Genomic DNA, 91,959 nt, shown 5'->3' with positions numbered 1-91,959 from the left:
CAGAGCGACTGTCTTGAAAGTCAAGCGTTTTGGGCGTTTTGCCATGCTTTCTGGTCCCGGATCATTGCGTTGAGGATAGTGAGCAGCTTGCGCATGGCAGCGACGGTTGCGACGATCTTCGGCTTGCCTGAGGCCACCAGGCGATCACGGAAGGCTTTCAGCATCGGATTGTGACGGCAGGCCACCAGCGTGGCCATGAACAGGGTGGAGCGCACCACGGTCCGGCCGCCGCCGATAAAGCTCTTGCCCTTCCATCTGCCCGATTGCCGCGTCCATGGAGCAAGACCGGCAAGGGCTGCGACCTGCCGCCGGTCGAGGCTGCCGAGTTCCGGCATCTCGGCAAGCAACGTGCGGGCGGTCACCCGTCCCACACCCGGCACCGAGGTCAAAAGCGCCTCGCGCACCCGCCATAGAGGCGACTTGCGGATATGGTCGTCGAGATCGGCATCGAGACTGTCGAGCTCGCGCCTGAGCGCGGCAAGCAGCCGCTTGATGCTCTTCTGCGCCTCTTTGGCAAGCGCCATGCGCGTGCGCTGTTCCTCGGCCACGATCATTGCAACGATCTGCCGGCGACGGGCAAGAAGGGCTGCTAGCGCCTGGCTCTGTTCATTGGGCAGCGGCCGGATCTCCGGCCTGGTCGCAGCCACGAAGGCGGCGATCACTTCCGCATCGATCGGATCGGTCTTGGCCCGCTTGCCTAGAGCATTGGCATAGGCGCGCACCTGCGCCGGATTGATGACAATCACTGCAAGGCCGGCTCCCGAAAGGGCTGCCACCGCGAGCTTCTCATATCCGCCCGTCGCCTCCAGCGCGACGATGTCGGCCTTCAGGCCCGTGAGCTTCGCAGCAAGCCCGTCCAGCCCCTCATCATCATTGGCAACGACAAAGCTTTCGCCTGACGGCAGCACATGCACATCCAATTGCTCCTTCGAAACATCGATGCCAACCACAACGTCCATCCGATCCCATCCTTGTCTAAGCGGGCTTCGCCTTCGCGAGCGGCCCCGGCGACTGTTCGGGTTCGATGGAACGACGGAGCTATCCCTGGCTCTGCCTCGGGCTTTCAAACCCAAGGGGGGTGCGGGCTCGGCTCCGTCACCGCAAGCGCTAGCTAGGCTGCAGGCGGATGACGTCAAGTTACAAGGGGGGTGCCACACGGCACAGCATCAATCGGTGTGCCCTTACTCAATCACCAGCGCCAGCAGCAACCCCACCTAAGCGGATTTCACCGCACCCGCATTGAACCTGGAGCGATCGACGAGAACATCCCGCTTCCGCCCTACGAACAGGCCGACGATGAGATTCCTCGCCTTGATGCTTTCGAGCTCCAGCCGGCGCAACTGCTTGCGCACCTTGCTGAGCGGCAGGAAGACCAGATCCTTTTCCGGGCGCACGAAATCGGCGCTCTCGCCCTCACCCTCCAGAAACCGCTGCTGGATGACCGGCGCCGGCTCGATCTGGTAGGCGGCAAGCCAGGAGCGGTGCCAGAAATGCGCATCGATCAGCGAATAGGTGGTGGTTTCCGCAAGCATGCGTTTTGCCGCCTCGGGGCCGATGACATAACCGGCCAGCCCCACGCGGTTCTGATAGACGCGGGTCGCGCCAAAACGGCCGGCCTCGTCCTGCCATGCGCGCTTGCGGTTGAGGATATGGCGACGTGGCGCGAATTCGAGATCGTAGACGCTGTTCCACGCATCGTTGCGGGCTTCGATATTGGCGAGAACGGCAGCGATATCGTCTGACAGCACCGCATCGTCTTCCAGGATGAGCATCTTCGCGCCATGCGCGATCACCGCCTGCCAGGCCTTGCGGTGGGACAGGAAGCAGCCGATGTCCTGCCGCCGCGTTGGGCTCGGCCAGTTGCTGGCAGCCGTCTGGCATTCCTCGGCCGTGAGATCGGCAGCTTCGAATGCGTCGAGAAATTCGAAGGACAGGCCGAGCGCGGCCAGCTGCCGGATCTGGAAGCTCCGCCGAACCTCCTCCGCCTTGCGGCTGATGATCAATATTCTCAAGTGAACTCCCTGGCGCCCGATGCCTGCCATGTCAGCGCAAGCATATAACTGTGTTCCAATGCAAGCAAAAGCGCTGAATTCGCGAGCAGATGCCACCGGCCGAAGCGAGTTCGTGGCCGCTTCGCGCGACAATCAGAGATGCCGTTTTGGCGGTGTGCTGGTTGCGGTGCTTCGGTGGGTGTAGACTGCCGGCACTGTTGCATGTTCATACAGGGCAACGATGATGAGTACCCCCGCACTCGACCGGAAGCTGCTCGCGATCCTGGCGGCGGATATGGTAGGCTACTCGAAGGCGATGGAGGCCGATGAGGCCGGCACCATCAGGCGACTGAAGGCCATCCGCGCCGACCTGATCAATCCCGCCATTTCTGAGCGCCATGGCACCGTTATCAAGCTGATGGGCGACGGTACGCTTGTTGCCTTCGACAGCGTGGTCGACGCGGTTGCCTGCGCCGCAGAGTTTCAGAATAGCGTAGCGGCGCGCAACGCCAACCTGCCGGAGCCTGAGCGCATCATATTCCGCGTTGGCATCAATCTGGGCGATGTCGCCTTGGTGGATGGCGATCTCTACGGGGATGGGGTGAATGTTGCCGCGCGGCTGGAACATTTGGCCGAGCCGGGCGGCGTGATGGTGTCGGGTACGGCATACGATCACCTCCAGGGCAAACTCGACTGGCCGCTCGATTTCGCCGGCGAGCAGCAGGTCAAGAATATCAGCCGCCCGGTGCGGATGTATCGGCTGAGGCTCGACGGCAAACGGGCGCGTCGCCCGCTTCGCGGAATGATACCGCGCTGGGCCGGGACGGCTGTGGCGGCGATCGTGGCGCTTGCTCTGGCGGGCGGCGCGGCCTGGTGGTTCCTGCAGCCCGAACCTTTGAGCGGCAAGCCGTCGGTGGCGGTGCTGCCCTTCGACAATTTTGGCGGCGACGAGGCGAGCGGGCGTCTCGCCGATGGCCTGACGGAGGACATCATCACCGACCTCGCGCGGTTTCCCGAATTCGAGGTGGTGGCGCGCAATTCGATGGAAGTTTTTAAAGGTAAGCCGGTGGATGCCCGCCAGGTCGCAACTGCGCTCCATGTCGGCTTTGTGCTGGAAGGCTCGATCCAGCGGCAGAGTGGCCGGGTACGGATCACAGCACAGTTGATCGATGCAAAAACCGGCCACCATCTTTGGTCGGAGAATTGGGACCGGCCCGCCGAGGACGTGTTCGCCGTTCAGACCGAAATCGCAGAGCAGGTCGCCAACCGCCTCGGCGGCGGCGTGGGACTGATTCAGGAGGCCGGGCGGGCCGCAGCCAAACGGAAACGGCCGGAAAACCTGAATGCCTATGATTATTATCTGCTCGGGTCCGAGAAGATTGAAAAGCTCACCAAAGCCGATGAGGAGGAGGCCATCACGTTCCTCAGCCGCGCCATCGAGCTGGACCCAGGGCTGGCACGGGCCTGGGTAGAACTTTACCATGCGCATGAAATATTGAGTTTGTTTGGCGTCGATCCCGAGAGCAACCGCAAGGCGGCCGACGATGTGGCCGAACGCGCGGTGCGTCTTGATCCGAGCGACGCCGAAGCACATGCGGTGTTTGGCATGAGCCTTGCCAACAAAGGCGACATGGGCCGCGCTAAGTCTGAGCTGGACACGGCCCTTCGCCTGGCGCCGGGTTCGTCCGAAATCCTGACTTTCTATACCGGCTATGCAGCACGCTTCGGCGAACCCGAACGCGGCGCGCAAATGGTCGACCAGGTAAAGCGGCTCGACCCGAACTATCCGATGTGGACGTCCAACTTCTTCTCACCCGCCTATTTCATGGCGGGCCGATACGAGGACGCCGTGAAGATGCTCGAGCGCATGACGCCTGACAGCTACCAAAAGTGGACCTGGGTGGTGCGCAGCAGCTCGCTTGCGGCACTCGGTCGAACCGAGGAGGCGAATGCTTCGGCCAGAGAAGCTCTCAAGCAGCACCCGGACCTGACTGTAGAGAGCATGATCAATGAACCCGGCCTAAGCTCAATAGAACGCAGCCGGTTCATGGAGACGATGCCGTTAGCCGGCTTCCCGGCATGCGCCAAGCCCGAGGCGCTGGCGAAACTCGCCAAACCTGTGCGGCTGCCGGAATGCGAGGCGGCGAAGGCGAACCCTCTCGCGCGGCCATAGAACAGCCCTGTGCAACGCGCTTGCGAGGCGCAAGCGCTCGGCGCTCACTGCGGATAAAGGGTCGAGACGCGGCCAGCGAAATAATAGGCGACGATCCCGATCCATTCCCGTAGGCCCGTCGTCAACAGGTCGGCATTGTCAATCGGATGGCCGGCCGACAGTGTCAGGCCCTGCTCTCCCGTCGTACGGTAATCGGTGACCCAGGGCGTGACGTCCATGCCGAGATTGCGGAAGATTGCCACCGCCCGCGGCATGTGGAAACCCGATGTCACGAGCAGGCAGTGGTTAAGGTTCGACCGCTGCAGGATCGCCCTTGTATTGATAGCGTTCTCATAGGTATCGCGCGACTCCGCGTCATATTCGACACGGGCCGGGTCGATATGAAAATCGTCGAACATCCTGCGGATAATATCCGCTTCCTTGACGTAGCCGCCGAGGAGACTGCCATCGCCGCCGGACATGATGACCTTGGCATTGGGATAGACGCCGGCCAGCCGCACCGTTTCGATATAGCGATCAGCCGCGTCATCCAGATTGTAGCCGCCGCGCACGCCATCGACCTTCGTTGCGATCCCGCCGCCGAGCAGGACAATGCAGGCGACATCGGCAGGTGCGGCCGGCCGCGGAAAACGATCCTCCAGCTCCTGTACGATCAGCGCACCCGATGTGGTATAAAAGCTCACGAAGATGAGCGCCAGCGACAGGAGCCCGGCCGCGATGGCGAGCCGCCGAATACGGAAGATCATCAGGATGACGCTGAGAGCGATCAGCAGGAAGCCGATCGTGACGGGTTGAGACGTGAGCCAGAAAACCTTCGCGAAGACAAACATGGGCGTGCCGGTATCCTACTGAAACGCGGCCACGAAAGCCTAATTGGGGATTCGGGGCAAGTCTCCATTCGTCAATGAGAAACCGTAGAGCGGCAAACGACCAGGTTAAGCCCCTCCCCAACCCCTTCCCACAGGTGGGAGGGGCTCCTCGTGGCACCATCTCACTCCTTCCGAAACATCGATGACATGGAAAGCCGGCACGGCAGGTTAAGCCCCTCCCCCTTGTGGGGAGGGGTTTTCTGCCAAGGTTAAAAAATCTCCCGGCATCAACAGGACACGCTGCCGGCAGGCCTGCGCGCCGCACGAATTTACGCCGGAGTTTACGGTAACGTACTTCCCCGACATGCGCGTAATGTGTTTAGGACTTCAACCGGCTGGGGAGCGGAAACGGAGGGATTTCTGTGAGACATCGTCAGGAAGAGAATCCGCAACGGCACAGCTTTCATGCGGGAGCCATGCTTGCCGCATCCATCTTCATCGCATCCGGCTCCGCCCACAGCGTCCAGGCCGCCGATCTCGTGATCGCCGTGCCGAACTGGCCGTCCGGCCAGGCGACGGCCAATATATTGAAGGTCGCGATCGGCAAGAACTTCGGCCTCACGGCCGATCTACGCGAGATGGGCGAGCTCAATGCCTTCTCGGGGCTGGAATCCGGCGAGCTCGATATCCACCCGGAGGTCTGGCGGCCGAACCTCGATGCGGCAATCCAAAAATATGTCGATGAGAAAAAGGCGGTGGTTCTGGCCAAACGCGCCGTTGCCGCCTGGCAGGGCCTCTGCGCCACCGAGGACGCTGAAAAGGCCGGCATCAAGAGCGTCAAGGATCTCTCGGACCCTGAAAAGGGCGCCCTGCTCGATACCGATGGCGATGGCCGCGGCGAACTCTGGATCGGCGCGGCAACCTGGACCTCGGCGAGCATCGAGCGGGTGCGCGCCTTGAGCTACGGTTACGCCAGGAACCTCACGCTGGTGGAGGCGGAAGAGGATGTCGGCATGGCCGCCGTCGATGCAGCCGTCGCCACCGGCCGGCCGATGGTCTTTGCTTGCTACGCGCCGCACAATGTCTTCGAACTGCACAAGGTCACCCGGCTGGAAGAGCCGGCTTACGATCCCGCACGATGGAAGATCGCGCCCGGCAGCGATCCGCTCTGGATCGAACATTCGAAAGCGGATGTCGCCTGGCCGCCATCGGAATTCCACATCGCCTGGTCGACCTCTTTCGGCGCCAAACATGCCGATATCGCCGCCTTTCTGGAGAAGGTCGATCTGACGCCTGAGGAAGTGACTGCCATGACCTACGCGCTGCAGGTGGAGCGAACACCGCCCGCCGATTACGCGGAAAAATGGGTGGCGGAGAATGCCGCCCGCATCCAGGGATGGGCAAAACCATGAACCGGACATTGCAGAAAGCCGCGCTGGCCGCGCTGACGCTTAGCCTCGCCGCCTATGTCGCCCTTGCGGCCGGCACGCAGATCTACGATCCCAAGACGCGGCAGTGGGTCGACTACGACAAGAACACGGCACGCAAATATTTCGCCCGCAACAAGCAGGTTCCGGATGCCTTCCGCCGGCAGGTCGTGACCTTTCGCACGGCAGAGGAGCCGGGCACAATCATCATCGACGGCAATCAGCATTTTCTCTATCTCGTGCAGCCTGGCGGCCAGGCGATCCGCTACGGTATCGGGGTTGGCCGCGAAGGCTTCGGCTGGGCCGGCATCGTGCGCGTGGGGCGTACCGCCGAATGGCCGACCTGGACCCCGCCCGCCGAGATGGTGGCCCGCGACCCCAATGCCGCCAAATGGGCGGCCGGCCAGCCGGGCGGCCCCGATAATCCGCTCGGAGCCCGCGCGCTCTATCTCTATGCCGGCGATGCCGACACGATCTACCGCATCCACGGCACGCCGGAATCCTGGTCGATCGGCCTCGACGTATCCTCGGGCTGCATTCGCATGAACAATGACGACATTATCGATCTGCACTCGCGGATAAAGGTCGGCGCCAAGGTCATCGTCCTGATGCAGGGCGCGGCCCTCTATAAGGGCGTCTGAAACGGGGGAACCAACATGCGCATGTTCTTGAAGAGCCGGCCGCTCCCGGCCCTGTTCCTTTCTTCGCTATCGGCACTTGCCGCCTGCCAGTCGGCCCCGCCGCCCGACCAGATGTCGCGCACGGCGGTCGAGACCGCTCCTGCCGACCTGCAACTGCTCTGCGCCGACGCCGCCGCCAAACAGGCCGGTCTCGACAGGGCGAAAGTCCTGCCGACGAGCTCGCGCCCGGTCGAAGCCGGCGGCTTCAGCGTCGATCTCGACGCCTCGGGCCGCAAGTTCACCTGCGTCATCGACCGCACGGGCGTGGTGAAGAGTGTTCAGGCGGTGTGAGGGCGGTGGCGCGCTCCTTTCGATCAGCCGACTAGCGCCGCTATTCGGCGCAGCCAATCAATCGGCACGCATGTCCCTTCTCTTCGAAGAATATCGGGACTGTCGGCCAATCGTCAAAAAAGAACGGTATGGTAGCAATACGCATCGGGTCTGCAGCAACGCGTTCGTTCTCTCGGTACTGTCTATCTGAGGAGGAAGGTAAATGCCGTTTGTGGAATCTCAGGTCAACACGTTCACGGTCAATTCTCAGTACAGTACAGTGACCACCCAGCTGCCGGGCGGCGGATGGGTGATCACATGGGCCTCCACCCTGGAGGATGGCAGCGGTACCGGCGTCTACCAGCAGGTCTTCGACGCCACAGGCTCCCCCTCCGGTCCTGAAACCCGCGTCAACACCATCGTCGAGGGCAATCAGGAGATGCCGGCCATCGCCCCCCTTGCCGATGGCGGCTGGGTAATTACCTGGGGAAACCAGGGGATCTCCACGCCCGGGGTCTATCAGCAGGCATTCAACGCTGATGGTACGCCGCGCGGCAGCGAGACCCAGGTCAACACCTATGAGGGCGCGGGTCAGGGGTCGCGGTCGGTCATGGGGCTTTCTGACGGAGGCTGGGTCGTCAGCTGGCTGTCTGTAGGCCAGGACGGTTCCGGATATGGGATCTACCAGCAGGCCTTCGCTGCCGACGGCTCCAAGATCGCCGGAGAGACCCGGGTCAACACGCACACCGATGGAAACCAGTGGTTGGGCTCGATGGCGCCACTCGATGGCGGCGGCTGGGTCGCCACCTGGTCATCGCCCGGGCAGGACGGTTCCGAAACCGGCGTATTCCAGCAGATTTACAATGCCGACGGCACGCCGCACGGCGGGGAAACCCTCGTCAATACCTACACCAATTCCTATCAGGACAGCCCATCCGTGGTGGCACGCAATGGCGGCTGGGTCGTCATCTGGGAATCGCTCGGCCAGGATGGATCCAGCCGCGGGATCTATCAGCAGGCCTATAATGCCGACGGAACACGGTTCGGCACGGAGACACGAGTCAATACCGCGACGGACGGCAACGAGGCCTATCATGCATCCGCAGCATTGGACGACGGCGGCTGGGTGGTGATCTGGATTTCGGGCGATGCCCATCTCATGCAGCAGGCCTACAACGCCAACGGAACGCCGCAAGGCGGCGAGACCCAGGTCGATACCGACGGGACATATCCAGGGAACCAGAAGGTGACGGCTCTTTCCGACGGCGGCTGGGTGGTAACCTGGATGGTGATCGGCAGCAGCGAGACCTTTTACCACGTCTACCAGCAGGCGTTTAACGCCGACGGGACGAAAAACGGCGATGAGGCGCTCATCAACACGCTGACCCATACCTACAAGGATATACCCCAGGTGGCGGCGCTCGATGACGGCGGCTGGGTCGTCAGCTGGGCGTCCGACAGTGATTATACCGATGTCCAGGGATATGATTCCGGCATCTTTCAGGTCCGCTTCGATACCGACGCCCATGCGGTGGAGCTTCCGAGCAACCGCATCTACGGCACCTACCCAGACAAGAACCTGGTCGGCACGGCCGGAGACGACGCCATATATGCAAGCTCCGGCAACGACACGCTGACGGGCCTTGCGGGCAATGACCATCTGGACGGAGGATACGGCCACGACCGGATGACGGGCGGCCTGGGTGACGATACCTACATTGTCGATACCTCGGCCGACAGGGTCGTGGAGCTGGCAGGACAGGGTACCGATACGATCCTCGTCCAGGTGAGCTATTCGCTGGGGGCCAATGTCGAGAACCTCGCCTTTGTCGCGGAGGGTAACCTGTATGCGAGCGGAAACGCGCTCGCTAACGTCATCACGGGCAATAGCGGCAACAATACGCTCGGCGGCGCTGCCGGAAGCGATACGCTTTCCGGTCTCGATGGCAACGATTATCTCGATGGCGGCGCCGACAACGACAAGCTGTATGGCGGCTCCGGCGACGATATACTCGCGGGCGGTACCGGCGACGACACCATGGATGGCGGGGATGGAAACGATAAATACAAGGTCGACAGCGCCAACGACGTCGTCCACGATACCGGTGACGGCATCTGGGATTGGAACGATATCATCTATTCCACGGCCGAAACCTATTCGCTCGCCGGAACCGGAGCCGAAACGCTGATCCTTCAGGCGGGCGCCGTGACCGGGATCGGCGATAGCGGCAACAACCAGATATCAGGCAATTCTGCAGCCAATACGCTCGTCAGCGGCGGCGGCAGTGATGGCCTGGCCGGCGGCGGCGGCGTTGATACTTTCGTCCTCGCCGCACCCAGCGCATCGAACTTCGCTTTCATCAACGATTTTGGCGCGGACGATTTCCTGGCGTTCCAGTCCAGCGATTTCCAGGGCATGACCACGGCCACCCTGGATTTCCATGTCGGCAAAACCGCCATTGGCGCCGACGCCCAGTTCTACTTCAACACCTCCGACCGCACGCTCTATTGGGACGACGACGGCACCGGAGGAGACGGCGCCGTTAGAGTTGCCACGCTCAACGGAGCCTATGTCCTGCAGTCCGGCGACTTCCTGTTCGCCTGAGGGGCGTCGACAACGGCATTCGTGGCCCCCTTTGGCGGCGCAGAGCCACACGGCTTGCGCCGCGAAGGGGGCGATATTCTGCTATTTGTACTCGTCATAAAGCAAGAGACAGCCACACGAACACGAGGTCGACCCGCTGCATACGGCGCGGCTGTCCATGCTCGGCAGGCTTGCGACCTCGATCGCCCACGAGGTGAACCAGCCGCTCGCCGCAATCGTCACGGATTGCGAAACCACCAAGCAAACGCCCGAACAGCACAAACCTCGCTTGGGGCACCAAGCCCACCCCAATCTCCCCTCATCCCTGTGCTCGTCACAGGGATTCAGCCTGCCCAAGTCCTTGGGCAGGAGAGACTTTTTCGCTTGAAGTAAGGAGGTGTCGTTCACCGCGCAGACGCGCGGTGGCTAGATTCCTGTGACAAGCACAGGAAGGAGGGAGGATAAAACTGCGCTCCTCCCCACCGATACCCTTTACCGTCCCCCAAGCTCCTGCCCAACCAACGACAGCCAATAGCGCACCCCATGCGCAATCGCCTTGTCGTTGAAATCATAGGCCGGGTGATGCAGACCCGCGCTATCCCCATTGCCGATCAGGATCATCGCGCCGGGCCGCTTTTCCAGCATATAGGAGAAATCCTCCGCCCCCAATCGACGGCTCGTAAGCCGCATCCACCTGGCTCTCGCCGGCCACCTTTGCAGCCGCCGCAACGATGGCTGACGTCCTGCCGGCATCGTTGACCGTGACAGGATAGCCCGGCCGCCAGTCGATCTCTGCCTCGGTTTCAAACAGCTTCGCCGTGCCATGCACGATGTCGCGGAACCGCTGCTCGACGGCCTTCCTCGTGTCCACCTGCATGGTGCGGATCGTGCCGCCGAGGCGCACGGTGGCGGGAATGACGTTTAGCGCCTTGTCGTTGCCGGCCTCCGAGAAGGTGATGGAGACGACGACCGGATCGAAGGGATCGGTGAAGCGCGAGGCGATCGATTGCAGCGCGATGACCATATGGGCGCTGACGAGAACCGGATCGCGCGTCATGTTCGGCGCTGCCGCATGCCCGCCCTTCCCATTGATGGTGATGACGAAACGGTCCGCACCCGCCATGAACGGGCCCGCGCGCGTGGCAAAGGAACCGATCTCCAGGCCCGGCTCGTTATGCATGCCATAGACCTCGTCGATGCAGAAGCTTTCAAGCAACCCTTCCTCGATCATCACCCGCGCTCCGCCACCGCCCTCCTCCGCCGGCTGGAAGATCAGCACGACCTTGCCGGAGAAATCCCGGTTTTCGACAAGGCACTTGGCGGTGGCAAGCAGCATGGCGGTGTGCCCGTCATGGCCGCAGGCATGCATGCGGTTGGCATTCTTCGAGGCATAGGGAAGATTGGTCTGCTCCGACATCGGCAGCGCATCCATGTCGCAGCGCAGCGCGATCGTCTTGCCGGGGCCTTTGGTGCCCTCGATGACGGCGACGACGCCGGTCTTGGCAAGCCCGGTCGTGACATTCTCGCAGCCGAATTCCGCAAGCTTGCCGGCCACGAACGCCGCCGTCTCCGGCAGATCGAAGAGCAGCTCCGGATTCTGATGGATATGACGGCGCCAACCCTTGGCCTCTTCGGCGACGGCTTCGATAGTGCTCATGGTGGTATCCTCGTGATGTGGCTGGCCGGGCCGTGGGAGTCGCCGCCGAAGGTGGGTGGCGGCAGACTAGCCGCTGCGGGGGCGATTTGCCAACGGGGGATGGGGCGAGGATACGAGGAAGCGTTCGGGCGAAGATACAATCTGAAATAGCATCTTAGCTGGAAATTAAACTCTCAAGCATAACCATCCCATCCAATTGCAACGGCTGGTTTTTCCTTTGCGTATACCTTTTGCTTCGCTGAGCATCCTCGGCAGTCTGGCACTTTTGCTGATCGTTCAGGCGCTTCCCTATGTGGGGGCGCCATTCCTGCTGATCGGCAGTCCTTACATCTGCGGACTCCTGCTCAATCTCTTCCTGATCTGCCTGGCTTACGAAGCGCTGATCGGTCACACATCGCGAACCTTCATCGTTATCCCGCTCGTCGCCTATTCCGCCTACTACGGCGTATACATTGAACAGGGTCGCCAGATTGCCGAATATGAAGCCGGGCTGAAAGCAAGCAATCCTCACGGCGTCATGACATTCGATGCGGCGACGCAAGACCTGATCATGAGCAACGCTGCCACCTTCGTCTATAGCCACAAGGTCCCCGTCGCCTATAGCGAAGAAAAAGGTGAAAAGACCACAGGCTTTGCTTCTTTCAGGCTTATGACACGGGCCGTCTGCGATACGATCGTCGATGACCCCGGCTTCCGCCTGAACAAGATGACCATTTTTTACGAGGGTTGGGATAGCAGCCGCCCTTGCAGAATTAGCTTCTCGGAACGCCCGACCAAAGAACGCGTGATCGTCGTCTCCGAGGAGCCGGAAATCTGGAAGCAGAAAGACCTGATATCGGAAGGCTCATACCGCATTGAGTTTCGGGGAAAAACGATTGCGGAATACCGGACCGCCACTGCGCGACGCTATGCATCATTGCCGCTTCCGGTGTTTGGCTGCGGCTACACTTCGTTCTCGTCAGAGCCGATATGCTCGGCCGGTTTCCGCACAAGTTTTTATCACCTCGACACAAAGCCCGACAATCTCCCTGCCGATATATCGGATAATCCCATCTCTATTCTGCTGTCGATCCCGGCCTATAGCTTGGATGAGAAAGCTCACTTCGCAGGATTTGCCGCCAACGCACACGCAGAAAACGAGGCGCGCGGAATCGCAGGCCAGGTGCAGGAAAATGCTTATGCTGCGCTCGATCGGCTTGCTTCGGGAGCGGCCGGCTCGCTTCCGCACAATTTTCAATATGTGGTTGCTTCCGATCCGGACCGTCTGGCAGGCAACGCTGAAAAGATCGTCTCCGCAATGGACAACCTTTTGCGGAGGAATGACCGCAATTCGACCGCAGTTGCCATGAAGCTCGGCAGCGCGCTAACGGCTTTGAGCGAAGATGCATTCGCGCCGTTTGCCGGCCGGATCTTCCGGATGGTGAGGGAGAATGATCGATGGCTGGAAGCTGATCCCGGTCTGTTTATCCGGGCGGCCGATGCCGGCCTTGGCACACTGCCCTACTATGCTGATATGGCAAGGGCGGTGAAACCTGATAACTTCCTTAAATTCGCACCTGTCCTTGCCGTTTGCCGCATTGGTGCCGCGGACGACACCCTGCGTAATGTTCTCAAGCAGAACTTTGCGCCAAAACGGCCCCCACTTATTCTAGAGGATTATCGGCAGGCCGTCTTTCTTGCCCTGCTCAGCATTGGTGAAAAGGACTTTGTACGCTACCGACTGGAAGACTTCCCATCGGCCGAAGCGACTTGGTACAAGTGGGTTCTCGAAAAGCAATCTGACGCCACCAGACCGAACAATTGTATGACGCGAAAATGGCCGGCCGAGACGTTCCTCGGCACAGCCATGAAGCCCATTATTCCATGAGCGCCCCTGAGAGCACAGAGCGTAAGGTCGTACCTGCTGAAAAGCTGGCGCCCCTCACCCCTGCACACTCGCCTTGCGATACGCAGCAACCGTCATCCACACAGCCGACAGCAGGAAATAGAAGGCACCAAACCCGGCATAGGGCGCGATGTCCAGAATGCTCGGCGGCGTAGTCCCAAACGACTGGCTAATCATGAAACCGCCGGCGAGTGTCGATTGCGCGCCGCTGAGGATCATCGCCCATTGCGCGCCGTAGATGCGCCAGCGCCGCACGCCGGCCGAAAGCTGCAGGAGGCCGGAAAGGATGGCCCAGAGGCCGAAGACCGCGAGTACGGCATAGGTACTGTTCAGGACGGCGATGATAACGGCAAGCGTGGTAACCGTGCTGACGGCGACGTTGAATGTCTGGGCGGGGTTCGCCTTCAGCCCGCCGTTCGAGCGGGCGTCCACGAGGTTCGCCGCCGCGTCCCAGGCCGGATAGATGACGAGCAACACGGAGGCGAGCGCCGATTGGCTTCCCGACTGAGTGGCCGAGAGAATGGCGGCAATGATCCAGCCGATCGAGAACAGCGCACGGACGAAATAATAGGATCGCAACCAGCTCGATTGCGCGGAAGATTGGTTCTGCATGACAGGCTCCTTGTTTGTCTTCCTACTAGTAGGTAGTTAAATTTAGAGAGTCAATCGCCAAACGTCGCCGCCCTCTGCCATCAGGAACACATGCTCGTGAGCCGGCCCGCCGAGCGAGCTTGACAGCCTTGCCTACCAGCAGATAGGCAAGCTGCATGGAACAGACCACCTCGGAAAAAATCCTCGATATAGCGCAGTCCCTCGTCGTGGCGGGAGGCTATAACGGCTTCAGCTATGCCGATATTTCCGAGGCGGTCGGCATCCGCAAGGCGAGCATCCACCACCATTTCCCAACGAAGGCTGAACTCGTGCAGGTGCTGGTCGATCGCTATACGCAACGTGCCGAATCCGGCCTGAGATCGCTGCGCGAGCATGTCCCCGGCCCCGTCGATCAGCTGCAGGCCTATCTGAACTACTGGCAGAAATGCATTCTCGATGCCACGGAGCCCTTCTGCGTCTGCGCCATGCTGGCGGCCGAAATACAGATGCTGCCGGCGCCGGTGGCAACCCATGTGCGCCGGCATTTCGAGAATCTTGCCGCCTGGCTGGCATCGGTGCTGAAGACCGGCGCCGAGCAGAGGCTCTTCCGGCTCTCGGGAACGCCCGAGCAGGAAGCCCAGATCCTGATGGCGTGCGTCCACGGCGCCATGCTCTCCGCCCGCGCGCTCGGCGACCCCAGCCTGTTTGCCGCGATCGTCGGCCCGCAGGTCGCCAGACTCAAGGCGTAGAAGCACTCAAGCGGGGCGCTTGCACTGGGCGTCGCGCGCCGCTGGTTGACGAACTGCCCCCAAGATATCGGCGGCAGTTCGTGGTTCCATCAGTTCAATTGCACCGTCAGCTTGTCGATCGTCCCGGTGAAGGCGAAGGGTACCTGGTAGTCGTTGTCCTCGACGCCGGTGCGGGTATCCATGCCGACATCGAATGTCTCGTCCCATGGCATCAGCGCCGGGATCGTATGCGGGATTTTCTGGCTGGCGACCTCCTTGCCGTCCACCTTGAGAATGCCCGTTCCGCCACTGCCCATGTTGTGGCTGTCCGACGTAAAGTCGAACTCGATCGTGTGCTTTCCGGGGGCCAATGCGTCAGCCCCCTCCCAGCGGAAGCGCTCTATATCGACGAAATTGTAGAGGAACACCGGCTTGTCCTTGAGGATGTAGAGGCCGTATCCGCCGAACCGACCGCCGGTCGTGACAAGCATGCCGTCCGTGCCGTTCGTTGGAATCTCGACATCGGCGGTGATCGTATAGGACTTGTTGACGATATTGGGGGCGTTGCCGCCAGGTACACCGGAAACGACGCCTGAATAGGTGAACACCTTCCGTCCCGCGGTTGCGCTCGGCCGAGGTGTCAGGAGACGCTCCAGGATCGAGTTGTCGAGCGGAAACACATTGTATTTCGCAGCTTCCAGCAGGAACAATTCCTGCATCTCACGCAGCTTGTCGGGATTGCTCTGAGCGAGGTTGTTGGCCTGCGAGTAGTCCTCGTTGAGATTGTAGAGCTCCCATTTGTAGCCGTTGACGACTTCCGGCATCGGCGCCGTGCCCATCAGCCAGGGCGGTGCGGGCGGTGTGGTGCATGCATACCAACCGTCGTGGTAGATGCCGCGATTGCCGAACATCTCGAAATACTGGGTGTGGCGCGTCGATGGTGCATCGGCGTTGGCCTTGTCCCAGCTATAAGCCATGCTGACCCCTTCGATCGGCTTCTGCGCCACGCCGTTGACCATGGCGGGTGCCGGGATCTCTGTGGCTTCCAGGATCGTCGGCACGATGTCGATTATATGATGGAACTGGCTGCGGGTGCCGCCGGCGTCCTTGATCCGGGCGGGCCATGCCATTGCCATGCCTTGCCGCGTGCCTCCGAAGTGCGAAGCCACCTGCTTGGTCCATTTGAACGGCGTGTCGAAAGCCCATGACCAGGCCACCGACATATGCGGATAGGTCCGGTCGGAACCCCAGGCATCATAGAATTTCAGCTGATCGGCAACGGGGATCTGCAGGCCCTCGATGGTGATCACTTCGCTCGGGGTGCCGAGCGTGCTCCCTTCCGCGCTCGTGCCGTTGTCGCCCTCGATATAGATGACGAGCGTGTTGTCCAGCTTGCCGATGTCGTCCACCGCCTGAATCACCCGGCCGATCTCATGGTCGGAATAGGCAACGTAAGCTGCGAACACCTCCGCCTGACGAGCAAACAGCTTCTTGCTGTCGGCGTCGAGCGTGTCCCATTTCGGCAAGTCGTCCGGCCACGCGGTCAGCTGTGCGTTCTCAGGGATGACACCGAGGCGCTTCTGGTTCGCAAAGATCTGGTCGCGCATGGCGTTCCAGCCCATGTCGAACTTGCCCTTGAACTTTTCGATCCATTCCGGGGTCGGGTGATGTGGTGCATGTGTTGCACCCGGCGCGTAGTAGACGAAGAACGGCTTGTCAGGCGCGGCCGCGTTCAGCTGCTTGATGTAGTTGATGGCGTTGTCGGCCTCGTCGGTGATCAGATTGTAGCCGGGCTTTCCGACCCACGGGAAAATCTGTGTGTGATCCTGAAAGAGATAGGGCTCCCATTGGTTGGTGTCGCCTCCCATGAAGCCATAGAAATAGTCGAAGCCCATGCCGGACGGCCATTGGTTGAAGGGACCGGCACTGCTGTACTGGAATGACGGAGTGTTGTGGTTCTTGCCGAACCATGACGTGGAATAGCCATTCTCTTTCATAATGTTGCCGATCGTTGCGTTATCCACACCCAGAACAGAGTCATATCCCGGATAGCCGGTCGCCTGCTCCGAAATCACGCCGAAGCCGGTCGAATGATGATTGCGCCCGGTGATCAGCGCCGCACGCGTCGGCGAGCAAAGCGCGGTCGAGTGAAACTGCGTGTAGCGCAGGCCCGCCTGCGCGACACGATCGAGAGCGGGCGTCGGTATGACGCCCCCGAACGTGCCCGCGACACCATAGCCTGCGTCATCGGTGATGATCAGCAGCACGTTCGGCGCGCCCTTCGGGGGCACCACCTGAGGCGGCCAATACGGTTTAGAATCTCTTGCGCTCAGCCCGATCTCGCCGCCAAACGGCGCCGGCGGATTGGGAAGGTAGCGCCCGTCGAGGGTCGTCGTGGCATCCGGCGCACCCGGTGTGCCGGTGATTTGTTGTGCGTTCGCACAGGAGACCGCAAGTGTCAGAAGGCTCGATGTGACCGCAAGCAATAGCTTCATTTTGGTTCCCCCTAGTTTTGGCCGCCCTGGTGGAATCGCAGACGATCGCGATATCACCTACGACGCCGAGGCCGACCGAAGGATGATTGCGTTCCATGATCCGCGCAGCCCGCGTCGGCAAGCTGAGCAATGTCGAGGTGAAACAGGAAATCAGACCGAAGAAGCCGCCCTCCACGGGAGATCGGCCGAGCCAATGCGGGCGCTGAGCCGATAGCGATAAGACCCGTACATGCAGGCAGACTGCGAACGATCGTCATCTCGGCAGCTCCCCCTCACACACCGAATAGTCGTCGCATTAGACGATACTAAATTAACATCGGAACGAATGTCCGTCGAGCATTGAATGTTCGCGGGCGGCGGCTCAGGGCATGGAAGCGGCGGCTGCGCGCGCCGGATGTCCGCCTGGCCGGATCATCATCTCAGCGAGATTGATTTCTTCCGGCCTGCGGCCTTCCGTGGCGTCAACGGCAGGCCGGCATCGCAATTGCGCGCAACGAGGGTTTCCGTGACGGACTCGTCCGCATAGGTTTCCTGCATCCGGATGTAGACCGCAGACAGAGCCGGATCGAGGGAAAGCGCCTGCCGAACCAGGAATTCCGCCTTTCCGGTGTCGCCGCAGGCCATGCTCGCGGCAACCTGGTAGAGCGACTTGCGCCTGGTCTGGAAGGGCAGCGTCAGGGCGACGCGCATCATCTCGTCGAAACGGCCGAGCGCGTAAAGCGCCGCCACCCGCTCTTCGGTGATCCAGACCGGCAGGAAGGGATCGAGCGTCTCGGCGCGATCAAGCATGTCGAGGGCGCGCTCAGCCTCCCCGGCATAGACGTAGAAGGCGGCGCTGCGGCCAAGAATATAGGCGTCGTTCGGTGCGAGTTCGTGGGCACGAATGTGGTGATAACGTGCCGAAACGAAGTCGCCTGATTTCATCTTGATCGCGCCCATGATGCGATGGGCTTCCGGGTCGGAGGGGTCGAGGGCGAGCGCGTGTGCGACCTGCTGTTCGGCCTTGTCCATGTCGAAGCTCGGCAGGTTGCTCCACGAGCAGACATGCATTGCGAAGGGACGGCCGAAACCGGGGTCGGCCGTCATTGCCCGCTCGAACCAGGCCATGGCTTCATGTATGTGAGTATCCGCCACGCCAACCAGCCGGTGATGATCCAGCCCGCGCAGGTAATACTCGTAGGCCGTCATATTCTCCGGGCGCTTCAACCGCGCTGCCGCAAGTTCCGACTGCTCGATACGTCCGGACACGGTTGCCGCGACACGGGCGATGATCTCGTCCAGCACATCGAGCAATTCGCGAAACGGACGCTTGATGCGATCCGACCAGATGACCAGACCCTCTGCCGTCTCGGTCAGGGCGATATTGACCCGCAGGTCCTCGCCCACCTGGCGGATCGAGCCGCTGATGACGTAGCCGACGCCGAGAAGCCGGCCGATCTCGACCGGGTCTTTCGTCGTCAGCGCGGCGGCCGCCGAGCGGGAACTGACGAACAACCCCTTGAGGCGGCTGAGTTCCAGCGTCAGGTCGTCGGTAATGCCCTCCGCCAGGAAACATTGATCTGCAACAGCGCCGGGCGCTACATCGAACCGCGCCACCGCGATCGAGTTGGTCCGCGGAGATTGGGCGGCACTGGGGGCGGATCGCGTCGGAGCGAACTGATAGACATGTCGGTCCACCAGTTCGGTGACCCGGTAGATCCGGATCGGCTCGACAATCCCCTTTAGACGCCGTTCGCCGATATCCTCGAATCCGCAAGGCGAAACCCGCCGGACCTGGTCGTAAAGCAGCCCTGAAACCTCGATTGCGCCAGGTGGCGCGGATGCCTCGATGCGCGCGGCGATATTCACCCCGTCGCCGCGCAGGTCCGAGCCTACGACGACGACATCAGCGAGATGGAGGCCGAACCGCATATCGCCGCCGCTCGCTCCAGGAAGGGCGGCAATCTCGGCGCGCGCCTCGATGGCGGACCTCAGCGCATTGACAGGGCTGGCGAACTCGGCAAGCAGCGCGTCACCCGCCGTGCCGAAGACACGGCCGTCATGGCGCTGGACGACCATGCGAACGGTCTCGAGCACAGTATCGATCCGGGCAATCGCGCCTTCCTCATCTGATTCCATTGCCGTGGTGGAGCCGACGAAATCCCCGACCATGATCGTAGCCAGCTTGCGCTGCATTCTCGATCCCTCCCGCAACAGAAGCACGCGATGACGCAATGTAGCACATTCGCGGGCCTGGATGTTTTGCGATTGGCAACGCTGGCGACGCGGTGGCAAGCCCGTGGGCCGTTGGCCGCTTCCGGCACATGGTCGCGGACGATCCGCGCTTTGACGGTCGACTACAACGTGCGCGTCCGCCCGAACGACCGCAGAAGAAGATTGAGAGAGACCGCGACCTTATCGATGTCGCGAATGTCCTGCGAATATCGACCGGTGTAGAGTTTCATAATCATATTGTCGCGAGCAGATCCACTGAGTTCGAAATACAGATGCAGGTAGTAAGATTGCTTGTCACCGCTGCGACTTATGCTCCTGCGTCGTTGGGTGACCTGTCTGAGCTCTGATTTGAACGGAGCAAAGCCGGGCAGTTTAAGCACGACGGATTTGGATTGAAATCGGGCCATGGTGGGGACTGCAACGACCGCCTTGTCCAGTGCCAAACTTACGATTTGGCCAGGGACATCGTCTACTACAGCGGGTTCATCCAGCTTGAACGCATGAAACAGCCGCCGGGGTTTCTCAAAGCAGATGAGTGACGCGATGAGCAGGACGACGATATTGATACCTGACCACAAGGCCGCAACCGGTGAAAACTGGCCTTGTACGTGCGACGTTTCCGGTACGATGTTGACCAGCAGACCAAGGACGGTGACCGTAATCATGCTTGCGATCCAGGCGAAGCTGTAGCGGTCGAACTGGTTCAACTCGTTGCCACTGCCCTTTGGCGTCACCCTGAACGGCTTGCCAAATGGTCGCACCAGGCTGGAGACCACGGTTGGCAACATGCGAAATGTCGCAAAGGTCCCGACGGCACTGGAAATCACAGGCAGATAGCGCGTCGGGGTGATCCACAGCATAAGCAGAAAATACGCCGCCAGCAGCGGCACCTGATGAGCCACATAATCGGCTATGTCAGTGAAATAAAGCGGGATCAGGCCGAGCCAGAGATAGACGATAGGAACGAGCAATATCGTGAAGCGGACCAGATATTGCACGAGCCATGACGCTGGCAGGAACATGATCCGTTGAAAGAGCGTCAATCCCGGGCCGCGCAGCGGGCCATTATAAAGGTAAAGGGTTTGAATTCCTCCCTGACACCACCGTTCGCGCTGCACAAAATAACCGGTCAGGTTTTCGGCAGCCAGTCCCATCGACAGCCGCTCGTTCAGGTAGCGGGTCTTGTAGCCCTTGTTGAGCATTGAAAGAGTTGTCAGCAGGTCTTCCGTGATCGACTCCGTCGGAAACCCTCCTATCGCGTCAACGGCCTTGCGGCGGGCAATCGAGCATGAGCCGCAGCAGAAACTGACGTCCCAGGCGTCTCTGCTGGGCGCGATCTCGTCGAAGAACAAACGCTGCTCGTCCGGCCAGATATTCTCCAAACCCAGGTTCGATTGCACCGGATCGACATTGAAGAAATGTTGAGGTGTCTGGACGATGCCGATGCTTTCATCGCTGAAGAAGGGCAGAGTCCGGCGAAGGAAATGTCGATAGGGAACAAAATCGGCGTCGAAGACTGCAATAAACTCGCCCGAGCTGACCTTCAGCCCATTGTTCATATTGCCTGCTTTGGCATGGCTGTTGTCGCCGCGAGTGACGTGGATGGCGTTCTTCTCGTCGCAATAGGCCTTCAGCCAGTCTCGGCGTTGATCGTCAAGCACATACACATTCAATTTGTCGGAAGGATAATCCAGCGACAGAGCGCCGATGATGGTTCGCTCGAGCACGTCGTGCGGCTCATTGTAGGTGGGAATGAAAACATCGACAGTCGGAAGTTCACTCTGCTCTCGCGCAAAGAAAACGCGAGCCAGCCTGTCCGCTTCTGCGCTCCGGTCGACGTAGCGGCTCATCAATACCAGAAAAAGGATGACCTCGACGCACGCCAGAATCTCCACGACGAAGAGTATCCAAACCCAGTAGAAATTCGCACCGTCGTTGGGATAGGGAAGCACTGTCTCCGTTAAGCGCCAGACCATGTATCGCAATTCGACTGCTGCGACAAACGCGCAGGTCACCGCCCGTGTCCAGGTGTGATGACGCGACCAATTGAACGGCCCCAGGAAAAAGAAGGCTAAAACAAAAAAGGTCGGAAGCAGCGCTACAAGATACTGAACCACAGGCTTTTGACCCAGTTGGACACGTCGATGCCATGCTTGGAAAACCGTACCTGCACTGTGCGCCCCACTTGGCAGGAATTCGCAAAATCGTCGTTCATGAAGGATGGATCAAGGCGAACCCGAATACGGGCATTACGCTGTGTCGACGGCGGCAAACTGGCGGCAAAGGAATCGGTCTCGACCGAAGCCGAACTGCCTCTGACGGAAATGACCGTGCCCTTGAAGACATCGCTGCGGCCGAACAAGCGCACCTGTGCGACAAGTCCAGGATAGATCTCGTCATAATTGACCTCGGGAACAAGGATATCCACAAACAGCTCTCGACAGTCGAGGAGGCGCATCAGCTCGTCGTTCAGCACGACGTTCGAACCATCGACGATACTCCTGCTCCAGACAACGCCGTCGAACGGCGCCATCGCGGTTGCGGATTCAAGGTTGCCGACACGGTTTGCCTCTTCGACCAACTGCTTTTGAACTTCAGTGGCTTTTGTCTCATTCTCCGCTATGCGTGAGTTCAAGTCATTGATGCGAACGACAACCTCGTCCTCGCGCTGTCGCGAATAAGGCACGTCATTCTGTCCGTCACCGAAGACGAAGATACCCTGGCGGACCGCATTGAGCCTTTGTTGCAATTGATCGACAGTTAGATTGCTGATTTCGACTTCGCCGCCGGTCGCAGCTCCCGCGGCGCGCGCGGCCTCAACCAGCTTCTGCGTAAGTATGCCTTTTGACTCGAGCTGCATCCGGCGGCTCAGGTCGACCTGCGCGACCAGATCCTGCGCTTGCGACACCTCGACTTTCTTCCGCAGGATTTCGACTTCGCGTTCGAGATTGGCAATGGTCGTCTGCTTGTAGACTTCCAGTCTGGCAGATAATTCTTCGCGAAGCGCGGAAAGCTCCTCCCGTTCCTTTTTAAGTGCCGCGACGCGGTCGAGCGCCGTGTTGCGATCTGCCTCGAGCGAAGCGAGGATTGCGCGATTGACGCGCGTATTTCTGATTTCTGCGAGGGATTGTCCCGCTCTGACCGGGCTGCCGACCTTGAGGGGTTCTTCCGCAATCGTGCCGTCGATAGGAGCATTGACAACAGCGAACCGCGCATTGACGGTGCCATCAAGGCTCGTAAACCCGGTGATCGCCGGCAATGAGACGACAGCGATGATTGCCAGCAACACCAGGCCAACAGTGATGCGTGTGATGCGATGATTCCAGATCATGGTGTCATCCGAAGGTATCGCTTCAGCATCCATTGACCCATCCATCCGGCGCAACGAATGCAACTAAATCTTGCATAATTTAACGCAGCAAAAGCTAATAGACAAGTGATGGTCGTATACGACACATCGTTTAGGTCGGCTCTTTATGGCGCATGCTCCATGGCAAGCGCAGATACAGCACTTCGGCCTTGGTCGCCGACCCCTCCGGCGCTTGAGAGAGATCAAGGAAAAATCCTGCTATTGTGCCAGATTCCTGGCGCATAACGGGTATCGGGCGACGAGTTCTGAGCATCGATGCTGCGCACCCGAAAGGAAGATGGGAGGCATGCGACCATGAGCGTTCTGGACGAGCCGAAGGCTTACCCCCGAATTCGCATTTTCGCGGAATTGCCGGCATGGATGCCCAGCGTTGGCTTAAGGTCGACGATCATGGCGTTGGCATCTCTCATCGGTCTGGTGGCGGCCTTCGTCCTGTTCCTGCTGGGCTACGGTTCTGCAAGCCTGTTCGTGCTGGCGGCAAGCACCTGCATTGCTCTCGCATTCCTGTTGATCGACATCTTTGCCAAGCTCAGAAACGGTGATCTCGGTCTCGACCTGATCGCTGCGCTCGCAATGGGCGCGACCCTCTGGTTCGGCGAATATCTTGCCGGAGCGATCGTCGCCCTCATGTATGCCGGCGGCCAGTTTCTGGAAGCCTATGCGCATCGGCGTGCCGACGAAGGCATGACGGCCCTGCTGGCGCAGGTGCCGCGAACGGCACTTCGCCTGCGCCAGAATGGTATCGAGGAAGTCCCCATTCCGGAACTTGCGGTGGGTGATATGCTGATGATCCGCAGAGGCGACGTCATCCCCGCCGACGGCACGCTGATGACAGGCCATGCATCGATCGATCAGTCCGTCCTGACCGGCGAAGCCTTTCCGGTCATCGTCTCCAGCGGCGAGAGGATTTCGAGCGGCGCCACCAATGCCGGGGACGCGATCGAGATCAGGGTGGAAAGCCGCGCCGAGGACAGTACCTATTCCGGCATCGTCAAGCTGGTCGAGGCATCGAAGCGTTCCAAGGCGCGGATAGCGCGGCTGGCCGATCGATATGCGATCGCCTTTCTTCTCCTGACGCTGGCAATAGCGCTCGGCGCCGCCATCCTGTCCGGTGACATGGCGCGGATCGTCGCGGTTCTCGTCGTTGCAACCCCCTGCCCGCTGATCCTCGCCGTTCCCGTCGCCCTTGCGGCCGGAACCTCGAAGGCGGCAAAGGCGGGCGTGCTGGTGAAGGGCGCAGGTCCGCTGGAGATCCTGGCCGACGCCTCCGTCGCGGTCTTCGACAAGACCGGCACGCTAACGGCGGGCGATCCCGAGGTCGTCTCCATCGACGGGCCGGAAGGACCGGACAGGATCTTGCGGCTTGCCGCCTCGCTGGACCAGGCATCCTCGCATGTCGTCGGGCGCGCGATCGTCAGGGAGGCGCAGAGACGCCAATTGGTCCTGTCACGCCCGGTGGAGGTGACGGAACTTCCGGGCGCCGGCATCTCCGGGCTTGTCGACGGTATCGGAGTGAGCGTTGGCGGCGATACCTATTTCACGCCCGAGGGCAGGCCGCCGCGCGCCCCCGAGAAAAAAGGCACAATGCAGGCAAGCGTCTTCATTGATGGCCGGCTTGCGGGCGAGATCGGCTTCGAGGATCGCCTGCGCGGCGATGCCGTCGAACTTGTGGCCAAGCTCCGCAAGCTGGGTTTCGGCAGGATCGTGCTTGCGAGCGGCGATGAGCGCAGCGTCGCTGCCGCCATTGCCGGCTCGCTGTCGCTGGATGCCGTCGAGGCGCGATTGTCTCCCGTCGAGAAGGTCGAGGTCATCGCCAGGGAGCGCGCAGCGAGTAAACGCCGGGGCGGAAAGGTTCTCATGGTCGGCGACGGCGTCAACGATGCTCCGGCACTCGCAGCCGCCGATGTCGGCATCGCCGTTGGCGCCACCAATCTTGCGGCTGCAGCGGAAGCCGCCGACATCGTCCTGATTCGCAACGATCTGGGCAGGATCGCCTCGGCCATCGAAATAGCGAGACGCTCCCGCGCCATCGCGGTCCAGAGCATTTTCGCGGGCATCGGCCTCTCGCTCGTCGCCATGATCTTTGCCGGCGCCGGCTTCCTGCCGCCGGTCACGGGGGCCATGCTCCAGGAAGTAATCGATGTGGCCGTGATCCTGAACGCGCTCAGGGCACTGCGCTAGGCAATCAATGCGTCCCGGACCGAGACTCTAGCCCTTGCCCAGATGCTTCGGCCAGAATGCCTTATGGACTTCGGCGGCTTCCTCTTCGATGTTCGGGCCATCGACGGTGACGATGCGCGCACCGGTTTGCAGCACCGCCCGGCTCGGTACGTTCAACCCGATCCCGGCGATTTCGCCAAGCCGCACCTCCGAGCAAGCAAACACCATACGCCCGATGCCCGACCAATAAATCGCCCCGGAGCACATCGCGCACGGCTCCGTGCTGGTGTAGAGCGTGCAGTCGGCAAGATATGCAGTGTCGTAATGCCGTGCCGCCAGTTTGATCAGGTTCATCTCGGCGTGGTTCGTCATATCATGACCGGTGAAGACGCTGTTTTCGGCGCGCAGGATGACTTTGCCGTCCTTCACCAGCACGGAGCCGAACGGTTCGTCTCCCTGTTCCACCGCGGATTTCGAGAGCGCAATCGCCTCGCGTAAAAACGGCTCGTGGTTTTCCATCAGCGTCTCCCCTCTAAAGCTAGAGCGGGGTGATCTTCCCTTGGATCCGAGAGATTTCCAAGGGCTACAAATGGGCTACAAGGCGCCGATCCGTATCGTCGCGCCGTCATCGTCCGGCTCCAGTCAATGAGTCTGAGCCTGCCGGGGAACAGGCAGAAACAGACGATGTCGCCGTCAACTGCACCCATCGGGATCTCAGATGACGGCGACGAACTTTATCGGTTCTCTGGTCTCCCGCGCGGGAGGCTCAGTGGGCGAGGAACAAGGGCAGCTGGCAATCCTCGATCATCCTGCGGGTCACGCCGCCGAACAGGCTCTGCTGCCATCTCGGATGATTGTAGGCGCCCATGACGATCAGGTCGGCGCCCATATCCACCGCGTGCCTGGTGATGATCGCGTCCGCATTCCTGCCTTCGCTCGAAAGGCGATCGACCTGGACCTTGACGCCATGGCGGGTAAGGAAGGCTGCTATGTCGGCGCCCGGCTCTTCACCGTTGGTGCGCATGCGCGCGACCGGGTCGACCATCGTCACATGAACGATCTCGGCTCTTTCCAGAAGATCGAGCGACTGGCGGGCGGCCCGCGCTGCCTCGTTGCTGGAATCCCATGCCAGCACCACAGCCCTCGGCGACGTGGTGATGGCCTGTTGCCCACGGTTGATCAGGATCGGCGTCGGCGCCTGGAAAAGCGCACCATCGAAGATCCGCTTTCTGAGGTCGGCATCCTCGGCCGCGTCAGATCCCAGGAGCACGACATCGGCATAGAGCGCGCGCTGGGCGATATCCTCGTCGGCCCATGCAAATTCCGTGTAGAGATCTTGGACCTCGAACGAGAGGTCGCTGTCTGCAAGCACCTCCTTGATCTTCGCAGCCGTCGTCGCAAGTTCGTCGATCTCCCGCTGCCTCTCATCCAGCCAGATGGTGGAGATGGCATCGTATTGGCTGAGTGACGGGGCCGCGCCGATGGAAACAGCGAGCGCGGTCAGATGTGCTCCATAGGTGGCGCAGAAGCTCGCAGCACTTTTCAGATCCTGCTCGTATCTGTTGCTTTTGAGGATGCTCAGAACTGTCGTAATGGCCATGATGGCTACCCTCCGTGAATGGATGTCACGACGGTAGCGATCTGATCCGCTGCAGTCTTTGACATCAGTCAACAACGATCCGCCTCCCCCTTTTTGCCATTGTCGACGGTCTGCGACCCGTGACAAAACCGCAAGATCGGTCGAGCGTGCCATGTCTGGCTGCGCTTAGTTGGCGCGGCCACGGAGAACGGAACGATGAAGGCGGCGCTTCAGAACTATCATGCCCGGATGCAGCGGGTGCTGGATCACATAGACCGGCATCTGGACGGCGATCTGGACCTGGACGCGCTGAGCAGTGTCGCAGCCTTCTCGAAGTTTCACTTTCACCGGCAGTTCTCGGCAACCTTCGGCTTGTCGGTGCATCGCTATGTCCAGCTCGCCCGTTTGAAGCGCGCTTCACACCGGCTGGCCGCAAAGGACGACCAGAGCGTCACCGACATAGCGATGGACGCCGGTTACGGTGCGCCTGATGCCTTCGCCCGCGCCTTTCGGCAACGGTTCGGGCAATCGCCTTCGTCGTTCAGGAAGTCTCCCGACTGGGCTCCGTGGTTTGCCGCCTTCAGGCCCCTCGAAAATGCAAGGAGCAAACTCATGCAGATAACCTATGAAGAAGACGATGTGACGATCCGCGATGTGCCGGTGACACCGGTGGCGATCCTGGAGCACCGGGGCGACCGGGCGACCCTCGGCGCCAGCATTGAGCGGTTCATCGCCTGGCGCAAAGCCGCCGGCCTGTCACCAGAGACAAGCGCTACCTTCAACATCTTCCGATCGCCGAGAACCCCCGCGATTCCCGCCGATTACAGCATGGACCTGTGTGTCGGGACCGACCGACCGATCGATGCGGATGATGAGGTGATGAAAGCCGGCGTGATCCCGGGCGGACGCTGCGCGGTCATCCGCGTCATCAACGATACCCACAATCTGGAGCCCGCCGCACTCTACCTTTATCGCGACTGGCTTCCGGCCAGCGGCGAGGAGGCGCGCGACTTCCCGATCTATTGCCAGCGGCATTTTTCCTTCCCTCCGAATGTGCCGGTCCATGAGGTCGTCGTCGAATTGTTTCTGCCGCTGAAATAGCGCCCTGCGACAGCGGCCTGTCCCTTCCGATCGCAGGGAAACGGACAGGCCGCGATCCAGCCAGCCGTGAAGGATGCGCTCAGCCGAGTTCCTGGGCGAGCCCGATGAGGACGCCTTCAGGCCCACGGATGTAGCAGAGCCGATACGCGTCCCTATACTGGACGACTTCGCCGACGAGCTGCGCACCGCGCGTGCGCAGCCTCTCAAGCGTCTCGTCGATGTCATCGACGGCGAACATGACGCGGAGGTAGCCGAGCGCGTTGACCGGGGCATTCCGGTGATCTGCGACGACATCAGGCTTGAGGAAGCGGGAGAGCTCGAGCCGGCTATGGCCATCAGGCGTGCGCATCATGGCAATCTCGACATGCTGATCGCCGAGCCCGGTGATACGTCCAGCCCACTCTCCTTCGACCATGGCCCGCCCTTCGAGCTCGAGGCCAAGTTCGCGAAAGAAATCAATCGCCTCTCCAAGGTCCTCGACGACGATTCCAACATTGTCCATCCGCTTGAGCGCCATGTTTCCAATCTCCAACTGTCGTTTCAATCGACGAGATGTCGCCTCGTCGAACATAGGACGTTTGAGGTCCCCCAACACCGACAGCCGTCCAGGCGAATTCGCTGCTGTCGACATCAGAAGCTTGAATATTGGACCGCCTCAAACCGCCGCTGGAACAATTCCGCATGGCCGCGCCGCCGCCACCTGATGAGGCAGAACCTGGGGCTCCGCGCGAAGCTCCGCTCAGGACAGATCAGTTTCAGCCTGCCAAAGGAAGGACAATGTCGAGGTTCTGCATCGCGCCGACATGGTTCCAGGGGGGCGAATTGTAGAATTCATATCCCCCGTTGCCATCAGGCAGGAACATTTCGCCGGATGCCGCGAGCCAATCGACGCTGACGAATTCGTAGGTCCGGAGGATCTCGGCGTAAGAACCTGAATGGTTCATGGAAACATAGCGGCCCGCCCGAAACTGCAGCGGCGACAGGGCGGTATTGTCAGTGGGAAAACCCTGATCCACGACAGCACAGTCGAAGCGGACAAGTTCCCCCGGCGTGATCAGCGGCGTGTCGAGGGTGATGCCGACCGGCCGCGCTTCTTCAAGCGGAAAGCCGATCCGCTCCAGATAGTCGGCAAATTTCCGCCAGTTGTCCTCGACCAATGCATAGGATCCATAGAACCGCATGGCCAGAAGCCTCATTTCCGGACGCTGGCCGACTTTCACGCGCGCCAGGTCCGTCTTTTCCGGTCTCGGCCGAGCCGGCAGCACCTTCTGGGCCGCGACACGGTAATCCGAAGGCGTCAATCCGAATTGCCTTTGGAAAGCGCGGATGAAAGCCTCATGGCTGGCATAGCCGGCATTGAACGCGATGTGCGTGATTGGCTGCCCGCTCATCTGCAGGTTCATCGCCGCACGGTCGAGCCGTGTGCGGCGCATGTAGGCGCTAGGCGACTCTCCCATGACCTCCTGGAACTGCCGCTGGAAGTGAAACGGACTGAGCCCGAGATGGGCCGAAATGTCCTGCAAGGTCGTCGACGCGGCGGGAGTACGCTCGATCATGCGCACGGCGCGCGCAATGCGGGGATGGTCAAGCATTCGCGGAGGCGGCGCCTTCCGGAACGAAGACGCATTGTAACCCGCCGGGGGCGGATCGTAAGCCGGCTCCCGATCGGAACTTTCGAAATCATCGTTCATTGAAAATATCAAAGACTACAGTTGGATAAGGTGCTTCACCTTAGCCCCACCGCAAGTTTTATCAAGTCAGTGGACGCGTCTTCCGTGTAAAGAAACTCATTCCTGTGCGATATTTTAAAACCGCTGCGAGTTTTTTCATGACATTCTCCCTGCCTGGCCGTCCGGCTCCAACCTTTCGACGGCTGTTCGAGACGCCGGAAAGCTGCGAGAGCAACCGGCATGATCGGACTCTTCCGGGCAGGACGTTCATGCGGCGCATCATGGTTGGCCCGCTTTCCCTGATTCTTCTTTCGATGACCGTGCTGTTCTGCGCGGCAACGTCTTCCGCCCAGTCCGCCCCGGTCGTTACCTCCGTTTCGGTCCCGGCGAATGGATTTTACAGCGTCGGAGACAGCCTGACCTTTGCCGCACAATTCAGCGAGAACGTAATCGTCGGCGGCACACCATACATCTCCGTGGTGGTCGGCAGCGCGACGCGTGCGGCTTTCTACCTGTCGGGAAGCGGGACGAGTTCGCTTATGTTCAGATATGCGGTCCAAGCCGGCGACATGGACCTGAACGGCGTGCAGCTCGGAGCCGTGATCAGCCTGAACGGCGGCACCATCGGGAACGCCGGAGGTGAAGCGGCCGGCGTCGGCCTCAACAATGTCGGTTCCACCGCCGGCGTCTTCGTCAATACGCAGAGCCCGACCGTCGTGACCGCCGTTGTCGGCAATCCGCCGCCGAACGCCACGCAGGTGACGTTCCAGATCGTATTTTCCGAGGCCGTGACAGGCCTGTCATTGGCGGACATTGTCTTGACCACGACAGGAACCGCCAACGCCGCGCTGGCCAACCTCCGAACCTCTGACAATATTACCTATGAGGTTGATGCCCAGACTATTTCCGGCCTGGGCACTCTTCGTGTCGATATCCCGGCAGGTTCCGCCCAGAACATCGGAGGCAACGGCAACCTGGCAGGGACCGGAGCGCCCTGGACTGCCGGCCTCTCACCCAACGCCGATCTGTCGCAGCTGCAGCCCAGTCAAGGGAGCCTTAGCCCGGCTTTCAATCCGAATACGCAGACCTATTCGATTTCGGTGGCCAACAATGTCACCGCGATCGCGCTGACGCCTGTCGTCTCCGAGCCGAACGCGACTGTCGCAGTCAACGGTTCTCCGGTCGCTTCCGGAAGCGCCAGCGGTTCCATTCCCCTTGCTGTGGGCCAGACGCCGATTGCTGTCGTCGTCACCGCGCAGGACGGAACGGTGAAGACCTACGATGTCACCGTGACACGTGCCGCCTCCGCGACGGCCGATCTCGCTGCGCTGGTTCCCGGCACCGGAACGCTCGCCCCTGGCTTCAGCCCGAGCATCCTGGCCTATCAGCTTGCACTGGGTAATGCGGTTGCCAGCATTACGTTTACGCCGACGGTTTCCGACCCCACGGCGACCGTCGCCGTGAACGGCAGCCTCGTAGCTTCCGGGGCGGCAAGCAGCTCGCTTGCGCTGGCGGTCGGGTCAAACCAGGTATCCATTCTCGTAACGGCGCAGAATGGCGCGACCCGCACCTACCTTGTCGACGTCATAAGGTCCGGTCCGGGGCCGACGGCCACTTCCCGCACCATCCAGGTCATGGCGGGAACGACTGTTACAGTCGATCTTACGGCGGGCGCGACCGGGGCACCCTTCACCACAGCCGCATTCACCTTTTTATCCAACCCGGAAGCGGGAAGCGCGTATCTCGACGCACCGCAAAAGCGGCTCACCTTTGCAGCCAGCCCTTCATTCGCAGGGTCGGCCCAGGTTGGTTATACGCTCTCGAACACCTCCGGCACCACGGTTCAGGCAACGATCACATTCGCCGTTGCCGCCCTTCCCGATCCGACTCAGGATCCCGATGTGGTGGGCCTTCTCAATGCGCAGGTGGATGCCGCCAGGCATTTTGCCCAATATCAGACGCGCAACTTCAACAACCGCCTGGAGCAGCTGCACGACGAGGGCGACCGCCAGCGCCGATCGCTTGATATCCGCCTTGGGCTTCGCCGCTCCGACAATGGCGGCCCCAATGGCGGGATCGTCAATGCCGAGCGCCAGTTCGGCTGGCCAGGCGGCAGCGAGCCAGACCTCACCGCCCCCTCCGTATCCGGCCGGCAAGGCAACGACTCAACCCCGGAGCTCCAAGGGCCGGATCTCGGACCGTTTGCGATCTGGTCCGGCGGGTTCGTCGATTTCGCAGATACGGGCAACAGCGGCCTGGACATCGGATCGACCACGGTCGGAGTGAGCGCCGGCGTGGATTACCGGTTTTCCGATCGCTTCGTCGGCGGCTTCGGGCTGGGATATGGCCACGACAGGAGCGATGTCGGCGATAGCGGCACGGAAAGCCGCGGCGCAGCCTACAGCGCGGCGATCTACGGCTCCTTCAAGGCAGCTGACAACCTGTTCCTCGACGGCCTGATAGGCGCAGGGCGGCTCGATTTCGATTCAAGCCGTTACATCGCCTCTACCGGGGATTTCGCTGCCGGAAACAGGGATGGGCGGCAGATCTTCGGCTCCCTCACCGCCGCCTACGAATTCCGGGACAAGAAATGGCTGATCTCTCCATACGGCCGGTTCGACCTGTCCAGGTCTTGGCTCGACGGGTTCACCGAGAACGGCGGGGGCATCTACGGCCTGACCTATGGCGATCAGACTGTCGATACGGCCGCGGGCGTTATCGGCCTTCGCCTGAATTATACCGTCCTGATGGACTGGGGAACGCTGACACCCGGCATGCGGGCGGAATATACCCGTGATTTCGCAAGCTCGAGCCGGCTGCGGCTGGGATATGCCGACATCGGCACGTTCCCCTACGAACTCGAAGCGGAAGAAACCGGGGATGACTATTCGACACTCGGGCTCTCGCTCGATGCCGCGTTGCTGAACAACTGGGCGTTCGGCATGGAATACCGGGCGGCTGTCGGCAGCGGAAGGCAGGACCATGCCATCAGCGTGAGGATAAGGAGTGAATTCTAGAGCATGTCGCGCAAAACGGTGCAGCGGTTTTGCGATAACGACATGCATAAAACAAAGCGATAAAGCGTGGCAGGCCAATCTTGGAGATCGCGACACGCTTTAGCAAGGGCGGCGATAAAACCGCCAGCACCGTCAATGGCACAGCGCAAAAGCGCGTACGCGCCCATCCATATCATGGGCGCGATGATGTTCGACCGAGAGAATGTCGATCAGGTCGGCGAGTTTGAAATGGTGCTCGCAGCCGCCAACGTCGATGTGAATCTGGTTGTCGCTGATGTGTAAGTCGACGGCAACGAAGTTTCTCTCTTCGCCCTCATCCAATACCGATACAATAAACAGAGGCCCCTCCCTCTTTCGCTTATCCCTTTTTATAGAGTAAATCGGTGAATTCTTTATTATTAGCAGTTAATAATAATTTGTACTGAATAGATTGCCATAGTTCAATATGCGGCGGGCAGAAATGCACCCTTGCGATCATTTTGCGATCAAAGGCAGGCGAGCCAAAAGCTGCTGTGTCTTTGAACCGTGCAGACGGCAGAGACCTTGATGGCTTTGAGATCGTCAGAGCATTTTCTTTTTTCAGATTGCGGCATCTGAACTGTGCGAGCTCTGGATTGCTGTTCAAATAGACATCCATGCCCTACTTAAGGGCGGTCACCATTGTCAGGGAACGCGCCGATGACGATACCCACGGCACTTGCAGACTGGCTTTCTCCCCATCGAACCGCATTGCTGGTCTACGACATGCAGATCGGCATTGCCCGGCAGGTTCCGGGCGCAGACGAAACGAGCCGTCGCATCGTTGAGATCGCCGCCGCCGCCCGACGCGCCGGGATGAGAATTGCCTTCTGCCGCCATCTTTCCCTGCCCAAGCCTTGGATGGGGCTGTTTGCGACGCGCATGGCAATGGCATGGCAACGCACCGATGACCCCGAGGCTGTAGAACCCTGGTTCCTGAGGGACAATGAAGCGGTTCAGATCATTCCGGAACTCCATCCGCAGGAGCAGGATTTCGTATTCGACAAGCTCGGAATGTCGGCTTTCGAGGGAACGCCGCTCGCAATTGCCCTGCGGGATGCCGGCCTTTCGGCATTGGCGATCTGCGGAATTGCGATGGAGATCGGCATAGAGCCGACCTGCCGCCACGCCGCCGACCTCGGCATCGTCCCGATCCTGATCGAAGACGCGTGCGGATATGGGGATGCGGATGCCGCCAGACGATCCGTCGATTCCCTTCGCTTCATGGGCGACACCATTCTGTCGAATACGCAGGAATTCCTGTCAGCCGTCGCTCGTCCGCACTAGCGCCGGCCCGGACACTCAAGGCGCACGTCACTTTTTCTTGCCGGACAGTTCCGCCTTGCCCGAACCCGTGCTGCCCTTCGCCAGGGAGCGCGGACTGTCCAGAAAGCGCGAAAGCATGTTCCGCTTCCTCTTGCGCGGGATGAGATCGATGTCGCTCACGAGCTTTGCGCCGCCCTCGCGCCGCTCCAGGGTGATCTTGCGGCTATGGAAGACTTCGAGCTCGGCGCGGTGCGCCACACTGACGATGGTGACCTTGGGCAATTCCTCGATCACCATCTCCATCATCCTGTCCTGGCTCTTCTCATCGAGCGCCGAGGTCGCTTCATCGAGCACGATGATGTCAGGGTTGTGGAGCAGCAGGCGCGCGAAGGCCAGCCGCTGTTTTTCGCCGCCCGACAGGATCTGGTCCCACGGCGCCTCTTCCTCGAGCTTCTCGTTCAGATAGTCGAGCCCGACCTTCTGAAGGGCCGTTTTGATCTCATCCAGCGGCCAGCCGTCGGCGGCATTGGGGTAGGCGACGGCGCGGCGCAGCGTGCCCGAGGGGATATAGGGCCGCTGCGGCAGCATGAACAATTGCCTGTCGGCATGGAAATTGACGCTGCCGCGACCCCAGGGCCAGAGACCTGAAATGGCGCGTACCAGCGTGCTCTTGCCCGAACCGGATTCGCCCGCAACCAGCACCCGCTCGCCCGGCTCGATCTCGACCTGCGTTTCAGTGACCACGGCGGTGCCATCGTCCAGCGAGACGGCGAGATCGTTGAGAGCAAGCATCGCCTCGCTCTTCGTTTCGCCGTGCTGGATCCGCCCCAGCGCATCGCTCTGTTCTGCTCGTTCCAGCCCGTCGAGCGACATCATCAGCGAGGCGACGCGCCGCGCACAGGCATTCCAGTCGGCAAGGCGCGGATAGTTGTCGACCAGCCACCCAAAGGCGGTCTGGACGATGGCGAAGGCTGACGCTGCCTGCATTACCTCACCCAGCGTCATGCTGCCTTCCAGAAATTTCGGCGCGCAGAGCAGCACCGGCACGACAGGCGCAATCAGCATCGACCCATGCGATACGAAGGTCGTACGCATATACTGGTGGGACAGCTGCGCCCATTGGCGCAGCACATTGGTAAAAGTCTTGTCGAGGTCGTTGCGCTCCTCCTCTTCGCCGCCGAGAAGCGCGATGCTCTCGCCGTTCTCGCGCACATGCGTCAGCGTATAGCGAAACTCGGCTTCCACCTGGTTCTTGACCTCGGAGACCCGAACGAAATGCCGGCCGATGACAGCGATCGTCGTCGAGGTGATCGCAGCGTAAAGCACTGCCGTAACGACGAGGAAGCCGGGAATGGTGATCGACATCCCGCCGATCGGGAACGTCAGGGCACCACCGATCGTCCACAGAACCACGATGAAGGTCGAAGCCGAGAGAAAGGCCGAGATGACGCCGGCGATGAAATCGACGGGCGATTCCGTCGCGATCCGCAGATCCTCGGAAATACGCGCCTCGGGGTTCTTGTGATCGCCGCCGATGAGGTTCAGCTGATAGTAACGGCCGTTGGCAAGCCAGCGCGCAATCAGTGCAGTCGCCAGCCAGCGGCGCCAGTGTCGCTGGATCATCATGCGGACATAGACTTGCGATGTCACGAGAACGACACTGCCGGCCACGAGCGGCAGGAAGACGGCGCTCAGATAGTAGACGGTGCCGGCATCGTGCCGCTCTATGGCGTCGAATATGCCGCGGTTCCACCTGTTGATCCCATATTGGAAGCCGACATTCATGCCGATCATGACCAGCAGCCCGATGGAGCATGGCCAGGCGAAACCATCGCCGCTGCGGCCCCAATAGCCGCGCGCGCTGATCCAGAAACGCTTCAGCAGATATTTCTTGCGCGCCTGCTCGGCCTCCTCCGGTGTCAGGTCCGGATCGGGTTCGATAACATCTGGCGGCGGCGCGACTTCGGCAGTCGATGCCTTCCCCTGGGGTGTCTCCTCGGCACCATCAGGCTTGGCGCCGTCGACCGATTTCGGCTTCAGTTTTGCGTCGGTCATGCCAGCGAAAACGGATTACCAATCGAAAGGTTTCACGATGGGGAAGAGAGATGCGCCGGAACCGGCAGCGTTCCGCGGGTCGATGATCGCCGGGTGGTCAGCCGGGCGTCTTCGACCGGACTTTTGCGGCGCCGTCCGGCGAAGAACCCGGGCCCGGAGCGTAGCACACCGGGCGGCGGCAAGCCTGCTTGAAAAGGGGCTGCTCCCCCTCGCATAGGGCGCACCGAAGGCAGATTGAACGCCAGACCTCACACCCTCTGCGACGGCGTGGGCCGTGCGATCATAGGGCTCTCATCAACGTGTCCCGACCCTCGGCTCCGACAATGGAATGATGCCTTCCGCCAACCAATTCCGGTTCTTGCAACAGAGCCGCCAGCCCACGAAATGACCGTCACCGTCCAAAATGTAAAAAAACTGACATTGAAGTATGAAAGGTGACGTTCCGTTAATCAACGCACGGTGTTGAGGGATTTTCCGCCTCTCGCACTCGTGTGGAATTTCATTTCAACGGAGCGTGATGTGTTTATCCAAAATCCAATTTCCAGGACCGATACTAAGAGACGCAGCCTGACAGCGCGGCTGCTGTCGGGTGCAGCCCTATCCATGTTGATCGCCGGTTCGGCTCATGCCGACGATGGCACCCTTCGGCTGCTGTCGCTGAATATCTGGAACAAGTTCAAGCAGACGCCCGCACTGACCAAGGATTTCATGGTCGCTGGCAACTGGGACGTGCTGATGTTTCAGGAGGCTAACGGCAGCAAATACGTCTCCGACATCCCCGGCATGCTGCAGAATGCCGGCCTTGGAACCTATGGTGGCCAATTGATCGGAGACGTCGGCCTGATCTCGCGACTCCCCGGCACCTACGGCACCTATACCGCTCCGGGTCTCACCAGCCAGGGACGCTACGTGAGCTATCAGGTTCTCGACAGCGACGCCGGACGGCCGGTGACGACAGTCGGAACGGTTCACCTCGACTACGCCGACAAGGCAGACCAGCGCGTCAAGGAAGCCAAGGCCTTGAACGCCTGGGCGAAGTCTTCGGCCAATCCGCTGATCATCAGCGGCGATTTCAACGCCGGTGACGTATCGGAGCGCGGCCTGCATTCGAAGAGCCAGCAGGAATTGCTGCTGCGCATCTATACGAAGAACAGTAACTCCTTCTACTACAGCCTGCTCCAGCAATATGCCAAGGACAAGGCGGCGCTGGACAAGTTCATCGCCGACTGGAGCCCGAAGAGCGACGCGCAGATCGATGCGGCGACCATTCCCTCCGGCCTGTTCGAGGACGAAACCTATCCCGTCGCCGGCAACACACCGCAGACGATGAATGTCCTGAAGAGGCAGTTCATGCTTCTCCAGACAGAAAGGGAGCGGGAGCAGTTCAAGCCCCATGAACTCAATGACGGTAGCGTCACCTGGCCGTCCGCGGGTGAGGACGATACCAACACCTGGGGCAGCTGGCACCGGGTGAAGATCGATCACTTCCTGGCCTCACGACCGTTCGGCAAGTGGTACACGATCGCAGATGACCCCAACGATCCCTATCTGGGTGTAATCCGCGACGTCTATGTGACCAAGCCTGATGGCACCAAGGCGCCCCTGTCCGACCATGATCCGGTCGCCCATGAATTCAAATGGATCGGACCGAGCCTGCAGACCTATCAGCAGACGGTCAACGGCGCACCGGTCAACAAGACGCGTCTCGTATGGGGCAAGGACGCCACGACCTTTGCCGGCAACGGCAAGGAATTCTATCTGTCGCGCAACAATATGCGCCGCGACGTCTATCTCGGCCAGGTTTCCGATGCGGACGGCAAGCCGATCCTGACCGGCCTCACCGAGGCCGAAAAGAAGACGTTGCTCGACTGCAAAAGCAAGGATCCGCGCTTTGCCCAGGCCATCATCGACTACTGCATCGATGATCACAGTTTCATCGGCGAGACATTGGTCACCGATGGCGGCACCGTTATCGTCGACGAGGATCTGGCTCTCGGCGGCACCGATGCGAACCTGCGTCTCGATAATGGCGCACTGCGCATCACCGGCACGGGAATGAAGAAACTCGACAGGGCCGTGGTCCTGGAATCCGGCGGCGGCACGCTCGATATCGCCGATACGGTCAATGCCGTTGTGGTGGACCGGGCGATCTCGGGCGCCGGCAGCCTGACCAAGACGGGCAAGGGCACGCTCAATCTCACGGCGACCAACACCTACACCGGCGACACCAGCGTCAGAGGGGGACGCCTCGCGGTCAACGGCTCCATCGCAACCTCGGGCATGACCACCGTCTACGACGGCGGCGTACTCGGCGGCAACGGCACTGTCGGCAACCTTGCCGTTGCGAACGGCGGCAAGGTTGCGCCGGGCAATTCGGTCGGGACGCTGCACGTCGCCGGCAATCTCAACCTTGCGAACGGCTCCGTCTACGAGGTCGAAATCGACGAAACCGGCAGGACGGATCAGATCATCGTCACCGGCCAGACGGTAATTGCCGCAGGTGCCGCGGTGAATATCGCGGCAGGCGCCGCCTACAAGCCGCTCACCAACTATTCCATTCTCACCTCGAGCGGCGGCATCCTGGGCTCCTTCGATGCGATCACCTCGAACTTCGCCTTCCTCGACCCCGGCCTGACCTATGGAAGCAACAGCCTGACGATGCGGCTGGAGCGCAACACTACGGCCTTCGCCGACGTCGCGACGACGTTCAACCAGCGCGGCGCCGCCTTCGGTGTCGACAGCCTCGGCCTCGGCACCACCGTCTACGATGCGATCATATCGCTCGATGCGGAAAGTGCCCGCTCCTCCTTCGCCCAACTGGGCGGGGAAATCCATGCATCGACCTACAGCGCGCTGCTCGACAACAGCGAGATCGCCCGCGACAGCGCATTCGATCGCCTGCGGTCGAGAATGGGCGCCGCAGATCGGGCCGTGACCGAAGTCAATATTGGCGACACCTCAGCCGGCCATGCGCAGGCGCTCGGCATCTGGAACAGGAGCTACGGAACCTGGACGAAAAAGGACCGTGACGGCAACGCCAATGGCGTGGACCATTCCGCCGGCGGCATCATGGTCGGCGCGGACGGAACGCTCGGCAACGATTGGCGGATCGGCGTCTTCGGCGGATACGGCCGCACGGCCGTTTCCATCGATGGACTGGCGTCGAAAAGCGACACCGACCAGATCGATCTCGGCGTCTATGCCGGCACCTATCTCGGCCCGATCGGGCTTCGGTTCGGTGCTGCTCATACCTGGAACAATATCGATAGCGCGCGTTCGGTCTTCCTCCCGACCTTCAGCGAGCGGCTGACCGCCGGCTACAGCGCCTCGACATCGCAGGTCTTCGGCGAGATCAGCTACCAGCAGTCGATCGGAACCGTCATGCTGGAACCCTTCGCCAATCTCGCCTATGTGAACTTCCGCAACGACGCTTTCTCCGAACACGGAGGCGCAACGGCGCTTTCCGTCGAAGGCACCACCCAGCAGGCCATCTTCACGGAAATCGGCCTCAGAGCCGCAACGGAGTTCAACCTGCAGGAAACGGTCGGAACGCTGCAGGGCTCGGTCAGCCTGCGTCATGCCAATGGCGATACCCAGCCTGAGACGAAGATGGCCTTCTCGGGCGGCAGCTCATTTGACGTGCGCGGTGCGCCGCTTGCGGAAAATGTTGCCGTGGTGAACGCCGGTGTGAACTTCAATCTCGGCTCGAACGCCGCTCTGGCCGTCTCCTATACCGGCCAGTTTGGTTCTGGCGCCAGCCAGAACGGCATCAATGGCTATCTCGGCGTCAAGTTCTGACACCCTGCAGCCTCCTTCTTCCCGAAATTAGTTTTTCATGAAATGAGTTTTCTCCCCGCACGCCGCTTGATAAGCGTTGTGCGGGGTTTTGATGTGATGGACACCTCTGAAAGGCCGGCACCACCATGCATTTTGCAGACAATCACGACGATGGAGGCAAGAAGGAGCGCCGGCAGGATTTTCTCATCCGTTATCTCGAGCAATATCAGTATATCTCGCTCGATGACATCGTCTCGCTCTGTTCCGTAACGGCGCAGACCGCGCGTCGCGATATCATGGCGCTGGAACGGCAGGGCAAGCTGCGCCGAACGCATGGCGGGGCTGTCATTTCGCTTCCCATAGAAACCGGCATTTATCATCAGCGTCGTGTGAACAATGCCGAGGCCAAGCGCCTGATTGCCAACAAAATAGCTGAGCTTCTCCCGGACAACTGCTCGGTTTTCATCGATACCGGAACGACCTGCGAGGCCGTTGCCCGGGCACTCACGGTGCGCAGGAACCTTCGGGTCGTGACCTATAGCCTGAGAGTGGCGACGACCCTCAGCGAAAACACTGATTTCACGATAGCCGTTCCCGGCGGTTTCATCCGCAACGTCGATGCGGCTGTTTTCAGCGAGAATGCGCAGAATTTCATTCGGGCATTCAAGTTCGACTACGTCATCATCTCTGTCAGCGGTGTCGATAACGATGGCGACATTGGCGACGACGACTACGCCGAAGTGTCGGCTGTTCGCGCTGCCATGGGCCAGGCGGCCCGCGTCATCCTGGCGGTAGACAGCACCAAGTTCGAACGCCGTGCACTCGTTCGTCTCGGGTCGATCTCCGAGATGGACATCGTTGTCTCCGAAGCGAAGCCGTCAGAAAGGTTGCTGTCGCTGCTGGACGGCAGGAAAACTGTCTATCAAGTGGCGAATATGGATGGCGGTTCTTCAGGCTCTGCCGCAAAAATCGGCGCGACATCCGAATAACGCCTCTGCCTCCGCGGCAGCATGAACAGCCGCCTGTCGGGGTGGAGTCGGTTTCAGCTTTGCGTCGGTCATGCCAGAGGAAACCGCTGATGCTCGCCCGCAAGAGTTCAGGTCAAAAAGGGCATGACATCGACTCCATCACCAGGAAACACGGTGATGTGCGGATGGTCCTCGAACATTCGTGCGGCGGCATCAGCGGTTTTCGCCTCGACCACGAGATGGCCGCAGAATGGATTGACGGCTGCGGCGACGCCGTCCCTGGTTATGCGCGTCGTCTTGCCCACCCAGACCTAGCGCAGTTGCAGTTCGGGTCTCCCCCGGAATGCCATTTCGCAAACAGAACTGGGCACTTCCGCCGAAGCCCCCGCTCGCCCCCATTACCAGACGGTTCAAGAACCGTACGCTTTCCGTGGATACTCATTTCCGTGTCGTCCACCTCGACGCCGTCGGTCACAACGAAGGATGACGGCTCGATGGAGGTGGAGGTCGCCTGGACCTACCTCCCACCACGTGTTGACTCACTGTCAGTTGAACAATAACTTGCTAATTCAGTCGTTAGGCTTGTCCTCACATGACGGATCAATCTCTTCAGCGTCGCCTTGCCGCCATCGTCGTTGCCGATGTGGTGGGATATTCGCGCCTGATGGAGGCAGATGAAGTCGCAACGCTGGCGAACCTCAGGGAACTCCGTTCTGGCATCATCGAGCCGGCCGTGATGCGCCACAAAGGTCGCATCTTCAAGGTCATGGGCGACGGCTTCCTGATTGAATTCGGTAGCGCGGTGGAAGCGGTCGCAGCAGCGTTGGAAATGCAACGGGCCACCGCTGCTGTCGAGGCTTCCGGAGACCGGCGCCTGCTCTTGCGTATAGGCGTCAATCTGGGAGATGTCATTGACGAGGGTTCTGACGTCCTCGGCGACGGGGTCAATGTCGCGGCGCGCCTCGAGAGACAGGCCGCGCCGGGAGGCATCTGCATTTCAGGCGGCGTTCACGGCGAGATCCTCGGCAAGATCGACGACCGGTTCTTCGATGCAGGCGAACGCTACCTGAAGAACCTGACCCGCCCGGTCCACTTGTGGCATTGGCCGGATGCGCTGCAGAGCATATTGCCGCTGCCGGAAAATCCCTCGATCGCTGTATTGCCGTTCACGAATATGAGTGGGGATGAAGCGGACGCGCCTTTCGTCGACGGCTTGACCGAAGACCTGATCACCGACCTTTCCCGTACGGCCGGCCTGTTCGTCATCGCGCGCAATTCGGTCTACGGCTACAAGGGCAAGCCGGTCAACGTAAAGCTGGTCGCCCAGGAACTCGGCGTCCGCTACATCCTGGAGGGGAGCGCCAGACGCGCAATGGGCCGTGTCCGGATCAATGCCCAATTGGTCGACACGCTTGGCGGCGGGCACTTGTGGGCCGAGAGGTTCGACAGGACGGTGGAGGATGTTTTCGAACTGCAGGATGAAGTCAACGCCAAGATCGTTGAAGCCCTCGTCGGCCGGCTGACCATCCCGCCGCAGCGCAATCGGCCGAAGAACTTCGAGGCCTACGACCTGTGTGTGCGCGCCCGCCTCCTGACGGAAGAGTCGCCGCAAACCGAGCGCGAGGCCCATATGCTGCTCCAACGCGCGGTTCAGCTCGAGCCATCCTACGCCGAGGCACTCGGTCTGCTCGCCTATAACCGTTGGCTGGCCTGGACTCATTTCGGCGAGCCCGAAGATCCCAACCGCCAGATGGCGGTGACATCAGCGCAGAAGGCGGTCGACCTGGATCCCAACGATGCCGGCTGCCGCTACGTTCTGGGGACCATTTTGGCCTATGAGCGGCGATGGGAGGAATCGGAGGCCGCCTTCGCCAAGGCCCTGGAGCTGGACCCCAACCACGCCGACACCTGGGCCGCCATGTCGGACATTTCCGTGCTGGACGGCAGGGTTGCCGACGGACTGGCACAGATCGATAAAGCTCTGCGGCTCAATCCCTATCCAGCCTGCTGGTATCTTTGTCATCTTGGGCAGGCGCAATACGCCGCGCGTGACTATGAGGCGGCAACCGCTACACTCCGCAGGGAAGACACGTATCGTACCAACTCACGCAAATTCCTTGCTGCTACGCTTGCGCAGTTGGGCCACCTTGAGGAGGCGCGGCGAGAGGCAGAATTGTTCCTGATCGCCCACCCTCATTTCACGATCGGCCATTGGCTCAGCTCCCAGCCGCTGCGCGATGCATCCGTACGAGACCACTTTGTCGACGGTTTCCGAAAGGCCGGCCTGCCGGAGATGTGAGGGCGCGTAGCGGACCAAGAGAAAGCGCGTCTCGATCAATGCCGGTCACCGCGATGCGGCCAGCATGACATCAGCACCTTCAATGACGTAGGTCGCATAGCGATGGTCGCGGATCAGGCTTATCTTTTGCTCCCGCCATTCGAGCAGCATGAAATAGGAAGGACCATCAGGCGGTTCGGCTGATACCAGCAATATTTCCCGGCCTTCCAGCCAGGCCGGTTCGATCCTGACCGGCGGATATTCGGCATAATAGGTGAAAAATCGACCGACATCGGCGGCCCCGGAGATTTCCGGCCGTCGCGCCTGACGAAGCCGAACATCCTGCGCAAGCAGGCGACGCAAAGCGTCCCAGTCCCGGGCGTTGAAGAGCGCTGCAAAGTTCAGGGCCTCGGGACTCGGCGGTGGCGGAACCTCGGAGCGGACGTCGGAGATCGCCCGCAATCTCGCCCGACCGCGCGACAGATGCGCCTTGACGGCATCGACACTCAGGTCCAGGAGCGCTGCGATATCCGCAAGTGACTCTCCCAACACATCCTTGAGGATGACAGCGCTGCGTTGCGGCACCGGCAATTCTGCAAAATGGCTAAGCGCCACCCGCACCGCGTCCTGCCGGATCAGCGCGTCCTCCGGGCCGACGACGCTGATATCGGCGAGATCAAAGGCCATCTCAAGCGGCTCCGCCCGGCGCGTACCGCGCTGGCGCAGGGTATCTATGGCCCTGTTATGGACGATGCGAAAGAGCCAGGGCCGCAGGGGCGTGTCCGGCGGGATCGAGCCGCCCGTCGCAAATACCCCGGCAAACGCGTCCTGAATCACATCCTCGCCGTCGATGACAGAACCCACCAGACGAGCCGCATAGCGGTGCAGTTCGGGACGAAGCGCCTCCGCTTCCCTGGCGAGGGCTGCGAGCAGAGCTTTCCTCTCTTCGTCTTCGAGAGCAGCATCTTCCGTCATTCGATGACCGTCACACCCGTATCCCCGCGCACCGCGTAGACCATGGCCTCGGCGAGGCCCGTTCTGCCGATCAGGTCGGCGACCATATCGCCAAAAGCCCGCGGCGTCATGTCCGGCCAGGTGGCGGCCTGTTCGGCAAATGTCCGACCCGCCGCAGCGGCGTAAGCCCCGATGCCGGTATCGCCCACACCGGTTCCGGCAAACATCTGCCGGGGAACGATGACCCGGAAGCGCAGACCGAGGCCGAGTTGCGCCGACAGGCCCTCGGCATATTTTGCGATGAACCATTGCGCGCGCTTGGCTCCCGCATAACCGCCCGATAGTGGCGACCCCTGCACGGCGGCTCCGCTGGAGACCAGGACGACAAGCCCGCCCGGCGCCATCGGCAAGGTCAGAGCCGCTTGTACCCAGTGCAGCGCGGCCTTGACGTCCACATTCCAGTTGGTCGTGAATGCCTCCCAGCCAATCCGGTCGATCCGTTCCATGGGCGGTTCCGCACCGGCATTCATGATGACGAGATCAGGTCGCTCCTGCTCCATGATCCGCCATGCCGCGTCGACATCGGTTGCATCGGCCGATATGGCGGTGACGGTCCCTTGCTCGCCTGCCCCCTGCGCGGCATCAGCATTTCGGGCGACCACGGTGACGTCGGCTGCGCGCGCCACGAATGCCTCGGCAAGCCCCCTCCCCAGGCCGCGGCTCCCGCCGACAACCACAATTCGCTTTCCGTCCAGATTCATCTCTCAGTCCTCATTCGGGTCGGGTCCAACCGTTCGACGACGGTCGCAACTACGACGTTCCAGCGAGGCGAAAAGAGTCACTGCCATCTGCGATTTGTGGCGGCCGGCGTTTAAAGATCTGGCTCGACCGAAATTCGGCGGTGATCGATATCGGCCTGGAACGGAAGCGGCCATGGATTTCGCTGTCCCGAAACAACGGCATCCGCGAAGGCGCGGATGATTGCGCGCAATTTTCTGATATTGTACATTCGCGCAACTGCATTGAGAGCTTCCGTCCGGGGTTTGTCATGCAAGGGGGAACAACGATCTGATGGGGCATCTGCGGCCCCCAGGCGCGACGATGACGACCAGAGCGTTCCCATCGCCGGCTCCGCTTTATCGTCTATCAAGCTGATCAAGAAAAACAGCACGCTCAAACCGTGCAATCGCCTGCTCTACGGCATGTGCTCCACGCATCCCGAAATCATCACCCCAGGCGGGGAAGCGTCTTCAGCTTGACCTCTGCAGCCCCGCCGCCATTCCGGAAAGGACCTGCCAAATGACCCAGGATTTCAGACTTTCCCGTCGCGGGTTTTGTCTCTGCTGCATGGCTGCCTCGACATTCGCCGTATCGGGAGGCTGGCTCACCCCGAGACAGGTATTCGCGAAGGCTCAGGGCATCGTCGATCTGATCCGCGACGCTGCCGCCAAGGACCCGATCAAGGTCCACAAGGCAAGGGCCGGCATATCAGTCCTAGAAGGATCGGGCGGAAACGTCGCCGTCCTGACGGGGGCGGACGGAAAGGTTCTCATCGATGGCGGCATTACCGCGTCCCGGCCCCGGATACTCGAGGCCCTGGCCGGACTTGGCAAACAGCCGATCAGTCATCTCATCAACACGCACTGGCATTTCGATCATACGGATGGAAACGCATGGCTGAACGCCGAGGGCGCGGCCATTCTGGCGCATGAAAACACCTGCAAACACCTGATGTCGGTTGTGAGGGTCGAAGACTGGGATTACGAGTTCCCGCGACCGCCGCTCGCCGCCGTGCCATCGGAAACCGTCGGCGACGAGATGTCCCTCAAGCTCGACAAAGCCACCCTGAAGCTGAAGCATCATCCGAATGCTCACACCGATGGCGACATCTCCGTCACCTTCGGCGAGGCAAACATCGTCCACGCCGGAGATCTCTATTGGTACGGCATCTATCCGTTCATCGACTATTCGACCGGCGGCGGGATCGACGGACTGATCAAGGCGGTCGAGGACATCCTGGCCAATGTCGCCAACGACACGATCGTCATCCCCGGTCACGGCCATCCCGTCAGCAACAAAAAGGAACTCACCGAGTACAGGACGATGCTGGTCGAAATCCGCGGGAACGTCGCGAAACTGAAAGCCGCCGGAAAGCCGATCGACGAGGTCATCGCCGCAAAGCCGACAGCCGAGTTCGATGCGAAATGGGGGCAGTTCCTCGTCACCCCTGAATTATTCACTCGCCTCGTCTATCATGGCGTCTGAGAAGATCGCGCAACGGGAAAGCTGGCCGCACGGTCGCGAGATGCGCAACGTCAGGAGGAGGCATGACGAAGCATCGTATCTATTCGATCAGCGTCGCAAGCGTTTACCCCCATTATGTCGCTATGGAGAAGATCCTGCGGGCATAGCGGGCCGCCCCGGCCGCGGCTTCAGCCGATAACTCCGCATCACAGAAGGATAATGGCGGGCTTTAAGTCCGACGACGGTCACAAGCCGATCAAGCCAACAGTCCGTGCAGGACAAGATCGATATGCGCCTTCACGTAGGCATCTCTGTCCAGGGGCCGCCGCTCGTCGAAGAGGAGCTTGAAGAACAGGAAGGTGATGGCGGGAGCCACGACTGCGTCGGAAAACGCGGCTGGCGCCGAGCGGAACTCGCCAATCCTTACGCCGTCATCGATAAGGGACTGCATTTGCCAGTCGAGAGGATCGATGAAGGCCTCGTGGTGCCTGTCGACGATCTGGGGGAAGCGCGAACCTTCGGCGATGATGAACCGCATCAGCTCGCGCAATCGGCGATCCCTGATCACGAGATCGTAGATCAGCGCGATCGTTTTCTGAAGCCGCTCCGCAGCAGTCCCCTGCTGTTCATTTGCGCTCGCCAGCAGACCTTCTAACGGCACCGAAATGTGCCCGATCATCGCTTCGAAAAGCTGCTCCTTGGTCTCGAAGTAAACATAGACTGTTCCCTTCGTGACTCCGATCCTGCTGGCTATGTCTTCGACACGCGTCGCGACATAGCCGCGCTCGACGAACTCTTCAAAGGCCGCATCAAGGATCTCTACGGGTCGGCGAGCCTTCTGCTCCGCACGCGTCAATTTCTTCGTTTCAGGCATGGTTCACCTTGAGCGTTTTTCGGGGTCGGGCGTCAAGAAATTTTCATTGACTAATGGGTTAGTCAATATTATTCGTCTGCCGAACCGATGCAAGAGGTCAAATCATGAAAACTGTCCTTGTTGTCGCCTGGCTGGGCGTCAGCGCAGTCGCGCTTGCCTCATGCGAAAAGCAGAGCGCGAGTGAGACAAAGCCAAAGAATGTGGAGGCTGTCGTGGCCAAGGTCACGCCAACAGTCGAAAACAACGCCATCACCGGTGAGGTCAGCGCCCGCGTCGAAAGCGACCTGTCCTTCAGGGTCAGCGGGCGCATTGTCGAGCGTCTCGTCGATGTCGGCTCGTCCGTGAAGGCGGGACAGGTGCTTGCGCGCATGGATGCGGAGGAACAGAAAGCCGATCTCGGCGTCGCCACCGCAAACCTGCAGTCGGCGACTGCCCAGCAGACACAGGCCCAGCTGGCATTCGACCGGCAGCAGAACCTCTTCAAGACGCAGGTTGCGACCCGTGCCGCACTCGATCAGGCCCAGGAAGCGCTGCTGACCGCCCAAGGCGGAGTGAAACTGGCGCAGGCGCAATTCGATACGGCGCAGGATGCGCTCTCCTATACGGAACTGCGCGCCGATGCCGATGGCGTCATCACCGCCAGAAACGCCGAGGTTGGCCAGGTCGCTCAGGCAGCGCAACTCATCTTCACGCTTGCGCATGATGGACCGCGCGACGCCGTCTTCAATGTCTTCGAGTCCCTTTATCTCGGCCGCAACCTCGAAAACACGGTCGCCGTCAGCTCCCTTTCGGCGCCATCGCACAAAATAGAAGCCTCCGTGCGCGAAATCTCGCCCACGATCGACCCTTCGACCGGAACGATCAGGGTCAAGGTAGGTCTCGAAGGCGCGGCGGACATGCAGCTTGGCGCGCCTGTCGTCGGCTCCTTCCGCTCCGTAGCACAGGACGCAATCGAATTGCCGTGGTCGGCCATGGCCTCGAAGAGCGGCCAGCCGGCCGTCTGGATCGTCGACCCCGCCTCATCGAGCGTGTCGCTCCACCCGATCGATGTCTCCGACTATGAGACGGGCCGCTTTGCGGTGCGCGCCGGTGTCTCCCCGGGAGACATCGTCGTCGTCGACGGCACGAAGTTCTTGCGACCGGGCGAGGTCGTCGCATACGGCAAGGGAGCCGCAGAATGAATATCCGTATCACAGCCGGCCTTGCGATCCTCGGATCACTGCTGCTGACCTCCTGCCAGAAGCAGGAAGAAGCCCATGAGCAGCCACCGCGTCCCGTCCTGTCCGTCGTCGTCAACTCGACCGCGGCTTCCGCACTGACCCTGCCGGGCACGGTCGAGGCCAGGATTGAGACGCAGCTGGCATTTCGGGTCCTGGGACGTGTCATCGCGCGCAAGGTCAGCGTCGGCGACGTCGTGAAGAAGGGCGATGTCGTTGCCGCCATCGATCCGCTGGCACTGGAGCTTGCGGTCAGAAGTTCGCAGTCCGAGCTTTCCAATGCGCAGGCGCAGCTCGCGAATGCTGCATCCACCGAGGAACGCCAGCGGTCCCTGCTCGAAAGCAGATCGGGAAGTGAAGCGGCCTACGAAGAGGCAGAACTTGGGCGCAAGAGCGCTGCTGCCGCGGTTGCCAAGGCGCAGGCCAATCTGGACAAGGCCGAAGAGCAGTTGGGATACGCACAGCTGAGGGCAGAATTCGACGGCGTCGTGACGGCGACTTCGGCCGAAGTCGGCCAGGTCGTGGCCGCGGGCCAGAACATTGCCACCATCGCCCGTCCTGAACAGAGCGATGCGGTGATCGACATACCGGTAGCAAGCTTCGACGGCCTCAAGGTGGGATCGCCTTTCGAGGTTGCTCTCCAGCTGGACCCGACCATCCGCACGAGCGGTACCGTCAGAGAGATCGCACCGGAAGCCGAGGCGACGACGCGCACGCGACGCACGAGGATAACGCTCATCGATCCACCGGTCGCCTTTCGCCTGGGCTCGGTCGTGACGGCAACCGCAACCGTCAACGCCCAGCCGACGATCCTGCTCCCCTCCTCCTCCATCCTGATCAAGGACGAAAAGCCTGTTGTCTGGGTGGTCGACACCGCCTCGGCCAAAGTTTCCATCCGCCCGATCAGGATCGACGGAGACATCGCCGAGGGAGATTCCGTTCGCATCGCCGAGGGCGTCAGCCCGGGCGAACGCGTCGTCGTTGCCGGTGTTCACAAACTCGTCGATGGCCAGGCCGTCAGAATAGACTGAGGAAAATTCTCCGTGAAAAAATTCAACCTGTCCGACTGGGCGCTCGAACATCGTTCGCTTGTCTGGTACTTCATGATCGTCTTCATTCTGGCTGGCGCGTTTTCCTATATCGGTCTCGGCCGCGAGGAAGATCCCAACTTCACCATCAAGACCATGATCATCCAGGTGCAGTGGCCTGGTGCATCAGCCGAGGAAGTGACCAAACAAGTCACCGATCGCGTCGAAAAGAAGCTCGAAGAACTGGAGTCGCTCGATTTCACCCGCAGCGAGACGGTTGCCGGGCAGACGACGATCTTCGTGGAATTGCTGCCGACGACCAAGGCCAAGGATGTGAATGCCATCTGGATGCGCGTGCGCAACATGATCGGCGACATCAAGGGAGAGTTCCCGAGCGGCGTTATAGGGCCGTTTTTCAACGATCGCTTCGGCGATGTCTTCGGCAACATCTACGCCTTTACGAGCGACGGGCTGACACAGCGCCAGCTTCGCGATCTCGTCGAGGACGCGCGCGCAAAAGTGCTGACCGTTCCCAATGTCGGCAAGGTGGACATTATCGGCGCGCAGGACGAGGCCATCTATCTCGAATTCTCGACGCGAAAGATCGCCGCTCTCGGGCTCAACCAGCAATCGGTGATCGAGACGCTGCAGGCACAGAATGCCGTGACGCAGTCGGGTTTCGTCGACGCCGGTCCCGAGCGCATCGCCTTGCGGGTGAGCGGCCAGTTCACCTCCGAGGAAAGCCTCAAGGCGATCAATCTTCGTGTCAACGACCGCTTCTTTCCGCTGACCGATGTCGCCACGATCAAGCGCGGCTATGTCGATCCGCCCTCCGCGCTGTTCCGGTATAACGGCCAGCCGGCCATCGGGCTCGCCATCGGCATGAAGACCGGCGCCAATCTGCTTGAATTCGGCGAAGCGCTCGACAAGGAGATTGAGCAGGTCACGGCCGACCTTCCCATCGGCGTCGACGTCGAGCGCGTTTCCGATCAGCCCGCCGTCGTGGACGAGGCCGTGTCGGGCTTCACGCGCGCGCTGTTCGAGGCGATCGTCATCGTGCTCGCGATCAGCTTCATCAGCCTCGGCGTTCGGGCGGGGCTCGTGGTTGCCATCTCCATTCCGCTCGTGCTGGCGATCACCTTCCTCGTCATGGCCTATACCGGTATTTCGATGCAGCGTATTTCGCTGGGGGCGCTGATCATCGCCCTTGGCCTTCTGGTCGACGATGCGATGATTGCCGTGGAGATGATGGTGGCCCGTCTGGAGGTCGGCGACGACCTCAGAAAGGCGGCGACCTATGTCTACACCTCGACCGCCTTCCCGATGCTGACGGGCACGCTGGTAACCGTCGCGGGCTTCATTCCCGTCGGCCTCAACTCCAGCGCTGCCGGCGAGTTCACCTTCACCCTTTTCGTGGTGATTGCCGTCTCGCTCCTGGTTTCATGGGTCGTTGCGGTCCTGTTCACGCCGCTGCTCGGCGTGACCATCCTCCCGAAAACCATGAAGTCGCATCATGAGCAGAAGGGCCGCTTCGCGCGGATCTTCGCGTGGCTCCTCGGCCTGGCCCTGCGCTGGCGCTGGATCACCATCGGCGCGACGCTGGCAGTGTTTGCCCTCTCCATCGGCGGCATGAGCCTCGTGCAGCAACAGTTCTTCCCCTCCTCCGACCGGCCGGAACTGATCGTCGACTGGAACCTGCCGCAGAACAGCTCGATTTCGGAGACGAACAAGCAGATGGCGAAGTTCGAAAGCGAGATGCTGGCCAATAACAAGGATATCGACCACTGGACGAGCTATGTCGGCCAGGGGGCTCCCCGTTTCATCCTGTCCTTCGATGTGCAGACGCCCGACGTCTCCTTCGGCCAGACCGTGATCGTCACCAAGGGGCTCGACGTTCGCGACAAGGTGAAAAGCGAGCTGCAGGACTATCTGACGAAAACCTTCCCCGGAACCGACGCCTTCGTAAAGCTGCTCGACATCGGCCCGCCGGTCGGCAAGCCCGTGCAATATCGCGTCAGCGGGCCTGATATCCAGAAGGTGCGTGATCTCTCTCACCAGCTTGCAGGCATTGTCGGCCAGCATCCGCTGCTGTCCAACATGACCTTCGACTGGAACGAGCCTTCGCGCGTGGTCAAGGTCGATGTCCTCCAGGACAAGGCACGCCAGCTCGGCGTCTCGTCGCAGGATATTGCAACGGCGCTCAACAGCATCGTCGAGGGATCGGCGGCCACGCAGATCCGCGATGATATCTATCTCGTCGATGTGATCGGCCGGGCCCAGACCTCGGAGCGAGGATCGATCGAGACATTGCAGAACCTTCTGCTTGCCGGCTCCAATGGCAATTCCGTGCCGCTGTCTGCGGTTGCGAATTTCCATTACGAACTGGAGCAGCCGACGATATGGCGGCGCACACGCACGCCGACCATCACCATCAAGGCCGCGGTGGTGGGACCGACCCAGCCGGCAACGATCGTCACCGAACTGCAGCCGAAAGTCGATGAGTTCCGCAAGGGCCTTCCGAGCGGTTACCGCATCGTCGACGGCGGCTCGGTCGAGGAAAGCGCGAAAGCGCAGGGACCGATCGTGGCGGTAGCCCCGCTGATGCTGTTCATCATGGCGACGATCCTGATGATCCAGCTGCAGAGTTTCAGCAGGCTCTTCCTAGTCTTCGCCGTTGCCCCGACCGCGCTGATCGGCGTCGTCGCGGCTCTGTTGCTCAGCAATTCGCCCATGGGGTTCGTCGCAATCCTCGGCGTCCTGGCGCTGATCGGCATTCTGATCCGCAACTCCGTCATCCTTGTCGTCCAGATCGAACACCTTCGAAGTGAGGGCGTGCCACCCTGGCAGGCCGTCATCGAGGCGACGGAGCATAGAATGCGCCCGATCATGCTGACGGCTGCTGCGGCCACACTCGCGCTGATCCCGATCTCCAGGGAAATCTTCTGGGGGCCGATGGCTTACGCGATGATGGGCGGCATTGTCGTCGGCACGGTCCTGACTCTGCTCTTCCTGCCCGCTCTGTATGTTGCCTGGTTTCGAATACCCCGCGAGGCCTGACAGCATCAGGCCCGCCCGGATCATTCCGGGCGGGCTATGCCCCACTGACGAGATGAACGGATGCCACAGGTTGGACGAACAGCCTTTGCCGACAGTAGCTGTCTGATTGCCAGCTTGCCGCGCGAATCGACCTCATTCGCTGTCAAGCGATCGTGCCTTTCAGTCCTGATGGCTCTCTCGGTATTGGGAGGATGTGCGGGACGGCTGGAGAATGTTCTCCAGCCGCTCACAACCGCGGGGCCAGGCACGAGCACGGTAGACATGCTGGTGGCGACGACGCGCCAGCCGACCGACAAGCCGGGCGAACTTTACTCCGGCGAGCGGGGAACGGCGATTTCTCTCAACGATATCGTCGTTTCCATTCCTCCGGATCGAAACCGTAAGGTCGGCGAGGTGCAATGGCCCTCGCATGTGCCGGCCGATCCCGAAAAGGAATTCGCCGTCCTGAAGGTCGGCGAAGTCGCGACGGAGCGCAGCATCTTTGAATGGTTCAACAAGAACCGCAACACGAAGCGGCAGGTCGTCATTTTCGTGCACGGCTTCAACAACACCTACGCCGACGCAGTTTTTCGCTTCGCGCAGATCACCCATGATTCCGGAACGGATGCTGCCCCGATCCTCTTCACCTGGCCCTCGCGCGCCAATGTCTTCGACTATCTCTATGACAAGGAGAGTACAAATTTCTCACGGCGCGCGCTGGAGGATCTGATCCTGCAAGCTGCCAGAAGCCCGGACGTCGGCGAGGTGACGATTCTCGCTCATTCCATGGGATCCTGGCTGACGGCGGAGGCGTTGCGTGGTGTTGCCATGCGCAACAAGACGATCCCGGCCAAGGTCAGGAACGTTATCCTCGCCTCGCCGGACATCGACATCGATGTATTTCGCCGGCAGATGATCGAGATGGGGCCGCAACGCCCGCATTTCACGATCTTTTCGTCGACGAGGGACAAGGCGCTGCAGGTCTCGCAATGGCTCTCCGGCGGCGTCACGCGCGTCGGCGGTTTCGATTCGACACCCTATGCCGCGGATCTGGATAAGCTCGGAGTGACGGTCATCGATACGAGCTCCGTCAAAGCGGACGACGCGCTGGGCCACAATACGTTTGCGGATAACAGGGACATGGTCCAGCTGCTTGGACGGCGGCTGGCAGGACAGTCCATGGACACCGGAAAGGCCTCGCTCGCGGATCAGGTGGGCATGGCCGCCGTTCGAACGGCTGACCTCGCGGGATCAGCAGCAAAGATCGCCGTCGTCGCTCCGATGTCGATCATAAGCAATGACGCGAAACAGGTGCTGAAACAGCAATTTTCCTCGGGGCCGCAGCCGATCGTCGACGGGAAAATTCTGTACTAGTCTAACGGCGGTCGGCAGTCATTCGTAGCCGTGCGTTTCAAGCGCGAGGAGCGATCGACGATGGTCGATTGTTTTCGATTTCCGGCGCTGATCTATTCCGATGGCGGCTTCGGCATCGTAGGGATGCACGTTGATTGCAACCTACTACTTGATGACCTTCACGTCGGCCACACCCTCTTCGAGGTGGCCCTCTTCGACGGGGCTCCGCAGAATGAACCTGTCACTGCCGACGTATCCTGGCTGCGATGTGTAATAGACTGCGGCCCCGTTCGCTTTGACTTTATCGCATTTCATCTTTTTGCCGTGTGAATTGGCGACAACCAGCTGGTGGAGAATGTCGATGCGACCGTGCTTGGGCTGCTCCACGATATCTATATCAGGGTACGCAACAAACTCGCAGCCGCCATTGAGTTGAACGTTCTCAAACACCAGTTTCTTTTCGCCGCTGCGTGCTGTTACAGGGTGGGATTCGCGTTTGGATTCCGACGTCGTCGTGCAGTTCGAAAGCGAAATCGCCGCGGCTGCCAATATCGAATATGCAAAGATATTTTGCACTATAAATCCTCAACTTTTGCTTGAACAAACATTGAATATTTCGGGGAGTCAAGCAGAGTGCAGGCTCAAATCCGGCAGTTTCTCCTGGTTCCAAACATTGGCGAGGTTCGATCTTGAAAAGACGTGTCAAGGCGTATGTGTTCTCGCTTGCAGCAGGGATTGGGCTGCTAGCGGCGGACATGGGAAATGCTGATAACATTCCTTTTTTCGTCAGCCGTGATGTGCCCGATTACAGGGCACTGATGACGGTTCAAGAGGCCGATCGCGCGACAATTACACATTTGCGCTCGGTTCTTCATCATCATGGATGGACAAGGGTCGAAGAGTATTCGAGCGGCGGGACGGGCGTTTCCTATGGAAGCTTCTTCGATAACATCCTGTTGTCGACATGGAAGGCTCATGACGACGAAGACGTTACTGATATGACCATCACAAAAGTCGTGCCGCTGCGTAGGGGTATCAGCGTTAAGAACACGACGGAAGTTGGGACTGCCCCCCGTCCGGCCGGTGAAGCTTGCAAATGGTGGGAGGTCATCGACAAGCCCGAGCTGAAGGGGACTTTCGGACCCTTCGCCTACAGCTGTCTATCACATGATGGCATTGAACTTGCCACAAAGCAGTTGATCAAGCGCAAAGAGCCTTACGGCGAAACGCAACTGATCAAACTGGAACGAACATCTGTCGCGGAATCGGAAGTCAGACCTCCCAAGCGGCTCTTCGATCCCGCATTCTGGCTGAAGCCGCTCAGGAATTATCCGAACAGACCTGCAAATCTTCCCGATTTTGAAGCGAGAATGATCGACGGCCGGTCGGAGAAAAGAGTGCTCAGGCATTATCCCTGGCGATATGAAGAAGAGCGCGGCAGCGATGGAAGGGTGGGGTTTTCGGTCTGGAACATGCTCGACGATCAAAGATTGACTGTCGGTTATTCCAAAAACGAGCGTCATTTCGAGGCTCGTCGCTCATCGATTGGTTTTCGGTCATCAAGTAACCTCACCGTCATCGAGATCGGTCCGACCGACTTAAAAAAGAGCGGTCGTTACCTCGGAGAGTCCTGTGCCTGGTTCGAAACAACGCACTATGCTGATGCGGGCAGGAGCGAATGCCTGACGCCGGATGGTGTGGCGCTGAAAGTCGAGTTCAGCTCGTGGGTGGGTCTCGGTGAAAACTATACTGCCGTCGAGGTCAAGCGTCGCCCCGTCGACCTTAAGGAGATGATCCCGCCGCCGGAATTGATCGATCCGTCATCATGGGGATTCACCGTCAGCGACTGATCTGTTGAGTGCTCGGGTTACTTCACCTTCACACCCTACACGCCTTCTTCGGTGTAAGCCGCCGTGCGACTTCCGCACGAAGGATGCGATCGGCCTGGCTGCAGCCAACTACCGGCCGGCTGACGCACCGAGGCTTTCAAGGGCCTCGCGCACCCGCCCACGTGCCTGCTCCGGAAGGCCGAGCACCGGCCGCGGCGGCGAGAATCGGCCGAGACCGAGGAGGTCGGCAATGGTGTACATGACGCGGAAACTGCCGAACTCTTTGAACAGCGCCCAGAGCGGCGCGAAAGCATCGTTGATGCGTGCCGCCTCTTGCACCTCACCCGCCTGCGCACTCCTCGTCAGTTTCAACGCCTCGGCAGGCAGCAGGCCCGCAACCACGCTGTACCAGCCATCGGAACCCGCCAGCAGCGCATCCGCAGCACCCCAATCGCCGCTATAGCCGACCGCGAAACCGCCAGGCGTCACGGCCCGCAGACTTTCAATCTCGGCTGCGAAATCGCCGTTCGCGGGCAGCGGCATCTTCACCGCTTTGACAGTGCCGAGCTTGGAAAGCCGGGCGATCAGCGCGACGCTGAAGGTGAATTTCGTCGTGCCCGGATTGTTGTAGATGCAGAGCGGCAGCTGCCCGGCATCGGCCACGGCTGCGAAATGCTCGTAGACCTCATCATCGGTGAGCGGCGTGTAGGAGACCGGCGCCAGCAGAAGGCCATCCGCCCCGAGCTCCCGTGCATCTTTTGCGAGCGCCTGCGCCTCATCGGTCCTGAGTGCTCCGACGCCGACGATGACGGGGATCCTGCCGCCGACGGCAGACATCGCCGTTTCCACCGCCCGGCGTCGCTGATCGCGCGACAGGAAAGCGTAACCGCCGGTGCTTCCGAGCAGGCCGATGGAATCGGCGCCCGCAGCCTGGATGCGGGCAAGCAGCGTGGCGAGCGCGCCGGTATCGACGATACCCGAGGCATCTGATGGCGTGATGGGAAAGGCGGAAAGGCCATGGAAAAGCGGCATCGGGGATTTCCTTTATGCGCGTGACAGCAGGAGCTTCATGCCGGCAGCACTGAACACGAGCGCCAGCGTGCCCTCGATCCAGCGGCGCGCATGACGATACATGCGGACCATCGGCGCGGTGGAGAAAACAAGCGCATAACCGCAGAAAATGGTGACGCTGAGGATGGCGCAGCCTGCAAGGATGACGGCGACCGTCGCCGGCGTCGCACCTGGGCCAAGGCCGAGCGTCATGGTCGCGATCCAGCCGAGCAGCGCTTTCGGGTTGGTCAAGTGCATCAGCAGCCCGCGGCGATAGAGGCTGAAGCCGGAGGCCTTGACGGCATCGAGTGACCTGCCCTGCTTCTCATCGGAGGTCATGGCGGATTTGCCGGCCTTGAAGGCAAGGAACAGCAGGTAGAGGCCGCCGAAGATTTTCAGGATGATCAGCGCCTGCGCATATTGCGCCAGAATGGCGGAAACGCCGGTCGCCGCCATCGAGCCCCAGAAGAGCGAGCCGCTGACCACGCCGGCGGCAATCATCAGCGCCGACTGGCGCCCCTGATGCATGGCGACCCCCATGATGCGCATGTTGCTGGGACCGGGGCTGGCGGCGGCGATGATATAGGCGGTGAAGACGAGGGCAAGATGATGCAGATCGAATGACATTCTGATTTCCCTGAAGCGTATGCAGCCGTCACATGCCGTTCAAGAGCTTGAACGCGATCAGCCACATCACGCAAGCGATGATGGTTTCGAGAATGCGCCAGGAAACCGGCCGTGAAAAGATGGGGCGAAGCCAGGCCGCACCATATCCCAGCGAAAAAAAGAACAGGAAGGAGCCGGTCACGGCCCCCGCGGCAAAGGCTGCCTGATGGCCAACAAAGCGCGTCGAGATCGTGCCGAGCAGGATCACCGTATCGAGATAGACATGCGGATTGAGCCAGGTGAGCGCCAGGCACATGGCCATGGTCTTGCCGAAGCTTGCCCCCGCCCCGTTTGAAACCTGCAATGCGCCCGAAGACCACACCGCCGAATAAAGGCTTCTTGCCCCATACCAGATGAGGAATGCCGCCCCGCCATAGCGCATGACCGGATCGAGCCAGGGCATGAGGTTCACCACCTGCGCCAGGCTGGTGACGCCAACGACGATCAGGATCGCATCGGATAGAGCGCAGGCAAGACAGACGGCGAAAACATATTCGTTGCGTAGCCCCTGACGCAGGATGAAGGCGTTCTGCGCACCGATCGCGACGATCAGGCTGAGGCCGGCGGCCAAGCCGGTGAAATAGGTCGTAAAGTTCATGATATCAGAGGTTTCCGTCGCGTTGTTGAGACGCTCCGTAGACGGAATGGCCGCATTAAGCTAATTAATCATCCTTACGTCAATTAAGCGCAGCTTACCCATGATCGATTATCCCGCCCTTCGCGTGCTGCTTGCCGTGGTCCAGACCGGCAGCTTCGAAAAGGCCGCCGCCGTCCTGAACGTCACGCCATCGGCAGTCTCGCAGCGCATCAAGCAGCTGGAAGAGCGGCTGGGTGCTGCCCTCGTCGTGCGCGGAACACCGTGCACGGCAACGGAAAAGGGTGACTGGCTCTGCCGCCACATGGAAAATGTCGGCATGCTGGAAAGCGAATTGCTGGAACAACTGCCGGCACTCAGCGACCGCGACAGCCCCGAACAGCGCGTCACGCTGCAGATCGCCACCAGCGCCGACAGCCTCGGCACCTGGTTTCTGGAGGCGATGGCGGATTTCTCGAAAAGCTCGAATTATCTCCTGAACATTTCCATCGAAGATCAGGACCACACGGCTGAATGGCTGGAGCGCGGCCGCGTCATCGCCGCCGTCACAAGCATGGAAAAGCCGGTCTCCGGCTGCCGCCGCTACTCGCTCGGCGCGCTGCGCTACCATGCGACCGCAAGCCCCGAATTCGTCCACCGCTATTTCCCTGATGGCGTCACTCCTGAAGCGCTTGCCCGCGCCCCTTCCTTCACCTTCAACCAGAAGGACCGCCTGCAGGCGCAATGGATCCGCCGCACACTGGTGACCGATATTAACGTACCAACGCACTGGCTGCCGGCCACCCAGGGCTTTCTCGATGCGAGCCTGCTCGGCATGGGCTGGGGCATGAGCCCGATCCAGCTGACTGAGGATCACATCAAGGCCGGACGCCTCGTCGAGCTGATCCCCGGCACGCCGCTCGATGTCGTGCTCTACTGGCAGATCAGCCGGCTTGCCGCAGACCGGCTTGCGGGTTTGACGCAAAAGGTGATCGAGGTGGCGAGGCGGTCGCTGGTGTGAGGGTGACGTGCGGGTACAAACAGCCTCTGCTTTTATAGCGGACATGGATAATATATCCACCGACCAGCGCCGGGAACTCTGGGCGGTAGTGCTAAGCCCCTCACTATCACTAACTCGACGGGCCAGATCCGGAAACTTAACGAGAAACTGTCGTCTTTACTTCGGGCCGGTGCAGCTGACTAAATCCATTGAATATCCGCATTTGTTTCCGCCGTACGTACTGTAGCGAGATACGATAGAGGTGGTACAACTTGCCGCTGCCCATCCTTTAACGTCCGCATAGCAATACAAATAAACGTCATGTGACTGACACCTATCTTCATACTCACCAGAACAAACCCTGTATGTCACGGTGGGCAATTGTTGCTGCTGCTGTTGCTGCTGTTGCTGCTGTTGCTGCGGTTGTTGCTGTTGTTGCTGCTGCTGTTGGGGTTGCTGTTGCTGCTGTTGTTGCTGCCTTTGTTGTTGCTGCTGTTGTTGATTAAGTATGAAGAGTATATCTACGATGCACTGTTGATAAAGTGCATAAGCAACTCCGCGATCAGTATCTTGTATGGAATCAAGATACTTCCCGATTTCGTATACAGAACTATTAGTTGACTGATCATTATACATGCTTACCGTCTTCGCCAGAAGATCTGGCGATATCGAAAGCTTCTTGTTGTCGATACAAGCTTTCAAAGCAATCTCAAACTGACTGTTGCTCGCATCAGCCGCCACCGAAGCGCTGCAACAAACAATCAGGGCAATACACGCGCTCAACAGTCGACATATTAAGACCGATTTTTTCATTGTTTACACTCTGGTCTCCCCGCTTGTAGCCGCAGGTGGAGGCTCCCTGCTTGGGCCTGCCGGCGCCGGCCGCCCTCTCGCAGGTAGCTGCCCGCTTCTAGTCGCAGGTGGAGGCTCCCCGTTTTGGCCCGCAGGCGCCGGCCGCCCTTTCGCAGGCGACGGCCCGCTTCTAGCCGGAGGTGGAGGCTCCCCGTTTTCGCCCGCAGGCGCCAGCCGCCCTTCCAAAGGCAGCCGCCCGCTTTGACCGAAAAACCTTTCCAACCCTTCCGAGAACTTTTGTAATACTAACAATATAGCCGAAGTTGAGTACCCAAAGACAAACGGTAACAACAACAATAAACCCTGTGCAAACGTCAACGGTGTCTGCTGCTGGGTTCCCGAACCCGTGAAAGTATTATAGCTAATAATAAAAAAACGGAAACTACCATATCCAAAAGGAAGACTTAGTATGCAGCCAAATAATGCTCCCGCGATAATTCTAGTTGCGACGAGTCTTTTATTAGTAGTATCAAATTGTATATCGGTTTGCGGCACCATGACTGCATTCAATGAAAGCGAGCCGAGCGCACCGAGCGCGCCTAAAGAGGTGGAAAATAGTACGTAACCCCCGAAGATTAGCGGATTATTCCATCCAAGAGTATTTATTGCCACTAAAGTCAGGAGATCGGCTAATCCAAGAATCAGTAACACTAACGCCAATATTGGGACTAACCAGGGAGTTTCGGTCGCCAGGAAAGCTTTTCGCTGCGAGACATTAAGGATCGTGTAAATTTCTTGTATTTGATTGTCGACATAGTCCCATTCAGAGGCACTTGGAGCGCGGCCGTTCCTATCGTACTGCAGTTCATAAATCTTACCTATAGTCAAATGTTCACCCGTTGAAGGGCGATATGGCACAGCAGATTGCGAAAGAAAGGTGCGTAAAGCTTTTAGTCTCGACACGTGCACAAAGAACGTTTCATCGCTAATCCTAGCGGGGACACTATCGTCCGGAACGTTATCTGCTTTTGTGTCAAACATTGGGTGTCTCCACCAGCAGCAAGATTAACCAACAATTTGGTAGTATCTCACTCAAAGGTCTTCTTCACGACCGTGGGCTGCTGCTAACGCTTGCCTAGTACGGATGAATAGACCCCACAGCCTAAGATATCACGTTTGGAGCCGTAGACCAGCGGTTTGCTTGAAGGTTCCCCCGCGGCTCATCGGGTCTGCGGAAAAAGACAACGTCTTTCACCCGATCAACTTGGGCCATTCCTTCAACAACGTAGCGATCAGCGGTATTCTGCTTGAGCGAACCGCTCACAACGCCGAAGCCACTTGGCCGGATCGCGCAGAAGAGGCGGACGGGCTGCTTCGAGACACGCGTTAGCTAAAGAGCGGACCTTCAGGCACCCTCGGTGCATCATATTGAAAGCAGGCCGTTGCTGCCGTTGGCTTCCGGCACGACGGCTTTTCGCAATAGCGGCAACGGGCAGCGCCGCACTGGCAAGCCGCCGGAATAGGACTCAGCCATCACGCCCCCTCACCGCCCATGAGGTGGTATCGTGATCGGGGTGCTGGTTACTGCTCTCCTTGATTGCCGCGGCCCGGCCGGCGCCGTTGTTTTCGGTCGCACCGGTATTTTCTATGCCGGTGATCGTATCGAACCATTTCACCATGTTCTCGGTGCAGATATTGGCAAGCGGCGAGAAGGCGTGCGGATCGTCGAGCGAACCGATCATCAGGTTGGTGCGACCGTTTTCGAGGTGGTGGAAAAACAATGGCGTGCCGCAATTGGCGCAGAAGCCGCGCTCGACAAGCTCCGAGCTCTTCCAGACATCAGGCTTGCCGCGTGTCCAGGTGAGTGCATCATCGGGCGCGGCGACAAGCGCGGCAAAGATGTTGCCCGAGGCTTTCTGGCACATGCGGCAATGGCAGAGATGCGAATTGTCGAGCATAGCGGTTGCGTGATAGCGCACGGCACCGCACTGGCAGCCGCCGCTTACCTCCATCTCGATGCGTTTCATTCTTTCTCCTCCTTCAAGAGGCCGGTTGGGCTTAATCTCTTCTAGGTTCTCATCTTTTGATCGTCCAGCCTGAGGAATACTCTCTCGGTGGATCGTCGAACGGCTCTTCGCATGGATCAGCCAGAACCACATGAATTCTCGGACGAACTCCGGGATAACCCGATTCCTGTTGCAATCGCCACTAAATTGCATTAGCTAATTCTTGAGGAAATATTCAAAGAAAAATTGAATACTGCAAAATCCACATGGAATGGCGCAATTAATACGCCTGGCCTACCGGGATTTACTGTCTGCTTTCTATCACGTTCATCGTGCAACGAGAGCCGCATCGATCGCGCCATCCGGAGGCGAAGAGGATCATGATCAAGACGGTTTACTTCGCAACCAATCGTCAGCCGCTCCTCGATCCAACCGATCCGCAGCATCAGCGGATCATCGGCTTTGGTTCCGAACTCGGTCCGACCAGCGGCATCGATGTCCGCTACGGAAGTGCCAAGGTCAACGTCAATCTGTCGAGGAAGACGAACGTGCTCGTGCCGGGCTCGCTCGCCGTCGCCAACCAGCAGCTTCTCTTCGCCGAGGGAGAGGCGCCGACGCTCGGCAGCGACACGATCTTCGATGCCATCCGCGCCTCGATGAAGGCCGATGACAAGCCGACCATCGCCTTCATCCATGGCTTCAGCAACAGTTTCGTCGATTCCATCGAGCGCGCCGGCTGGCTGAGCGCCTTCTATGGCCTCGACGTCAACATGTTCGTTTTCTCCTGGCCGTCGATTGCTTCGCTCCTGCCCGTACCCACACCGTTTGGCGATTACGCCCATGACCGCAAGACCGCGGCGGCATCGGGCATCGCGATCGCCCGAACCCTGCGTCGCCTGAGCGACTTCGTCGACAAGCTCAGCGAGGAAGACCGCTGCAACCAGGCCATTCACCTGATCTGCCACAGCATGGGCAATTATGTGATGCGAAACGCGCTGCAGGCGCTGATGAAACTGCCCGAACCGCCCTCCCCGACGCTCTCGACCGTCAATGCCATGACCTCGCTCGATGGCACATCGTCATCGCCCCTGCGCCGCTATTTCGACAAGGTGATCCTGGCCGCCGCCGACGAGGATGCCGATGCCTTCGACGATCCCGCCAAATTCAAGTTCCTGCCGCGGATCTGCCGGTCGATCACTGTCTACTACTCCGAGAAGGACTGGATCTTGAGCACGCTCAGCAGCGGCACGAAATTCAACGGACCGCGCCTCGGCGCTGATGGGCCCGACAATATGGGCACCATCAGCGACAAGGTATCGGCCGTCGACGTCAGCGCCATCCTCGCCCTGTCGGAGCCCGAAAACCACCAATATTACCGCGTCTTCCCGCAGATGCGCGACGACATAAAGGCGGTCCTCACCGGCACCCCGCCCGAAAAGATCGCCAATCGCCAGGCGATCGGACAATCCAGGTGGCGGATCGTCAGGAAGGCCGGGAGAAGCGGGTGAACGGGATCAATGCGGCCGGGTTTTGAACCTGGAGCCGGCGTTCGCGCGAAGCTTCTGCCCGGTCAAGAACGCCTCCGCAACGGCCAGCCGAAAATCAGGCGATGCGCGACAAACAAGTTCCGGCAAAGTACATCATTCCCATAGTGAGATACCTTCTTGAGAAAGCGCGTTTTGAACGGCCGGTCTGTCTTCAAGACAGCGGGCATGTTTGGTCCACGCTGGATAGCTATTTTGCATATCCATGTGCATCCGATTTCCCCATCGATAGAACACCAGCAGATATGGATCGACCACGGAATAGTGGTCTCCAACGACCCAGAGACGCTCTCGCATTCTGCTTTCGATAAGCGCGAAGGCTGAAGAAAGATGCTGCTTACCCTTGGCGATCAACGAATCATACTCGCCATCATCGGTGAAATAGTCCGGTCGCCAAACCATTCGAACAGCGACGGCATGCACTGTGCCTGACAGCCAGTTAAACCATTCGATCGATCGAACAATTGCTTCCGGGTCAGCACTCAAGAGCTTGGCACCAGGGTTGGTTAGCCCGAGATGGACGAGGATTGCCGGCGCTTCCGTCAGGATAAAATTGTCAGCGGTGAGGACGGGAATGCGGCCTTTGGGGTTTAGTTGGCGGAATTGATCAGTTTTAGTTTCCGGATGCCCCGGAGACATCAAAGCAAGTGAGTAGGGTTCGCCGATTTCCTCCAGTACGATGTGAGGCGCGAAAGAGCATGAGCCCGGTGCGGCATGCAGAGTGTATAGCATCTGATCCTCGAATGAATGCGGTGAAAGTCCCGATGAAAGCGACAATTCTACGACTGAATTTCGCGACAAATGAGTGCGCAGAGTGCTTCGCGAAGATATCTCCATCAAGATAAATCGCCCAAAACACACCCACACCGCAGGCGATTCCCCGGCAGTATCGATTTGAATTCCACATTTCAGTTGGGGCTGGGCGCAGCTCATAAACAATGCCATACCGAGTGCCAGAACGGAGCCATCGATGACCGGGAACGCTTCTCTGCACACATTCGCCATCGGCGATGTCCACGGGCGTGCCGACCTGCTGGAGGCGATGCTGTCAGGCATTGCCGGCAAGGCGCGTGACGAGACGATCGACTACCGGATCGTCTTCCTCGGCGACATCATGGACCGTGGGCCGGAGAGCCGCAAAGCGCTGGATCTCGTCATCCGCACGCTGCGTGACAGACCGGGCTCGAAGCTGATACGCGGCAACCACGACGCCCTCCCTGTTCAGATCCTCGACGAGACGGACCCGGCCGTTCAGGCAGATCTCGTAAACCACTGGCAAGACCTTGGAGGCAGCGAGACGATGCTGTCCTACGGCCTGCCCCTTGCGGCAGCCATCACCGCAGACGAGATCCGCGGCAGGTTTGGAGACGCGCGCCTGCAATGCCTGCGCGCGGCGGAGCGCTATGTCGAACTCGACCACCACATCCTCGTCCATGCCGGCCTGAAACCCGGCATTCCCCTGGCCGAGCAGGACGCGCATACGCTGATGTGGATTCGCGATGAGTTCCTGAATGCCAGCACCTCATTCGGCAAGATCGTCGTCCATGGGCACACGATTACCGCAAGCGAACGCGTCGAGATCTTCCCGAACCGGATTGCCATCGATACCGGCGCCTTTGCGACGAATATCCTGTCTGCGCTTCACATCAGCCCATCCGGCGACGTCGCGGTGCTGCAGGCAACGGAAGTCCGCCCCGGTCCGTGCCGTTTTCAGGAAGGCAGGCCGCTGAACCGGTTTCATGATGATGATGCGGATATGCTTTTCTAGCATTGGGCAGAGCGACGAAGACGGCGTTACCGGCTCTGCCGGTTTTTCGCTTCGTCCAGAGCTTTCGACAGCCAGAGATCGCGCTTCACATATTCGCAGGGGCGGAAGGTGCAGGGCCTCTCGTAGGCATAGCGTTTCTCCATGCCGCTGAGCGAGAGGCCTGCGAGCGAATAGAAGCCGGCGATGCCCGCAAAGAGGCACAGCAAGATCACCGCAAACGTGACGTGTCGCGTCGTTATCGACAAGCAGATCCACCCTTCCAAGGGTGGGGAGTTTACACGGCCGGTGATTGCAGATTTATCGAAGAGACGGCTAAAATTGCAACGAACCGCGTTTGAGGGTCGGACGGATCGCTTCAGCTGATCGAGGCCGACAGCGAGATCAGGGCCGTTGGCGCGAGCGGGATCAATTCGGCTCTCGTCTGAACAGCACCAAATTTGACGCCGAACCCTTCCCACGATCCGGACCACCAGCCTCACCCGGCCCCATCCGCCAATCCGCCGTGATTTCCAGCCTGTGCGGGCTTGCCTGCATCTGGTCGCTGAAATAGCGCGTCGGTGTCGTTCCGAGCATGCGGCGAAACATGGCGATGAAGGCGCTGACGCTTTCATAGCCGAGATCGCCGGCAATGACGGTCACGAACTGCCCCGCCGCCAGGCGCTGCAGCGCGACGCCGATATGCAGTTGCTGTCGCCAGCGCAGGAAGGACATGCCCGTCTCCCGCTGGAACAGGCGGCTGAGCGTCCGGTTGCTTGCGCCCACCCGCGCACCCCATTCGTCTATGGTGAAGCGCAGGCCGGGCTCGGCGACCATCGCCTCAGTGAGCCGCTGCAGCCTGCGATCGGTGGGCATCGGCAGATGGATCGGCTCGAGCGGTGCTGCCCTCAGCTCATCGAGAAGCACGCCAACCAGACGGTGAATCCGTCCGGGCTCCATCTCAGGACTATCCGGGCGCGGCTCCAGGCGAAAAATCAGCTCGCGCAGGAAAGGCTGGACGAAGAGAATGCCGCATTCGTCCTTCAGGCCGCCGGTCAGTTTCGCATCGACATAGAGATTGCCAATCTTGATATGGCCGGCCACGCGACCGCTATGGGGGACGCCGCCCGGAATCCACAGCGCGCAATTCGGCGGCACCGTCCAGACACCGCCGGCGGCCCTCATCGTCAGAACGCCGCTCATTACATAAAGCAGCTGCGCCTTGCCATGGCGATGCGGCTCCGTCTCGCCGATAAAACTCGTCTCGGTGATGAAGCTGAAGGCCGGGCGCGACACCTCGTCGATCGCCGATGGGTCAAATGTCACTGGAGTATCCTTTGTCGAACCTCATGCATGAACTCAACCGACGACAACAGCTCTATCATGGGAGCCGCAGATCACAGTAACCAGGCGTCGTCCCTGCTGCCGAGCAGGTTCCGGCCCTTGCGCTCCGCCTCTGCTTCGTCCGCCGCAAAGAGGATCGCAAAACCGAAGGCCTTTCCGGCAGTAACAGCCGCAATCTTGATCGCGGCCGACGTCGGCCTGCCGCCATCGATGACGATCATGCCCCGGCAATAGGCCCTCATCCGGTCCTTGATCTTCTTGAAAAACAGCGCCCGCTCCTTGCGCTCCTCCTGCGTCTCCTCGTCGTGATCGTCAGGCGCGTGATCCGTGACCAGCACGAACGGCCGCCGCTCCTCCAAGAGAGCCTCAATCTGGTCATTGATGGAGGTTTCTGCATCGGCATTGGTGCGGATGAAGACGACAGGCAGGCGGGAACGATCCAGAAGCACGGCAGCGGCCTTTCGAAATGGAAGCAAGTGAGGCCAGACTAGCATTCCGGACGGGAGCCGGATTTCGCGAAGCTGCCAATAAATGCCGGGGATCGGCCAAGTTTTGGGCAAGTGCGATGGGCGAAGCTTGCCTGACGCATGAGGCCGTGGAGAGCAAGGCGCGAGGCACGGCGACTAACAGCGTCTGCCTTGCGCCGATAGCGGTCCTTCATCAATTATCGAATGCGCACTCAGTTCATTGACTTGAACGTCTCAAAGATCAGCGCTCTCAGCCAACGATGAACGGGATCTGCATCCATCCGCGGGTGCCACGCCTGGACGATGTCGAAACCCGGCACGGCTACCGGCAGGTCAAACGTCCTGATCTGGCTTGTTGCGGCGGAATTGCGATAAGAATTCGGAATCGCGCCGATCAAATCGGATGCCGCCGCAACCGCGATCACCGCTGGAAAGCTTGGCACGATCAGTCTGACATCGCGGTAGACGCCGAGCTCGGCGAGTGCCCTATCGACCGGACCGGCAAAATCCGCGTGCGGTGAGAAGAGTACGTGGCCCCAGGCGGCATAGCTCTCGACCGTGATCTCATCTGCATCGAAAATCGGGTGTCCTGTCCGTGCAAGACCCACATACCGGTCTTGAAAAAGGGTCTGGCAACGCAGTTCCCCGCTCTCCGTCGGCAGGACGCCGATATCCAGATCCACGGCCGCGTCTCTTAAGGATTGAACGTCCTTGTCCGATCGCGGCGCAAACCGAAGCCTTATTCCTGGCGCCGTGTTCGCCACGGCAGCACTCAGGCCCGCGGCAAAAATAAGCACGAACGCCTCATTGGCACGGATAGTGAAATCGCGGCGCACCTCGCGGATCTCCACAGTCGACGGCGGACTGAGCACCGCTTTCACAGCATCTTTCAACGAATGCACGTCTTCGGCAATCGCCAGGGCATGGGGCGTCGCGACCATACCGCGCCCGGCCGGCACGAGGATCGGATCGCCGAGCGCAGCCCTCAATCGTGACAGCGTCCGGCTCATGGCCGATGTACTGAGGCCAAGCCGACGCGCGGCGGCAGATACGCTTCTCTCGCGCAGCAGCGCATCCAGAGCCACAAGGAGATTGAGGTCGAGATCGGACATGACTCCATTTACTCACGCATGGCGTTTTATGCAACAGTCGTTTGATTTCGTTGCGTCTGGCGCTCGCAGTCGGCAAGGCTTAACTAAAGCGTGTCGCGCAAAAGTGTGCAGCGGTTTTGCGATAACGACATGCGAAAACAAGAACCTAAAGCGCGACAAGCGAATCTTGGAGATCGCGACGCGCTTTAGTCGGCCATCCGATAACGATTGGGAGTTTCTCAATGTCCCTCGCCTCCACCGCACCGATTTCTCAGGATGGCCCGGCATCGCCTCGACAGTACATGGCCATCACACTCATACTTCTCTCAGCTGTTCTTGTCGTTCTGGACGGCGCCATTGCCAACGTCGCCTTGCCCTCGATCGCCCTCTCGCTGCACGTGGAAGCGGGCAGCACCGTATGGGTCGTCTCGGCCTATCAGCTGGCCGTGCTCGTCGCCCTTCTTCCATGTGGCGCGCTCGGGGAAATCTATGGCGCGCGGCGGGTCTTCCTGATCGGCGTCGCGCTGTTCACCGCGGCTTCGGCTGCCTGCGCCTTCGCGGGCGACCTTTCCCTGCTGATCCTTGCCCGTTTCGCGCAGGGCCTCGGCGCGGGCGCGATTATGGCGCTTGCCATGATGAACCTGCGCTCGGCCTTGCCGCAGCACATGCTGGGTCCGATCATCGGGGTCAATGCCATGGTCATCGCGATCTCTTCCGCTGCCGGGCCAGGCATTGCCGGCGCCATCCTTTCCGTCACGACCTGGCCCTGGCTCTTTGCGGTCAATATACCGCTCGGCATCATCGTGCTGCTCAGCGGCGGCCTGCTGGGCAAAGTGCAGGGCACGAAGCGAAAGCCGAACGCCAAGGCCTTGCTGGCCAACACGTTGATGTTCATCCTCTTCTTCTGCGGCACCGACCGGATAGCGACTGCGCCGACAAGTGGCGCGGTGCTCATTGCGGCCTCGATAGCTTGTCTTGTCTTCCTAGTGCGCCTGGAACGCAAAAGCGATGCCCCGATCATTCCGACGGATCTCCTGACGGCACCGGCATTCCGCGTGGCGGTCATCGCCTCGGTATCCTGCTTCTGCGGCCAGATGCTGAGCTACATCGCGCTGCCCTTTTATCTCCAGCACAGGCTGCATATGACCCCGGTTCTGGCCGGTCTCTACATGATGCCCTGGCCGGTTGCGACGGCGATCATCGCGCCATTTTCGGGGCGTCTGGCAAACCGCGTCAAGACCGCATGGCTTTGCGCGGCAGGCGGCGCGCTGCTCGGTGTCGGCCTCCTTGTGGCAGCTCTCAGCCCGCCCGATCCGAGAGGCATCGCGTTTCTGGTCGGCACGGTGATAGCGGGCCTGGGTTTCGGCCTGTTCCAGACGCCGAACAACCGCATTCTGCTTCTCTCGGCTCCGAAAGCCAGAAGCGGCGCGGCAGGTGCCATGCAGGGCACCGCACGGCTTCTCGGCCAGACGCTCGGCGGAATCTCCATGTCGCTCATCTTCGCGACATTGCCGCTCTCGGCCGCGCTTGAATTTGCGGTCGTCCTGTCTGCTGCCTGCGCGGCAATTGCCAGCCTGGTCAGCCTGAGCCGCGCCCGCTACGAACTGACGGGACAACCTGGAGGGAGCAGTCGATGAGCATTCTGTCCGCCTAGGGCCGAAAGCATTCGTTCGTTCCTGGTCAGCCCGATCCCGCAGAACGCCCGACCTCATTTTGAGGGAAGCTTTGCGCCGGGGCGGCCAGGGCGAAATGAATTGGATTAGAAGGACATCGAAATCAGACGAAGGGGCGGTGAAATATTATCAGGAGAATATACTTGCCGCACGTCAGGCAACAGCGATATTATTCTCTCTATTGTCTCGGTTCTATAATGACGCCACGCCTAGGTGCAGACTGCGTAGGTGAACCATGCCTATCAGACGACTACGAATAAAGCGATCAATAAGAAGAATGCTTCGCCGAAGGCGAAATACCCTTCTTGCGCTAAAGTCTAAAAACTCAGTGATTTTACATTCAATTTCGTCGATTGGAGTAGGCTTTTTGGCATGCGTAGCCATCAGTAAAGGAATTCACCAAAATTTCCCAATGTTAGAATCTTTTCTTTCTCCAATTATGTCATCCACGGAGCTTCTTACAGAGAGATTTTTTCATTATTCTTCATTATTATTTGACAGGGGAACAGAAGCAAACTTAGTCGCAATTGAAGCTTTTTATTTTGCGTCAATGTTTATGATGTTAATATTTGCGTTAATTTCAAATCTGCTGATTGCAACAATGATCTTCCTCGTCGTTATAATCTCCATTTCCACCATATCTATATCGTTAACAGGAAGAAAAGAGCTTATAATATTTGTTCCATTAGGGATTTTAATTTCCGCCATTCTTGCGAGCACACCGTGGATCGCCGCTGATCTATTCCGGTCCGCCGTGCGAAGTCTCAAAGATCTGCTGCAAAATCCCATTGTGATCGCGTGTGCCATAGCGCTTGGTGTCTGGAGTACCGTTTCCGCCGCGCGTTCACATAAGTATGATCCCGATCCGGTTACGGAAGGCGCCAAGAAAGCATGGAAATTCGCCACGGGAAGTACAGAGGACGAAGTCGTCAATTTGCTGAAGAAAGCGTGCTCGGAATCGATCAAATTACCACCGAGTTTTCCCCATTGGGTAAAATTATGGCTGATTCTTGGAGTGTTGAGCGCAATTGACTACTTTGTCTTGCCGGGAAAAGGCGATCTGGCATTCCTTAAACACGTCTCTATATTATCTATTGTCTTATTATTAGAGTTATTAATTGTATTAGAGGTAGTATCATTTATTGTCCATACACGACGGAACAGAATTGAAAAGCAGAAGGAAACTGAAAACTAGCCGGCTCGCGTCGCGGCCGATTGGGGTCGAAAGCGGCCTCGCAGTTGGCCTCCACCTTGCGCCACACGCCATCCTTTACGCCCACCCCACACCTTGCCCCTCTCGCAAACTCCCCGCCCAAAAACCTCCGCAAATATCCGCGTCCCCATATCAGCCTCCTCCTCGGAAAGTCGGGAAGACCCAAACAGCAGCCACGCCGATCCACTCGGCCATGCCATCACCCTGCAGCAATCGGCGGCACTCGGGCGCGGCGCTGCATTCCGATGGAGGCGTTACGCGGGCAGCAGCCATGAGACAGCGACAGAAGGCAGAAAGGGGGCGAGCCCTGCCCGCCCCTTTCTCAGGCTTCACTTGCCTGATATCGAGTCCCTGAAGTCTGCCAGGTCGTCGTTGAAGCGCGGCGCTTCCTCCAGGAATGGCGCGTGCCCTGAGTCAGCGTAGATCTTCGTCTGAATTGCCGGATTGAGCGCCCGAGCTCGCGCAATGCTCGGCTCGACGTTGACCAGAACGTCCTTGTCGCCATAGAGCAGCAGAACCGGCACGCGCGCCTTGGGCAGGCCTTCGGCGGCGGAAACGGTCATCGACGGAACGGTCCGCGTCATGGTCCACGAGGCCATCGCCGCGTTTGACAGCAAGCGTTCGAAGGTTGCCGTGTCGGGCTTTATCTCAAAACACAGGGCCAGGAAGGTTTTCACCGCATCGAGGTGCACCTTCAGCTCATCCGAGGCCATGCCTGCATAGACGTCAGGATGCGATGTGATCAGCGCGGCATTGAGTTCGATGACGCCGTCCACATAGACGACAGCGGCAATGCCGTCGTCTCCATAGGCGGCAAGATAGTTTGAGATGACGACGCCGCCAAGCGACCAGCCGACGAGAACGGGCTTTTTCGCACCCGTCGCCTTCAGGACTGCCGAGAGATCGTCCGCCCAGCGACGCCCATCACGATAGGCTTCGGCATCATCAGGCTTGCCCGACAGGCCGTGGCCGCGCATGTCGTAGCTGATCAGCCGATAGTGCTGCAGTTTGGGGCTGCTGACCTGCATGTCCCAGTTCAGATGGCTGCCGAGCAAGCCGTGGATGAAAACGATCGCCGGCCCGGCGGGATCGCCCGATTCCTGAACCGCGATCTCGACGCCATCAGGCGCCTTCACCGTGTAATTCTTCTCCGCGGCCGCTGCCTGAAAAGACAGGGCCATGGAAGACAGGCCCATCAGCAGGACCACCAGCCAAATTCCGCGCACTATCAGTTTCATGCCAAAATCCTTATGTTTAGTGATCACTACAAACTAACGGCTTGCCTTTTGCTGTCAAGCAGTCTTTAGTGATCGCTATGGATAAGGTTGTGAAAACACGCCGCCGCGGCCCGCGGACCTTCGACAGGGATCAGGCGATCGACATCGCCATGCGGCTCTTCTGGAGGCATGGATACGAGGGCGTCTCGCTGAACGATCTGACGGCCGCAATCGGCATCGCGCCCCCAAGTCTCTATTCGGCTTTCGGCAGCAAGGCGGGGCTCTACCGCGAGGCGCTCGACCGCTATCTCGGCCTGCCGCGGGCGTTGCAGAACATCAAAGCCACCGCGACCCTTCAAGAGACGGTCGAAGCCATGCTTCACAAGGCGATCGATGCCGTGACCGACCCCGCGGCAGAGCGCGGCTGCATGATATCAAGCGGCATGATCCAGTGCGGGCCTGATCATGCGGAACTGGCGCGCGAACTGGCGGAACGCCGAAACCAGATGCGTGACATGATTGCAGAGACGCTCGGGCGCTGGCTCGATCGGGAACGCGCCGTCTCGCTCGCCCGCTATCTCGTCGCAGTCCTGCAGGGCCTGTCGATCCAGGCACGCGACGGCGCTTCGCGGCAGGAGTTGCGGCAGGTCTCGAACGAAGTCATCGCCGGCGTGAAGGCCAGAGGCTTCAGCTAGGCGCCAGCGGCTTCATTCCCTCCCCGTATCCTTGTCGCCATCAGACGTTTTCGCCTTTCCGGGCGAGCGCAGATTGCCGAAGCCCATATAGTGGTCGGCGTCGGATGTGTTCCATTTGCCGACCAGATAGATGATCGCGATGGCTACGACGAAAATGAGCAGGACATAAAGCGTTTCCATATCTGCGATGTAGCGCGCAGGATTGGATTGCAAAGCTTTCGGCGTGGCGTCGCCGCTATCAGGCCATGACCAGCTCGCCCGCAGGCGCTGCGCGATAGGCTTCCCGGCCGCCGACCCAAGTGCGGCGAACGGCGGGTGCGGCACCATCTGGCCAATCGACCAGCACGAGATCCGCGCGCTTGCCGACTTCGATGACGCCGCGATCGGCAAGACCGGAGGCGCGCGCCGGATTATCAGAGACGAGCGGCCAGAGCGCATGCAGCGGCGCCACGCCATCGGCCTTGAGCCTTGCAAGGCCGAGCAGCATCGCAGGATAGTAATAGTCGGAGGCGAGAATGTCGCAGAGCCCTTCGCGGATCATGTCAGCCGCGCCAATCGAGGCCAGATGGCTGCCGCCGCGCGTGGCGTTGGGTGCACCGAAGACGATGAAGTCGCCGGCATCGCGGGCAGCCCGCGCCACCCGCCGGTTCATCGGGAATTCGCAGATCCTGGCGCCGCGGAGGCGGAAGAAATCGCGCGTTTCGATCTGGCTGTCGTCATGCGACAGCATCGGTGCGCCGGCGGCCTTTCCGAGTGCTGCCACTTCGTCGATTGCATCAGGCACCTGCGGCCGGCGCTCCCACATGCTGCGCACGAGCGCCACCATGTCGGCCACCGGGATTTTCGCCCGCTTGGCGCGCTCCCCCATCTTCTCGGCGAAGGCAGGCGTTTCGGGATCCACGATCGGGAAGGCCGGATCGAGATCGAACGGCCGTTCCTGCAGCGGGATCGATGGATGCAGCATCACCATCGACGTATGGTCGTTGAAGGCAATCGACGGCAGGCGCGGACCGGCAAGCGCCTCGCGGATGAGGTCAACAGCCTCGAAGCAGAAGGTCTCCCAGCGCAGCTGGACGCGATTGTCCACCGTCAGCCGGGGCGTCAGCGCGTCGAGCGCACGCACGATGGCGTAGCCGGTTTCCACCGACCGCAGCCCCGGCTCCCAGCTCAGCGTCAACGCATGATAGGCGGTCGCGATGCCGTTGGCGGCAAGCTGGCGATCGGTTTCGAGCAGCGCGGCAGCCACCGGCAGCATGGTACCGGGCCGCGGCATGACCTGCCGCTCGAAGGCGTCGCCGTGAATGTCCACGAAAGCCGGGCCGAGCAGATGGCCGCGTCCATCAATACGATCCGCCCCGTCGCGCGCGCCGTCGATACCGGTGATCCGGCCGTCTTCGATACGCACGGAGGCGGTCTCCAGACGGTCGCCGAAAACCACGGTTGCGCCCTCGATAATCACTGCCGGATTGTTCTGCATGGGTCTCATTCCAGGAAAAAGATGAGGCGCAGCAGCTGAATCAGCCAACAGGCTGCGCCGGCCGCCGCTTCTAACCAGCGGATATGACAAATTTGCGAACATCGCTGTGCGCCGGCATTATTTGATCGCATGCGGCGGCGCTCGTTCCTTCTGCCGCAGTCCGCGCTCCTGCTCCCGGTGGAAGCTGCTTTACGGACATGTCTGCGAATGGCACGCTCAATGACAAGGCGACGCCTCGGCAGTTGCTGAACCATAATCCGGGATTCGATCCGTTTGCATTCCTTCGCGCGGATCAGAGCAAGCAGCGTTGAATTGATGGCCAAGCAGTCGGAAAAGATCGGGTCGCCGCAGCGCAAACAGCGCAAGGGTGCCCCCGTCCGGTCTGCGCTCGTCTCCCGGTCTGAATTCCTGCAAGGCCGGGATCGCGACATTGCCCTGATCGATCAGATGATCGCGCGGATCGACCAGGGCGGATCGACGCTCGTGATCAGCGGCGAGCCGGGGATTGGAAAATCCGCGCTCCTCGATGAGGCCAGGCATCGGGCCTGCGAGCGCGATCTGACGGTCTTGAGCATGACCGGCGTTCTGGCCGAGGTTCATCTGCCCTTCGCAGCGCTCGAGCAGGCGCTCCGCCCGCTGATGAAGGAGGCCGTCAACCTGGTCCCCCGTCAGCGATCTGCTTTGTTCTCCGCTTTCGGCATGCATGACGACACGGGCGCACCCGACATCTTTCTGGTGGCGCTCGCGGCACTGTCCCTTCTGACGGAAAGTGCTGCGCGCAGGCCCATCCTGCTCATTGCAGACGACGCCCAGTGGCTGGACGAGGCGACCTATGAGGTGCTGGCCTTCATCTCCCGCAGGCTGAGTTCGGATCCTATCGTCCTGTTCGTGGCCATGCGCGATGGCTTCGACCGCCTGTTCGGCGACCCCTCCCACCTGCGGCTTCGGCTTTCGGGGCTAAGCGAAGCCGACGCCGGGCACCTGCTGGACGCCCATGCGCCCGATCTTTCGGTCGATCTGCGCAGTCGCTTCCTCCAGGAGGCCGCGGGCAATCCCCTCGCCCTCCTGGAACTGCCGCGCAGCAAGCGAGATATCAGGGATACGACATGGCTTCCGCTGACGGAACGCCTAGAACGCGCCTTCTCGTCCCGTCTGGCCGATCTTCCCGCGGCAACCCGGATGCTGCTGTTCGTAGCGGCGGAAAACGACGGGACATCGCTCCACGAAATCCTGCGCGCCGGCAAAGCCCTATTGGGCGAAGAAGTGGATGTCAGCGCTCTGACGCCGGCCATTGCCGCCAGGCTGATCGACCTTGACGAAACGGAGGTGCGGTTCCGGCATCCGCTGGTGCGTTCGGCGATGCACCAGGCGGCAGATCTGGCGACGCGGCACCGGATTCATGCCGCCCTTGCCGCGATCGTTCATGAAGAGCTGGACCGGCATTTATGGCATCGTGCGGCGGCAACGATCGGACCGGATGAGAAACTGGCGGGCGAATATGATGCCATGGCAAGCCGGGCCTTGCGCAAAGGTGCCGTCGCCATGGCAATCGAGGTTCTGGAAAAGGCGGCGGCGTTGAGCAGCACGCCGAGAGCCAGGAGCGACCGTTTCCTGCGTGCCGCCGAGCTTGCCGCCGATCTCGGCCAGCCGGACCTGCTGGAGCGCCTGCTGCGCCAGGCCAATATCAGCGAGCCTGATCCTGTCGCATCGGCGCGGATCGGCTGGTGCCGCGAGATGGGCCAGCCTCCGATGGTCAACGATCCCGCGAAAATCCCCAGTCTGGTTGGCCTCGCCGCTGAGGCCAATGCTGCCGGCGCCACGGATCTGGCAAGCAACCTGCTCTGGCGCGCCGCGCAACGCTGCTGGTGGAGCAATGCGGAGGCGGATCTTCGCAAAAGCATCCTGATGGCGGCAAACAGGCTCGACTTGCCCGACACCGATCCACGCCTGATCGCGATATCCGCCTACGTCGAGCCGCTTCATCTCGGGGGCGAGATATCGGGCAAGCTCCAGCAGCTTGCCGGCAGGAACGGCGGCAACCCGGTCGCGGCGCGCATTCTCGGCAGTGCGGCCAATGTCATCGGCGCCTTCGACCTCGGCGTCGGTTTGCTTACCTATTCGGCTGCCGCGCTGCGCGATCAGGGGCGGCTCAGCGACCTCGCGCGCGTGCTTTTTGCTCAAGCCTGGGCGGAAATGGAAGTCGGCGACTGGACGGGCGCGATGCGGGAGGCCGAAGAATCCGTTCGCTTCGCCGAAGAAACGGGAGGAACGCTCTGGATAGCCGCGGCCACGATCGTCAAGGCGAGGCTTGCGGGCATGATGGGCAATCTCGACCAGTCACAGGCCTATGCGGCCCAGGCAGAACGCCTGGTCGTCTCCGTCGGCGCGAGTTTCCTGCTGGCAATGCTGCAGATTGCGCGCGGCACGGCCGCCATCGGCGCAGGCCGGCATTGGGAGGCCTATGAGCATCTGCGGCGTCTTTTTATCCCTGCCGACCCGGCTTTCAATTCCGGTCTGCAATTCTTCGGTCTTGCTGATTTCGTGGAGGCCGCAGTCTTCTCCGGACATGCCGAAACGGCCGAGGAGGTGATCGAGGAGATGCAGCGTGTCGCCGGTCCGTCGCCAGTGCCGTGGGTCGAAACGATGCTGTCCTATGGCAAGGCACTGCTCGCAACACCTGCGGAGGCCGAGCGGTTCTATCTGCAGGGTCTCGGGCCGTGCGCAAGCAAATGGCCTTTCCTGAGAGGGCGCCTTCTGCTGGCCTATGGCATATGGCTGCGCCGCCAGCGCCGGTCCGCCGATGCGAGAGCGCCTTTGCGCGAGGCCCGTGACATCTTCGATGCGCTGAGCGCCCTGCCCTGGAGCGAGCGTGCGCGCGAGGAACTGCGCGCTTCGGGAGAGGCGAGCCGCAAGCGAACCGAATATGTCTGGGAGATGCTGACCCCACAGGAGCTGCATATCGCCCAGCTTGCTGCCGAAGGTCTGTCGAACAAGGAAATCGGCGCGAGGCTCTATCTGTCGCACCGCACGGTCGGCTACCACCTTCACCGCATCTTTGCGAAGACCGGCGTCACGTCGCGCTCGGCGCTGCGTCCCATTCTGACCGACGCCGTCAACCCCAAAAGCTGACCACCGACCAGTCACCGGACTGGCCACCAGTCACCAGACTGGTCATTTGACAGAAGCGGAAGCTCCTCGCCGAGGGCTACCAATGCGGCTGCGTGCAACCTTCCCGGAGAGAAAGACCGTGAAACTCTTGCCCCTACTCGCAACCCTCAGCCTCGGAGTAACCCTCATGATTCAGCCCGCTCAAGCGGCACCGGACGCTGCCACCGACCCGCGGATCGACCCCCAGATCCGCGCCTTCCTTGCCGAGATCAACAAGGATCCGAGCCCGTTCTGGGAACTGCCACAGCCGAAGCCCCAGGAGATCCTGACCGGACTTCAGAACATGACGCCGGTCGACATGTCAGGCGTGACCACGACCGAGCAGACAATCACCCAGGATGGTCTGAGCGTGAAGATCTACATCATGAAGCCCGAACACATTACCGGCAAACCCGGCGTGCTGCTCTTCATTCACGGCGGCGTCTGGATCGTCGGCAATTTTGAAAACCACCAGCGCCTGCTGCGTGATCTCGTGGTCGGCTCCGGCCAGGTCGGCGTCTTCGTCGAATATACGTCCCTGCCGGAGGCACGCTTCCCGACGCAACTCGATCAATCCTATGCCGCGCTGAAATGGGTGGCGGCCCACGCCGGTGAATTCGGCGCGGATGGCAGCAGGATCGCGGTTGCCGGCAATTCGGTCGGCGGCAACATGACCGCGGCCCTGACGCTGATGGCCAAGGACCGCAACGGCCCGAAGATCAGCTTCCAGGCCCTTCTCATCCCCGCAACCGATGCCAGCGTCGATACGGGCTCCTATCACGAATATGGCGAGCAGCGCTTCCTGGCGCGCGCCTTCATGAAATACGGCTGGGACCTCTACGCGCCCGACGCCAAGACCCGCGACAACCCCTATGTATCGCCGCTGCGCGCCAGCATCGATCAGCTCAAGGGCCTGCCGCCGGCACTCGTCATCACTGCGGAGAACGACCCGCTGCGCGACGAGGGCGAGGCCTATGCCCGCAAACTGAAGGAAGCCGGCGTTACCGTGGCTGCGGCCCGCTACAACGGCACGATCCATGACTTCGTGCTGTTGAACGCGATCCGCAATGTGCCTTCCACGGAAGCCGCGATCGAACAGATCAGCGACAATCTGCGCCGCTATCTCGAACCCGCAACGCATTGATCGATGCGGCGACGCGGCGGCCATCAGCGCGCCGCGTCGCTGACTTGCATCCTTGCCTGTCCCAGGTGACGGTCCCGGTAGTTCGAAGAAAGACGGAAGGCTCTAGACCAGTGGAACCTTAAAAAACAGCTTCTGCTGCTCCGGCCTGTCTGAAGGATGGGGCGCGCGTCGCACCAGCTTACCGCCAACTCGCTCTATGACGGCCCGGGAAATGAGGTTCTCCTCGTTGCAGAGAATATCGAGTTCACTCAGCCCCCGGGATTTTGCGAACTGGAGCAGCGCATCGAGCGCGGCTGTGGCGTAGCCCCGGCCTTGTTTCCAGGGCACCACCGAGTATCCGACATGTCCCGGGATGCTGTCGGGGACTGTCCAGCTAACGGGTAGATAGCGCAGGTCGATCTTGCCGCAGAACTCCCCATCCCAAATCCAGAACGTGTGATTGGTGAGCGCCATGGCCGTATCGCTGATCTGCCGTTCGGCCGAAGCATGTCTCCCCATCAGCTTGTCGAGATATGCCGCGGGATCATTACGAAGGTTCTGGAGTTCGGCTTCGATGAAGCCAGTATCTCCAATGCGCCGCGGGTCGGGCGACCAGCCCTTCGCCAGCGCCGCTTCATACCCCGAGAGCTTCTCAAGGTCCGGCATGACCAGGATTGGGCGTCCGTCCAACATCCAAATTCCAACCAACTCGAATAGACCTGCCAGATCGCAGCCGCGGTTCAGCCGATACCACCCGTCCAGTCAGGAGCCGTCAATAGAGCGACTTCCTGTAGGCGTCTTCGAGTTCGTCATCTATCCTGCGCATTTCGATATCATCGGTCGGAGCGCCCGTCGTCTGATCCAGCATGATCTTTGAAAGCGAGGGCATCTCGCTGCGATCCTGAAAGTGCTCCGGGTTCCACAGATGAGAGCGCCTGAATGCCTTGGCGCAATGCAGGAAGACCTCACCCACCTTGACCAGTATCGCGAGCTTGGGCACGCGTTCGCCGACACCCATATCCGCGAGGATATCAGGATCGGTCACCAGCCTGGCCTCGCCATTCACGCGAAGCGTGTCGTCAAATCCCGGAATGATGAAGAGCAGTCCAACGCTGGGATTGGTGAGAATATTGGCCAGCGTATCGAGGCGATTGTTGCCCGGCCTGTCCGGGATCGCCAATGTGTGCGGATCGAGGATTTTCACGAAGCCGACCGGGTCGCCGCGAGGGCTGACATCGGCCTTGCCATCCTGGTTCTGGGTGCCGATGCACAGGAATGGCGATCGCCTGATAAACTCCTGTGCGTGCCTGTCGAGCGCGCCCATACACTTCTGAGCTGCCAGAGCATGCGTCGGTTGAAACAGTTCTCGAAGAGCCTGTTCATCCCTCACGACAAATTTTGGATCGACACTGAACGCCTTCATTCCATTTTCCTCCCGCAGCCCCCTGTCGGACGGATCGCGTCCCACGTCATGATGTACGTACCTCAGATTTGAGGCGTTCGTCAAGCCGCGGTATCCTGGGGAGCGAAGTGGGTTCGTGAACGCAGGTATCTGCCCTGCCCTCAGTCCCCGTCTCTCGCAGCGCTAACGGCAACCGTCATGATTTCTCCCGCATCGTGACATTGTTCGGTGTGCCCCACCAGTGCAGGCAGATCAAAGACCTCGTAACGAAAGGAATGAAGTGCCAGCTTGCCGTCCGCTCCCGGCTTGCCGGGTACGGCATATTGCTCGGCCTCTATGCTCGGCTTGCCTCGGGTCATTGCGGGCTCCTTCGTCTGCCCGAGGGAAAGTAAGTGCGCTCTTCCTGCGCAGCAAGCAAAAGCCGCCTTCTTCGGCAGTCGAGTGACGGGAGCGTCATTGCGGTCACCGCCAAGTTCCCTATTCTGCGAAGTTGCAGAGTCAGGAAAACAGGTCTCGTTTCAGCCGGAAATTTACGACAAAAGGAATGAAAGAATGCCGATCGTTCTTGTTCGTGTTTTCTGGAATATCTTCTGGCGCTCGATTGTTGTTCTGGCGCTGAATGCCGGCATCACCTACGGAATATACGCATCGGCATATTCCCTGTTTGTACAAACTGAATTTTCCGTCAAGTTTCGGCTGTCGCTATCGCTCCTGCCGGCTGCCATCATATTTGCAGCCTTGGCTGCGCAATCCAGCCTCGTTCAAAACCTCTTGTTCGAGCGCCGATCGTTGCTGTCATCGTCGCAATGGCGACAGACCTATCTCGGATTATCCCTGTGCTCGTTCGTCAGCGTGATAATCATCGGCACGACAGCGCCGTTCCTGGACACGGCGGCCTGGTTATCTCTCCGGTCATTGCTGCCATTGGCGTTGTTCTCGATCTTTTGGGTTGGAGCGGCCATCTGGCATGCGCAATCCGTACATAGCCGTCGCATGTCGCAGAGCATGGGCAGACAGTCCTGAGGTTCGGCGGCAACTGCTCCTGCAAGAGCTGCATAGCAGCCTGCCGAATGGATCAAAGCGCCCATGAACACCTCATGCGCTGAACAGGTTGGCGGCCATATAGTCGACGAAGGCCCTGACCTTGGGTGACAGATACCGGCTGCTCGGCCAGAGAACCCTGAAGGTTCCCGTATCGTAAAGATGATCGTCCAGCAGCCGGACGAGCTTGCCTTCGGCTATCTCCGACGCCACGGCGAAGGGCGGAAGGCAGGTGATGCCGAATGAGCGTTCGGCAAGGTAGATCAGCGGCTCCAGCGTGCTCGCCACCGTGGTCACCGGCAGATCGAGCTTGACCGCAATACCGTCGCGCACCAGCGGCCAGGGTTCCAGCCTGCCGGAATTGGCGAAGCGATGGTGCAGGCACCGGTGATCGAGCAGATCCTCAGGCACATCAGGACGACTATAGGTCGCGAGATATTCGGGCGAGGCCACGATCACGTGCCGGAATGTGCCGAGCTTCCGGCTCATCAGTCTCGTATCCCTGACATCCCCGGTCCGGATGACCGCGTCGAACCCCTCCTCGATGACATCGACAAGACGGTCGGTGAAATCGAGATCGAGATTGATCTCCGGATAGGCTGCCATGAAGGACGATATGGTCGGCATGAGAAGCATGCCGGCGAGCGGCAGGCTGACACGCAGCTGGCCCCGCGGCACAGAATGCGATCTCGAAAGCCTCGCCTGTACCTCCTCATATTCGGCCTGAATGCGTCTGCATGTTTCGAGGAAGAAGCTGCCCTCCTCCGTCAGGGCCATGCTGCGGGTCGAGCGGTTGAACAGGCGCACGCCGAGCTCTTCCTCCAGCCGCGCGATCGCCTTGCCGACCGCCGAGCCCGAGATTCCCAGGCGATGCCCGGCGGCCACGAAACTGCCGGCCTCCGCGACCTGAATGAAAATGCCTGTCGTGCCGAGCCTGTCCATTGCGGAAAAAATGTCCGATCTGTTGAGAATAGCGGCCCATTTCTCCGATATTTCTCGTCCGATATCCAGACCCTGCCGCGGCCATTTCGTCCGTGCGCCTCAAATGGAGATCTTCATGACCACCAAAACGATCGCCGCCTTTGCGGATGCCCCCGCTCCCACCACCTTTATCGTCAACGTCATTCATGCCCATCCCGGAAAGCAGGAGGAAGCCTTCGAGATCATCCAGGACGTGGTGCATTACGTCGCCGAGCGGAAGGAAGGTTTTCTCTGGAGCAGCCTGGCGAAGAGCAGCGATGGCCTGACGGTCGTCAACATCGAGGCGATCCAGGAAGCGGGCAATGTCGGCGAGTTCTTCTCCGATCCCGCATTCGCCGAAAAATTCAAGCGGCTGGACACGGTCTCCAGCAGCGAATTCCACACCTATACGGTCGCAGACCTCGTGCTCCCGAAGCGCGAAACGGCCGGGTGAGCCCAGCGCAACCGCGGCGTCGCGTGTGAAGGTTTGGATCGGTGAAGCATTCGCCTGTCATATCAGCCATATCGCGACACCACGCACGCATGGAGCCGCCAACAGCCACCCCTAGATATCAGGAGGGTATGCGGATGAGTGGTAAACACAATTCGTGACTGATTTATTCTCGCTTAGGTTGCTCTTTTGGGCCTTCCTGAGCGAGCTGCTCTTGTTACCGTCCATGCCATCAGGTGATTGCCGGCGGCAATGCATAAGAGCTTAACCTATTGATTTTGATTCATTTCACGAATCATCTATAAATTACGACCAGCAAACTCTCATTTCCAACCCGCCAGAAATTGTTATTTGTCAAATTTAGCAGGTACGATACGGAAATGCAGAAAAGCAACTTTTCCCTGTAGTCGCCTGATTCCGACGCATGGCGAACACACATTTCAAAAGCAGCATTGTATTTATCGATTTATAGGGGCGGGTATGAGCTACGGTGTTATCGGCACGGCTATTTTCAGGAAAGCAAAACTGTTTGCGAGCGTGAGCTTTGTGGCGCTGACGATGGCAGGCGCGGTCTATGAGCCCGCTTCGGCAGCGACCTACTTCGCCAGCAACGAGACGGAACTGCGCGACGCCATTACAGCGGCGAACACAGATGGCGATAGCAGCGCAATCATCAAACTGACATCTACGTTCCCGCTCAGCGGCGCACTCCTTCCGACCCCTGCCAAGCCGATCACTATCGACACGCAGGGCTTCAATACCGGCAATCTCCAGTTCAGCAATACCGGCGGCCAAACACTAACCCTCGAAGGTTCACTCCTGGGCGGTACCGGTCAACGCGGCATTGTCATTTTAAGCACCACGCCGTCAGTTCTGATCAATAACGGCTTAATCGTAGGCGGCCCCGATGGGACGTCCACGACGAGCACCGGCGCAAATTTGAGCGCCACTACGTTTATCAACAACGGCACCGTCACCGGCGGCTCGAATTCCGGCGCCGGAAGCGGCGGATATGGATTTCAAAGCCAGCGTGGAACCAACACCACCAACAATGGCCTCATCCAGGGCGGAAGCAGCGCAACCGGCAATGGCGCAGCAGGTGTCTTTCTGGGTGGCGTTGCCGGGGCTCTCAACACTTTGACAAATAATGGCACCATCCGTGGCGGCAATGGTGTCAACGGCGCTGTTTTCAGCGGCGAAGGCGTGCATATGCGCAACAACGGATTTCTCATCAACAACGGCACGATCGAAGGTGGCAGCAATGCCTATGGCGTGACCGTTCAGATGGTAGACGGCACGATCATCAACAGCGGCACCATTCGTGCCGGTGCGGGCATGGCGGATGCCATCGTCACGTCCAATCCGGCCTCCAACATGATCCTGGAGCTTCACGCAGGCTCCAACATCATCGGCAATGTCGTCGGCAATACCACGTTGTCAGATACGCTGCGGCTTGGCGGCACGGGCAGCGACACATTCGACGTGTCCGCGATTGGCGCGGCCGCGCAATACCGGAACTTCGACACGTTCGAAAAAACCGGCACCAGCACCTGGCTGCTGACGGGCATCGGCACGGCGGCGACCGACTGGACCATCTATGACGGCACGCTGCTCGTCGGCGACCATAGCGCGCCTGCCAGCGTCATCGGCGATATCACCAATTTCGGCACGCTCGGCGGCAGCGGCACGATCATTGGCGACGTCACGAGTTCCGGCACCGTCGCCCCCGGCAATTCCATCGGCACGCTGACGATCACCGGAAACTATACCGGCAATGGCGGCACGCTCGCGATCGAAAGCGTGCTCGCCGGCGATGCCTCGCCGACCGACCGCCTTGTCGTCACCGGCAACACCTCGGGCACAACCAGCGTCAAGGTCACCAATCTCGGCGGCGGCGGTGCACAGACCGTCGAGGGCATCAAGATCGTCGATGTCGGCGGCACCTCAGCCGGGACATTTTCGCTGCTCGGCGACTATGTTTTTCACGGCGATCAGGCCGTTGTCGGCGGCGCATACGCCTATCGGCTCTACCAGAACGGTGTCTCGACCCCGGCCGACGGCGACTGGTATCTGCGCTCGGCCCTGACCACGGACCCTGCCCTGCCCGCAACGCCTCTCTACCAGCCGGGCGTTCCCCTCTACGAAGCCTATCCGCAACTGCTTCTCGGCCTGAACGGACTGTCGACGTTGCAGCAGCGACTCGGCGACCGCTATTGGCCTGGGGATGGCACGGCGGCGTCGGCCAAAGGCCCTGACAATGTCTGGCTGCGCACCGAGGGAACGCATGCCGGCATCGAGCCCGACAGCAGTACCACCGTCGACAGCTACGACTACGACATGTTCAAGCTGGAGGGCGGTCTCGATGGCGAGCTCTACCAAGACCGGGGCGGCCGGCTGATCGGCGGCCTCACCGTCCATTACGGCACGATATCAGGCGATATCGACTCCCTCTACGGCAATGGCACTATCGACACGACAGGTTTCGGGCTTGGCGCGACAATCACCTGGTATGGCGACAACGGCTTCTATGTCGATGCCCAGAGCCAGGCCACCTGGTATGACAGCGACCTCAAATCCGATCTCGTCGACGGCGCCATGGAGAGCGGCAACAACGGCTTCGGCTATGCGCTGAGCCTGGAGACCGGCAGGCGGCTTGCAGCCTCAGGGCCATGGTCGATCACGCCGCAGGCGCAACTCGTCTATTCCTCTGTCGACTTTGACACGTTCAACGACCGGTTCGGCGCACGCGTGTCGCTCGATGACGGCGACAGCCTCGTCGGCCGGCTCGGCGTGGCGCTCGACCGCGAAGAGAGCTTTCAGCGGGCCGATGGGCAGACGGCACGGGCGAAGATCTACGGCATCGCCAATCTCTATGGCGAATTCCTTGACGGCGTGGCGGTCGATGTTTCCGGCACCGGTTTCGAAACCAGGAACGATCCCGTCTGGGCAGGCCTGACGCTTGGCGGCTCCTACATCTGGAACGACGAGCGCTATCAGCTCTATGGCGAGATCGCCGCGAAATCCTCGCTGAAAGACTTCGGCGACAGCTACGCCCTCAGCGGCACCGCCGGCTTGCGCGTGAAGTGGTGAGGGCTGGGCGTTCGCCTGGCCGCATCATGGTGGTGACGGCGCAAGCGACCGGGAACTGGCAATTTCTGAACCGCGACATGCGCACCAATAAGCCCCCCTTGCGGCTGCACTTTGCGACTGGGCCGGGCATCACTTTCAGCGTGTAATAACGATCACGATCCGATACATCTAAGGCGTTTCTTTTTTGAACAGCTATTTAAAGAGGTAGATTGATGCATTCACCGGTTCATACGCTTCTTTACACCGTACTTGTTGCTTCTGTTGCATTGACCGTCAATGCTACCGGCACACTCTCCGCCTCCGCCGAAAACGGAAACATCATTTCCAGTCAGATGCTGAAATGTCTGAAGCTTCCGGCAAATGCCCCGAGCGCTTATGACATGCAGGCCGTCGTAATCCTCAAGAATGGATCTGCCGACTTCGTATCCATCAATTTCCGCACAATGCCATCCGAATGGGAGAAAAACGCAGCCCCTGCAATCGGCGATGCGATTACCGACTGCGAGCCCTATGGCTCGATCTCCGGCAAGTTCGAATTCGCTGTCACCCCGGAACTCGTTGGCGCAGCAGCGAAAAACTGAGCATGCGCCGGGTTGGCCGGGAAGAGCGAAACTGAGCACTGACAAGGATGACGAGCGCGTAATGAAATTCGATATACACGTCGCTCTATCTTTTATTGCTTATTTCTTCTTTGCTCTCATTCTGTTTGACGACATCCTCGCGCCATTGGGGTTCATGACGGTAAGGTATGATGGCCTGAACCTCCCCTACTGGAAAACCATCGTAGCCGGTTGTTTCTTCATAGCGGCGATGTGCTTCCTGGCCGCGTCCTGGCCGCCTTTCAAGTTACCCTACAAAATTCTGATCTCTGCCATCGTTGGCGTGTCTCTGTCGGTATTCTCGGTGGGAAAATACGCAGACCGCGTGAGACACCAGAAAATTGTCGAATTCAATGCCGACGTAGCTTTCGAGAATTCATTCTTCCGTTCCCTTAAAGAGGCCCCGGTCGAATTTCAGTTTTACCTGCACGCTGCGGCATTGAAAAACTGCACACCATATGCATGGAGCTATCGTCTGATGGCATTTTACGAACTGGAGCCTGATGTTGCCGTTAACGTGCTCCCGGACGAGTGGGTGAAACGCTGCTCGATTCACAGGAGCAGCTAGCGGTCTCGGCAAAACGTACTCCCACCCTCAAAAACCTCCGCAAGCACCCAAGTCCCCATATCCGCCTCCGCCTCCGAAAGTCCGGAAAACCCAAACAGCAGGCGCGAGCGATCCGTCGAGACCACATTCATCCGCGACAACGGCATCACCACGACACCCTTCCTCAGCGCCGCAGCGGAGACGGCGGTATCATCGTCCCAACTGCCCGCGCTCCTGACCGTGAGGTTGATCCCCTGATCCGGCAACAGCACCGCCACATGCTCCGCCAGCCGCTCCCGCAGAAACCCGGCCAGCATGTCGCGCGAGGCCCTGAGCCTTTCCCGCAATCGCCGCAGATGCGCCGGAAAATAGCCCTCCTCCAGAAAATCGGCGATCACCCGCTGCTGGAAGCTCGGCGGGCAGCGGTCGACGGCGGGGCGCACGGCGCGGAAGGCGGGCACGAGGTCGGCGGGGACCACGAGATAGCCGATGCGCAGGCTCGGCAGCAGCGCCTTGCTGAAGGTGCCGGTGTAGAGAACGCGGCCTGCCTTATCGAGGCCGTGCAGCGAGGCGATCGGGTGGCCCTGGTAGCGGAATTCGCTGTCGTAATCGTCCTCGATGATCCAGCAGTCGTTCTCTTCGGCATAGGCGAGAAGCCCGAGACGGCGGGAGAGCGAGAGGACGGAGCCGACCGGATACTGGTTGGAGGGCGTGACGTAGAAGGCAGCGGGCGGCGGGAGCGTGCCGTCGAGTAGCCTGCTGATGTCGATGCCATCACGATCGACCGGCAGGCCGACGACCTCGATGCCATTCAGCGCCAGGCATTGCCGGGCCGGCGGATAGCACGGGTCTTCGACGACGGCCGTATCGCCTGGTGTCATCAGTACGCGGAAGGCAAGGTCGAGGGCCTGCTGCGTTCCAGCGGTGATGAAGATCTGGTCGGGGCTGCAGCGCACGCCGCGCGAGACGGCGAGATGGGCGCTGATCGCCGCTCTCAGCGCATATTCGCCCTGGATATCACCATAACCCTCAAAGGCATAGTTCATGTGCCTGACAGCAATGCGGTTCAAAAGCCGCGCCGTGCGCTCGTCATGGGCGATGCGGCCGGTGACGAATGGCAGCGCCTTCTGCGGCTCGAGGCTCGGTCCGCGTGTGAGGATAGCTGTCGCGGCGGCCGAGACGCCGCGGCGGATCGCCTGCGCGCTGCCTGCGCCTGATGGATCGATGCGTGCCGCGCCCTCAGGGATGGACGAGGCAATATAGGTGCCGGAGCCGTGGCGGGCGACCGCAAAACCCTCAGAAATCAGGATCTCATAGGCCTCGGCAATCACACCGCGCGAGATCGCCCATTCCGCCGAGGCGAGCCGCGTCGAGGGCAGCCGTTGCCCGCCCGTCAGCCGCCGCTCAGTGACGGCGTTGCGCAGCGACAGATAGAGCTGGCGCGGCAAAGGCGCTGATGACGACGGATCGATCGTGGGCCGGAAGGAAGCCGATGGCCCTTCGCGTCTTCTCGTCAGTGCCATGAAAGTTCCCCAATGGCTGGTTCAAGTGGCCCACCCGCGACAAGCAAAGTGGATCTTCAAAACTGCACAAGATTGCATTTAGATTGAGCCACTTTCAAGCGGATTCGCAATCGCAGTGCCTGACGGAGACGACATGAACCGACCGAGCCTCGACGTGCCCTATTTCAGCCAGTGGGAAACATCAGAGATGACCCTGCCGGTGCTGGCCGAGGGTGCGGCTGCCCTGCATCGCGATATCAGGTGGAGGAATTCCGGCGCCGAGACGATCGAGGAATATGCGCGCTGGGCGGTGAATGTCTGCGGCATGGCCTGCCTGAAGATGATCCTGGCCGCTCGCGGCGAGGCGCATCCGATCCTGTCGCTCGCAAGGGCCTGCACCAGCTATGGCGGCTATGTGGTCAACGAGGCGGACGCCTCGATCAAGGGGCTGATCTATGCGCCCTTCGTCACCTTCGTGCGCGAGCGCTTCGGGCTTGCGGCCGATGTGAGGACGCAGGTGCAAGCGGAAACCATTCCCGAGATCCTCTCGGGACACAGCTTCTTCATCGCCTCGGTCAGCAGCGCCATCCGCTGGCCGGAGCGCGAACCGCCTGGCAAGGGCGGCCATCTGGTGCTGGTGACGGCGGCCGATGAGGAGAGCGTGCGCTTCCACAATCCCTCCGGCCATGACCGCGCCAGCCAGGCCGATGTCATCCTGCCGCTTCCTACCTTCGACCGCTTCTTCGCCAACAGAGGCATCGCCGTCGGCTTCTGAAGCGTTCTTTCCGCGCAATTCCGAACGCAAAACCGCTGCACAGTTTTGCTGGAATTGCATTGACCAAGGAGATTTTGATGAGCCCCTCCCCATCCAGGCTGCGCATTGCCGTGCTTTTCGGCGGCCGTTCCAGCGAGCACGATGTTTCCATCATGTCGGCGACCAATGTCATGCGCGCCCTCGATCCGGAACGCTATGACGCCCTGCCCGTCTATGTGAGCAAGGACGGGCGCTGGCTGCAAAGCCGCTTTGCCGATGGCGAACTCGACAAGCCCTCCTCCGGCACCGAGCTTTGCCTCGTGCCCGGCGGGCGTGGACGGTTGCTCGCGATCGCGCCCGATGGAAAGGCCGCCGAGGCCGGCAGGATCGATATCGTCTTCCCGGTGCTGCACGGCCTGCATGGAGAGGACGGCGCGGTCCAGGGCCTTTGCCAGGTGGCGCGCGTGCCGCTTGCCGGCTGCGGCATTCTGGGCTCGGCAACGGCGCTCGACAAGGATATCGCCAAGCAGCTCCTGAAAGCCACCGGCCTGCCCGTTGCCCGCTCGGTGACGCTCGATCAGGAAGCGCCGCCCACACTGGAAACGCTGGAAGCCACGCTCGGCCTGCCGCTCTTCATCAAGCCGGCCCGGCAGGGCTCCTCGGTCGGCGTGCGCAAGGTCTCGGGCAGCCAGGAATTCGCCCCCGCCCTGACAGAAGCCTTCAGCCATGACCGCAAGCTCATCGCCGAGGAATTCATTGCGGGCCGAGAGATCGAATGCAGCGTGCTGGAAGATGTCAAAGGCGGCCTCTTCGTCTCCCGCCCCGGCGAGATCGCGCCCGCCGAAAGCCACGGCTTCTACAGCTACACCGCCAAATATCTCGACGAGAATGGCGCTGCCCTGAAAGTGCCCGCCGAGCTTCCCGCCGATGTCGAAACCAAAATCCGCGACATGGCCGCCCGCGCCTTCCGGGCGCTGGGCTGCGACGGCATGGCCCGCGTCGATTTCTTCCTGATGGAAGACATGCGCTTCGTCGTCAACGAGGTGAACACCATTCCGGGCTTCACCAATATCAGCATGTATTCCAAGGCCATGGCCGCGAGCGGCGTTGCTTACGCCGAGGTCATCGACCGGCTGGTGGAGCATGGGTTGGCGCGAGGGGCGTGAGCTCCGAGTTCAAGAAAAGGCCCCTCCCACCTGTGGGGAAGGCCTTCATTCGATCCGTCGCCGCGGTTGTCGCCGCATCGCTCCGCCCATGGATGTGACTATTTCGACCATGCACAACTTTAACGAGCCAACTGGCGAATTGTTAATGCCAGGCTGCTAACACCCGCCATCAGTACAATGATGGATTGACACATGCGGCCAAAAACCGATTGCAGATCTCCGGGTTCGAAGCCGGATTATATGACCCTTGGCGTGCTGGCCGGACTCGTTTTCTTCGCGGTCGGATCATCGTCGCTTCGGGCGCAAGATGAAGCCGTTGCGCCAATCACTGATAATGCCGGAACCGTCGGCGAACGGGTGCAAGCGGCGACCGAGGCGCTGGTGAAGATGTTCGATTTCGGTGCGGATCTAAGCCCGAAAACGCTCATCAAGACCTTGCCTGGCGACTGGGCGATGTTGCCGCCGGATCACGGCCTGCCCGCAAACAAACTGAAGACGTGGTGCGCCTTCAATCGCATCAATCTCAAGCAACCCGATCCACGCTATCCGATCTTTGACGGTCTGATGGGCCGGGAGGGCAGCGCCAGGCGATTTGAATTGCGCCTGTCCGTCGGTGCGGCCCTCTATTGGATCTCCAATGTTCAGGATGAGATGCATGTGATGGGCTATGACAAGCCCGAAGCCACTGAAGTAGCCGGCACGCGGCGCAACCTGGTCATAAAAAACAGCGTTCAACAGGGCGAGGCCTTTCCGGTAAACGATGATGTGGTCGGCTTTATCAATCCCGCCACCTCCACCACACCGACTTTTCTCGTGCGATGCCCGGGTGAGCCCGAGGATGCGGCAAGGACCGAGCAAAATATGCAGACCGTGAGCACGATCGCAGAAACAATAGCGCAACGGGCTGCATCTTTGTCATATTCCCCGGATGGGTCCGTTCCCTTCGTCAGCAAGATGCAGGGCAGCTGGACATTGGTTGATGAACCCGCCCGACCCGACGTGCGAAACAAAACACTCGCTGACCTGTGCCATATCCGCCGCGTCGAGATGCGGCCGGACCATCAGCCTCTGCCGATCCTGACCGCGCATGTCGCCGACACGTCTTCCGAGCAGGATCGCCCGGCGCCGGCATCAGAGGATGAATTCGAATTGCGGCTTGCCGGTGACGGTGAACTGTTGCGGGTGGCCCTGCATGATCCGCTGGACGCGGTGAAACAGGATCCCGAAGGCTTTCGCGTTCCACCCGCTGCGAAAGACGACATGGTGGCCAAACGCCGCCAACAGGCCGCCGTTCAGCGCTACCGCCAAACGGCATTATCCTTCGTATCGCCGGTGACACTTACCTCGATCGACGACGACACGTTCATTGAAAGCCCGAAAGCTCCATGGGGTCAGGCTGCCGGCTACGACGGTGGGCCTGGTGCATTCAAACGCTATTGGTTGCGATGCCCTGAAAACTGACCTGCGGCAATTGTCATCGTGCCCGGGTCATGTCGCAGTCGGCGAAACCTGATCCCGAAGATGGCCCCTCGCCGCAAGCATGATCTGAGAAAACCGCGGCAGCGGCCGCAGGCTGTCCAGGTCGTTGTCGTTTTCCATCCATACCAGCAGTTCCGGGCTCATCTTCGGTGCCATGCGCTCGAGCACATCGAGTGCGGCTTGCGCATCGCCGCTGATCGCCCAGGCGCAGACGAGGTTTGACTGGAGCTGCATATTGTCAGGCTCCAGCAGGCTGGCGCGCGATGCCCATTCGCGGGCCCGCTCGCGATCGCCGAGCAGCGCAAGAATGCCGGCCCCATGCCCGATCGCGCCGCTATGGTCGGGCTCGGCGGCGACGATGCGCTCGATGCGCACCAGCGCGCGGCGGCAGGCGTCGAGTGCTGCCTTCTCGTCGCCCTTGCCCTGGTAGCACTGGATGACCATGGCGGCGGCATTATAGTCTCCGGGCGCAAGTGCGGCGGCCCGCTCGAAATGGCCTATGGCATCGTCGTACCGGTGCTGCATGATGAAAGTGCGCCCGGCGGCGACATTGGCGGCGTAGTCGTCAGGGTCGAGCCGCAGGGCGATGGCACACTGGCGTTCCGCCTCCTCGAACTGCCCCCTGTAGAGATAGAGCAGCGCTTTTCCGGCATGGGCGGTGGCGAGCTCGGGATCGAGTTCGAGGGCACGGTCGATTTCGAACTCGCCCGTCTCCGCGCCGCCGGCGCTGCGCCTCTGGCGATTGAGCGTTTCCCCGAGAAGCGCCCAGGCCCGTGCGTTGCCCGGCTCCAACTCGCACACGCGGCGGCAGAGGCGGATGATCAGCGGCAGGTGTCGCTCCGAGCCG

Annotated in this window: 76 protein-coding genes and 1 pseudogene; 39 read left to right on the top strand and 38 right to left on the bottom strand. The window is 60.4% G+C overall.

The window, feature by feature from the left end:
* Positions 1-20: 20 nt before the first annotated feature.
* Positions 21-959: an IS110 family transposase gene (locus PMI11_RS20245; protein ID WP_007820685.1), complete on the bottom strand. Its 939-nt coding sequence runs from the start codon at positions 957-959 to the stop codon at positions 21-23.
* Positions 960-1,214: 255 nt separating this feature from the next.
* Complete coding sequence (locus PMI11_RS20240; RefSeq protein ID WP_007820683.1) at positions 1,215-2,012, bottom strand: glycosyltransferase family 25 protein; 798 nt, start codon at positions 2,010-2,012, stop codon at positions 1,215-1,217.
* Between the two features lie 223 nt (positions 2,013-2,235).
* Between PMI11_RS20240 and PMI11_RS20235 the strand changes: the two genes are divergently transcribed.
* Positions 2,236-4,164 (top strand): adenylate/guanylate cyclase domain-containing protein, encoded by a 1,929-nt coding sequence (locus PMI11_RS20235; protein ID WP_037071761.1) that lies wholly within the window; start codon positions 2,236-2,238, stop codon positions 4,162-4,164.
* 44 nt (positions 4,165-4,208) lie between these two features.
* Here PMI11_RS20235 and PMI11_RS20230 read toward each other — a convergent pair whose 3' ends face one another.
* Complete coding sequence (locus PMI11_RS20230) at positions 4,209-4,994, bottom strand: YdcF family protein (protein WP_007820679.1); 786 nt, start codon at positions 4,992-4,994, stop codon at positions 4,209-4,211.
* Between the two features lie 455 nt (positions 4,995-5,449).
* Here PMI11_RS20230 and PMI11_RS20225 point away from each other — a divergent pair, with 455 nt between their 5' ends.
* From PMI11_RS20225 to PMI11_RS36025, 4 genes are all read left to right on the top strand, one after another.
* A complete protein-coding gene (locus tag PMI11_RS20225) occupies positions 5,450-6,385 on the top strand; it encodes an ABC transporter substrate-binding protein (protein ID WP_051034611.1) in 936 nt (311 codons plus the stop codon).
* Positions 6,382-7,041, top strand: coding sequence for a L,D-transpeptidase (locus PMI11_RS20220; RefSeq protein WP_007820677.1), 660 nt, complete (start codon positions 6,382-6,384; stop codon positions 7,039-7,041). Before PMI11_RS20225 ends, PMI11_RS20220 begins: the two co-directional genes overlap by 4 nt.
* Before the next feature lie 15 nt (positions 7,042-7,056).
* Positions 7,057-7,371: a hypothetical protein gene (locus PMI11_RS20215; protein ID WP_007820676.1), complete on the top strand. Its 315-nt coding sequence runs from the start codon at positions 7,057-7,059 to the stop codon at positions 7,369-7,371.
* A 202-nt stretch (positions 7,372-7,573) separates the two neighbouring features.
* Positions 7,574-9,955: a calcium-binding protein gene (locus tag PMI11_RS36025; protein ID WP_007820675.1), complete on the top strand. Its 2,382-nt coding sequence runs from the start codon at positions 7,574-7,576 to the stop codon at positions 9,953-9,955.
* Positions 9,956-10,426: 471 nt separating this feature from the next.
* Here PMI11_RS36025 and PMI11_RS20200 read toward each other — a convergent pair.
* Positions 10,427-11,591, bottom strand: a pseudogene (locus PMI11_RS20200) (M20 aminoacylase family protein).
* 217 nt (positions 11,592-11,808) lie between these two features.
* Here PMI11_RS20200 and PMI11_RS20195 point away from each other — a divergent pair.
* A complete protein-coding gene (locus PMI11_RS20195) occupies positions 11,809-13,458 on the top strand; it encodes a hypothetical protein (RefSeq protein WP_007820672.1) in 1,650 nt (549 codons plus the stop codon).
* A 54-nt stretch (positions 13,459-13,512) separates the two neighbouring features.
* On the opposite strand, the gene PMI11_RS20190 is transcribed toward PMI11_RS20195, so the two are convergent.
* Positions 13,513-14,088, bottom strand: coding sequence for a DUF308 domain-containing protein (locus tag PMI11_RS20190; protein WP_007820665.1), 576 nt, complete (start codon positions 14,086-14,088; stop codon positions 13,513-13,515).
* A 155-nt stretch (positions 14,089-14,243) separates the two neighbouring features.
* Between PMI11_RS20190 and PMI11_RS20185 the strand changes: the two genes are divergently transcribed.
* Positions 14,244-14,816 (top strand): TetR/AcrR family transcriptional regulator, encoded by a 573-nt coding sequence (locus tag PMI11_RS20185; protein WP_007820663.1) that lies wholly within the window; start codon positions 14,244-14,246, stop codon positions 14,814-14,816.
* An 89-nt stretch (positions 14,817-14,905) separates the two neighbouring features.
* Here PMI11_RS20185 and PMI11_RS20180 read toward each other — a convergent pair whose 3' ends face one another.
* From PMI11_RS20180 to PMI11_RS20165, 4 genes are all read right to left on the bottom strand, one after another.
* The gene (locus PMI11_RS20180) at positions 14,906-17,290 is read right to left on the bottom strand and encodes an arylsulfatase (protein ID WP_007820660.1); all 2,385 of its coding nucleotides are present in this window, start codon (positions 17,288-17,290) and stop codon (positions 14,906-14,908) included.
* Between the two features lie 414 nt (positions 17,291-17,704).
* Positions 17,705-19,465, bottom strand: a complete 1,761-nt coding sequence (locus PMI11_RS20175; protein ID WP_007820658.1) for an adenylate/guanylate cyclase domain-containing protein — start codon at positions 19,463-19,465, stop codon at positions 17,705-17,707.
* A gap of 161 nt (positions 19,466-19,626) precedes the next feature.
* Positions 19,627-21,621 carry a glycosyltransferase gene (locus tag PMI11_RS20170; protein WP_007820656.1) on the bottom strand — a complete coding sequence of 665 codons (1,995 nt, stop codon included), beginning with the start codon at positions 21,619-21,621 and terminating at the stop codon, positions 19,627-19,629.
* Positions 21,603-22,835: an HlyD family secretion protein gene (locus PMI11_RS20165; protein WP_007820654.1), complete on the bottom strand. Its 1,233-nt coding sequence runs from the start codon at positions 22,833-22,835 to the stop codon at positions 21,603-21,605. The genes PMI11_RS20170 and PMI11_RS20165 overlap by 19 nt, the downstream gene beginning before the upstream one ends.
* 429 nt (positions 22,836-23,264) lie before the next feature.
* Between PMI11_RS20165 and PMI11_RS20160 the strand changes: the two genes are divergently transcribed.
* Positions 23,265-25,055 carry a heavy metal translocating P-type ATPase gene (locus tag PMI11_RS20160; protein ID WP_244430632.1) on the top strand — a complete coding sequence of 597 codons (1,791 nt, stop codon included), beginning with the start codon at positions 23,265-23,267 and terminating at the stop codon, positions 25,053-25,055.
* Between the two features lie 27 nt (positions 25,056-25,082).
* Here the strand turns inward: PMI11_RS20160 and PMI11_RS20155 are convergent, their stop codons facing one another.
* Together PMI11_RS20155 and PMI11_RS20150 are read right to left on the bottom strand one after the other, a co-directional pair.
* The gene (locus tag PMI11_RS20155; RefSeq protein WP_007820651.1) at positions 25,083-25,553 is read right to left on the bottom strand and encodes a nucleoside deaminase; all 471 of its coding nucleotides are present in this window, start codon (positions 25,551-25,553) and stop codon (positions 25,083-25,085) included.
* 247 nt (positions 25,554-25,800) lie between these two features.
* Entirely contained in the window at positions 25,801-26,634 is an 834-nt protein-coding gene (locus PMI11_RS20150) for a universal stress protein (protein WP_007820648.1), read from the bottom strand.
* Positions 26,635-26,829: 195 nt separating this feature from the next.
* On the opposite strand from PMI11_RS20150, the gene PMI11_RS20145 reads away from it, so the two are divergent.
* Complete coding sequence (locus PMI11_RS20145) at positions 26,830-27,714, top strand: AraC family transcriptional regulator (RefSeq protein ID WP_007820645.1); 885 nt, start codon at positions 26,830-26,832, stop codon at positions 27,712-27,714.
* Between the two features lie 79 nt (positions 27,715-27,793).
* Here PMI11_RS20145 and PMI11_RS20140 read toward each other — a convergent pair whose 3' ends face one another.
* Together PMI11_RS20140 and PMI11_RS20135 are read right to left on the bottom strand one after the other, a co-directional pair.
* Complete coding sequence (locus PMI11_RS20140; protein ID WP_007820644.1) at positions 27,794-28,231, bottom strand: VOC family protein; 438 nt, start codon at positions 28,229-28,231, stop codon at positions 27,794-27,796.
* Between the two features lie 238 nt (positions 28,232-28,469).
* Positions 28,470-29,306, bottom strand: coding sequence for an AraC family transcriptional regulator (locus PMI11_RS20135; RefSeq protein WP_051034612.1), 837 nt, complete (start codon positions 29,304-29,306; stop codon positions 28,470-28,472).
* 236 nt (positions 29,307-29,542) lie between these two features.
* Here PMI11_RS20135 and PMI11_RS20130 point away from each other — a divergent pair, with 236 nt between their 5' ends.
* On the top strand, positions 29,543-32,401 hold the full coding sequence (locus PMI11_RS20130; RefSeq protein WP_081493284.1) for an autotransporter family protein: 2,859 nt from the start codon (positions 29,543-29,545) through the stop codon (positions 32,399-32,401).
* Positions 32,402-32,536: 135 nt separating this feature from the next.
* Positions 32,537-32,683 carry a hypothetical protein gene (locus PMI11_RS37385; protein WP_007820638.1) on the top strand — a complete coding sequence of 49 codons (147 nt, stop codon included), beginning with the start codon at positions 32,537-32,539 and terminating at the stop codon, positions 32,681-32,683.
* 76 nt (positions 32,684-32,759) lie between these two features.
* Here PMI11_RS37385 and PMI11_RS37380 read toward each other — a convergent pair whose 3' ends face one another.
* Positions 32,760-33,026, bottom strand: a complete 267-nt coding sequence (locus PMI11_RS37380; RefSeq protein WP_157179661.1) for a hypothetical protein — start codon at positions 33,024-33,026, stop codon at positions 32,760-32,762.
* A 53-nt stretch (positions 33,027-33,079) separates the two neighbouring features.
* On the opposite strand from PMI11_RS37380, the gene PMI11_RS20125 reads away from it, so the two are divergent.
* Positions 33,080-33,706: a cysteine hydrolase gene (locus PMI11_RS20125; RefSeq protein ID WP_007820636.1), complete on the top strand. Its 627-nt coding sequence runs from the start codon at positions 33,080-33,082 to the stop codon at positions 33,704-33,706.
* 27 nt (positions 33,707-33,733) lie between these two features.
* Here PMI11_RS20125 and PMI11_RS20120 read toward each other — a convergent pair whose 3' ends face one another.
* The gene (locus tag PMI11_RS20120; RefSeq protein ID WP_007820635.1) at positions 33,734-35,740 is read right to left on the bottom strand and encodes an ABC transporter ATP-binding protein/permease; all 2,007 of its coding nucleotides are present in this window, start codon (positions 35,738-35,740) and stop codon (positions 33,734-33,736) included.
* Between the two features lie 519 nt (positions 35,741-36,259).
* Here PMI11_RS20120 and PMI11_RS20115 point away from each other — a divergent pair.
* The 4 genes from PMI11_RS20115 (at position 36,260) to PMI11_RS20105 (ending at position 42,784) form a co-directional block, all read left to right on the top strand.
* On the top strand, positions 36,260-39,538 hold the full coding sequence (locus PMI11_RS20115; protein WP_007820634.1) for an autotransporter domain-containing protein: 3,279 nt from the start codon (positions 36,260-36,262) through the stop codon (positions 39,536-39,538).
* 125 nt (positions 39,539-39,663) lie between these two features.
* A complete protein-coding gene (locus PMI11_RS20110) occupies positions 39,664-40,506 on the top strand; it encodes a DeoR/GlpR family DNA-binding transcription regulator (RefSeq protein ID WP_007820632.1) in 843 nt (280 codons plus the stop codon).
* Between the two features lie 89 nt (positions 40,507-40,595).
* Positions 40,596-41,045, top strand: coding sequence for a hypothetical protein (locus PMI11_RS37605; RefSeq protein ID WP_007820627.1), 450 nt, complete (start codon positions 40,596-40,598; stop codon positions 41,043-41,045).
* A 32-nt stretch (positions 41,046-41,077) separates the two neighbouring features.
* Positions 41,078-42,784: an adenylate/guanylate cyclase domain-containing protein gene (locus PMI11_RS20105; protein ID WP_007820624.1), complete on the top strand. Its 1,707-nt coding sequence runs from the start codon at positions 41,078-41,080 to the stop codon at positions 42,782-42,784.
* Positions 42,785-42,829: 45 nt separating this feature from the next.
* Here the strand turns inward: PMI11_RS20105 and PMI11_RS20100 are convergent, their stop codons facing one another.
* Positions 42,830-43,738, bottom strand: a complete 909-nt coding sequence (locus PMI11_RS20100) for an RNA polymerase sigma factor (RefSeq protein WP_007820622.1) — start codon at positions 43,736-43,738, stop codon at positions 42,830-42,832.
* Positions 43,735-44,478, bottom strand: a complete 744-nt coding sequence (locus PMI11_RS20095) for an SDR family NAD(P)-dependent oxidoreductase (protein WP_007820620.1) — start codon at positions 44,476-44,478, stop codon at positions 43,735-43,737. The genes PMI11_RS20100 and PMI11_RS20095 overlap by 4 nt, the downstream gene beginning before the upstream one ends.
* A 140-nt stretch (positions 44,479-44,618) precedes the next feature.
* Here PMI11_RS20095 and PMI11_RS37375 point away from each other — a divergent pair, with 140 nt between their 5' ends.
* Complete coding sequence (locus tag PMI11_RS37375; RefSeq protein WP_157179660.1) at positions 44,619-44,789, top strand: hypothetical protein; 171 nt, start codon at positions 44,619-44,621, stop codon at positions 44,787-44,789.
* Between the two features lie 275 nt (positions 44,790-45,064).
* Positions 45,065-45,982 carry an MBL fold metallo-hydrolase gene (locus PMI11_RS20090; protein WP_037071753.1) on the top strand — a complete coding sequence of 306 codons (918 nt, stop codon included), beginning with the start codon at positions 45,065-45,067 and terminating at the stop codon, positions 45,980-45,982.
* A gap of 235 nt (positions 45,983-46,217) precedes the next feature.
* On the opposite strand, the gene PMI11_RS20085 is transcribed toward PMI11_RS20090, so the two are convergent.
* Complete coding sequence (locus PMI11_RS20085) at positions 46,218-46,835, bottom strand: TetR/AcrR family transcriptional regulator (protein ID WP_007820616.1); 618 nt, start codon at positions 46,833-46,835, stop codon at positions 46,218-46,220.
* 104 nt (positions 46,836-46,939) lie between these two features.
* Here PMI11_RS20085 and PMI11_RS20080 point away from each other — a divergent pair, with 104 nt between their 5' ends.
* The 4 genes from PMI11_RS20080 (at position 46,940) to PMI11_RS20065 (ending at position 53,490) form a co-directional block, all read left to right on the top strand.
* Positions 46,940-48,016, top strand: a complete 1,077-nt coding sequence (locus PMI11_RS20080) for an efflux RND transporter periplasmic adaptor subunit (protein WP_007820614.1) — start codon at positions 46,940-46,942, stop codon at positions 48,014-48,016.
* Positions 48,013-49,083: an efflux RND transporter periplasmic adaptor subunit gene (locus tag PMI11_RS20075; RefSeq protein ID WP_007820612.1), complete on the top strand. Its 1,071-nt coding sequence runs from the start codon at positions 48,013-48,015 to the stop codon at positions 49,081-49,083. The genes PMI11_RS20080 and PMI11_RS20075 overlap by 4 nt, the downstream gene beginning before the upstream one ends.
* Before the next feature lie 12 nt (positions 49,084-49,095).
* Positions 49,096-52,137 carry an efflux RND transporter permease subunit gene (locus PMI11_RS20070; RefSeq protein WP_007820609.1) on the top strand — a complete coding sequence of 1,014 codons (3,042 nt, stop codon included), beginning with the start codon at positions 49,096-49,098 and terminating at the stop codon, positions 52,135-52,137.
* Between the two features lie 168 nt (positions 52,138-52,305).
* Positions 52,306-53,490: an alpha/beta hydrolase gene (locus PMI11_RS20065; protein WP_244430630.1), complete on the top strand. Its 1,185-nt coding sequence runs from the start codon at positions 52,306-52,308 to the stop codon at positions 53,488-53,490.
* A gap of 144 nt (positions 53,491-53,634) precedes the next feature.
* Here PMI11_RS20065 and PMI11_RS20060 read toward each other — a convergent pair whose 3' ends face one another.
* A complete protein-coding gene (locus PMI11_RS20060; protein WP_007820607.1) occupies positions 53,635-54,045 on the bottom strand; it encodes a hypothetical protein in 411 nt (136 codons plus the stop codon).
* Positions 54,046-54,158: 113 nt separating this feature from the next.
* On the opposite strand from PMI11_RS20060, the gene PMI11_RS20055 reads away from it, so the two are divergent.
* Positions 54,159-55,319, top strand: a complete 1,161-nt coding sequence (locus PMI11_RS20055) for a hypothetical protein (protein ID WP_007820606.1) — start codon at positions 54,159-54,161, stop codon at positions 55,317-55,319.
* A 108-nt stretch (positions 55,320-55,427) separates the two neighbouring features.
* Here the strand turns inward: PMI11_RS20055 and PMI11_RS20050 are convergent, their stop codons facing one another.
* Genes PMI11_RS20050 through PMI11_RS20040 form a run of 3 tightly spaced genes read right to left on the bottom strand, consistent with a single transcriptional unit; the run spans position 55,428 to position 57,612 of the window.
* The gene (locus PMI11_RS20050) at positions 55,428-56,330 is read right to left on the bottom strand and encodes a dihydrodipicolinate synthase family protein (RefSeq protein WP_007820605.1); all 903 of its coding nucleotides are present in this window, start codon (positions 56,328-56,330) and stop codon (positions 55,428-55,430) included.
* A 12-nt stretch (positions 56,331-56,342) separates the two neighbouring features.
* Entirely contained in the window at positions 56,343-56,975 is a 633-nt protein-coding gene (locus PMI11_RS20045) for a LysE family translocator (RefSeq protein WP_007820604.1), read from the bottom strand.
* A gap of 28 nt (positions 56,976-57,003) precedes the next feature.
* Positions 57,004-57,612 (bottom strand): LysE/ArgO family amino acid transporter, encoded by a 609-nt coding sequence (locus PMI11_RS20040; RefSeq protein ID WP_007820603.1) that lies wholly within the window; start codon positions 57,610-57,612, stop codon positions 57,004-57,006.
* A gap of 100 nt (positions 57,613-57,712) precedes the next feature.
* On the opposite strand from PMI11_RS20040, the gene PMI11_RS20035 reads away from it, so the two are divergent.
* Positions 57,713-58,609: a LysR family transcriptional regulator ArgP gene (locus tag PMI11_RS20035; protein WP_007820602.1), complete on the top strand. Its 897-nt coding sequence runs from the start codon at positions 57,713-57,715 to the stop codon at positions 58,607-58,609.
* A 156-nt stretch (positions 58,610-58,765) separates the two neighbouring features.
* Here PMI11_RS20035 and PMI11_RS36685 read toward each other — a convergent pair whose 3' ends face one another.
* Together PMI11_RS36685 and PMI11_RS20025 are read right to left on the bottom strand one after the other, a co-directional pair.
* Positions 58,766-59,401, bottom strand: a complete 636-nt coding sequence (locus PMI11_RS36685; protein WP_007820601.1) for a hypothetical protein — start codon at positions 59,399-59,401, stop codon at positions 58,766-58,768.
* A gap of 1,505 nt (positions 59,402-60,906) precedes the next feature.
* Positions 60,907-61,407, bottom strand: coding sequence for a GFA family protein (locus tag PMI11_RS20025; RefSeq protein WP_007820599.1), 501 nt, complete (start codon positions 61,405-61,407; stop codon positions 60,907-60,909).
* 359 nt (positions 61,408-61,766) lie between these two features.
* Here PMI11_RS20025 and PMI11_RS20020 point away from each other — a divergent pair, with 359 nt between their 5' ends.
* A complete protein-coding gene (locus PMI11_RS20020) occupies positions 61,767-62,894 on the top strand; it encodes an alpha/beta hydrolase (RefSeq protein WP_007820598.1) in 1,128 nt (375 codons plus the stop codon).
* 132 nt (positions 62,895-63,026) lie between these two features.
* Here PMI11_RS20020 and PMI11_RS20015 read toward each other — a convergent pair whose 3' ends face one another.
* Positions 63,027-63,662, bottom strand: a complete 636-nt coding sequence (locus tag PMI11_RS20015) for a glutathione S-transferase family protein (protein ID WP_007820595.1) — start codon at positions 63,660-63,662, stop codon at positions 63,027-63,029.
* Between the two features lie 238 nt (positions 63,663-63,900).
* Here PMI11_RS20015 and PMI11_RS20010 point away from each other — a divergent pair, with 238 nt between their 5' ends.
* The gene (locus tag PMI11_RS20010) at positions 63,901-64,698 is read left to right on the top strand and encodes a metallophosphoesterase (protein ID WP_007820593.1); all 798 of its coding nucleotides are present in this window, start codon (positions 63,901-63,903) and stop codon (positions 64,696-64,698) included.
* Between the two features lie 26 nt (positions 64,699-64,724).
* Here the strand turns inward: PMI11_RS20010 and PMI11_RS20005 are convergent, their stop codons facing one another.
* The 4 genes from PMI11_RS20005 to PMI11_RS19990 form a co-directional block, all read right to left on the bottom strand.
* A complete protein-coding gene (locus PMI11_RS20005) occupies positions 64,725-64,943 on the bottom strand; it encodes a hypothetical protein (RefSeq protein ID WP_007820591.1) in 219 nt (72 codons plus the stop codon).
* 160 nt (positions 64,944-65,103) lie between these two features.
* Positions 65,104-66,000, bottom strand: coding sequence for an AraC family transcriptional regulator (locus PMI11_RS20000; RefSeq protein ID WP_007820590.1), 897 nt, complete (start codon positions 65,998-66,000; stop codon positions 65,104-65,106).
* A 71-nt stretch (positions 66,001-66,071) separates the two neighbouring features.
* Positions 66,072-66,467 carry a hypothetical protein gene (locus PMI11_RS19995; protein WP_007820588.1) on the bottom strand — a complete coding sequence of 132 codons (396 nt, stop codon included), beginning with the start codon at positions 66,465-66,467 and terminating at the stop codon, positions 66,072-66,074.
* A gap of 230 nt (positions 66,468-66,697) precedes the next feature.
* The gene (locus PMI11_RS19990) at positions 66,698-67,597 is read right to left on the bottom strand and encodes a LysR family transcriptional regulator (protein WP_007820587.1); all 900 of its coding nucleotides are present in this window, start codon (positions 67,595-67,597) and stop codon (positions 66,698-66,700) included.
* Between the two features lie 281 nt (positions 67,598-67,878).
* On the opposite strand from PMI11_RS19990, the gene PMI11_RS19985 reads away from it, so the two are divergent.
* Positions 67,879-69,213: an MFS transporter gene (locus tag PMI11_RS19985; RefSeq protein ID WP_037071748.1), complete on the top strand. Its 1,335-nt coding sequence runs from the start codon at positions 67,879-67,881 to the stop codon at positions 69,211-69,213.
* Positions 69,214-69,616: 403 nt separating this feature from the next.
* Positions 69,617-70,444 carry a hypothetical protein gene (locus tag PMI11_RS19980; protein ID WP_157179659.1) on the top strand — a complete coding sequence of 276 codons (828 nt, stop codon included), beginning with the start codon at positions 69,617-69,619 and terminating at the stop codon, positions 70,442-70,444.
* A 347-nt stretch (positions 70,445-70,791) separates the two neighbouring features.
* Here PMI11_RS19980 and PMI11_RS19975 read toward each other — a convergent pair whose 3' ends face one another.
* Positions 70,792-71,700 (bottom strand): alpha/beta fold hydrolase, encoded by a 909-nt coding sequence (locus PMI11_RS19975; protein ID WP_007820582.1) that lies wholly within the window; start codon positions 71,698-71,700, stop codon positions 70,792-70,794.
* A 77-nt stretch (positions 71,701-71,777) separates the two neighbouring features.
* On the opposite strand from PMI11_RS19975, the gene PMI11_RS19970 reads away from it, so the two are divergent.
* A complete protein-coding gene (locus PMI11_RS19970) occupies positions 71,778-72,374 on the top strand; it encodes a TetR/AcrR family transcriptional regulator (RefSeq protein WP_007820580.1) in 597 nt (198 codons plus the stop codon).
* Between the two features lie 12 nt (positions 72,375-72,386).
* On the opposite strand, the gene PMI11_RS19965 is transcribed toward PMI11_RS19970, so the two are convergent.
* Together PMI11_RS19965 and PMI11_RS19960 are read right to left on the bottom strand one after the other, a co-directional pair.
* Complete coding sequence (locus tag PMI11_RS19965) at positions 72,387-72,554, bottom strand: hypothetical protein (RefSeq protein WP_007820578.1); 168 nt, start codon at positions 72,552-72,554, stop codon at positions 72,387-72,389.
* A gap of 58 nt (positions 72,555-72,612) precedes the next feature.
* On the bottom strand, positions 72,613-73,851 hold the full coding sequence (locus PMI11_RS19960; RefSeq protein ID WP_007820575.1) for an alpha-D-ribose 1-methylphosphonate 5-triphosphate diphosphatase: 1,239 nt from the start codon (positions 73,849-73,851) through the stop codon (positions 72,613-72,615).
* A gap of 315 nt (positions 73,852-74,166) precedes the next feature.
* Here PMI11_RS19960 and PMI11_RS19955 point away from each other — a divergent pair, with 315 nt between their 5' ends.
* Together PMI11_RS19955 and PMI11_RS19950 are read left to right on the top strand one after the other, a co-directional pair.
* Complete coding sequence (locus PMI11_RS19955) at positions 74,167-76,980, top strand: ATP-binding protein (RefSeq protein ID WP_007820574.1); 2,814 nt, start codon at positions 74,167-74,169, stop codon at positions 76,978-76,980.
* A 166-nt stretch (positions 76,981-77,146) separates the two neighbouring features.
* Entirely contained in the window at positions 77,147-78,142 is a 996-nt protein-coding gene (locus PMI11_RS19950) for an alpha/beta hydrolase (RefSeq protein ID WP_157179658.1), read from the top strand.
* Positions 78,143-78,244: 102 nt separating this feature from the next.
* On the opposite strand, the gene PMI11_RS19945 is transcribed toward PMI11_RS19950, so the two are convergent.
* The 3 genes from PMI11_RS19945 to PMI11_RS19935 form a co-directional block, all read right to left on the bottom strand.
* Positions 78,245-78,814 carry a GNAT family N-acetyltransferase gene (locus PMI11_RS19945; RefSeq protein ID WP_007820569.1) on the bottom strand — a complete coding sequence of 190 codons (570 nt, stop codon included), beginning with the start codon at positions 78,812-78,814 and terminating at the stop codon, positions 78,245-78,247.
* A gap of 79 nt (positions 78,815-78,893) precedes the next feature.
* On the bottom strand, positions 78,894-79,544 hold the full coding sequence (locus PMI11_RS19940; RefSeq protein ID WP_007820568.1) for a pyridoxamine 5'-phosphate oxidase family protein: 651 nt from the start codon (positions 79,542-79,544) through the stop codon (positions 78,894-78,896).
* A gap of 140 nt (positions 79,545-79,684) precedes the next feature.
* The gene (locus PMI11_RS19935; protein WP_007820567.1) at positions 79,685-79,882 is read right to left on the bottom strand and encodes a hypothetical protein; all 198 of its coding nucleotides are present in this window, start codon (positions 79,880-79,882) and stop codon (positions 79,685-79,687) included.
* Positions 79,883-80,075: 193 nt separating this feature from the next.
* On the opposite strand from PMI11_RS19935, the gene PMI11_RS19930 reads away from it, so the two are divergent.
* On the top strand, positions 80,076-80,546 hold the full coding sequence (locus tag PMI11_RS19930; RefSeq protein WP_037071742.1) for a hypothetical protein: 471 nt from the start codon (positions 80,076-80,078) through the stop codon (positions 80,544-80,546).
* A 72-nt stretch (positions 80,547-80,618) separates the two neighbouring features.
* Here PMI11_RS19930 and PMI11_RS19925 read toward each other — a convergent pair whose 3' ends face one another.
* Entirely contained in the window at positions 80,619-81,506 is an 888-nt protein-coding gene (locus PMI11_RS19925) for a LysR family transcriptional regulator (RefSeq protein WP_007820565.1), read from the bottom strand.
* A 115-nt stretch (positions 81,507-81,621) separates the two neighbouring features.
* Between PMI11_RS19925 and PMI11_RS19920 the strand changes: the two genes are divergently transcribed.
* The 4 genes from PMI11_RS19920 to PMI11_RS19905 all read left to right on the top strand — a co-directional run bounded on the left by PMI11_RS19920 (position 81,622) and on the right by PMI11_RS19905 (position 86,232).
* Positions 81,622-81,978: a hypothetical protein gene (locus PMI11_RS19920; protein WP_007820564.1), complete on the top strand. Its 357-nt coding sequence runs from the start codon at positions 81,622-81,624 to the stop codon at positions 81,976-81,978.
* Positions 81,979-82,455: 477 nt separating this feature from the next.
* Positions 82,456-85,065 carry an autotransporter family protein gene (locus PMI11_RS19915; protein WP_007820563.1) on the top strand — a complete coding sequence of 870 codons (2,610 nt, stop codon included), beginning with the start codon at positions 82,456-82,458 and terminating at the stop codon, positions 85,063-85,065.
* Positions 85,066-85,277: 212 nt separating this feature from the next.
* On the top strand, positions 85,278-85,646 hold the full coding sequence (locus tag PMI11_RS19910) for a hypothetical protein (RefSeq protein WP_007820562.1): 369 nt from the start codon (positions 85,278-85,280) through the stop codon (positions 85,644-85,646).
* A 61-nt stretch (positions 85,647-85,707) separates the two neighbouring features.
* Positions 85,708-86,232 (top strand): hypothetical protein, encoded by a 525-nt coding sequence (locus PMI11_RS19905; RefSeq protein WP_007820560.1) that lies wholly within the window; start codon positions 85,708-85,710, stop codon positions 86,230-86,232.
* Here the strand turns inward: PMI11_RS19905 and PMI11_RS19900 are convergent.
* On the bottom strand, positions 86,229-87,734 hold the full coding sequence (locus tag PMI11_RS19900) for a MocR-like pyridoxine biosynthesis transcription factor PdxR (protein ID WP_007820558.1): 1,506 nt from the start codon (positions 87,732-87,734) through the stop codon (positions 86,229-86,231). The genes PMI11_RS19905 and PMI11_RS19900 overlap by 4 nt on opposite strands.
* A gap of 133 nt (positions 87,735-87,867) precedes the next feature.
* Between PMI11_RS19900 and PMI11_RS19895 the strand changes: the two genes are divergently transcribed.
* The 3 genes from PMI11_RS19895 to PMI11_RS19885 all read left to right on the top strand — a co-directional run bounded on the left by PMI11_RS19895 (position 87,868) and on the right by PMI11_RS19885 (position 91,094).
* Positions 87,868-88,488, top strand: coding sequence for a C39 family peptidase (locus PMI11_RS19895; RefSeq protein ID WP_007820557.1), 621 nt, complete (start codon positions 87,868-87,870; stop codon positions 88,486-88,488).
* A 77-nt stretch (positions 88,489-88,565) separates the two neighbouring features.
* Positions 88,566-89,633, top strand: coding sequence for a D-alanine--D-alanine ligase family protein (locus PMI11_RS19890; protein WP_007820554.1), 1,068 nt, complete (start codon positions 88,566-88,568; stop codon positions 89,631-89,633).
* Between the two features lie 240 nt (positions 89,634-89,873).
* Complete coding sequence (locus PMI11_RS19885; protein WP_037071738.1) at positions 89,874-91,094, top strand: hypothetical protein; 1,221 nt, start codon at positions 89,874-89,876, stop codon at positions 91,092-91,094.
* A gap of 27 nt (positions 91,095-91,121) precedes the next feature.
* On the opposite strand, the gene PMI11_RS19880 is transcribed toward PMI11_RS19885, so the two are convergent.
* Positions 91,122-91,959, bottom strand: an 838-nt coding sequence (locus tag PMI11_RS19880) for a TPR end-of-group domain-containing protein (RefSeq protein WP_007820550.1), incomplete at its 5' end; no start/stop codon positions are given.

The organism is Rhizobium sp. CF142, assembly GCF_000281145.1.
GTDB lineage: Bacteria > Pseudomonadota > Alphaproteobacteria > Rhizobiales > Rhizobiaceae > Rhizobium.
The sequence above is the reverse complement of the archived record's forward strand: the minus strand, read 5'-3'. Positions and strand labels throughout refer to the sequence as shown.

Coding starts and splice junctions, on each gene's coding strand:
- PMI11_RS20020 (WP_007820598.1), top strand. CDS start 61,767: ATGATCAAGACGGTTTACTTCGCAACCAATCGTCAGCCGCTCCTCGAT.
- PMI11_RS19950 (WP_157179658.1), top strand. CDS start 77,147: ATGATTCAGCCCGCTCAAGCGGCACCGGACGCTGCCACCGACCCGCGG.
- PMI11_RS20025 (WP_007820599.1), bottom strand. CDS start 61,407: ATGAAACGCATCGAGATGGAGGTAAGCGGCGGCTGCCAGTGCGGTGCC.
- PMI11_RS20035 (WP_007820602.1), top strand. CDS start 57,713: ATGATCGATTATCCCGCCCTTCGCGTGCTGCTTGCCGTGGTCCAGACC.
- PMI11_RS20140 (WP_007820644.1), bottom strand. CDS start 28,231: ATGGCGCTCAAGCGGATGGACAATGTTGGAATCGTCGTCGAGGACCTT.
- PMI11_RS20180 (WP_007820660.1), bottom strand. CDS start 17,290: ATGAAGCTATTGCTTGCGGTCACATCGAGCCTTCTGACACTTGCGGTC.
- PMI11_RS19965 (WP_007820578.1), bottom strand. CDS start 72,554: ATGGAAACGCTTTATGTCCTGCTCATTTTCGTCGTAGCCATCGCGATC.
- PMI11_RS36685 (WP_007820601.1), bottom strand. CDS start 59,401: ATGAAAAAATCGGTCTTAATATGTCGACTGTTGAGCGCGTGTATTGCC.
- PMI11_RS20080 (WP_007820614.1), top strand. CDS start 46,940: ATGAAAACTGTCCTTGTTGTCGCCTGGCTGGGCGTCAGCGCAGTCGCG.
- PMI11_RS19955 (WP_007820574.1), top strand. CDS start 74,167: ATGGCCAAGCAGTCGGAAAAGATCGGGTCGCCGCAGCGCAAACAGCGC.
- PMI11_RS20085 (WP_007820616.1), bottom strand. CDS start 46,835: ATGCCTGAAACGAAGAAATTGACGCGTGCGGAGCAGAAGGCTCGCCGA.
- PMI11_RS20185 (WP_007820663.1), top strand. CDS start 14,244: ATGGAACAGACCACCTCGGAAAAAATCCTCGATATAGCGCAGTCCCTC.
- PMI11_RS20120 (WP_007820635.1), bottom strand. CDS start 35,740: ATGACCGACGCAAAACTGAAGCCGAAATCGGTCGACGGCGCCAAGCCT.
- PMI11_RS20215 (WP_007820676.1), top strand. CDS start 7,057: ATGCGCATGTTCTTGAAGAGCCGGCCGCTCCCGGCCCTGTTCCTTTCT.
- PMI11_RS20090 (WP_037071753.1), top strand. CDS start 45,065: ATGGCTGCCTCGACATTCGCCGTATCGGGAGGCTGGCTCACCCCGAGA.
- PMI11_RS19905 (WP_007820560.1), top strand. CDS start 85,708: ATGAAATTCGATATACACGTCGCTCTATCTTTTATTGCTTATTTCTTC.
- PMI11_RS19940 (WP_007820568.1), bottom strand. CDS start 79,544: ATGAAGGCGTTCAGTGTCGATCCAAAATTTGTCGTGAGGGATGAACAG.
- PMI11_RS20050 (WP_007820605.1), bottom strand. CDS start 56,330: ATGCCGCTTTTCCATGGCCTTTCCGCCTTTCCCATCACGCCATCAGAT.
- PMI11_RS20145 (WP_007820645.1), top strand. CDS start 26,830: ATGAAGGCGGCGCTTCAGAACTATCATGCCCGGATGCAGCGGGTGCTG.
- PMI11_RS19990 (WP_007820587.1), bottom strand. CDS start 67,597: ATGTCCGATCTCGACCTCAATCTCCTTGTGGCTCTGGATGCGCTGCTG.
- PMI11_RS36025 (WP_007820675.1), top strand. CDS start 7,574: ATGCCGTTTGTGGAATCTCAGGTCAACACGTTCACGGTCAATTCTCAG.
- PMI11_RS20130 (WP_081493284.1), top strand. CDS start 29,543: ATGACATTCTCCCTGCCTGGCCGTCCGGCTCCAACCTTTCGACGGCTG.
- PMI11_RS19920 (WP_007820564.1), top strand. CDS start 81,622: ATGACCACCAAAACGATCGCCGCCTTTGCGGATGCCCCCGCTCCCACC.
- PMI11_RS20245 (WP_007820685.1), bottom strand. CDS start 959: ATGGACGTTGTGGTTGGCATCGATGTTTCGAAGGAGCAATTGGATGTG.
- PMI11_RS37385 (WP_007820638.1), top strand. CDS start 32,537: ATGGCACAGCGCAAAAGCGCGTACGCGCCCATCCATATCATGGGCGCG.
- PMI11_RS20040 (WP_007820603.1), bottom strand. CDS start 57,612: ATGAACTTTACGACCTATTTCACCGGCTTGGCCGCCGGCCTCAGCCTG.
- PMI11_RS20105 (WP_007820624.1), top strand. CDS start 41,078: ATGACGGATCAATCTCTTCAGCGTCGCCTTGCCGCCATCGTCGTTGCC.
- PMI11_RS20155 (WP_007820651.1), bottom strand. CDS start 25,553: ATGGAAAACCACGAGCCGTTTTTACGCGAGGCGATTGCGCTCTCGAAA.
- PMI11_RS20065 (WP_244430630.1), top strand. CDS start 52,306: ATGGCTCTCTCGGTATTGGGAGGATGTGCGGGACGGCTGGAGAATGTT.
- PMI11_RS20125 (WP_007820636.1), top strand. CDS start 33,080: ATGACGATACCCACGGCACTTGCAGACTGGCTTTCTCCCCATCGAACC.
- PMI11_RS19895 (WP_007820557.1), top strand. CDS start 87,868: ATGAACCGACCGAGCCTCGACGTGCCCTATTTCAGCCAGTGGGAAACA.
- PMI11_RS20225 (WP_051034611.1), top strand. CDS start 5,450: ATGCTTGCCGCATCCATCTTCATCGCATCCGGCTCCGCCCACAGCGTC.
- PMI11_RS19935 (WP_007820567.1), bottom strand. CDS start 79,882: ATGACCCGAGGCAAGCCGAGCATAGAGGCCGAGCAATATGCCGTACCC.
- PMI11_RS20175 (WP_007820658.1), bottom strand. CDS start 19,465: ATGCAGCGCAAGCTGGCTACGATCATGGTCGGGGATTTCGTCGGCTCC.
- PMI11_RS20015 (WP_007820595.1), bottom strand. CDS start 63,662: ATGCTATACACTCTGCATGCCGCACCGGGCTCATGCTCTTTCGCGCCT.
- PMI11_RS19960 (WP_007820575.1), bottom strand. CDS start 73,851: ATGCAGAACAATCCGGCAGTGATTATCGAGGGCGCAACCGTGGTTTTC.
- PMI11_RS19900 (WP_007820558.1), bottom strand. CDS start 87,734: ATGGCACTGACGAGAAGACGCGAAGGGCCATCGGCTTCCTTCCGGCCC.
- PMI11_RS20165 (WP_007820654.1), bottom strand. CDS start 22,835: ATGATCTGGAATCATCGCATCACACGCATCACTGTTGGCCTGGTGTTG.
- PMI11_RS20235 (WP_037071761.1), top strand. CDS start 2,236: ATGAGTACCCCCGCACTCGACCGGAAGCTGCTCGCGATCCTGGCGGCG.
- PMI11_RS19890 (WP_007820554.1), top strand. CDS start 88,566: ATGAGCCCCTCCCCATCCAGGCTGCGCATTGCCGTGCTTTTCGGCGGC.
- PMI11_RS19970 (WP_007820580.1), top strand. CDS start 71,778: ATGGATAAGGTTGTGAAAACACGCCGCCGCGGCCCGCGGACCTTCGAC.
- PMI11_RS37605 (WP_007820627.1), top strand. CDS start 40,596: ATGCTCGCCCGCAAGAGTTCAGGTCAAAAAGGGCATGACATCGACTCC.
- PMI11_RS19925 (WP_007820565.1), bottom strand. CDS start 81,506: ATGGACAGGCTCGGCACGACAGGCATTTTCATTCAGGTCGCGGAGGCC.
- PMI11_RS19915 (WP_007820563.1), top strand. CDS start 82,456: ATGAGCTACGGTGTTATCGGCACGGCTATTTTCAGGAAAGCAAAACTG.
- PMI11_RS19985 (WP_037071748.1), top strand. CDS start 67,879: ATGGCCATCACACTCATACTTCTCTCAGCTGTTCTTGTCGTTCTGGAC.
- PMI11_RS19885 (WP_037071738.1), top strand. CDS start 89,874: ATGACCCTTGGCGTGCTGGCCGGACTCGTTTTCTTCGCGGTCGGATCA.
- PMI11_RS20010 (WP_007820593.1), top strand. CDS start 63,901: ATGACCGGGAACGCTTCTCTGCACACATTCGCCATCGGCGATGTCCAC.
- PMI11_RS20110 (WP_007820632.1), top strand. CDS start 39,664: ATGCATTTTGCAGACAATCACGACGATGGAGGCAAGAAGGAGCGCCGG.
- PMI11_RS20190 (WP_007820665.1), bottom strand. CDS start 14,088: ATGCAGAACCAATCTTCCGCGCAATCGAGCTGGTTGCGATCCTATTAT.
- PMI11_RS20230 (WP_007820679.1), bottom strand. CDS start 4,994: ATGTTTGTCTTCGCGAAGGTTTTCTGGCTCACGTCTCAACCCGTCACG.
- PMI11_RS20100 (WP_007820622.1), bottom strand. CDS start 43,738: ATGACGGAAGATGCTGCTCTCGAAGACGAAGAGAGGAAAGCTCTGCTC.
- PMI11_RS20095 (WP_007820620.1), bottom strand. CDS start 44,478: ATGAATCTGGACGGAAAGCGAATTGTGGTTGTCGGCGGGAGCCGCGGC.
- PMI11_RS20045 (WP_007820604.1), bottom strand. CDS start 56,975: ATGTCATTCGATCTGCATCATCTTGCCCTCGTCTTCACCGCCTATATC.
- PMI11_RS20160 (WP_244430632.1), top strand. CDS start 23,265: ATGGCGTTGGCATCTCTCATCGGTCTGGTGGCGGCCTTCGTCCTGTTC.
- PMI11_RS19930 (WP_037071742.1), top strand. CDS start 80,076: ATGCCGATCGTTCTTGTTCGTGTTTTCTGGAATATCTTCTGGCGCTCG.
- PMI11_RS20220 (WP_007820677.1), top strand. CDS start 6,382: ATGAACCGGACATTGCAGAAAGCCGCGCTGGCCGCGCTGACGCTTAGC.
- PMI11_RS19910 (WP_007820562.1), top strand. CDS start 85,278: ATGCATTCACCGGTTCATACGCTTCTTTACACCGTACTTGTTGCTTCT.
- PMI11_RS19945 (WP_007820569.1), bottom strand. CDS start 78,814: ATGTTGGACGGACGCCCAATCCTGGTCATGCCGGACCTTGAGAAGCTC.
- PMI11_RS20075 (WP_007820612.1), top strand. CDS start 48,013: ATGAATATCCGTATCACAGCCGGCCTTGCGATCCTCGGATCACTGCTG.
- PMI11_RS19975 (WP_007820582.1), bottom strand. CDS start 71,700: ATGAAACTGATAGTGCGCGGAATTTGGCTGGTGGTCCTGCTGATGGGC.
- PMI11_RS20135 (WP_051034612.1), bottom strand. CDS start 29,306: ATGCTTGACCATCCCCGCATTGCGCGCGCCGTGCGCATGATCGAGCGT.
- PMI11_RS20150 (WP_007820648.1), bottom strand. CDS start 26,634: ATGGCCATTACGACAGTTCTGAGCATCCTCAAAAGCAACAGATACGAG.